Genomic DNA, 102,997 nt, shown 5'->3' with positions numbered 1-102,997 from the left:
CTCGCGAGTCGGCCCCGGACCCCACCGGTCCGGGGCCGACTCGCGGATCGGCCCCCTCCCCCACTCCGAACGCAGGGAACCCATCCATGAGCACCGCAGAGCGGCCCGTCGGCGCCATCAAGGCGAAGCAGCGCCCGGCCGACCGGATCTTCGCCGGGACGGCGATGGCCTCCGGCACGCTGATCCTCGTCATCCTCGCCGCCGTCGCCCTCTTCCTGGTCGTGCAGTCGATCCCCGCGCTCACCGCGCCGAGCGACGAGATCTCCGGTGGCGCCGGCTTCTGGGCCTACGTCGGCCCCCTCGTCTTCGGCACCGTGTACGCCGCGGCGCTCGCCCTCGTCATCGCCGTGCCGATCTCGATCGGCATCGCGCTCTTCATCTCGCACTACGCCCCTCGCCGTCTCGCGCAGGGCCTGGGCTACGTGATCGACCTGCTGGCCGCCGTGCCGTCGGTCGTCTTCGGCCTCTGGGGCATCACGGTCCTCGCCCCCTTCGTCCAGCCCTTCTACACGTTCCTCACCGACGCGTTCGGCTGGTTCCCGCTCTTCTCCGGCCCCGTCTCGGGCACCGGTCGCACGATCCTCACCGTGGCCCTCGTGCTGGCGGTCATGATCCTGCCGATCGTCACGGCGATCTCCCGCGAGGTCTTCCTCCAGACGCCGACCCTCCACGAGGAGGCGGCGCTCGCCCTCGGCGCGACCCGCTGGGAGATGGTCCGCACGGCGGTCCTGCCCTTCGGCCGCCCCGGCATCATCTCGGCCTCGATGCTCGGCCTCGGCCGCGCACTGGGCGAGACCATGGCCGTCGCGATCGTCCTCTCGCCGTCGTTCGTCGTGAACTTCGCGCTGCTGCAGTCGACGAACTCCAACACGGTCGCCGCCAACATCGCCCTGAGCTTCCCCGAGGCCTACGGCCTCAAGGTCAACGAGCTGATCGCCTCCGGCCTGATGCTCTTCGCGATCACGCTCGTCGTGAACATGCTCGCCCGCTACATCATCAACCGCCGCAAGGCCTTCTCGGGAGCGAACTGATGGTCACCATGACGACTCCTCCTCGTCAGCGCCGCCGCGTCGAGGACGCCGCTCCCGCGGTGACGAACACGCTCACGAGCGGGCAGCTGCCCAAGTGGGCCCCCCTCGCCCTCCTCGGCGGCAGCCTCGCGCTGATGGCCGTCGTCTACGCACTCCTCGCGGTCAGCGGGGTGACCGACGGCTTCGACGTCGTCGGCACCGTCTTCTTCGGCGCCGTGCTCTACACGGTCGCCGTGTTCGTCCTGGCCCGCCTGGTCGAGGGCGCCCGACGCGCCACCGACCGGGTCGTCACTACGCTGGTCACCGCCGCCTTCGTCGTCGCGCTGATCCCGCTGATCTCGCTGATGTACACCGCGATCACCGCGGGAGCCGCGCGCTTCGACATCACCTTCTTCACCTCCTCGATGCGCAACGTCGTCGGCGAGGGCGGCGGAGCGCTGCACGCGATCATGGGCACGCTCATCATCACCGCGCTCGCGGCGGTCATCTCGATCCCGATCGGCCTGATGACGGCGATCTACCTCGTCGAGTACGGCCGCGGCCCCCTGGCCCGCGGTATCACGTTCTTCGTGGACGTCATGACCGGCATCCCCTCCATCGTCGCCGGCCTCTTCGCCTACGCCCTCCTCGTCCTGTTCTTCGGACCGGGCGTCCGGATGGGCATCGGCGGCGCGGTCGCGCTCTCGGTGCTGATGATCCCCGTGGTCGTCCGCTCGACGGAGGAGATGCTGCGGCTGGTCCCGAACGAGCTGCGCGAGGCGTCCTTCGCCCTCGGCGTGCCGAAGTGGCTGACCGTCGTCAAGATCGTCCTCCCCACCTCGATCGCCGGCATCGTCACGGGCGTCATGCTCTCGATCGCCCGCGTCATCGGCGAGACGGCTCCGCTGCTCATCGTCGCCGGGTTCACGCAGTCGATGAACTACAACCCGTTCGACGACCGGATGATGACCCTCCCGGTCTTCGTCTTCCGCCAGTACGCGGACCAGGGCTCCGACGCCGCCGCGTACATCGACCGGGCCTGGACCGGCGCGCTGGTCCTCATCCTGATCGTCATGCTCCTCAACCTGCTCGCACGCATGGTCGCGCGCATCTTCGCCCCCAAGCTCGGCCGCTAACCCGAAGGATCTCCGTTGTCCAAGCGCATCGAAGTCAACGACCTCAACGTCTACTACAGCAAGTTCCTCGCGGTCGAGGGAGTCGGACTCACCATCGAGCCCCGCACCGTCACCGCCTTCATCGGCCCGTCCGGCTGCGGCAAGTCGACCTTCCTCCGCACGCTCAACCGCATGCACGAGGTCATCCCCGGCGCCTACGTCGACGGCGAGGTGCTGATCGACGGGAACAACCTCTACGGCCCCGGCGTCGACCCGGTGCTCGTCCGCCGCCAGGTGGGCATGGTCTTCCAGCGTCCGAACCCGTTCCCGACGATGTCGATCCGCGACAACGTTCTGGCCGGCGTGAAGCTCAACAACCGCCGCATCAGCAAGTCCGACGCGGACGACCTGGTCGAGAAGTCGCTCCAGGGCGCGAACCTCTGGAACGAGGTGAAGGACCGCCTCGACAAGCCGGGCTCCGGTCTCTCCGGCGGTCAGCAGCAGCGTCTGTGCATCGCCCGCGCGATCGCGGTCTCACCCGACGTCCTGCTGATGGACGAGCCCTGCTCGGCGCTCGACCCGATCTCGACGCTCGCGATCGAGGACCTGATCGAGGAGCTCAAGAACGAGTACACGATCGTGATCGTGACCCACAACATGCAGCAGGCGTCGCGCGTCTCGGACCGCACCGCGTTCTTCAACATCGCGGGCACCGGCAAGCCGGGCAAGCTCATCGAGTACGACGACACCGCGACGATGTTCTCGCGCCCGTCCGTCCAGGCCACCGAGGACTACGTCTCGGGCCGCTTCGGCTGATCCCGCGCCCTCGAACGAGAAGAGCCGCACTCCCCTCGGGGGTGCGGCTCTCCTCGTTCGAGTGGTCCTTGCCGGTCAGGCGGTCTCGATGGCGACGATTGGATCGGTGGTCGGAGTGTCCGACCCGCCCTCGTCCTCGATCGTCACCGCGACGACGGCGCCCTCGGCCATGGTGCCCTCCAGGGGAGCCACGGTCCGGCCGTCGCCTCCCTCGAAGAGGCCTGCGGCCACGGGTCCGGTGGAGTCGATGTACCAGAGCTCGTACGTCTTGCCGTCGGGCAGCGGAGCGAGGTCGTCGACGACGAGCGCCGAACGGCCGAGCGAGCCCGACCAGACCAGCGTCGCGGTCTCGCCCGAGGCGACGGTGGCGACGGCCTCCTGCGCGTCGGGGGCGTTGCGGATCTCCTCCAGCGCGGTGAGCTCCTGGGTCTGACCGGAGCCCGGCGAGAGGACCTGGGGCAGCGTCACTCCGCCGACCACGATCACGGCGGCCGCAGCGGCGGCCGAGAGGTAGACGGCGGGGCGGGTGAACCAGCGGCCGCGAGCCTTCGCCTCGGCGCTGTGCCGCGCAGTGGACGGCGCGACCGTCTCCTCCGCGCCGCGGTGAGCGCTGGAAGGCGTCTCCGCCTCGACGGCGTGCAGTCGCGGGGTCTCGACCGGCTGGGCCGGCTCGTCCCGCGGCAGCTGCGGCGTCGTCGCGATGAGGGCCATGAGATCGGCCTTCATGCGCGGGGACGGAGCCACCGGCGTCGCGTCGTCGGCGAGGGCGTCGGCCACTGCCGCGAACCCGTCGGCCTCGGCACGCGCCTCCGGATGCTCGGCGAGGAACCGTTCGTACCTCGCCTGCTCCTCGGGAGTCAGGATGCCGAGGGCGTGGCCCGCGGCGAGCTCGCGAGGGTCGTCGGGTCGATTCACGTCGGTCACCGGGTCACCCCCATCTCTTCTCGAAGTCTGATCATTCCATCGCGCAGGCGCGTCTTGACGGTACCGACGGGGCACTGCAGGATCCCCGCGATCTCGCTGTGCGAGTACCCGCCGTAGTACGCCAGCTGCAGCGCCTGCCGCTGCAGCTCGGTCAGCCTGCCCATGGCGGCTGCGACCTTCTCGTGCTCAAGAGACACCTCCGCCTGTTCGGCGACCTGGTCGTAGTCACGACCGAGATCCCGGATTCCGATGCGCACGTCCCGGTCGCGGCCCGCTTGAGCCGCGCGTACCCGATCGATGGCCCTGCGGTGTGCCATCGTGAGGATCCAGGTCGTCGCGCTTCCTTTATTCGGAGCGAAGCGTCCAGCGGTTTGCCAGATCTCGAGGAACACCTCCTGGGTCACCTCCTCGGACTGCGCGCGGTCGACCAGCACCCGGGTGACGAGTCCGAGGACGCGGGACGCGGTGAGGTCGTACAGCTCCGAGAACGCCGCCTGATCGGCGGCGGCGATGCGCTCGAGGAGCGAACCGAGGTCGGTCGTGGTGTCGTCGCTCATCGTCGCTCCCCCGTCCGGGCCCGCTTCTGGAAACCGGCGCTCACCGCCGAGACGACGACGGCGACCGCCGCGACGATCACGACCACCTCGACGGGGTGGACCACGAAACGGATGTCGAGTGCGAATCCGCCGATGTCGACGAGCGCCGGATCCTTGAGCCGGGGCGAGAGCCAGAGGGCGACCAGACCTGCGGCCGCTGCCGTCAGAGCGGGGTAGGTCCGGGGCCGGATGAGCACCCAGAGACCGGCGATCACGTCCAGCACCGCCAGGGAGCGCATGACCGTGCCCTGCGACACGGTGACGCCTCCGCCGAGGAGGGCGCCGTCGGCGTCGTCGACCTGCGGAGCGCCGAGGAGGTAGAGGGCTGCGGCGACCAGCAGGCCGATCCCGGCCCACCACCGCGCGCCCCGTCGGAACGCGATGCGGTTCTTCATCGGGGTGGCGCCTGTCTGTCGAGGACTCGGACGTGCGGTGCGGGGCGGCCCGCCTCCGACCACCCGCCACTGGGCCCTCGCTCCCGTGCGGTTCTGCGGGGAAGAAAGGGGCCGGACCGCAGAACGCCTCTCGGCGCGAGGCCGCTCGAAGCGGCTACAAGTGGAGCCCGGGGTTACTGCGATCCGGCCTCGCCCAGTCTAACCACTGCCCCGGGGGTGGTCGCGAGGCGCGTTCGCGGTGGGTGAACGGCCTTGCGCTGCAGCGCCTACTCCAGGGAGTCGCTCCGCCACAGCCGCGCGCAGCCGGCGAGCTCGGAGGCCGTGGTCGAAAGGCGGAGGGCCCGCGTGGTCAGCTCGCTGGCGCGCGGTCCGTCGATCAGCTCGACGTCGTCGGCGACCGAGGCCGCTCCGGAGGCGCTCACGCGGCAGAACGCGGCGGCGCGGTCCAGTGCCACGGCGAAGTCGCCGTCGAACACGCCCCGGAGGATCCGGTCGGCGAGCTCGGTGATCTCGGCGGGTCCGGTGGGGGTGCTGGCGCCCGCGACCACCGGGTCGATGGTGGAGGACAGCTCCACGCCGCGCTGGTAGAGGAAGCTCGTGCTCTGCGGATCCTGCCTGATGACGAGTCGGAGCAGGTAGATGCGCCAGAGGGCGCCCGGCAGGCTCGAGGCGCTCGAGCGCGCCCACAGCTCGGCGAGCGCGTCGATGCCGTTGTGATCGGTGTACTCGACCAGGCGGTCGATGATCACCGGATCGGGGTCGTCGCGGACCCGGCTGAGCAGCGCGATCGCCGTCTCGTGGGCCACCCGGGTGATCTGGGCGGGGTCCTCGCCTCCCTGGAACGCCTCGAAGACGTGGGAGGGGAACTTGGTCGGCTTGTGGAAGCCGTCTGTCATGGGGCCGCCTTCCGCGGTCGGGAGAGCGGGCGCAGGCGTCCGCTCGGGAGTGAAGGGGTTCGAGGAGGGTAACGCCTGCGGGCCGCCGGATATGCCCCGGTCCGAGCGCCGTCGGGTCGGTCCGCCGGGCGCGCTACCCTGGATCCGCGGGCCTCTAGCTCAGTTGGCAGAGCAGCGGACTTTTAATCCGCGGGTCGTCGGTTCGAGCCCGACGGGGCCCACTCCCCCTCCCGCCGCAGGGCACTACGGCCTCGGCGGCTCCGCCAGCGGGAGCGACTCCGGCTCGCGGGTCACGACGAGGCCGCGGTCGCCGTGCGACGTCGCGAGCATCTCGCGCAGCCAGGTGTCGTTCAGGCGCGGCGGGCGGCCGCCGACGAAGTGGAACTGCAGCGGGATGTGCGGGGAGATCCAGACGGTGACGCGGCCGGACCCGCTCTCGACGGGCTTCACCCAGCTCAGGTAGAAGGTCTCGTGCCGACGGAGCTTGCGGCCGACGACGACCTGCACGTGGGCCAGGACGCGGTCGTCGAACTCGTAGACGTCGGAGGAACCGTAGATGAGCTGACCCATGGAAAGGGTTTTCCCAGGGGTGCGGATCTGCGCCCGCGGGGTAGACAGACGAGGCCCTTTCAGGGCAGCCCCCCCGCTCGTGGGGGGCTCGTCCGGGCCACTAGCGACGCCGCTCCTCGAACGGAATCCCCCTGCGTAGAGACAGAAGCGCGGTGACGATGGAGGGCATGAAGCGCCTTCACTACGCCGGTGGCTCGCTGCTCGTCGGGGACGCCGTGGCCCACGGGATCCTCGCCTACGCCCGCGAGCTGGGACTGCGCGGCATCGCCGACACGATCGTCGTCGCAGGGACTACGCCCGAGGGCGAGCGCGAGCAGGCCGAACTGCTGATCGGGCCCGCGAGTCAGCTCCTCCTCGTCGAGGACGACTCGCCGGAGGATCCCGCAGCGGATGCGGCGGCCCTCGAGGAGCTCGACCGTCGCCGCGGCGCGCTGGAACCGCGCGTCGAGCACGTCACGGCCGAGGATCAGCCCGAGCCCGTGGCGGACTACGACGAGTGGTCGATGCTCGCTCGCGACGAGGAGTGACCGGCGACGAGGAGTGACCGGCGCGCCTACTCGTGGCAGAGCGACCAGATCGAGTCCGGGTAGTCGTGCACCTCGTCGCCGTCGAGCAGGCGCCAGACCCCGGCCTGGTGCTCGAGGAGGCGGCCGTGCACGACCTCCGATCTCCATCCGTCGTCGGTCCGGTACCACCGCACGAGTCGGATGCTGACAGCACTGCGGGTTGCGACCCGTTGAGACATCGTCGTCCTCACCGACGCCCGCTCCGACGTCGCGACGATGCGACGAGAGGCAGGGACGCCTGAAGCGAGCCTACGCCGCTCCAGGCCCCCCGGGGAGGGGCCGAGGGAGCGCTTGCATCACGATCCGGATGCCCCTGTCGAGGCGGACCGGTCGCGATCAGTAGAGAGCGGATCCGCGACGCAGCTGCCTCGAGCGCCGACGCAGGGCCCGGTCACTCGGGCCGAACGTGCCCGCCTCCAGCAGCTGACGGAGGGAGTCGGCCACCTGCCGGGCCAGACGGGGATCGATCGCCCCCGGAACACGGAGCGAGTCGATGAGGTCGAGGGCCGTCCGCGTGGTCCGAGAGATCGCCATGCCACGAACCTAGGGAGCCCGACAGGCGGACGACGCACCCCGCACGGGGGCGCACGACGGCATCAATGCTCACCGTCGCGCCGCACCCCGCGGGGTCGAGCCGGGGTCAGTCGTGCCCGTTGCTCGTCTCGCCGCGTCCGGTCGAGGTCTGGAGGCGATCGATGTGCTCGGACGCCTGCGCCTTGGTGAGGTCGGCGGGAAGGGTCTCGCCGGCCTCGCGGGCGAGGGTGTCGAGGTAGCTGCGCTGCGGGCCGGTCATCGGCTCGTCGCCGGTGACCCAGTCGGACGGGTCCTTGCTGGCGCTGGTGTCGCTGCCGTCGTCGGCGCGGGCGCCGAGGACGTCGCCCTCGGTCTTGATGTCGGGGCCTGTGGTGTCGTTGTCGCTCATGCTGCGACCGTACGCGCGACCACCGACAGCGGCGAGGGCTTGCGGATCGCCGGCGACGACTCCGCTCGGCCCGGACCGCTTCTCAGGAACCGAGGAGGGCGTGCGCGACCGTGAAGATCACGAGGCCCGCGAGTGCGCCCACCACCGTGCCGTTGATCCGGATGAACTGCAGGTCCTTGCCCACCTGGAGCTCGAGCTTGTCGGAGGTCTCGCGAGGGTCCCAGCGCTGGATGGTGTCGCCGATGATGCTCGCGATGTCGGCGCGGTAGCGGTCGACCAGGTTCGCGGCGACGGTGCCGATCCAGGCGTCGACCGTGCTCGCGAGCCGCTCGTCGGTCGAGAGGCGGCGGCCGAGGTCCACGACGATCGACTCCAGGCTCGCGCGCAGCGGGCTCTCCGGGTCGTCCATCGCGCCGAGGAGGGACGACTTCGTCGACTCCCAGACGTCGCCCGCGAGCTCGCGGACGCGCGGGCTGTCGAAGGCCTGGTTCTTGATCTCCTCGACCCGCGCGACGAGATCGGGGTCGGTGCCGAGGTCCTCGGCGAGGGTCGCGAGGTAGCCGTCGATGGCGAGCCGGAGCGGGTGACCCTGCTCCTCCCTGACCGCGTGCACGAACACGAGCGCCTCGTGGTACAGCCGCTCGTCGATCGCGCGGCTGACCGCCGAGGGCAGCCAGGTCGGCAGCCTGCCGCTGACCATGCGGGTGAAGCTCTGCGGATTCGCGGCGAGCCACGCCTCCGCCTGCTCCACCAGCGTGTCGACGAGCCGGCGGTGGTGCCCGGCCTCGAAGATCCCGCCGACGAGCTTCCCCAGCGGCGGACCCCACTGCGGATCGAGCAGGTGGCGGCGGGCGAGCGCCTCGATGACTCCCTGCACGTGGGAGTCGTCGAGCAGCGCGATCGCCGCGCGGACGGCGGCGGCGCTCTCGTCGCCCACGCGGTGCGCGTTGGCCGGCTCGGCCAGCCAGACCCCCGCGCGCCGGGCGATGCCGAACGAGTCGAGCTTCTCGCGCACGATCGCACCGCGGAGGAAGTTCTCCTCGACGAACTGCGCGAGGCTCGTGCCGATCTCGTCCTTCTTGGTCGCGATGATCGCCGTGTGCGGGATCGGGAGCCCGAGTGGCCGGCGGAACAGCGCGGTCACCGCGAACCAGTCGGCGAGGGCGCCGACCATGCCGCCCTCGCTGGCCGCCCTGACCCACTGGAGCCACGGGTAGCGGTCCTGCAGCGCGAACGAGACCGCGAAGACGATCGCCATCACGACCAGGAGGCCGGTGGCGATGCGCTTCATCCGGACGAGCGCGGCGCGCTTCGCCGCGTCGTCGCGCCCGGTCGAGGTGGTCACCGTCACCGTCATGAGGCGGAGGGGAACCCCTCGTGCCGGATGCCCCAGGCCACGGTCCACTCCTCGCCCGGCTCCAGCCAGCGCAGGCCCTGACCGGAGTTCAGCGCCTCGGCGGGAGCGGTCATCGGCTCGACGGCGATCGCGGTCTTGACGTCGTCGCCCTCGGGGAAGATGCGGGTGATGAAGACCTGGATGTAGTTGTGCGAGGCGTCGGCCCAGAGCAGCACGCGGCGCCCGTCGGAGGCGCTGAGGCCGTGGACGCTCTCGCCGTCGACGACGGTGACGTCGGCCCACGCGTCGTCGAGCTCGAGATCGCCGATGCGGCGGCCGCGGCGCAGGTCCCACTCGGTGCCCTCGACCGGGCTCTGACCGGTGGGGTTGAGCCGCTCGTCGACCTCGATGTGCACGGCCGCGTCGACGGTGATGTCGAGCTCGTCGGTCGGGACGTCGCCGATGGCGAGGAAGGGGTGGGTGCCGATCGCGACCGGCGCCTCCTCTGCTCCGACGTTGACCACGCGGTGCACGACCTTCAGGCCGTCGGCCTGCAGCTCGTACCGCACGGTCGTCTCGAGGTGGAACGGCCAGCCGCGCTGGGGGACGACCGGAGCGGCGAGCTCGACGAACGAGGGCCCCTGGTCGACGAGGCGGTAGGAGGTGCTGGTCAGCAGCCCGTGGAGCGCGTTGTGGTACTTCGGCTCGGTGATGTCGAGCTGGAGGGTGCGCCCGGCGTGGTGCCACTTGCCGTCGCGCACGCGGTTGGGCCAGGGCACCAGCACGATGCCCGACCCGAAGGGCGGCACGGTGGTCTCGGGGTATCCGGCGGTGATCTCGACGCCGTCGACGGAGAGGTGGCGCAGCCCTGCTGCCACCTCCGTCACGACGGCGTGGAGCGTGCGGCCCTCGGCGGTGAGGTCGAGGGCGTACTGGCGCCCGGTCGCGGGGGCGGGAGTGAAGTCGGCCATGCGTGAATCCTACGGACCGATGCCGGTGACGGGCGCCGCTCGAGGATCAGCAGCGCGTGACGGCCAGGCCCGACTCCTCCAGCTCGGCGACGACGCCCGCCCCGGCCGCCCCGCCGGTGAGCAGGAGGTCGAACTCGTCGGCGCCCGCCACGCGGCCGAGGTCGACGACCCCGAGCTTGCGGGAGTCGGCGACGACGACGCGGCGAGCGGCGGCCTGCAGCATGCGGCGCTTGAGGGTCGCCTCCGGGAGGTTGACGTTCGTCACCCCCGCACGCGGATGCACACCCGTGCAGCCCACGAAGACGACGTCGGCGCGGATCCGCTCGAGCATCTCGGAGGCCAGCGGCTCGACGAGCGAGTGCTGGAGCGGGCGCAGCGTGCCTCCGGTGACGACGACGGTGAACCGCGGGATCGCCGGCTCGAGGGCGAGGGCGGTGGACAGCCCGTTCGTGATGACGGTGATGTCGCGGAGCTCCTCGCGGGCGACGAGGGCGTGCGCGATCGCGAGCGGAGTCGTGCCGACGTCGAGGATCACGCTCTCGCCGGAGGAGACGGACGCGGCGGCCTCGCGCCCGATCGCCGCCTTCTCCTCCGCGGCGGCGGCCAGGCCCTCCTCGAGCGAGCGCTCGCCCGGCTTGGCGGCCGACGGGATCGCTCCGCCGCGCACGCGCTGCACCGAGCCCTCCCCCGCCAGCTGATCGAGATCGGAGCGGACGGTGACCACCGAGACTCCGAGGCGCTCGGCCAGGTCGGCGACCGAGACGAAGCCCGAGCGCTCGGCCAGCAGTCGCATCCGGAGGCGGCGCTCGACGGCGGAGCGCCCGTCGTGCTCGCCGTCTGCTCTCATGCGCCCATGGTGGTCCGGCGGGGGTGGCTTGTCAAAGCGAAACCGCGCTTTCCTTTTCGAAGAGCGGCCCCTAGTCTGAGTCCCGCCATGAACGAAGCGATCCCCCTCTCCGCCGGCGTCGTCAAGCGCCCGCACACCCTCGCCGACGGGCGAGAGCTCATCTATTTCGACGACGCCGACACGATGCTGCCGCCCGAGCGCAGCGCCGATGCCCGCGACCTCGATCCGCGACCAGCGACGGCGCGCATGCGCCAGGACGTCCTCACCGGGGAGTGGGTGTCGATCGCCGCCTCGCGGCAGAACCGCGTGTTCCTCCCGCCGGCCGAGCTCGACCCGCTCGCACCGGCCTCGCCGACCAACCCGTCCGAGGTGCCGAGCCGCTACGACGTCGCGGTGTTCGAGAACCGCTCGCCGTCGTTCGGCCCGCTGCTCGAGGACGAGGACGCGCCCGCCTCCCTCGAGGATCTGCGCACCCTCGGCCTCGGCCGCACGCTGACCAGCGTCGGCCGCTGCGAGGTCGTCTGCTTCAGCCCGGAGCACGAGGGCTCGTTCTCGACGCTCTCGGCGTCGCGCGCCCGCACGGTCGTCGAGGCCTGGGCCGACCGCGTCGCCGCCCTCTCGGCCCTGCCCGGCGTGCAGCAGGTCTTCCCGTTCGAGAACCGCGGCGAGGCGATCGGAGTGACGCTCCACCACCCGCACGGCCAGATCTACTCCTACCCCTACGTCACGCCCCGCACGACGCGCCTGCTGGCGTCGCTCGACTCCTACGGCCCCACGCTGTTCGCCGATGTCCTCGCGTTCGAGCAGGCCGGCGACCGCGTGCTGATCCGCGGCGAGCACTTCACCGCCTTCGTGCCGTTCGCCGCGCGCTGGCCCGTCGAGGTGCACCTCCTGCCGCACCGCCACGTCGCCGACATCAGCGAGACGACCCCGGAGGAGCGCGACGAGCTCGCGAAGGTCTACCAGCGCCTGCTCCGCGGGATCGACGCGCTCTACGACACCCCGACGCCGTACATCGCGGCCTGGCACCAGGCACCCGTGCACGAGCGCCGCGACGAGGTGCGCCTGATGCTGCAGATCACCTCGCCGCGCCGCGCCGAGACGAAGCTGAAGTACCTCGCCGGCAGCGAGGCGGCGATGGGCGCCTGGATCGGCGACATCGCTCCCGAGACCAGCGCCGCCGCCCTGCGCGCCGCGATCGAGCGCGCCGACGCGGCGACGCTCGAGGCCGAGGTCGCGCAGCGCCCCGACGCCTCCCTCCCCGACACCCCCTCCGACACCGAGGAGACCCGATGACCTCCGCCTCCCCCTCGCTCGACGCCGTCGCCGAGCGCGCCGCCCGCGACTTCGAGCGCGAGTACGACCACGCCCCCGCGGGCGTGTGGGCAGGTCCCGGCCGCGTGAATCTGATCGGCGAGCACACCGACTACAACGACGGGTTCGTGTTCCCGTTCGCGATCGACCGCGCGACCGCGATGGCCGTCGCGCCGCGCGAGGACCGGGTCATCCGCATCGCCAGCGCCTTCTCGCCCGAGCACGTCGAGATCTCGCTCGACGATCTCGCTCCGGGCGCGATCGCGGGCTGGTCGGCCTACCCTCTCGGCGTCGTCTGGGCTCTGACCGAGTACGGCGTCGACCTGGGCGCCCGCACCGGGTTCGACGCGTTCGTCGACTCCGACGTGCCGGTGGGCGCGGGGCTGTCGAGCTCCGCCGCGCTGATGTGCGCCATGGCCGTCGCACTGAACGAGCTCTGGGAGCTCGACCTCGACAAGGCGACGCTCGCGCGAGTCGGACGCCGGGCCGAGAACGTCGCCGTCGGCGCCCCGACCGGGATCATGGACGAGTCCGCCTCCCTCTTCGGGCAGCGCGACGCGGCCGTGTTCCTGGACTGCCGGAGCCTGGACACCGAGGTGATCCCGCTCGGCTTCGAGGAGGCCGGACTCGTCCTCCTCGTCATCGACACGAAGGTCGAGCACGCGCACGCCACGGGCGGTTACGCCGAGCGGCGCGCCTCCTGCGAGCTGGGCGCCTCGACTCTCGGCGTGGAGTCGCTGCGCGAGCTGTCCGTCGACGACCTCCCGCGCGCCGAGGAGCTCCTCGACGACGTCACCTACCGCCGCGTGAAGCACGTGGTGACCGAGGACGCGCGCGTCCTCGCGACCGTGCGGACCCTCCGCGAGCAGGGCCCCCGCGCCATCGGCGAGCTCCTCGACGCCGGCCACGTCTCGCTCCGCGACGACTTCGAGATCTCGGTTCCCGAGCTCGACACGGCCGTCGAGGCCTCGCGGGGCGCGGGAGCCATCGGCGCCCGCATGACCGGGGGCGGCTTCGGCGGCTCCGCGATCGCCCTCACCCCCGTCGAGAAGGAGGAGGAGGTCCGCGCCGCGGTCCTCGCCGCCTTCGCCGCGAAGGGCTTCCGGGCACCGGAGCTGTTCCTGGTCACCGCCGCCGACGGCGCCGGCCGGGTGCGCTGAGCGCTGCACGACGAGGGAGCCGGCATCCGCCTCCGGACCACTGCGGTGGATCGGAGGCGGGTGCCGGCTCCCTCTGCGTCCGGGCGACCTCAGGCGGGCGGGACGACCGCGCGCAGCACTCCCCCGGTGACCCTCACGAGCTCCGAAGCGCTGGTCGGGTACACCGTGTGCGCGTGTCCCGCGGCCGCCCACACCGTGCCGTACTCGGCGAGCGCCTCGTCGACCACGGTGCGCAAGCCCCGAGGATGACCGACCGGCGCGACGCCTCCGATGGTCTGGCCCGTGGCCTCCTTGACCACCGACGCACTCGCCCGGCCGATCGTGCCGCCCAGCTCGCCGCCGAGCCACTCCGTGTCGACGCGGTGGCCGCCGCTCGTCAGCACGAGCAGCGGCTCCCCGTCGAGGAGGAACACCAGCGAGTTCGCGATCTGACCCGGCTCGATGCCGAGCGCCGCCGCCGCGAGTGCCGCGGTCGATGCGGCCTCGTCGAGCCAGCGGACGGGCGGGTGCACCCCGTGCACGGCGAGATCGGCCAGGACGCGGTCGACCGCGGGGTGACTCCGTTCGCTCATGCCGCGAGGCTAGCGACTACTCCGTCATCGTCGCGATGTCGATGACGAAGCGGTAGCGCACGTCGGACGACAGCACGCGCTCGTAGGCGGCGTTGATCTCGGAGGCCGGGATCACCTCGACCTCGCTCGCGATGCCCTTCTCGGCGCAGAAGTCGAGCATCTCCTGGGTCTCGCGGATACCTCCGATGCCCGAGCCCGCGAAGGAGCGGCGGGCGCCGAACAGCGTGAAGACGTGCAGCGGCAGGGCCTCGGCCGGGGCGCCGACGTTCACCATGGTGCCGTTCAGGCGCAGCATGCCGAGGTACGCGTCGAGGTCGAGCGGGGCGCTGACGGTGTTCAGGATGATGTCGAAGGTGTTCGCGAGGGTCGCGAACGTCTCCTCGTCCTTCGTCGCGTAGTAGTGGTCGGCGCCCAGGCGCAGGCCGTCGTCCTTCTTGCCGAGCGTCTGCGAGAGCACGGTGACCTCGGCGCCCATGGCGTGCGCGAACTGCACGGCCATGTGGCCGAGTCCGCCGAGTCCGACGACGGCGACCTTCTTGCCGGGGCCGGCGTTCCAGTGCGACAGGGGCGAGTAGGTGGTGATGCCGGCGCACAGCAGCGGCGCGGCGGCCTCGTAGGGGATCGACTCCGGGACGCGGAGGACGAAGTCCTCGACGACCACGACGTGGGTGGAGTAGCCGCCCTGGGTGATGGTGCCGTCGCGGTCGACGGCGGCGTAGGTGCCGACGTTGCCCTTCAGGCAGTACTGCTCCTCGCCCGCGAGGCAGTTCTCGCACTCGCGGCAGGAGTTCACCATGCAGCCCACGCCGACACGGTCGCCGACGGAGTGCTTCGAGACCTCGGAGCCGACCTCGGCGACGACGCCGACGATCTCGTGGCCGACGGTCAGCGGGTAGGCGACCGGTCCCCACTCGCCGCGCACGGTGTGGATGTCGGAGTGGCAGATGCCGGAGTAGGCGATCTCGATGAGCACGTCGTGCGGGCCGACGTCGCGGCGCTCGATCGTGGTCGGGATCAGCGGCTCGGTGGCGGACGGGGCGGCGTAGGCGGATACGGTGCGCATGGGTTCTCCTCGTGGGGCGGGCGCACTCGAAGACGGGTCCGACGGGGGTGGGGGACGCGAGTGCGCCCGGCAACGCTACCGGCGTCGTCTGGACGGGAACCGTAGGCTCGGGGCATGCGCGCTGCGATCGACCTCAACGCCGACCTCGGCGAGGGCTTCGGCGTGTGGGAGCTCGGCGACGACGACGCGATCCTCCACGTGGTGTCGAGCGCGAGCATCGCGTGCGGATTCCATGCCGGCGATCCCTCGATCATGCTCGACCGCTGCCGGCTCGCGGCGGAGCGGGGAGTCGCGATCGGCGCGCACGTCTCGTACCGCGATCTCGCGGGCTTCGGGCGGCGAGACCTCCCCGTCGGCCCGGACGAGCTCCACGCCGACGTCGTGTACCAGATCGGCGCGCTGCAGGCCGTGGCGCGGGCGGCCGGCACGCACGTCCGCTACGTCAAGCCGCACGGCGCCCTCTACAACCGCATCGTGCACGACGAGGTGCGGGCCGGAGCCGTCGCGGCCGCTGTGCGCGACGCGGCACCGGGCCTGCCCGTCCTCGGCCTCGCCTCCTCCGCGATCGAGCGCGCCGCCCGGGACGCGGGCCTGCCCTTCGTCCGCGAGGCGTTCGTCGACCGCGGCTACCGCTCCGACGGCACCCTCGTGCCGCGCGGCGAGGAGGGTGCCGTCCTCGTCGACGTCCCGCTCGTCGCCGCTCGTGCGGTGCGGATGGCGACGGAGGGGACGGTCGTGGACCGCGACGGCGGGATCCTCCGCGTCGACGTCGACTCGCTGTGCGTGCACGGCGACTCCCCCGGCGCTCTCGCGATGGCGGAGGCCGTGCGCGACGCCCTCGCCCGGGCCGGGGTCGCCCTCGCGGCCGCGGTGCCGTGATCCCCGCGCGCCTGCTGCCCTCCGGGGATCGAGCGGTGCTGGTCGAGACGGGTGGTCTCGACGAGGCCCTCGCACTGGCGCTCGCCCTCGAGGCGGAGCGGCCGCAAGGAGTCGACGATCTCGTCCCCGCGGCCCGGACCGTGCTGGTCGTCCTCGATCCCGTCGTCCTCCCAGTGCCGGAGGCGGGGCGGTGGATCCGGGCCGTCTGCGCGTCGGCGGACACGGACGCGGCGAGCACGACGGGGCGACGACTCGTCGTGGACGTGGAGTACGACGGAGCGGATCTCGCGGACACCGCGACCGCACTCGGCTGGACGGTCGGCGAACTGGTGCGCCGCCACACGGCGACACCGTGGCGGGCGGCCTTCGGCGGGTTCGCCCCCGGTTTCGCGTACCTCGTCGCGCTCGGCGACTGGCCGGAGGTGCCGCGCCGGGCGGAGCCGAGGACGCGCGTGCCCGCGGGATCCGTGGCGCTGGCGGGCCCCAACTCCGGCGTCTACCCCCGTTCCTCCCCCGGCGGCTGGCAGCTGATCGGGACGACCGCCGCGGTGCTCTGGGACGTCGAGCGGACACCGCCGGCGCTCCTCGCGCCGGGCGACGAGGTGCGGTTCCGGGACGTGCGGTGAGCCTCCGCGTCCTCGATCCCGGCCCCCTCGCGCTCGTGCAGGACGCGGGCCGTCCGGGATTCGCCGCGCTCGGCGTGGGCCGCTCGGGCGCGATGGACGCCGGAGCCCTCCGCCTCGGGAACCGGCTGCTGGGCGGTGGCGCCGACGACGCCGGCCTGGAGCTGCTCGGCGCGGGCTTCGCGGTGCGCGCCGACGCGGACGTCTGGATCAGCCTGACCGGAGCCGACGGGGACGCGCGGATCGACGGGCGGAGCGTCGACCGGGTCCTCCCCGTGCTGCTGCCGGCCGGCGCCGTGCTGAGGCTGGGCCCGCTGCGCGCCGGGATCCGCCGAACGCTCGCCGTCCGGGGCGGGATCGACGTGCCGCCCGTGCTCGGGTCGCGCTCCCGCGACACCCTCTCGGCACTGGGGCCGGAGCCGGTGCGAGCCGGGGACGTGCTGGCGATCGGCCGCGCCTCCGGCGGCGTCGCCGCCCTCGACTGGTGGCCCTTCCCGGCGCCGGGTCACGGAGCGACGCTCGCCGTGCACCCGGGACCGCGCCTGGAGCGGCTCCCTCAGGGCACCTGGAGGGCGCTCCTCGACACCCCCTGGCGCCTCGGCGACGCCGACCGCGTCGGGCTCCGGCTGACCGGAGCGCCGCTGCCGACGGGACGCGGCGGCGAGCTGCCGAGCGAGGGGATGCTGCACGGCTCGGTGCAGCTGCCGCCCTCCGGACTGCCGGTCGTCTTCGGACCGGACCACCCGGTGACCGGCGGCTACCCCGTGGTCGCCGTCGTCGACTCCGCGTCGCTCGACGCCCTCGCCCAGCTCGCCCCGGGGGATCCGGTGCGCTTCCGCGCGGTCAGCGGGCGGCGCGCTCCGCAGCAGTGACCACGTTGTGGATGAGCATGGCGCGGGTCATCGGGCCGACGCCACCGGGGACGGGCGAGAGCCAGCCCGCGACCTCCGCCACTCCGGGAGCGACGTCGCCGGTGAGCTTCGCACGACCGGTCTCCGGATTCTCGACACGGGTGATGCCCACGTCCAGCACGGCCGCCCCGGGCTTCACCCAGTCGGCGGCGATGAGTCCGGGGACGCCGACGGCGGCGACCACGATGTCGGCGCGGCGCACCTCCGCGGCGAGGTCGGTCGTCCGCGAGTGGGTCAGGGTGACGGTCGCGTCGAGGCCTTTGCGGGTCAGGAGCAGCCCGAGCGGCCGGCCGACGGTGAGACCGCGCCCGACCACCACGACGTGCTTGCCCGAGAGCGGGATGTCGTGGCGCCGCAGCATCTCGACGACCCCGTTCGGCGTGCAGGGCAGCGGGCTGTCGAGCTCGCCCTCGACGCCGAGCACCAGGCGGCCGAGGTTCGTCGGGTGCAGTCCGTCGGCGTCCTTGTCGGGGTCCATCAGCTCGAGCATCGCGTTCTCGTCGATGCCCTTCGGCAGCGGCAGCTGGATGATGTAGCCGGTCACCGAGGCGGACTCGTTCAGCTGGCGGATCGCGCTGCGGATGTCCTCGGCCGAGGCCGTCGCGGGCAGGTCGACCCGGATCGACTCGATGCCGACCTCGGCGCAGTCGCGGTGCTTGCCGGCGACGTAGGAGCGGGAGGCCGGGTCGTCGCCGACCAGGAGCGTGCCGAGCCCCGGCACGATCCCCTTCTCGCGCAGCGCGGCGACCCGCACCGCGATCTCGGCCTTGACCGCCGTCGCCGTGGCGACTCCGTCGAGTACCTGTGCCGTCATCGGATGACTCCTCGTGTTCGAGCGGCGCGCACCGGACCGCCGACGACGGCGGCCGCGGCACGCGGAGGGCCAGGGGCCCGGTGGGATCCGCGGAGCCGGGCGGCTCCGCGGATCGGGGCTCAGAGCCCGGGGTAGAGCGGGAAGTCGTCCGTGAGGCGACCCACGCGGGCGCGCAGCGCCTGCAGGTCGGCGGACGGCTTGAGCGCCTCGGCGATCACGTCGGCGACCTCGGTGAACTCGTTCTCGCCGAAGCCGCGCGTGGCGAGCGCCGGGGTGCCGATGCGGAGGCCCGAGGTGACCATCGGCGGACGCGGATCGAACGGCACGGCGTTGCGATTGACGGTGATGCCGACCTCGTGCAGCCGGTCCTCCGCCTGCTGGCCGTCGAGCGGGGAGTTGCGGAGGTCGGCGAGCACCAGGTGCACGTCGGTGCCTCCGGTGAGCACGTCGATGCCCTCGGCCTTCGCGTCGGGCGCGGTGAGGCGCTCGGCGAGGATCTGCGCGCCGCGGATCGTGCGGGCCTGGCGCTCGGCGAACTCCGCCTCGCCGGCGAGCTTGAAGGCCGTCGCCTTCGCCGCGATGACGTGCATCAGCGGGCCGCCCTGCTGGCCCGGGAACACGGCCGAGTTGAGCTTCTTGGCGTACTCCTGCTTGGCCAGGATGAGGCCGGAGCGGGGGCCCGCCAGCGTCTTGTGCACGGTCGTGGTGACCACGTCGGCGTGCGGGACGGGCGAGGGGTGCAGGCCCGCCGCGACGAGGCCGGCGAAGTGCGCCATGTCGACCCAGAGCTTCGCGCCGACCTCGTCGGCGATGGCGCGGAACGCCTCGAAGTCGAGGTGGCGCGGGTAGGCCGACCAGCCGGCGATGAGCACCTGCGGGCGGACCTCGAGGGCCTTCTCGCGCACGACGTCCATGTCGATGCGGAACGACTGCGGGTCGACGCCGTAGGCGGTCGCGTTGTAGAGCTTGCCCGAGAAGTTGAGCTTCATGCCGTGCGTCAGGTGGCCGCCGTGGGCGAGCTCGAGCCCGAGGATCGTGTCGCCGGGCTGGATCAGCGCGGAGAGCGCGGCGGCGTTCGCGGTGGCTCCGGAGTGGGGCTGCACGTTCGCGAACTCGGCGCCGAAGAGGGCCTTGGCGCGGTCGATCGCGAGCTGCTCGGCCACGTCGACGAACTCGCAGCCGCCGTAGTAGCGGCGGCCCGGGTAGCCCTCGGCGTACTTGTTGGTCAGGACCGAGCCCTGCGACTCCAGGATCGCGCGCGGCACGAAGTTCTCGCTCGCGATCATCTCGAGGTAGCCGCGCTGGCGGTCGAGCTCCTGCTGCAGGACGGCGGCGATCTCGGGATCGACGACCGAGACGGGCTGGTCGAACGATCCGGACGCACCGGTGGTCGCGGGACTCTGGGCGGTGGAAGAGGACACGGACGCTCCTTGACTGGGAAACGGAGGGTGCCCGCGCCGGTGCATCGAGGCGACTCGGCGCGTACGGGCGACCCGGACTACGGTATCCGTTCCAGCCCAGGCGTGCGGCGGGAAAAGTGTCCGGAGCGCGCCCCGGAGGAGGTGCCGCTCCCTGATGGTCACCCATCCGAACGCCAGTCGCGGCGGGGCCAGCTTAGCAACGCGCAGGCCGCGCTCCACCGCGCGACAGGACCCGACGATCGCTCGGCTCGCTGGCAGGATCGTCGGGTCGACGAGCGGAGGAGGGTGCTGTGGCGAACGCGCACAGGGCGTCGCCGGGGCCGCGGCTCGGGCGGTCCGACCGCTCGCACGCCGACTCGGCGGGCGACGCCGAGCTGATCGACCGGGTGCGCGAGGGCGACGCGGCGGCGTCCGCCGAGCTGTGGCGCCGGCACGCGCCCGCGGCCCGGTCCGTCGCGCGGGCCTGGTCCTCGCTCGACGCCGACGACCTCGTGTCCGAGGCGTTCCTCCGCACGCTCGACGCCCTCGCCCGCGGCGGCGGACCCGACGGAGCCTTCCGCCCCTACCTCTTCACCTCCGTCCGCAACGTCGCGTCCAGCTGGGGGCGGCGCGGGTCGCGGGAGCGGCCTCTCGACGGCGACGTGGCCGACCTGGAGGACGGACCCGAGGAGCGCGCCCTCGCTGCGCTCGACCGCGACCTCGGCGTCCGTGCCTTCCGTGCGCTGCCCGCCCGCTGGCGCGAGGTGCTCTGGTACACGGCGGTCGAGGGGATGAGTCCGGCCGAGGCCGCTCCCCTTCTGGGGCTCCGACCGAACGGGGTGGCCGCGCTCGGGCACCGCGCCCGGGAGGGCCTGCGCGGGGCGTGGATCCAGGAGCACGTCTCGGCGAGCGCGGCCGACGGGGAATGCCGGTGGGTCCTCGAGCGGGCGGGGGCACACACACGGGGGCGATTGCCGATCCGCGACCGACGGCGGACGGACGCCCACCTCGCGACGTGCGAGTCGTGCCGCGCGGCCCTCTCCGAAGCGGCGGGAGTGGGCGCACGGCTGGCGGTGCTGCTGCTGCCGCTCGCGGCCGGCGTCGGTGGGGCGGCCGCGTACGGGGCGGCGGGCGGTGCCGCAGGGGCGTCGGCGGGTGCGGCGCCCGGAGCGTCCGGCGGGGCATCGGCGGGCGGAGCGGGTGCTTCGGTGGTCGGAGCGTCGGCCGGTGCGGGAGCGAGCGCGTCCCTCATCGCGGCAGTGGCCGTGGCGGGAGTCGTGACCGCGGGGCTCGCCCTCGCTGCGCTCCTGCCGCCGGCGGGACCGCCCGCCGAGCAGCAGGTCGCGGAGGCACCCGTCGCCCTGGCGACCATCGAGGCGTCGGCGCCGACGGACCTCGCGGCGACGCCGGACCCCGCCGCCTCGCCGACCCCGACCGCCACGGCCGGCGCGTCGCCGTCCACCGCCGTCGCGCTCGTTCCGTCTCCGGTCGCAGCGCCCGCACCCGCCTTGCGCCCCGCGCCGGAGCCGAGCGCCGAGGTGACGGAGCCCGCTCCGACCGCACCCGCGACGACCGCCCCGTCCCCCGTCCCGACGACGACGGACTCGCCGCGCCCGACACCGACGGCCCCGATCCCGGCGACCCCCGCCCCGACCCCGTCGCGAACGCCGACACCGACCCCGACCCCGACCCCGACCCCGACCCCGTCGACCCCCGCTCCGACGAGTCCGACGCCGACCGCCCTCCCGACGGCCGCCCCACCGACCCTCGCCCTGACGGCGGACCCCTCCGGCAGGCTCCTCCCCGACGCGCACGGCACCGCCGCTCCGGGCGCGGTCGTGACCATCGAGGACGCGGCCGGCGGCGCTGCCCGCGCCTCGACCCGCGCCGACGCCGACGGCACCTGGTCGATCGAGCCGCTGCCCCTCCCTCCGGGCGTCACGACCATCGTCGCCGTCGCCGACGGGCGGAGCGCGGCGACGACCGTCCGCCTGCAGGCACCGCGGCCCCTCGCTCCGGCCACGGCGAGCGCCGGCGCCGTCCCGCTCGTCGTGCTGGCCGGCACCGGACGGGTGGACGTGCTCGTCGACGGCGCGCTCCGGCGGAGCATCCCGGCGCGGTCCCCCGGCTTCACGGTCTCCCTCGACCTCGCCGCCGGCGAGCACCGCGTCGGCGTGAGGTACGCCTCCCCGGACGGCCGCTACGGCGCCGAGGCGACGACGCGGGTGCGGGTCCTCCAGGACGCGCCCGCCAGCAGGGCCACCGCCAGCACGAGCCCCGCCGCGTAGACGACGGCGGTGCTCTCGAGGCCGAACGCCCCGTAGACGACCGAGCCGACGAGCGCTCCCGCTCCGATGCCGGCGTTGAACGACGCCGTGTAGACCGCCGTCGCGGTGTCGCGGATGAGCGGGTCCGCCACCTGCAGCAGTCGCGTCTGCAGCAGCGAGGGCAGCACGCCGAACGCGACTCCCCACACCGCGAACGCGGGCAGCGCCAGCAGCGGCTGCGCCGGTGCCAGGTTCAGCACGACGGACGAGACGAGGACGACGCTCAGCGCGAGCAGGAGGGCGGCGACCGGTCGGCGGGTGACCGCGCGCGTGCCCGCTATGACGAGTCCGACCGCTCCGGCGGCTCCGTAGACGAAGAGCAGCGGCGACACCGCCTCGGCGGGCGCCTCCATCCGCTCGGTCGCGAAGGGGACGAGGTAGGTGGTGAAGGAGTAGTGGCCGGTCATCGCGACGGCGACCGCGACGCAGAGCACGGCGACCGCGCCGACACCGCGGCCGGGCCGCAGCGTCTGGATCGACCCGGTGGTGGCGGTCGGGACGGGGGCCTCGACGCTCGGAAGCACGCGGAGGACCAGCAGGACCCCCAGCGCCATCAGCCCGGCCACGATCAGGAACGAGACCCGCCACCCGACGAGCTGCCCGAGCGCCGTACCCAGCGGCACGCCGAGGACGAAGGCGAGCGTGCCGCCCGCGAAGGTGACCGCCACCGCCCGGCCGAGATCGCGCGGGCGGACGAGGCGGGCGGAGTAGGCGCCGACGACCGCCCAGAAGAGCCCGTGCCCCGCGCCGCCGACGATCCGGGCGGCGATCAGGAGGGGGTAGCTGGGCGCGAGCGCCGTCGCGACCGTGCCCAGTGTGAGCACGACGAGGACCGCGAGCAGGAGGGTCCGCCTGGGCACCCGACGGGTGAGCAGCGCCAGCGGAGTGCTCGAGAGCACCACGGTGAACGCGAAGACGGTGACGAGCAGCCCCGCCTGCGCCGGGGAGACGCCGAACGACGCACCGAGCTCCGGGAGCAGCCCGGTGGGCATCATCTCGGCGGTGACGGAGAGGAAGATCACGCTCGAGAGGACGAGGAGCGGCGGCCAGGGGAAGCGGTCGCGGACGGTGGGCGGCGCGGTGCGGACGGGGAGGACGGGTGAGGACATCGGAGTGCTCCGAGAGGCGAGTCCTGCCGCGGCGGCGGCCCCGCTCGAGGCGGTGGCGGCCCGAGGGCGGAGGATCGGCTGCGCGCCGTCGTGCGCGCCCGGGGCCGCGGGGAGTGCCGACGACCGCTGCCAGCCTACCCGCGGGCGCACGGAGGGGTCCAGGACGGACGGCTCCCGGCCGTTATCCTGGGCGGATGCAGTCCGACCCCGCAGCGCCCGCCTCCGACCGGCCCGTGCCCACCGGCACCGAGTTCACCGGGGTCGGCGACCGAGGTCCCGGCAACCACTGGACCCTCACGTTCGCGTGCCCGGACCTGCCCGGCATCGTCCACGCCGTCTCGGGCGCGGTCGTGCACGCGCGCGGCAACATCACCGAGAGCCAGCAGTTCTCGAGCGCCGACACCGGCCGCTTCTTCATGCGCCTTCAGGTGGAGTCACCCGTGACCCGCGAGGAGTTCGAGCGGGCGCTGCAGCCCATCACCGAGCACTACGGGATGACCTGGCGGCTGGACGTCGTCGGGCGGCCCCTCCGGACCCTGGTGCTGGCCTCGACGGCCGCGCACTGCGTCAACGACCTGCTGTTCCGCCAGCGCGCCGGGCAGCTCGCGGTGGACGTGCCGCTGATCCTGTCGAACCACGGGGCGCTGCGCGATCTCGCCGAGTTCTACGGAGTGCCGTTCGAGTCGCGCCCGGTCGTGTCGCCGGAGTCGAAGCGGGCGTTCGAGGAGCGGGTCGTCGAGGTCGTCGAGCAGCACGACATCGAGCTCGTCGTGCTCGCGCGCTACATGCAGATCCTCTCCCCCGAGCTCTGCGCGCGCCTGGCCGGCCGCGCCATCAACATCCACCACTCGTTCCTGCCCGGCTTCAAGGGCGCGAACCCCTACAAGCAGGCGCACGCGCGCGGCGTGAAGCTGATCGGCGCGACCGCCCACTTCGTCACGAGCGACCTCGACGAGGGTCCGATCATCGAGCAGAACGTCGTGCGCGTCGACCACTCGCACTCCCCCGCGCAGCTCGTCGCGATCGGTCAGGACGAGGAGAGCCGCACCCTCACCCAGGCCGTCAAGTGGTTCGCGGAGGACCGCGTGCTGCTCGACGGGGCGCGCACGATCATCTTCAAGTAGCGGCGCCAGCGGGCCTCGGCCGCCGACGGAGCGGCCACCTCGCGGCGAGAGCCAGGAGCGGCGCGGCGGCGGCGAACGCGGCGAACTCGAGGTCGACGGCGGGCAGCGGCACGTCGGGGGCGACGAGCTCGACGAGCAGGGCGGAGTAGCTCGCCGCGATCCCGGCGCCGAGCAGCACCACCACGAGGGCGGTCGCCGCGGCCGCGTCCCGCGCGACTCCGCGGACGTCCTTCGGCGGTAGCGCGCCCGACAGAGCAGGCGGAGCGAGCAGGGCCAGGACGCCGACGCCCGGGCCCATCCAGCCCGAGCGCTCGGCGGCGACGACGAGCACGACGAGCCCCGCCACGGAGGCGACCGCGAGCAGGCGGGCGGCTCCGGTGCGACCGGCGAGGGCTAGACCGGCGGCGACGGCGAGCGCCGATGCGACGAGGACGGTGGGGTTCGAGAACGGACCGAGGAAGCCGGCGTACGCCGTGCTCGGGCTCCAGGTGACGGTGACCGTGTAGAAGAGCGCCAGCACCGCCGCGACGATGAGCGCCGTCGCGGTGGTACGGCGGCGGTCGTTCCTCCGCCAGGTGTGCTGGGCGATCCCGCCGATCACGAGTCCGATCACCTCGCCGGCGTCCGGGCCGTCGCGGCCCGCGGCATCCGCGTCGTCGAGGAGCATCCCGAGGACGACCTCTCCGTGCTCGCTCCGCCAGTCCTCCGGGTACCAGCGCAGGAGGCGTCGGTAGCGGCGCTCGGCGCTCACGCGACGACCCCCTCCGGACGCTCGCGCAGCGCTGCACTCCCCTGCTCGACCATGACCTGCAGTCGGGCGAGCTCGGTGGCGAGAGCCTTCCCACCCGCCCCGGTCAGCCGGAAGAACCGCCGCAGCCGTCCGTCCGAGACCTCCTCACCGTCGACCGCCACGAGGCCGTCAGCGGTGAGGCGCTCGAGGGCGGAGTAGAGCGTCGGCACCTTCAGCACTGCATCTCCCGAGGAGAGCTCGCGGGCCTCGGCCAGGATCGCGTAGCCGTGCCTCCTCCCTCGCGACAGCACGGTGAGGATCCAGAACGCCGTGGGCGGGAGCGGAGGTGTCATGATCGCGAGAATACTCTCGTTTTAAGAGTATGGGAAGCCCGGGCGACGTCGGAGGCGTCACTCCCCCAGGGTGATGGCGCGGAGGGCCCGGACGTGCGAGTCGAACGCGGCGGCTCCGGGCCGGGTCAGCGACACCCAGGTCACGCGCCGCGAGTCGCTCCGGGTGGAGGAGGAGCTCTTGACGCTGCTGGTGAAGCCGGCGTCGGCGAGGACCTTCAGGTGCTTCGAGAGCGTCGCGTCGCTCACTCCGAGAGTGTCGCGCAGGACGCCGAAGTCGACTCCGTCGCCGGCGCGCAGCAGGCCGCAGATGCGCAGCCGGAGCGGCGCGTGGATGACCTCGTCGAACCGCGCCTCAGCGGACACGGCGCATCCGTTCGCGGGCCGAGGCGGTGAAGGCGAAGGTGGCGCCGACTCCGACCGCGAACGCCACCGCCGTCGGCAGGGCCACCCAGCCGTGCAGATCGAACGAGGCGAAGCCGAGGGCGACGCTATAAAGCGCGAGCACCAGGACGAGCGCCGCGCCGGTGAGCAGCCAGGGCATCGCGCCGAGGCGTCCGAGCGCGACGCCGGTCGCGCGACGGTAGGCCCAGAGCAGCACGGCGCCGAGGGCGAGCGCGGGCAGGATCCCGCCGGGCAGGTCCTCGCCGGCGGCGGGGCGCACCACGAAGAGCGCGGCGACCACGCCGAAGCCGACGCCGAGCCACCAGGGGGTGCGGACGCGGTCGGCCAGACGGGCGCGGTCGGCGGACAGCTCGCGGAGGATGTCGTCGTTTTCCATGGTGGAAAGTCTTGCAGAGACTTTCCGAGAGGGCAAGACACTCCCGGACTCCGCCGGGGCGGGCCGGTTAGCATGGTCGGCGTGAATTCAGCGAGAGCGACCGCAGCGGACCGCGACCCCCGGATCGGCCCGAACGCCGTCGTGCGCTTCGTGCTCGAGCTGTTCGCGCTGATCACCTTCGGCCTCTGGGGCTTCAGCAGCTTCGACGTGCCGCTGAATGTCGTCGTCGGCGTCGGCGCTCCCGTTCTCGCCGCTCTCGTCTGGGCCCTCTTCCTCTCGCCGCGCGCCGTCCTCGCGATCGACGTCTACGGCCGCTCGCTGATCGAGCTCCTCGTCTTCGGAGCCGCCGCGCTCGCCTGGCTCGATCTCGGGCAGCCGGTCGTCGCGATCGCGTTCGGCGTCGTCGCGATCGTCTCGGGCGTCATCGCCGGGCGTCGCTCCATCTCGTAGCAGCGCCGGCGACGGCGCTCGATCCCCCGGGAGCGCCACCGACGACGGACAGCCGCCCCGCCGCTCCCGGAGGAGCGAGCAGGACGGCCGTCGTGTCGAGCGGAGCGACTACTCCGCCGCGGTCTCCTCACGCAGCGCCACAGCGCGGCGTCGGACTCCCGTGATGACCGCTCCGGCACCGATCAGCGCCAGTGCGGCGGCTCCGAGGAGCCCGCCCTGGAAGCCCGTCGAGGGCAGGTGACCCGGTCCGCCGGTGCCGGGCAGGCCCGGTCCCGAGGTCGGCGACGACGTCGGCGCAGGGCCGGCGGTCGGGCCGGCGGTCGGAGTCGCGGTCGGCTCCGGCGCACCGGTCGGCGCGGGGGTCGCGGTCGGCTCGGCCGTGGGCGTCGCGGTCGGCTGCGGTCCGGGCGAGACGTCCTCGGTCACGTCGACGCTCACGAGCGTCGCGAGTCCCGAGTCCGCATAGGCGATGCGCCCGAGGTACTGCGCGGGGCCCGACAGGTCCGACCACGAGACCGAGTAGGACGTGGGCTCGCCGAGCACGGCGTCCACGGTCTCGGGCTCGGTGGTGAGCGAGCCGACGCCGCCCTCCTCGGTGACGACGAAGCTGCGCAGGTCGAAGGCGACGGTGTCGTCGGATCCGACCGCGTAGATGTCGGCGGTCACGCGGTAGGTGCCCGCGTCCGGCGAGTCGAGGTCGACCCGCTCGTCGGCCGAGGCGGTGGCCGAGACGGCCTCGCCCGCGGGCTCACCGTCGGCGTCCAGCAGCTCGACGTACAGGTCCAGGTCGGACGTGTCGTCGATCGCATCGAGGTCGAAGCGCGCGAAGGTCGCGCCCTCGGGCACCTCGACGCTCGTCACGAACGTCTCCCCCGCGGGCAGGACGCCCGAGTGGCCGTCCTCGGCCGACTCGTCCTCGGCCAGCACTCCCCGGGCGAGTCCGCTCGGCGAGAGCGGCAGCGCGCCGTCGATGCCGGGCGTGATCGTGGCGGTCGTGGACCCGGTCGAGCCGGAGCCGGAGACCTCGAAGGGCGCGTCGAGCAGCACCGGGCGCACGGCCACGGGGCTGCGCACCTCGTGCTCGGCGCTCGTCCACGTGAGGTAGCCCGTCGCGAACTCGGCGAGCTCGGCGTTTTCGGTCGTGAAGGTCACCGTGTACTCGGCGCTCTCGCCCGCCGCCCCGAAGGTCAGGGTCTGGGGCGAGACGACGGCGTCGATCCCGGGCACGTCGATCGAGGCGGTGTAGGCGCCGGGACCGGTCGCGGTGACCGTGCGGGTGACCGTCTGCGTGCCCGCGAGCGAGCCGATGGCGATCGAGGGCTGGTTGAGGTCGGACGGGTCGATGGCGTCGACCGCGAAGTCGGGGTCGAACACGTAGCCCGCGCCCTTGAGGAACGCGATCCAGTCGGTCGGGCCGCTCTCGTAGAGCAGTCCCGGGTCGAGGAACGCGGTCGGGTCGACGTGCCCGGCGCCCTGCGCGAAGACGTCGGTGGAGGGGTCACCCGCCTGGTCGACGCTGTCGTATGCGGTCGTCATCATGGCCGACTTCACGGCCGACGGGGAGGCGGTCGGAGAGACGCCCAGGATCAGCGCGGCCAGTCCCGCCACGTGCGGCGAGGACATCGAGGTCCCCGACTCGAACGCGAAGGCCGGGTCGTCGCCCTCCTCGTTGAAGGAGTCGGCGAGGATCGCCACTCCGGGAGCCGTGAGGTCGGGCTTGAGCACGTCGGTGCCGTCGGCCTCGGCCGGGCCGCGCGACGAGAAGCCGGCGACCTGCGGGACGGGGATCTCGGCGCCCGTGAGGTTGCCCTCGCTGAGCTCGACGGTCGCGCCGTCGGTGGAGGCGTACTCGGTGATCGCCTCGTAGGCCTGGGAGTCGATCTGGATGGTCGGGACCGAGTGGTCGTCGACGTGGAGCGCGTTGGGGGTCGGGTTCAGCAGCAGCATGCCGACGCCGCCGGCCCGCTCGACCTCGGCCGACTTCGAGACGCGGGCGGTGGTGCCCGCGGTGCAGGCCACGACGGCGCCCTTCACCTTGTCCGGGTCCAGCGTGCCGGGCGCGCAGATCTCCGGCGTCTCGGTGCCGGAGCGCACGACGTCGGCGCTGTTCACCAGCGGAGCGTCCAGGTCCTCGTGGACCGAGATGGAGCCGCCGACGAACGCCTGGCCGTCACCCAGGGTGGCGGTCGCGGTGTAGGACGGGATCGAGGACGCGGCGACCGTGGTGTACCACGGCGAGGCGTGGTCGAGGGTCGAGGCGTCGGGGCCGGAGTTGCCCGCGGAGGCCGCCACGAAGACGCCCGCCGCCGCGGCGTTCAGGAACGCCTCGTCGTAGAGGGTGAGAGTGGAGGTCGCCGAGCCGCCGCCGATCGAGAAGTTGATCACGTCGACGCCGTCCTTCACGGCCGCTTCGATCGCGCCGAGGATGCCGGGGCCGGAGCAGAAGTCGTCGTCGTCCGTGCCTTCGACGTCGCCGTTCCAGCAGACCTTGTAGGCCGCGACCTTCGCCGCCGGAGCGACACCCGAGATGGTGCCGTAGTCGTAGCCGTCGACGCTCGCCTCGACATCCGCGTTGCCGGCGGCGGTGCTCGCGGTGTGCGAGCCGTGCCCGTCGGCGTCGCGGGGCGAGAGGAACTCGGGGTTGTCGTCCGAGCCGACCTTCTCGGAGTCGCCGAGGAACCAGCGCGCGCCGATCAGCTTCTGGCTGCACTCGTCGCCGTCCCACTGCTGGGAGGAGTCGGAGCCGGTCTCGCACGCTCCGACGAACTCGCCGCCGTCGGACTTGCGGTAGGTGATGGTCTCGCCGTCGGTGTAGGGCGCGGCTCCCGGCGACGTGGCCAGGGGCGGTCCGTCGAACGAGGGGTTCTCGGGCGCGATGCCGGAGTCGATGACACCGACGACGATGCCCGCTCCTGCGGCGTCGACGCCGCCGACCGCGTTCCAGACGCCGTCCTCGCCCTCGAGGCCGAGGAAGTCGGTCGAGCGCTGCTGCCCGGTGTCGGGCACGGGAGTGCCGGCTCCCGGCTCCGCCGTGACGAGCGGAGAGGCCTGAGCGGCTCCGCGGGCCCGGTCGAGGGTGAGGTCCTCGATCTCGCGCACCTGCGCGACGTCCTTGCGGTTCGCGAGGACGCTCGCCTGCGCACCGGTGAGGGTGGCCGAGAAGCCGTTGAGGGCCACCGTGTAGTGGTAGCCGATCCGCGCGTCGACTGCGGCGGCGACGGCGTCCTGGCGCTTCTCCAGGTGCTCGGCGTAGTCCTCCACCGGAGCGGAGCGGGCCTGCAGCTGCGCCCCGGCGTCGGGTGCGGTGCGGGCGAAGCGGGCGTCGGTGCCCTCGTAGGTCGCGGCGGACGGCTCGACGAGGGTGACGACGTAGTCGCCGTCGTCGAAGCTCTGCAGCGACGAGAGGCCGCCGACGAGGGAGGCGCTCCCGATCACGGGGGCGGCGCTGGCGCCCGTGGCGGCGAAGGCGGCGGAGGCGGCGACACCGAGGACGGCGAGACCCGCGAGGATCCGCCTCTCCGCGCGTCGGACTCTCGGTGGGTGGAAGGGCTGGATCGGCAAACGATGTCCTCTACTCGCAGTCGCTGGGAACCGGATCGGTTCCCGCATAGAAACGACCCTACGAACTCGATTGCCGGGCTCTGTTACGAACAGGTAACGAAGTACCTGAAAGGGTGACGTCTCCCGTTGGCACTCTCCGGGGGCGAGTGCTAAATTCGAGGCAGTTGAGTCGAGTCGACTCAACTCGAGACTCATCCGTTGCCAGACCGAATGGAGTGATTCCCATGGCCGTCACCTACGACCCCGTCCGCGAGCTCGACCGCTTCGCCTCCGCCCTCTTCGGCTCGGGCCAGGGCCCCCGCCGCATGCCGATCGACCTGTACCGGGACGGTGACCACTACGTGCTCACCGCCGATCTGCCGGGCATCGACCCCGGCTCCGTCGATGTGGACGTCGACGGGCAGCTGCTCACGATCCGCGCGCAGCGCACCGTCGCGAGCGGGGACGGCGTCACCTGGATCACCCGGGAGCGCCAGTCCGCCACCTTCGTGCGCCAGCTGAGCCTGGGCCAGGGCGTCGACACCGAGCGCATCTCGGCGTCGTACGACAACGGCGTGCTGTCGGTCACGATCCCCGTGTCCGAGAAGGCGCGCTCCCGCAAGATCGAGGTCGTCTCCACCTCGCACCCCGAGCAGGTGCAGCTGAGCGAGGCGCACTCGGAGTAGCTCGGACCCTCCGGCGGGGCGGCGCGCGCGAGCGGCCGCCCCGCCGATCCCTGCGCGGGCTCCGCCGTACGCTGGCCTCATGCGCGCCACGACTCCCGACGCCGCCGTCGGACTCCTGCTCCCCCGCGACCTCCCCGCCTCCCAGGTCCTCCCCTACGCCCACCGCGCCGAGGCCGCGGGCTTCGACGAGCTGTGGGTCGTCGAGGACCTCGGCTTCCGCGGCGGCATCGCCCAGGCCGCTGCCGTCCTCGCCGCGACCGAGCGGATCGTCGTGGGCATCGGCATCCTCCCCGCCGCCGCCCGCACTGCCGCGTTCACCGCGATGGAGCTCGGCACGCTCGCCGAGCTGTTCCCCGGCCGTGTGCACGCCGGCATCGGCCACGGCATGCCGCACTGGATGCGCGGACTGCGCATCTGGCCGGCCAGCCCGCTCACGCTCCTCGAGGAGCAGTTCGACGCCGTCCGCTCCCTGCTCTCGGGCGAGGAGACGACGCGCGACGGCCGCTACGTCGCGGTCGACTCGCTCCGCCTCGAGACCCCGCCGACGGTGCTCCCGCCGCTGCTCGCCGGCGTCCGCGGACCCCGCTCGCTCGAGCTGGCCGGCCGCATCGCCGACGGCGTCGTGCTCGCCGAGCCGGTGACTCCGGAGTACCTCGCCGCCGCCCGCGGGCACTTCGGCACGGCGGGCCGCGTCGTCGCCTACAACGTGGCCGCCGTCGACGACGACGCCTCGGCGGCGCGCGACCTCGTCCGCCCCGGCCTCGAGTGGATCGGCGAGCCGGACTGGGCGCCGCACATCGACCCGCTGCCCTTCGCCGCCGAGTTCCGCGCCCTGCGCGACCGGAGCGCCGATCGCGCGGCCTTCGTCCGCGACCTGCCGGACGAGTGGGTGGACCAGCTGGCGGTCGTCGGCACTCCCTCGGCTGCCCGTGCGCGGATCGCCGAGCTTCACGCGGCCGGCGCCGCGAGCGTCGTGCTCATGCCCTCGGGGCCGGACGCGATGGCGGCTCTGGATCGGCTCGCCCGCGTGCTCTGAGCACCCCCGGACCCCGGGAACGCGGTCGGCCCGCGGGATCCGAGGATCCCGCGGGCCGAGGCGTGCTCTGCGAGCCGGCGGTCAGGCCGACATGCGCGCCTTGAGGTTCTCGTCGAGCGTCGCGAGGAACTCCTCCGTCGTCTGCCAGCCCTGCTCGGGGCCGACGAGCAGCGCGAGGTCCTTCGTCATCTTGCCGGACTCGACCGTCTTGATGACGACGTCCTCGAGGGCGAGCGAGAAGTCGATCAGCTCCTGGTTGCCGTCGAGCTTGCCGCGGTGCGCGAGGCCGCGCGTCCAGGCGTAGATCGAGGCGATCGGGTTCGTCGAGGTGGGCTTGCCGGCCTGGTGCTGGCGGTAGTGGCGCGTGACCGTGCCGTGCGCCGCCTCGGCCTCGACGACGGAGCCGTCGGGCGTCGAGAGCACGGAGGTCATGAGGCCCAGCGAGCCGAAGCCCTGTGCCACGGTGTCGGACTGCACGTCGCCGTCGTAGTTCTTGCAGGCCCAGACGTAGCCGCCCTCCCACTTCATGGCCGAGGCGACCATGTCGTCGATGAGGCGGTGCTCGTAGGTGAGGCCGGCGGCGTCGAAGCGCTCCTTGAACTCGGTCTGGAAGATCTCCTCGAAGATGTCCTTGAAACGGCCGTCGTAGGCCTTCAGGATCGTGTTCTTCGTCGAGAGGTAGACCGGGTAGTTGCGGGTCAGGCCGTAGTTCAGCGACGAGCGCGCGAAGTCGCGGATCGACGCGTCCTGGTTGTACTGGACCTGCGCGATGCCGTCGTCGGGCGCCTTGTAGACCTCGAACTTCATCGGCTCGGAGCCGTCCTCGGGGGTGAACTCGACGGTGAGCGTGCCCTTCCCCTTGAAGACGAAGTCCGTGGCGCGGTACTGGTCGCCGAAGGCGTGGCGGCCGATGATGATCGGCTTGTTCCAGCCCGGCACCAGGCGGGGGATGTTCGAGATGATGATCGGCTCGCGGAAGATCACGCCGCCGAGGATGTTGCGGATCGTGCCGTTGGGCGACTTCCACATCTTCTTCAGGCCGAACTCCTCGACCCGCGCCTCGTCGGGCGTGATGGTCGCGCACTTGACGCCGACGCCGTGCTTCTGGATGGCGTGCGCCGCGTCGATCGTGACCTGGTCGTCGGTCGCGTCGCGGTGCTCCATGCCGAGGTCGTAGTACTCGAGGTTCACGTCGAGGTACGGGTGGATGAGGGTGTCCTTGATCTTCTGCCAGATGATCCGCGTCATCTCGTCGCCGTCGAGCTCGACGACGGTTCCCTCAACCTTGATCTTGGACATTGCTCTCCCATGGTCTCGTGAAGCGCCCCGCCTCTGCGCGGGACGGGCGGCTCTCGGCCGCGTCAGACGGCCTCCGTCAGCTTACCGGAGGGGCCAAGTCTCTCGACGTCGAGAGAGTTCCCGCGAACGGCCGGGTCGCCGGACGATGCCTCGTCCGCCGGGAGGATGCCGCCCGCCGAGCGGCCCGCTAGATTGACCGCATGAGTGCACTGCGTCTGGAAGAGCTGTCGGCCTCGAACATCTCCGCCGTCAACGGCCTGAGCCTCAAACCCGGCCAGGAGCAGTTCGTCGCGCCCGTCTCCTACTCCGCCGCCGCGGCCGTGATCGATCCCGGAGCCGCCTGGCAGCGCGCGATCCTCGACGGCGACGAGCTCGTCGGGTTCCTCCACGCGCACTTCGACGAGAACGCGGCGGAGGAGTTCCGCAGCTGCATCTGGCGCATCAACATCGACGCGGCGAAGCAGGGTCGCGGAGTCGGCACCTTCGCGGTCCGCGCCGCCGCAGACGAGGCGCGCAGCCGGGGCTTCGACACCCTCACCGTGATCTGGGAGTCCGGCGAGGACGGTCCCGATCAGTTCTTCCGCTGGGTCGGCTTCGAGGTCGTCGGCGAGACCCCGTACGGCGAGAACATCGGGGCTCTGAAGCTCTGACCGCTCGGGATCCTCGCGACGGGATGTCCGAGCGGATCGGCTCCGAGCCCGACTTCGTCACGGCCGTGCTGGCCGTCGTCGACTCGATCCCTCCCGGCCGCGTCATGGCCTACGGAGACATCGCCGCGGTACTCGGAACCCGTGCCGCCCGCGCGGTCGGCACCGTGATGGCCCGCTACGGCTCCGACACCGCGTGGTGGCGCGTCGTCCGCTCCGGCGGCGCCCCTCCGATCGGCCACGAGGACCGCGCCCGCGTCGAGTACGAGCGGGAGGGCACTCCCCTGGTCGAGACGCCGAGCGGCTACCGCGTCGACGCGCGGACCGCCCGCTGGACCGGTCCGCCCGCCGGCCCCTAGACCAGCGAGTCCCGCCAGGCGGCGTGCAGCACGGCGAAGCGGCCCTCCCCGGCGATCAGGTCGGCCGGAGTCCCGTCCTCGACGATGCGCCCGTGCTCCATCACCAGCACCCGGTCGGCGATCGCGACCGTCGACAGCCGGTGCGCGATGATCACCGCGGTCCGATCGGCGAGCAGGGTCTGCAGACCCTGCTGCACGAGCCGCTCGCTCGGGATGTCGAGCGAGGACGTCGCCTCGTCGAGGATGAGCACCGCCGGGTCCGCGAGGAACGCGCGCGCGAACGAGATCAGCTGGCGCTGCCCGGCCGAGACGCGCCCGCCGCGCTTGTTCACGTCGGTGTCGTAGCCGTCCGGCAGCGACACGATGAACTCGTGCGCCCCGACCGCCTTCGCAGCGCCCACGATCTCGTCGTAGGTGGCCGAGGGCCGGCCGATCGCGATGTTGTCGGCGACGGACCCCGAGAAGAGGTACGCCTCCTGCGTCACCATGACGATCGCGCGGCGGAGGTCCTTGGGATGCAGCGAGCGGAGGTCGACTCCGTCCAGCGTCACCACTCCGTCGGTCGGGTCGTAGAAGCGCGAGAGGAGCTTCGCGAGCGTGGACTTGCCTGCGCCCGTGGATCCGACCAGGGCGATCGTCTGCCCGGCGGGGATGTCGAGGTCGAAGCGGGGCAGGATCTCGCGGTCGGCGGTGTAGGCGAAGCGCACGCCCTCGAAGGCGATGCGTCCGCGGGCCTCGTAGAGGTCGATCGGGCGTGCGGGGTCGGGCACGCCGGGCTCCTCCGCGAGCACGCCCGAGATCTTCTCGAGCGCCGCGGCGGCCGACTGGTAGGAGTTGTAGAACATCGCCATCTCCTCCATCGGATCGAAGAACCGGCGCGTGTAGAGCAGGACCGCGAGCAGGGCCCCGATCTCGAGTCCGCCGTCGAGCACGCGGATGCCGCCCAGCAGCAGGACGACCGCGACGGTCACGTTGCCGATCAGCACGAGACCGGGATCGAAGGTCCCGAAGAGGGCGAACACGCGCTTGTAGGTGACGCGGTAGCGCTCGACGAGCTCGCCGAACACCGATTCGTTGCGCGTCTCGGTGCGGAAGGCCTGCACGGCGCGGATGCCGGTCATCGTCTCGACGAACTGCACGATCAGCCGCGACGACGCGACGCGGGTGCCGCGGAAGAGCGCCTGCGACCGCTTCTGGAACCAGCGGGTCAGGATCGCGAGCGGGACGAGCGCGCAGGCGAGCACGAGACCGCTCGGCGGGTCGAGCGAGACGAGCGCGATCGCCACGAAGCCCATGTAGAGCGCGCCCTGGACGAGCTGGTTGATGCCCGAGTCGAGCAGCTCGCGGATCGAGTCGAGGTCGCTCGTCTGCCGCGAGATGATGCGGCCCGAGGTGTAGTTCTCGTGGAACTCGAGGCTGAGCCTCTGCGTGTGCAGGAACACGCGCTTGCGGAGGTCCAGGAGGATCGCCTGGCTCACCCGCGCCGAGAGCACCGTGTACCAGGCGACCAGGAGGGCGCCGGTGAGGCCGGTGAGGATGTACGCGCCGACGGCGAGCAGCAGCGGCGTCGCGTCGCCGTCGAGCACCGCGGGCAGGCCGTTGTCGATCCCGGCAGCGATCAGCGCCGGTCCGGCGACCTGCGCCGCCGTGGAGATCACGACCACCACCGCCGTCAGGATGAGGCGCGTCCGCAGCGGCCGCAGCAGCGACCCGAGGAGTCGCAGCGAGCGGCGGCGCATCGCCGCGGACTCCGCGCGCGTGAGGTCGTCGCGCTCCTCGAGGGAGCCGAGCGTGCTCATGAGGTCGTCTCCTGATCGATCGGGGCGGGCCGGGAGCCGACGCGCTCGGCGCCGGGGGCTCTGGACTGCTCGTCCTCCTCGAGGCTCGAGACGACGAAGCGGTAGTGGGGGCTCGTCGCCAGCAGCTCGCTGTGGGTGCCGACGGCGGTGACGCGCCCCTCCTCGAGGAGCGCGACGCGGTCGGCGAGCGCGACCGTGGACGGACGGTGGGCGACGATCAGCGCGGTCGTGTCGCCGAGGACGCGGCGCAGGCCCGCCTCGACCCGGGCCTCGGTGTCGACGTCGAGCGCCGACAGCGGGTCGTCGAGCACCAGCACGGACGGCCGCGCAGCGATCGCCCGGGCGAGGGCCAGCCTCTGCCGCTGCCCGCCCGAGAGGCTCATCCCCTCCTCGCCGACCGTCGTGTCGAGGCCGTCGGGGAGGGAGTGCACGAAGTCGGCCTGGGCGATCTCGAGCGCCTCGAGCAGCTCCTCCTCGCTCGCCTCGGGACGCCCGAGGAGCACGTTCTCGCGGACGGACGTCGAGAACAGCGTGGCGTCCTCGAAGGCCATGCCCACGTGCGAGCGGAGCTCCTCGCGGCGCAGGCGGCGCACGTCCACTCCGTCGATCTCGATCGAGCCTGCGGTCACGTCGTAGAGGCGGGGAAGGAGCGCGGTCAGCGTCGTCTTGCCCGACCCCGTCACTCCGACCAGGGCCATCGTCTCGCCCGGCTCGACCTCGAGGTCGACGCCGTCGAGCAGGTCGGCGGTGCTGTCGGGTGCGTCCTGGTAGCGGAAGTGGACGTCGCGGAACACGACCCGGCCGCGCGGCTCCGGGATCGTCTCGGGCGACTCCGGGTCGGTGATCGTGTTGTGGCTGTCCATCACCTCGAAGTAGCGGTCGACGGCGGTGCGCGTGTCGAAGGTCATCGACAGGAGGAACCCGATCGACTCCACCGGCCAGCGCAGCACCGTGGCGGTGGCGAAGAAGGCGAACAGCTCGCCGACGCTCAGCTGGCCGTCGGCGGCGAGGAACACTCCGCCGAGCAGGCACAGCGCGAACGCGACGTCGGGGACCAGGAGGAGGATCAGCCAGATCCCCGCGATGGCCTTGGCCTTCGCGATCTCGGTACCGCGCAGCAGCTCCGCCTGATCGGCGAAGCCCTCGAGGGCGTGCTTGCCGCGGCCGAACGCCTTCAGCACGCGGATGCCGTGCACCGACTGCTCGACGGTGGTCGCAAGATCCCCCGCCTGGTCCTGGCTGCGACGGGCGATGCTCGAGTAGCGCTTCTCGAAGAGGAAGCCGTAGATCCAGACGGGGATCGAGCAGACGATGAAGAGGACGCCGAGGATCGGGTTCCAGTACACGAGAACGCCGAAGCCGACGAGGATCGTCAGAGCGTTCACGACCAGCAGCACGAAGCCGAAGGCGATCCAGCGGCGGATGAGGCTGAGGTCGCTCACGGCGCGGGACAGCAGCTGCCCGCTCTGCCAGCGATCGTGGAACGAGACGGGCAGGTCCTGCAGGCGCTGGTAGAGGGCGGTCCGCATCCGGGCTTCGACGCGCGTGCTCGGGGTCAGCACCATCCGGCGGCGCAGGGCGATCGCGACGGCCTCGAGCACACCGAGGCCGAGGACCAGCAGCACGGGTCCGATCAGCGGACCGAGATCACCGGAGCTCGCTCCGTCGGTGAGCGGCCCGTCGACGAGTCGCTGGAGGACGATCGGGATGGCCAGCGAGACGAGGCTCGCCACGAGGGCGACCACGATGCCGAGGCTGAGGCGCGGCAGGGTGTCGCCGACGAACGGCAGCAGGCGCAGCAGCACCGTCAGGGTGCTCGGGCGCCGGGCGGTCGGGGACGACGGTGCGGACGGGGAGGAGGGTGCGGACACAGGAGTGCTTTCGCGGCGAGGAGCGGAGGGCGCTGTCGGGCGCCGGAGAGGACGAGTGCCGCGGAGTCCGGCTCCGGGCAGCCTTGAAGGCTATACCCGGTCTCGCGGAGGTGTCCACCCGGAGCCGTCGCGGATCCCCCGATCGCGTCGGCGGTCAGCGGACGCGGACGGAGAGGCAGGTCACGCAGCCCTCCAGCTTCTCGAACTCCGAGATGTCGACCGCGACGACGGTGTAGCCGAGCCCGCGGAGGAGCTCGGCGCTGCGGGGCGCCGACGCCGCCATCAGCAGGGTGTCCTCGTCGAGGACGACGACGTGCGCACCGGGCTCCTCCGGCATCGGCAGGAAAGAGGGGAAGAGGCGGGGCTCGTCGACGACGGGCTCCCAGCCGATGACCGTGCCGTCCGGCAGCGCCGTGACCGCGCTCTTGAGGTGCAGCGCCTTTGTGAGCGGCACCGCCACGACCGTCCAGCCGAGGGGGCGGACGATCGAGCGCAGCGCCGCGACTCCCTCGGCGTTCGTCCGACCGCCGCGGCCCACGTAGACCGTGCGGCCGATCTTCAGCACGTCGCCGCCGTCGAGGGTGGCGGGCGCCTCCAGGCGGTGCACGGTGAGGTCGAGCGCGCGCGCCGCCTCCTCGGCACCGGCGCTCTCGCCTCGCCGCGACTCGGCACCCGAGCGAGCGAGGACGGCGTGCGAGCCGAACACGACCACCGCGTCCTCGACGAAGACGGAATCGGGGTGGTCCGGCGCCGTCGCCGCCTGGACCGTCTCCCATCCGGCGGCCTCGAGGGCGTCGACGTACTCCTCCCACTGCGCCTCCGCCGTCACCTGGTCGACCGGCACGCGCTCGAGGTGGGTGAGCTCTCCGTCGCCGAGGTTCGGGGTCGGCTGGCGGATGATCGCGACGCGGCGCGCGGGCGCCTCCCGCTCCTCGCGGGCGGGGGCGAGCGACAGGGCGATCCGGCGGCCGAGCGTGGCGGCCGCGACGGTGAACGCCACCACGAAGAGGAGGTTCAGACCGCCCAGCGTCGCCAGGATCGACATCCAGACGGTCCCGTCGATCGGGGCGCCGCTCGCGGACGCCTGCACGAGCGTGCCGGACAACGCGCCGACCACTCCCGCGAGCAGTCCCGCGAGCGCCGCCGTCCACCGCCGCGCGAGCAGTCCGGCGACGGCCAGGACCCCCAGGACCACGAAGGCCAGGAGGCTCGAGAGCAGGAAGTAGGCGTTCACCTGCGGCAGCGACGAGGGCTGCAGCTGGTTGCCGACGAAGAACGCGAGCAGATTCGCCGTGTGGGCCGCGACCGCCGTGGCCGCCGCCGCCGCGATCGCCGGCAGCACCCTCCGTCCGAGCGTGGGGGCGGTCACGGAGTCGGGCGTCGAGTCGGTAGGCACCCGCCGACCCTACGCGCTCTCCTCCGCCCCTCCCCGAGCACCCCCTCGACGCCTCTCAGGCGCGCCGCCGCGACTCCCGCACGAAGCACCGTCCCGCCCGTGCCTCACGACTGGACGCGCACCGGGCCCCCACTCCCGCCCGAGCACCGCTTCACGACCAGTCGCCCTCGCCCCCGCCTCCGACTGGACGCGGAACGCCCTCCACCCACCGACCTGCGCCCGGATCGCGACCCCTCACTGCTCGACAGCACCGTCCGCCGCCGCAGCACTCGACACCCGCGAAGCGGGGCGTTCAGGAAGCCGGCGCCCTCCGGGCGAGGCACACGTCAGCTCGACGCCCGCAGGGCGAGGACACGAGAACTCGACGCCCGCAGGGCGAGGACACGAGAACTCGACGCCCGCAGGGCGAGGACACCCAAACTCGACGCCCACAGGGCGAGGACACCCAAACTCGACGCCCGCAGGGCGAGGCACACCCCGAGTCCCGGCAGGCTCCGAGTCCTGGATGGGTCGATGCCCGAAGGGCGAGCCCGCTCAGCGGGAATCGCGTGCCAAGCGATTCCCGCGGCGGGCGACGCACCCCGCTCCCTGGAACTCACGCCGTCGCGAAGCCGACCGCGCCACGCCGCGCGAGGAGCGGCGTGGAAGGCAACACCTTCTTCCACTGAGCGCTCCGCGCTCAGTGGAAGAAGTGCCGCTCCCCCGTCGTGTACATCGTGATCCCCGCGCGCTTCGCCGCGTCGATGACCTCGGCGTCGCGGACGGAGCCGCCGGGCTGGACGACGGCCTTCACTCCGGCGGCGAGGAGGACCTCGAGGCCGTCGGCGAAGGGGAAGAAGGCGTCGGAGGCGGCGACGGAGCCGGGGGCGCGGTCGCCGGCGCGGGTGACGGCGAGGTGGCAGGAGTCGACGCGGTTGACCTGGCCCATGCCGACGCCGACGGAGGCGCCGCCCTTGGCGAGGAGGATCGCGTTGGACTTCACGGCGCGGCAGGCCTTCCAGGCGAACTCGAGGTCGAGGAGCGTGTCCGCGTCGGCGGGCTCCCCGGCGACGAGCTCCCAGCCGGAGCTGACCTCGCCCGGGCCTCCCGTGAAGCGGTCGGGCTCCTGGATCAGGACGCCGCCCGAGATCTGCTTGAACTCGGTCTCGACGGGGGCGTAGAAGGAGGGCAACTGCAGCAGGCGCAGGTTCTTCTTCGTCTTGAGCACCTCGAGCGCTTCGGGCTCGAAGGCGGGGGCGACCAGCACCTCGGTGAAGATCTCCTTCACGGTCTCGGCCATGGCGAGGGTGACGGGGCGGTTCGCGGCGATGACGCCTCCGAAGGCCGACACCGGGTCGCACTCGTGGGCGCGGCGGTGCGCGGAGGCGATGGGGTCGAGGGCCTTCGTGCTCGCGATCGCGATGCCGCAGGGGTTCGCGTGCTTGATGATCGCGACGGCGGGGAGGACGAAGTCGTAGGCGGCGCGGACGGCCGCGTCGGCGTCGACGAAGTTGTTGTACGACATCTCCTTGCCGTGCAGCTGCTCGGCCTGCGCGATGCCGGTGCCGTCGGGCGACACGTAGAGCGCGGCCTTCTGGTGCGAGTTCTCGCCGTAGCGGAGGACCTGCTTCAGGGTGCCGCGGATCTCGACGGCGCCGCCGAATTCCGATCCGTCGCCCTCCTGCCCGGCGAACCAGGCGGCGACGGCGGAGTCGTACGAGGCGGTGTGCGCGAAGGCGCGGGCCGCGAGGGTGCGGCGGGCGGCGAGGGTGGTGCCGCCGTCGGCCAGGGCGGCGACGACTCCGGAGTAGTCGGCCGGGTCGACGACGATGGCCACGTTCGCGTGGTTCTTGGCCGAGGCGCGGACCAGGGCGGGTCCGCCGATGTCGATGTTCTCGACGACGGTCGCGGGGTCCGCTCCGCCGGCGACCGTCTCGCGGAACGGGTACAGGTTGACGACGACGAGCTCGAACGCGGCGATGTCGAGCTGCTCGAGCTGCTCGCGGTGAGAGGCGAGGCGGAGGTCGGCGAGGATGCCGGCGTGCACGGCGGGGTGCAGCGTCTTCACGCGGCCGTCGAGCGACTCCGGGAAGCCGGTGACGGAGGAGACGTCGGTCACCTCGTGGCCCGCGTCGCGGATCGTAGCGGCCGTCGATCCGGTCGAGACGAGCTCGACACCGGAGGCGGCGAGCGCCGCCGCGAGCTCGAGGAGCCCGGTCTTGTCGCTGACCGAGATCAGCGCTCGGCGGACGGGTACGACGTCGCGGTCGTCGTAGCTGCTGGGGTCGTGGGCGGTGATGCTCATGCTCGGGCGAGCTCCTCGAGATCGACGGTTCCGTGGGCGATGTCGAGCACCGTCTGCACCAGCAGGCGACGCTCGATGGTCTTGATGCGCTCGTGCAGAGCGTGCTCGCTCTCGCCGGGGAGCACGGCGAGGCTCTCCTGGGCGATCACGGGGCCGGTGTCGACTCCGGTGTCGATCACGTGCACGGTGACCCCGGTCTCGGTCGCGCCGGCCGCGAGCGCGTCGCGCACGGCGTGGGCACCGGGGAACAGCGGGAGCAGGGCGGGGTGGGTGTTGATCATCCGCGGGCTGAGGGCGTCGACGACGACGGGAGGCAGGATCCGCATGAATCCCGCGCAGACCACCAGGTCCGGCTCCCACTCGCGGATGCTCGCGAGCAGCTCCTCGCCCCACGCGTCGCGGGAGGCGAAGGCGTGCGGGGTGACCGTGAAGGAGGGGACGTCGAACGCCTCCGCGTGCCGCAGCCCCTCCGCGTCGGTGTCGCTGCCGACGGCGACCACGCGCGCCGGGAAGCGGTCGTCCCGGGTCGCCTCCAGGAGGGCGCGGAGGTTGGAACCGCCGCCGGAGATCAGTACGACGAGCTTCAGCACTGCGCAAGTCTAGGGGGAGGCCTCCGCCCGGGACCACCGCGCTCAGTCGCGCGGGGGCCTGCCTGCGGCCAGGCCGAGTCCGGCGGCGATGGCCAGTTCGAGCGCGGCGATCGCGCCGACGACGAGTGGATCCGGCCCCACGACCGCGAGCCGCCCCGGCCCGGCGGAGCCCGCCGCCGCCCAGGCGAGCAGCCCGAGGACGACGCCCCCGACCACTCCGGTGCCGGCCGCGGCGACCGCACCCCAGCGCAGCAGGGAGCGCCCGTCGACCGCCTCGATCAGCGGGCGGCGGACGCGCCACCCCGCGAGGAACCCGGCGAGGATCGGGACGAGGAGTCCGAGGAACCCGAACGGCAGGTCGCCCTGCGGCAGGGCTCCGAGGACCGGGATCGACGGCACGGGCCCGAGCAGGGTCCCGGCCGGTCCGACCGACGAGCCCGCGCCGAGGGCGAAGCCCGGCCCGATCAGCCAGCTCGCCGCCCAGATCACGAGGTCGGGCACGAAGGCCAGCTGACCGAGCGTCAGCACGAGCCCGCCGAGCGCCTCCGAGCCCAGACCCTCGTAGAGCGCGACGACCGAGGTGTACCCGACGACGAGGAGCACGGCGACGAGCACCGCGGCGGCGCCGACGACGCCGGCCGCCGCCAGCGCTCCGGCTCGCAGCGACGTGAGCACGAGCGGGAGCGCGGGCTCCGGCAGCCGGGCCGCCGCGTCCGAGATCAGCTCGCCGAGCCGGTCCCTCTCGCCGCTGCGGGCGGAGTGGAGGACCGCTCCGATCGCGACTCCGAGACCGAACACGAGCGGTGGCAGGACGGCACCCTGCACGGGGGCGATCGTCGCCGACTCCGTGGCGGACCCGAGCGTCACCAGGAACGCGATGGCGAAGTAGGTGGCGATCGCCGCGGTGAATCCGATGAAGCGGAACGGCGACTCCTGTGCCCGGCGTCCGGTGCGGGCGCCGAGGAGGATCGCGAGCAGCGCGAAGGCGAGGGGCGCGATCGTGACGGTGAAGGCGTCCGTGCCGCCGGGCAGCCCCAGGGCGAGCGCCGAGTCGGGGGCGAGGCTCGCCCGCAGGTCGGCACCGTGGCCCATCAGCCAGGCGTCGGCCGAGAGGCGCCAGAACACGGCCCAGTCGACGGCCGTGTCGTACTGCACCGCCCAGAGCACGGTGAGCGGGACGAGCGTGATCGCGATGCCCAGGAGAGCCGAGAGCGCGGCGTCGAAGGCGGCGAGGAGGGCGACGGTGATCCGGTTCATAGGCGCGACGAGCCTACCGGCGGGTCCGCGTCCGGTCGCGGCGCCGCGCGCGGCCTCCCGCCCTCCTGCCGCGCGCGCCGCCACGCCCTACTGTCGACTCGTGACGAAGACCCCGGCCGAGCGGACCGAACGCGGACTGGACAGGCTCGTGAACTTCAGCGACGCCGTCACGGCGATCGCGATCACGTTCCTGGTGCTGCCGCTCGTCGACGTCGTCGAGGAGGGCGGGTACGACGACGTCGGCCCGCTGCTCGCGGACCACTCCGGCACGCTGGCGGCGTTCGTCGTGACCTTCGCGGTCATCGGACGCCTGTGGCTGGTGCAGCACGCCGTCTTCGAGGAGGTGCGCGGCTACTCCCCCGCGCTCGTCGCCGTGAACTTCGTCTGGCTCGCGGCGATCGTCCTCCTGCCGTTCGCGGCGAACCTGCTCTCGACCGTCTTCACCGACGATCCGTCCGTCTTCGCCCTCTACATCGGAGTGGTCATCGCGGCGAGCGCCGCCACCCTCGGGATGCGGCTGCTGCTGCGCCGGGATCCCGCGCTCGGCGCCGGAGCCCCGCAGCCGCTGTCCCGCCCGCTGATCGTCCTCGGGCTGCTCGGCGTCGCGCTCGTCCTCGCGGTGACCGTGCCCGCGGTGAACATGCTCTGGCTGCTGCTGCTCCTGCTCCTGGAGCCGCTGGACCGATGGGCGAGGCGCAGGCGTCCTCGGGCCTCTGCCCGTCCCGTCCGCACCCCTCGGGGACTGGACCGCCTCGTCAACTTCTCGGACGCGACCGTCGCGATCGCCATCACCCTCCTGGTGCTGCCGCTCGTGCAGCTCGCTCCGGAGATCGCCGAGAGCGGAGGAGGCGTGCCGGCGCTCCTCGACGACCACCTCGACCAGGTGCTCGCCTTCGCCCTGTCGTTCGTCCTGATCGCCGTGTTCTGGATCCCGCACCACCGCGTCTTCGAGCGTGCCGACGACTACGACGGCGTGCTGCTCCGGCTCGATCTGCTCTGGCTCGCCGCCGTGGCGTTCTTCCCCTTCGCCACGGGCGTGATCGCGCTGCTCCCCGACTCCCGCGGGACGATCGGCCTCTACGTCGGGACCATGGTCGTGATGAGCGGCGCGCTGGTGCTGATCGAGAGGCACCTGGAGCGGCGCCCGGAGCTGCTGCGGGACGGCGTCGCCGGAGCGCCCCTGCGCCGGGCGCTCGTGCCGTTCGGTCTGCTGGTGCTCGCGTTCGTGCTCGCGATGGCGGTGCCCTCGCTCTGGTGGCTACTGGTCCTGCTGCTGCAGCGGCCGGTGCAGGTCCTGCTCGAGCGGAGGCGTCCCGCCGGCTAGCGCTCGGGTGCCCAGCCCAGCTCGGGTGCGATCCGCTCGGCCACCGTCCGCAGGATCCGGCGGTGCGACTCCACCCCGCCCACCGCGGGGAGCGTCAGCGTCAGCGAGTCCGCCTCCGCGAGGGCCGGATCGGCGGCGAGCGACGCGACGATCTCCTCCGGCGAGCCGAGGTGCAGCGGGCTGAAGCGCATGGGAGCCGCGATGATCGAGCGGTCGGCCGTGCGCGGTGTGCCGTCGTCGTTCATCCGCGCGAGGTAGCCGTCGATGAAGGCGCGGTGGGCCCGCTCGTCGGCGTCGTCCAGGAGCGGCAGCACGATGCGGCCGGCAGTGACCTTCGACGTCCGCTCCGGATGCGCGGCGCGGAACGCCTCGCGGTAGGCGCGGATCTGCACCGCCTGCTGCTCGGCGAACGGCAGCCCGGTCTCCTCCGTGTTGAGGGTGGAGACCTGCAGGTGCATGCCCTGCTCGCCGGCGCGCACCGCGGAGGAGACGGTGCCGGCGCCGTACCAGATCCGGTCCGCGAGTCCCGGGGCGTGCGGATGCTGGAGGAGCGGATCGCCGACAGGCACCGACATCAGCGCCGACTCGGCGATCCCGAGCACCTCGCCCGAGAGGGCCTCGCGCAGCCGGCGGATCCGCTCCTGAGCCTCGGCGCGGAACTCGCCCTCGCCCTGCCCGAAGACACCGTCGAAGACCGACGCGAGGTGCGCGAATCCGCTGCTCACCCCCAGATCGAGGCGGCCGCCCGACAGCAGGTCGACGGTCGCCGCGTCCTCGGCGAGGCGGATCGGCGCCTCGTAGCGCGCGCCGATGACGGCGGTGCCCAGGCGGAGGCGCCGCGTGCGCTGCGAGGCGGCCGCGAAGAAGGTCATCGGCGAGGCCAGGAAGCGCTCGAAGTGGCGCACCCGCACCCAGCCGGTGCCGTAGCCGAGCTCCTCGGCGAGCTCGAAGAGGGCGAGCCCGTCCTCCAGGCTGCGCGCGGCGTCGCCCGGCTGCTCGGGCCCCTCCGGATACGGGACGAAGGTGAGGAAGTCGAGGCCGAATCTGCGGGTCACACCGCGACGGTACCCCGGAACGCGCGAACGGGCGGGATCGCTGCCGGAGCAGCGGATCCCGCCCGTTCGGACGCGCCAGTGGCTACAGCGACGCGTAGACCTCGCGCAGCAGCGCGGCGGTCTCGGACGGCGTCTTGCCGACCTTCACGCCCGCGGCCTCGAGGGCCTCCTTCTTGGCCTGCGCGGTGCCCGCGGAGCCCGAGACGATGGCGCCGGCGTGGCCCATCGTCTTGCCCTCGGGAGCCGTGAAGCCCGCCACGTAGCCCACGACCGGCTTGGTGACGTTCGCCTTGATGAAGTCGGCCGCGCGCTCCTCGGCGTCGCCGCCGATCTCGCCGATCATGACGATCGCCTTGGTCTCGGGGTCGGCCTCGAACGCGGCGAGCGCATCGATGTGCGTCGTGCCGATGATCGGGTCGCCGCCGATGCCGATGGCGGTCGAGAAGCCGAGGTCGCGCAGCTCGTACATCATCTGGTAGGTCAGGGTGCCCGACTTCGAGACGAGGCCGATGGGGCCCTTGCCTGTGATCGTCGCGGGGGTGATGCCCACGAGCGACTCGCCCGGCGTGATGATGCCGGGGCAGTTCGGGCCGATGATGCGGGTCTTGTTCCCCTTCTCCTGCGCGTACGCCCAGAACTCGGCCGAGTCCTGCACCGGGATGCCCTCGGTGATGACGACGAGGAGGCCGATCTCGGCGTCGATCGCCTCGATGACGGCGTCCTTCGAGAAGGCGGGCGGGACGAACGCGATGGAGACGTCGGCACCGGTGGCCTCGATGGCCTCCTTGACGGTGCCGAAGACGGGCAGCTCGACGTCGCCGTGGGTGACGGTCGTGCCGGCCTTGCGCGCGTTCACGCCGCCGACGATGTTGGTCCCGGCCTTGAGCATCAGCGCGGTGTGCTTGGTGCCCTCGCCGCCGGTGATGCCCTGGACGATGACCTTGGAGTCCTTGGTGAGGAAGATCGACATGCTTGTTCTCTGATTCCTTGAGTCGTCGGGTCCGTTACGCGGCGGCGAGTTCGGCGGCCTTGTCGGCGCCCTCGTCCATGGTCGCGGCGAGCGTGATGAGCGGGTTGGCGGCGGCCTGCAGGATCGCGCGGCCCTCCTCCACCTTGTTGCCGTCCAGGCGGACGACGAGCGGCTTGGTCGCGGTGTCGCCGAGGATCTCGAGCGCCTGCAGGATGCCGTTGGCGACGGCGTCGCACGCGGTGATGCCGCCGAAGACGTTGACGAAGACGCTCTTGACCTGCTCGTCGCCGAGGATCACATCGAGGCCGTTCGCCATGACCTGGGCGGACGCTCCGCCTCCGATGTCGAGGAAGTTGGCGGGCTTCACGCCGCCGTGGCGCTCGCCCGCGTAGGCGACCACGTCGAGGGTCGACATGACCAGGCCCGCGCCGTTGCCGATGATGCCGACCTCGCCGTCGAGCTTCACGTAGTTGAGGTCGTTCTCCTTGGCCTTCGCCTCGAGCGGGTCGGCGGCGTCCTTGTCCTCGAGCGCAGCGTGCTCGGGGTGGCGGAAGCCGGCGTTCTCGTCGAGCGAGACCTTGCCGTCGAGCGCGACGATGTCGCCCTCCTCGGTGAGGACGAGCGGGTTCACCTCGACGAGGGTCGCGTCCTCGCCGGTGTAGACGTCGTAGAGCTTCACGAGGACCGGGGCGACCTTGCCGATCAGCTCCTCGGGGAACTTCGCCGCGCGGGCGATCTCCTCGGCCTTGGCGAGGTCGATCCCCTGGCCGGCGACGACCTCGACGCGCGCGAGCGCCTCGGGGCGCTCGACGGCGAGCTGCTCGATCTCCATGCCGCCCTCGTAGGACGTGAGCGAGAGGTAGGAGCGGTTGGCGCGGTCCAGCAGCACCGAGAAGTAGAACTCCTGGGCGATGCGGGCACCGCCCGCGACCATGACGCGCTTGACGACGTGGCCCTTGATGTCGAGGCCGAGGATCGACTTCGCGGCCTCCTCGGCGTCGTCGGCGGTCTTGGCGACCTTGACTCCGCCGGCCTTGCCGCGTCCGCCGATCTTCACCTGCGCCTTGACGACGGTCACGCCGCCGAGCTTCTCGGCCGCGGCGCGCACCTCCTCGGGCGTATCGGCGACGATGCCGGGGAGCACGGGGACGCCGTACTTCTCGAACAGATCACGGGCCTGGTATTCGAAGAGATCCACGCTGCATTCCCATTCCGCGCCGAGCGCGCTTGCGTTTCGAGTCCGATGCGGCCCGTCTGCGCCGGAGTCTCGGCACAGTCCTGGGCCGCGACAACTCTACTCCGCACGCACTGAGCGCTTCCCGCGCCGCGTAGCGTGGTCGCATGCCCCTGCTCCGTCGCCGCTCCCGAGCGCAGCGCGACGTGTTCCGCGAGGGCGTCTTCCTGATCGCCGGCGCCCGCGCGATCCTGCTGCAGATCGCGCATCCCGCTGTCGGCGCGGGCGTGGCCCAGCACTCCGACTTCGTGCACCGGGCGCTGGGGCGCCTGCACGGCACCCTCTCCTACCTCTACGCGCTGCACTACGGCTCCCCCGACGACGTCCGCGCGGTCCGCCGCCGGGTGAACCGCGCGCACGGCCCGGTCCGCGGCCCCGGGTACAGCGCCTTCGATCCGGAGCTGCAGCGCTGGGTCGCGGCGACCCTCACGCAGTCGATGCTGCAGCTGCACGAGGGCGCGTTCGGGCCGATGACCCGGGAGCAGGCGGACGATCTCGTCGACCGCTCACGCGTGGTCGGCACCTCGCTGCAGATGGCGGACGCGGCGTGGCCGGCCGACCGGGCGGCGTTCGACGCCTACTGGGACGAGCAGGTGACGCGCCTGCGCGTCACGCCCGACGCGCGCCGCGTCGCGCACGACCTCCTCGGTGGAGCGATCGCCGCGTGGTACCTGCGCCCGCTCGGCCCGTACCTCCGTCTGATCACCGCGGGGCTCCTCCCGCCGGCGCTGCGGGAGCCGTTCGGCTTCCGCTGGAGCGAGCGGCAGCAGCGGCGCTTCGACCGGGCGCTCGGCATGACCTTCGCCGTCTACCGTCGGCTCCCGGCGGTCGTGCGGACGTCGCCGAGTCGCTTCTACCTGGCGCAGGTGCGCCGCGAGTCCTCTCTCTAGAACCCTGCCGTGATGCTCCAGCCCGCATAAGCGGCGAGCTCGAGGCCCAGCGCCTGCGCGGCGGCCTGCGCCTCGTCGACGCCCCGCTCGTCGCGCACGTCGACGGCGATCGGCACGCTGTCGCCGAAGCCCGCGACCGAGACCCGGGCGCTCGTCGGCCCGCTGTAGAGAGGGACGTGCGCGTCCGCGGTGCGCGCCCCGATCACCCGCGACCCGGTCGCCTCCGCGATGACCGCGAGGGCGAACGGAGCCGTCGCGATCGCATCCGTGTACAGGGTCGCCTCGCCTCGCATGCCACGACCCTACGGCGCCCCTCGGATCCTGCTCCAGCACTCCCGCCGAGGCCTGCGGTGGAGGAGAATGCGGCTCGGAGCAGCACTCGATGAGGAGGCGCAGCATGGACGCGGTCGTGGTCGGAGTCAGCGGATCGGATCGGAGCACGGACGCCCTGCGCTGGGCGCTCGACTACGCGCAGGGCCATCGGCTGCCCGCGGAGCTCGTGAGCGTCGTCGAACCGGCGCGCGGCCGGATCGCCGAAGCGGCCGCCGAGCAGCGCCGCGCGGCGGGCGCGGTGCTCGAGGAGGCGCTGGCCCTCGCCGAGCGGGAGTACCCCGAGGTACCGGTGCGCGTGAGGCTGCTCGACGGCGATCCGGTGCACGCGCTCGCCGACGCCGCGCCCGCCGGCGCCCTGCTCGTGCTGGGTGCGCATCCGCTCTCCCGGCGCGGACTCTCGGTGGCCGCACCGGTCGCCGTCCGGGTCGCCGCCGCGTCGCGATCGGCGGTGGCGCTCATCCCCGGACCCGCCTCGACGGGGCGCAGCGGAGTCGCGGTCGGCGTCGACGGATCCGAGGTCTCGCTCGAGGCGATCAGGCTCGCGGCGAAGGAGGCCGACCGGCTCGGCGAGCCCCTGCTCGCCCTGCACGCCTGGCAGCTGCCCGGAGCGTGGGCCGACTCGGTGCCGGTCGAGCGCCGCGTCATCGACGCGATCGAGGAGGACGAGGACCTCGTGCTCGCGGAGTCCCTGGTCGGCCTCGGCGACAGCTGCCCCGACCTCGAGATCCGGCACCTGCTCGTGCGCGGCAACCCTGTCGAGAAGCTGAGCGAGGTCGCCGCGGAGGCGCGGCTGCTGGTCGTCGGCAGCCACGGACGCGGCGCGTTCCTGCGGTTGCTGCTCGGCTCCGTCAGCCACAGCCTCGCACTGACGGTGCCGGGTCCCCTCGTGATCCTCCGCCATCGAGCTCTGACGCGCTGAGCATCCGATGGGATCCCTTGAACGGGGCACGCGCCGGTCCTACGGTGAACCACCCGGCATCCGCCGCGGCTGTCGACGACGACGGGAGCGCACATGAGCATCGCCGAACCACGACCTGCGGAGGCTCCCGCGGCCCCGCCCGCCCCGACCGGCTTCGGCACCCTCTCGGTCGCCGCGATCCTGGCGGAGGCGGCGCGGCGGACGCCGACCACGATCGCGATCCGGGTGGGTCCGCTCGCCCTCGACTACGCCACGCTCTGGGACCAGACCCGGGCCTACGCCGGCGCCCTGCGCGCCCACGGGATCGGTCCCGGCGATCGCGTCGCGCTGCTCGTGCCGAACGTGCCCGACTTCCCGCGCGGCTACTTCGCCGTCCTCGCGCTGGGCGCGGTGGTCGTGCCGGTGCACGCCCTCCTCAAGCACGACGAGATCGCGTACGTGCTCCGCGACTCCGGCGCCTCGGCGCTGATCTGCGCCGCACCGCTCCTGCCCGAGGGGGCCGCCGGGGCCGCTCTCGTCGACGTCCCCGTGCTCAGCGTGATGGTGCCGGACGGCACCGAGTCGCCGTTCCCGCGCCTCGAGGACCTCGCCGCCGAGGCCGCTCCGATCGACGGGTACGTCCCGCGCGAGCCCTCCGACACCGCCACCATCCTCTACACGAGCGGCACGACGGGCCGTCCGAAGGGGGCGGAGGGGACGCACTTCGCGATCGTGTCGCAGTCGGACGTGCTGCTCATGAACACCTTCGACCTGCACCGCGGGGACGTCGTTCTCGGTGCGCTGCCCCTCTTCCACACGTTCGGCCAGGTCTGCGCCATGAACACGGCCTTCCGCACGGCGGCGACGGTGGTGCTGGTGCCGAAGTTCGACGGCGACGCGGCCCTCGAGGCGATGATCGCGCACGAGTGCACGGTGTTCGAGGGCGTGCCGACCATGTACGTCGCGCTGCTCGACGCCGCGACCAGGCGACCCGACCGCCCGCCGCTGCGCTACGCGGTCTCCGGAGGAGCGTCACTGCCGCTCGCGGTCATCGAGCGGTTCCGCGAGGTGTTCGGGGTCGAGATCTACGAGGGCTACGGGCTCACCGAGACCTCCCCCGTCGCCACCTTCAACCACGTGGGCGTCCCGCCGCGGGCCGGCACCGTCGGCACTCCGATCTGGGGCGTCGAGGTGGAGGTCGCCCGACCCGAGGTGGCCGACAGGATCGAGCTGCTCCCCCGCGGCGAGCTCGGCGAGATCGTCGTGCGCGGCCACAACCTGATGAAGGGCTACCTCGGCAACGCGGCGGCGAGCGCCGAGGCCGTCGTCGACGGCTGGTTCCGCACCGGAGACCTCGGCACCAAGGACGACGAGGACTACGTCCGCATCCTGGACCGCACGAAGGACATGATCATCCGCAACGGCTACAACGTGTACCCGCGCGAGGTCGAGGAGGTGCTGATCGGCCACCCCTCCGTCGCCAACGCCGCGGTCTTCGGGGTGGCGGACGAGAAGCACGGGCAGGAGATCGTCGCCGCCGTGGTCCTCGCCCCGACCGCCGAGGTCGGCGCCGACGAGCTGATCGCCTTCGCGAACGAGCACCTCGCCGCCTTCAAGTTCCCCCGTCGCATCGAGTTCGTCGACGCCCTGCCGCTGGGCCCGAGCGGAAAGGTGCTGAAGCGCGAACTGGTTGCCCGCTACTCCTGACCGTCCCTCCGAGATGCCACTCCGGTACGCCCCTCGCGGCGTGTCTCGTACCGGAGTGGCATCTCGTGGCGGCGAACCGTCAGCCGAGCAGCGACCAGACCACGGAGGCGAGCACCGCGCCGGTCGCCGCGCCCGCCACGACCTGCGCCGGGGTGTGCGCGCCGAGACGCACGCGCGACCAGCCCGTCCAGAGCAGGACGGGCACCGACACGAGCAGCGACCACGTCCCGTAGGCGATCAACACCACGACGGCGCAGGTCGCGACGACCGCGGCGTGGCCCGACAGCTTCCACGCGAGGTTGACCACTCCGACCGCCACGACGACCGCGACGGTGACGAGGCCGAAGGTCGTCACGGCCGCGGGTGCACCGAGCACCGCGAGCAGCACCAGGCCGACGACGATCGAGACGAGTGCGAGGGCGATCGGCAGAGCGCGCTCGCGTCGCTCCGGGACGTGGTGGTCGCCCGTGATCCGCCCGGCGCGCAGCAGCAGCCGGATCGCGAGGTACGGCAGGACGCCGACGAACAGCGCCGCGAGGGCGCCCCATCCCACTCCCAGGAGGGGCGGATCCGCGACCCGCGCCCCGACCGCGATCGGCACGACGACCGCGAGCACCGCCGGCGAGAACGCCTCGGTCGCGAAGCGCGCCAAGGCCTCGCTCCGGAACCCGCGCCCGAGCGGCCTCACGGGGCCGCGCGCCTCACAGCTTCTCGATCGGAGCGACCTTGATCAGCAGCTTCTTCGCGCCGACCTGGTCGAACAGCACGTGCGCGACGCGCTTGGTGCCCTCGCCCGTCACCGCGTTCACGCGGCCCTCGCCGAAGTCGGTGTGCCGGATGCGGTCGCCCGCGATCAGCTCGAGATCGCCGTTGTCGCGGACCATGCCCGTGATGCGGTTGGGGAACTCGGCCTTGGCCTTCGGCGCCGCGGCGAGCGCCTCGCGGAACTCGGAGTTCGAGCGCGAGCGGCCGAAGCCGGGGCGCTGCGCGTTCAGGGCCCTCGGCTGGGTGCCTCCGCGCGACGTCGCCGCACCGGGCGACTGCCGCCACTCGATCAGCTCGCCGGGGATCTCCTGGAGGAAACGGCTCGGCATGGCCACCGACGTCTCGCCGTACTGGGCGCGCGTCATCGCCAGCGAGAGGTAGAGCCGCTTGCGCGCGCGGGTGATGCCGACGTAGAACAGCCGCCGCTCCTCGGCCGGACCTCCGGGCTCGTTCGCCGAGATGCGGTGCGGGAGGAGGTCCTCCTCGATCCCGGTGAGGAACACGGCGTCGTACTCGAGGCCCTTCGCGGTGTGCAGCGTCATGAGCGAGACGGTGCCCGAGTCGTCCTCGAGGTCGTCCGCCGCGGCGACGAGCGACACCTCGGTGAGGAAGTCGACGAGGCCGCCGTCGGGGTTGTTGCGCGCGAACTCCTTCGTCACGGCGATGAGCTCGTCGACGTTCTCGGCGCGCGCCTCGTCCTGCGGATCGCGGCTCGCCCGCAGCATGTCGAGGTAGCCGCTGCGCGTCAGGAGCGCCGTGAGCACCTCGTGCACCTTCGCCTCGCCCTCGGGGCGGCCGGGGTCGAGCATCATGGCGCACTCGTCGAGCAGCGTCGCCAGGTCGACGATCGCCTTCGTGACCTTCGGACCCATGCCGAGGGACCCGGCGTTGCGCATCGACTCGCGGAGGGTCACTCCGTTGGTGTCGGCGAACGACTGCAGCTGCGCCTCCGTCGCCGGGCCGATGCCGCGCTTGGGTGTGTTCATGATGCGCCGCAGCGCCAGCACGTCGGCGGGGTTGGCGACCGTGATGAGGTACGCGAGCGCGTCCTTGATCTCGGCGCGCTCGTAGAACTTGGTGCCGCCGAGGATCCGGTAGGGCAGGGCCGAGCGGATGAAGATCTCCTCCAGCGCGCGGGTCTGCGCGTTGGTGCGGTAGAACACGGCGATCTCGTCGTACCCCGTGCCGGCCGCGTGCAGCCGGGCGATCTCGTCGACGACGAACTGCGCCTCGTCGTGTCCGGAGTAGCCCGTGTAGCCGATGATCTTCTCGCCGTCGCCGCTGGAGGACCAGAGGTTCTTCGCGCGGCGGTCGAAGTTGTTCGAGATCACGGCGTTGGCGGCAGAGAGGATGTTCTGGGTCGAGCGGTAGTTCTGCTCGAGCAGGATCACCCGGCAGCCGGGGAAGTCGCGCTCGAACTCGACGATGTTGCGGATGTCGGCGCCGCGGAACGCGTAGATCGACTGGTCGGAGTCGCCGACGACCGTGAGGGAGGCGCCGGGGATCGATCCGTCGGCCGTGACCGGGCCGCGGTACGGACGGTCGAACTGCGCCGCGTCGATCGTCGCCCGCGGCACCGGGCGGGTCAGCTCGTGGATCAGCGAGTACTGGGCGTGGTTGGTGTCCTGGTACTCGTCGACCAGCACGTGGCGGAAGCGCCGCTGGTACTTGGCCGCGACGTGCGGGAACGCCCGGAAGAGGTAGACCGTCTGCGCGATGAGGTCGTCGAAGTCGAACGCGTTCGCGCTCTCGAGCGCCCGCGAGTAGGCGCGGAACACCTGGAGGAACATCTCCTCGTTGGGGTCGTTCATGTTCGCGGTGCGCGCGTAGGAGTCGACGTCGGCGAGCTCGTTCTTGAGCTTCGAGATCTTCGACGACGCGCTCGCGACCGTGATGCCGAGCGAGTCGGCCTCGAGGTCCTTCACGATCCGCTTGAGCAGCGCGCGCTGATCACCGGAGTCGTAGATCGTGAACGACTTCGTCATGCCGAAGTTCTCGGCCTCGCGGCGCAGGATCCGCACGCACGCCGAGTGGAAGGTCGAGATCCACATCCCCTCGGCGCTCTGCCCGACGAGCTTCTCGACGCGCTCGCGCATCTCGGCCGCGGCCTTGTTGGTGAACGTGATCGCGAGGATCTGGCTCGGCCAGGCCTCGCCGTTGCCGAGCAGGCTCGCGATGCGGCGGGTCAGCACGCTGGTCTTGCCGGAGCCCGCGCCCGCGACGATCAGCAGCGCGTCGCCGCGGTACTCGACCGCCTCGCGCTGCTGCGGATTGAGCCCCGCGACGAGCTGCTCGTGCGCCGGATCGCTGAAGGAGGCGCCGTCGCGGCCGGGTGCGGCGAGGACGACCGGGGTGGCTCGGGAATCGCTCGGATCGAAGAGGAAGCTCATGTCCCTCCGAGTGTAGATCGACCCTCCGACACCCGGGGCCGGGTCAGACCGCCCGGGGCCGAGCGGTCGACGCCGTCAGCGAACCGCCCACGTCGAGCCCGCGCCAGGCGAGCGAGAAGCCCACGAGGGCGATGGTCGAGGTCGACACCGCGAGCAGCTGCTGCAGCGCGAACGCGGTGAGGTCCTTGGTGTCGTCGGGGTAGTACTGGATGCCCTGCACCGCGAGTCCGGCGAGGACCACCACCACGACCGCCGAGCAGACGACCAGCAGCCGGTTCACCCCTCTGCGGGTGCTGCGGCGCGGGGCCCGGCCCAGCTGCGCCCGCGTCGAGAGCCAGGCGCAGGCGAGCGAGGCCGAGGCGAGCGCCACGAGGTCGGCGCCCAGCACATCGCTCGCGCGGTGCCAGGACGCCGCCATGGTGAGGTTGCCGACCAGGATCACGACCGCCCCTCCGAGCAGCAGCACGACCGTGCGCCCGCGCGCGGGCAGCACCATCGCCAGCGCGAACACGACCGAGACCGCGGCGGCCGTGTGCCCGCTCGGGAAGCTCCCGCCGGTGTACCAGGCGTCCGTCTCGACGAGGAGCGGCCGCTCGAGGACGATGTTCTTCAGCAGCTGGGTGAGCCCGGCCGTCAGCACGATCGAGCCGACGGAGGCGATCGCCAGGGCGGGGCGCCGGCGGATGAGCGCGATCGACGCGGCCAGGAGCGCTCCGGCGATCATCGACACCGGAGTGACGTCGGCCAGCGCGCCGGCGGCCGCGCCGGTCGCCCGCCCGAAGACGAGGTCGGCTCCGCGCAGCCCCGAGTTCTCGGCCGCCTGGCCCTGCGGAGTGAGCACGGCGATCCAGTAGACGAGCGCGACCCCGAGAGCGGCGAGGACGGCGGAGGTGAGCCAGCGGCGGGTGATGCGGGCGCGGGTCGACACGGGGCTCCTCCTCTCGACTCGGGACGGTCGGCGGGGGTCGACCGCCGGGCTCCGATGATGGCAGTCGACGCTCCCCGTTCCCTCCATCCTCGCCGCGAGGCTCCGGATCAGGCTCCGGCGGCCACGATCTCGAGTGCCAGGTCGGGGTGGTCGGCGAAGACGCCGTCCAGGCCCGTCGCCAGGATCATCCGGAACTCGTCCTGCCATGCGCCGAACGCGGCCGGGTCCTTGCCCCGCCGGTGCGCCTTCTCGAGGAACCGGTTCTCGGGCCGGAGCGTCCAGCAGTACACCTCCAGGCCGACGGCGTGCGCGTGGGGGACCAGGTCGTTCGGGCCGACCGCGCGTCCGGCCGAGTCTCGCGCGAAGAGCATCCGCTTGTCGACGCTCACCCCGTCGACGGTGCCGGAGAGACCCCGCAGGCCCGCCGGGGTGACGAAGTCGGCGTAGGGGGTCGCGCGCGCACCGTGCGCGGCCACGAGGTCGGGGGCGGTGCCTGCGGCCTCGATCAGGTACACCCGCTTCGCGCCGACTCCGCGGACGGCGAGACGCTCGAGGACCGTCTTCTCGAAGCTCTCGATCGTCAGGCGCGGATCCCGCGGGCCCCAGCCGGCGGCGGCGAGCTCCTGCTCCAGCAGCACGTCCAGCGGCAGGCCGATCGAGTCGAAGTAGTCGGCGTGCTTGATCTCGGCGACGAGGCCGGGAGGCGCGCCGGCCGCGTCCTCGGCCGCCCGGTCGAGCAGTGCGAGCAGGTCCGAGAAGCGCAGGAGCGGGAACTGGCCGTCGAACGTCGCGCTGGACGGACGGACGGCGGGCACCCGCTCCCGCGCCCGCAGCTCGGAGAGCTCGGCCCAGGTGAAGTCCTCGGTGAACCAGCCGGTGACGTCCTTCCCCTCGAGGCGCTTCGTGGTGCGCCGATCGGCGAACTCGGCGCGGCGCTCGATGTCGGTGGTGCCCGAGATCTCGTTCTCGTGCCGCAGGACGAGCACTCCGTCGCGGGTGGCGACCAGGTCCGGCTCCACGGCGTCGGCGCCGAGCGCGATCGCGAGGTCGTACGCGGAGCGGGTGTGCTCGGGGCGGTACCCGCTCGCCCCTCGGTGGCCGATGACGAGCGGTCGGAGACGGTCGGACATGCCGCGATCCTACGGGCGAGGACTCGGTCTCCTCGTGGGGAATAGCCAGACTCTGAGAGCTGTTCTCAGATACTGTGGAACACATCGTCGGAGTCCTCTCGGAGGGCCCGGCGGCACCACAGCATCCCGACCACACCGCGACTCAGCTCCGTTGATCCACCGGACACCAGCGCACCTGAGAGAAGAGGAACCATGGCAAGCAGCAATCCGGCCTTCGGGCGTCCGGAGTTCAGCAACCGCGGCTACGCCGGCCGCGTGCAGGATCTCCCCGACGTCTCGTCCGACACGCTCGACCAGATTTACAACCGTCCGGCCGCGAGCTCGCTCGAGACCGACCGGATGACCGTCGAGGACACCCTCGCGAAGACGGCGCTCGCGTTCGTCGTGCTCCTGGCGGGCGCGGCCGTGGGCTGGTTCGTGCCGGGGCTCATGCTCCCGGCCGTCCTCATCGCGCTGGTCCTGGGCATCGTCAACGCCTTCAAGAAGGTGCCGAGCCCCGCCCTGATCCTCGGCTACGCCGCGACCCAGGGCGTCGCGGTCGGCGCCATCTCGGGAATCTTCGAGAACGTCTACGAGGGCGCGGTCGTCCAGGCTCTCCTCGCGACCGTCATCGTGATCGGCGTCACCCTGGCGCTGTTCATGAACGGCAAGATCCGCACCTCGCCGAAGCTGAACAAGATCTTCTTCATCGGCATGATCAGCTACGCGGTCTTCTCGCTCGTGAACCTGGGCCTCGGCCTCTTCGGCGTCGGCGGCGGCTTCGGTCTGCGCACCGGCTTCATCGGCATCGTGATCGGCCTCATCGCCATCGCCCTGGCGACCTACTCCCTCGTGATGGACTTCGAGTTCATCCAGCAGGGCGTGCGCAACCGCGCCCCGCGCATCTACGGCTGGACGGGCGCCTACGGCGTCCTCGTCACCGTCGTCTGGATGTACCTCGAGATCCTGCGACTCGTCGCGATCTTCCGCGAGTAGTCACCGCATCACGTCCGCACGGGCGCTCGACCTCCGGGTCGGGCGCCCGTCGTCGTTCCGGCGCCGTGCCAGGCGCGCCTGGCACCATGGAGTCGTGACCGCCTCCTCCCCCGCCCGGATCGTCGGCCTCGACGTCGCCCGGGGGCTCGCCGTCCTCGGCATGTTCGCGGCGCATCTCGCCCCCACCGGCCGCGAGATGCCGTGGGACGGGCGCAGCTCCGTCCTGTTCGCCGTCCTCGCGGGCGTCTCGATCGGCCTCATGACGGGCGGCGCGGGGAGGTCGACGCGACCCTGGCTCGACACGGCGTCGATCCTCCTGCGCGGTCTCTACCTCCTCGCGATCGGCGTCGCCCTCACCTTCCTCGGGACGCCGATCGCGGTGATCCTGTCGCACTACGGGCTGATGTTCTTCGTCGCCGCGCTGCTGCTGTTCCTCCCGAGAGCGGTCCTCGCCGTGCTCGTCGCGGTCTTCGCGGTCGCCGGGCCGATCGTCGTCGACGAGCTCGTGCTCCGGGGCACACCGTGGCTGGCGCTCCTCCCGCCCGACCATGCGCTGATCGCGCGGCAGCCCCTCACCTGGCTCACGCAGTACTACCCGGTGCCGTCCTGGCTCGCCTACGTGGTCCTCGGCCTCCTCGTCGCCCGCTGCGACGTCCGCTCGGCGACCACGCAGCGCTGGCTGGTGATCGGCGGTGCCGCGTCGGCCCTGCTCGGCTACGGCGGAGGACTGCTGCTCGGTGGACCCGAGACGGTGGAGGCCCACGCGAGCACCACGGCCGAGCTGCTGGGCGCCGGCGGAGTCGCCGCGATCGCGATCGGCTTCCTGACCGCGCTGGGGCAGCGCTCGGGCGCCTTCCGCCGCCTCGCGGCTCCGCTCGAGGCCGTCGGAGCGATGCCCCTGACGATCTACTCGCTGCAGATCGTCCTCCTCGCCCTCTACCTCATCCCCTTCGAGCCGTTCGACTTCGACGCGTGGCGCGGCTGGGACATCCTGCTCTACTTCGCCCTCGGCTCGATCGCCTTCGCCATGCTCTGGCGCCAGTACATCGGTCAGGGCCCGCTGGAGTGGCTCCTCGCGCGGGCCTCGCTGCGCCCGACCAGCCGGTCCCGTGTCCGGGCGCTGGGCTAGGGTGGCCCGATGATCACGCGACGCGAGGCCGCTCAGCGTCTCGACATCCCCGTCGAGATGGCGGCCCGCCACGGCCTCGCCGCCCGCCTCTCGGAGGAGGAGTTCGCGGCCCTGGAGCAGGAGCCGCCGCCGTGGCTGGTCCAGTCCCGCGAGAACCGCACCGGCAAGCGCCCGGTCTGGGTCACCCTCGATTGCACCGTCTGCGGTCGCTCCGAGGCCGCGCGCCCCAAGAAGTGGTGGCCCGACTTCACCTTCCTCGTCTGCGAGGACCACTCCCCCGAGGAGTGGCCGCACCACCCCGACGGCCACCGCCGCGACGAGTACGACGGCATCGGCACCCGCTTCGTCGGCGTCGTCGACAGCCCCGCCTGAGCCCGCCCGGAAACGCCGAACGGGCCCTCTGAGGGGCCCGTCCGGTCACAGCGACGCGAGAGGCGTCACTCCCATTCGATCGTTCCCGGCGGCTTCGACGTCACGTCGAGCACGACGCGGTTCACTCCGGCGACCTCGTTGGTGATGCGGTTCGAGATGCGCGCCAGCAGGTCGTACGGCAGTCGCGTCCAGTCGGCGGTCATCGCGTCCTCGGAGGAGACCGGCCGCAGGACGATGGGGTGGCCGTAGGTGCGGCCGTCGCCCTGGACGCCGACCGAGCGGACGTCGGCGAGCAGCACGACCGGGCACTGCCAGATCTCGGAGTCGAGACCGGCGGCGGTCAGCTCCGCGCGGACGATGGCGTCGGCCTCCTGGAGCAGGTCGAGCCGCTCGTGGGTGACCTCGCCGACGATGCGGATGCCGAGCCCCGGGCCGGGGAACGGCTGGCGGCCGACGATGACCTCGGGCAGGCCGAGCTCGCGGCCGATGGCGCGGACCTCGTCCTTGAAGAGCGTCCGGAGCGGCTCGACCAGCGTGAACTGCAGGTCCTCCGGCAGCCCGCCGACGTTGTGGTGCGACTTGATGTTCGCGGTACCCGTGCCGCCGCCCGACTCGACCACGTCGGGGTAGAGGGTCCCCTGCACGAGGAAGTCGATCGACGCGCCCTCGCCCTGCGCCTCGAGGACGAGCGCCTCGGCGGCCGCCTCGAAGGTGCGGATGAACTCGCGCCCGATGATCTTGCGCTTCTGCTCCGGTTCGCTGACGCCGGCGAGCGCGTCGAGGAACTGCTCGCGCGCGTCGACGGTCACCAGGCGGACGCCCGTCGCGGCGACGTAGTCCTCCTCGACCTGGCGGCGCTCGTCCTTGCGGAGGAGTCCGTGGTCGACGAAGACGCAGGTCAGCTGATCGCCCACCGCGCGGTGCACGATCGCCGCAGCGACGGCCGAGTCCACTCCTCCGGAGAGGCCGCAGATGACGCGGCCCGAGCCGACCTGCTCGCGGATGAGGGCGACCTGGTCCTCGATGACGTTCGAGGAGTTCCAGTCGTTCGGGATGCCGGCGGCACGGTGCAGGAAGTTCTCGATCACGGCCTGGCCGTGGGTCGAGTGCTTCACCTCGGGGTGCCACTGCACGCCGTAGAGGCGGCGCGCATCGCTCCCGAAGGCGGCGACGGGGGTGGAGGTGGTGGAGGCGAGGACGTCGAAGCCCTCGGGCGCCTTCGCGACCGAGTCGCCGTGGCTCATCCAGACCGTCTGGTCGGTCGGCTGCTCGCCGAGGAGCACGCCGCCGTCGGTCGAGATCGCGGCGTCGGTGGCTCCGTACTCGCGGAGGCCGGTGTTCGCGACCTCTCCGCCGAGCGCCTTGGCCATCACCTGGAAGCCGTAGCAGATGCCCAGCACGGGGACTCCGAGGTCGAAGATCGCGGGGTCGAGCTGCGGGGCGCCCTCCTCGTACACGCTGGACGGGCCGCCCGAGAGGATGATGCCGACCGGCGACTTCGCGGCGATCTCGGCCGCGGTGACGTTCGACGGCACGATCTCGGAGTAGACGTTCGCCTCGCGGACGCGGCGCGCGATCAGCTGCGCGTACTGCGCGCCGAAATCGACGACGAGCACCGGCTGGGAGGCCAGCTGCGGGGTCGGAGGGGCGCTGGACTGCTCGCTAATGGGGGGCCTCCACGGAGTCGGTCGGGGCTTTCGGGTCGGCGTCGGCGGTGCGGCGCGCGAGGTACTGCTCGACCTCGCGCGCGATGCGCCCCTCGACGAAGAAGGAGAGCGTGGGGATCACGCCGCCGAGCGCGATGAGCACGAAGCGGCTGAAGGGCCAGCGCATCAGGCTCCACAGGCGGAAGTCGGCGAAGAGGTAGACGACGTAGAACCAGCCGTGCGCGATCAGGATGCCGGTCGAGAGGTTCGCTCCCGTGCCGCTGGACTCGTATTCGCCGCCCGGCACCTCGTACATCGGCGCGAGATTCAGCACGCCCTGCTGCCCGAAGGCGAAGAGCTCGAGGTGGAACACGTACTTCAGCAGCATCTCGGCGCACAGCAGCAGGAGCATCACGCCGGTGATGATCGAGGTCACCCGGTAGAAGCGCAGAGCGCTCCGGATCGCAGGGAACTGCGCGGGCTTGGGCTCGAGGGGCATGGGGTCCAGTTTACGGTGCGGCGGAGGGGGCGGGGGCGCGGGCCGACTGCTCCGCGTCGAGCGCCTCCTCGACCTCGCGCTCCCACGCGTCGCGGACGAGGCGGTACCAGAGGTACAGCGCGAAGCCGGCGAAGACGACCCACTCGATGGCGTAGAAGACGTTGAGCCAGTTCAGCGAGAGGTCCTGCTGGCGGGCGGGCGAGTCGATGGCCTCGAGACCCTCGAGCGGCTCGTCCACGACGACGTAGCCCTGGTAGACGTCGGCCGGAGGGTCGGGCCAGCGGTTGATGAGCGCGGGGATCGAGAGCGCGGTGAGGGTCTGCGGATCCACGCCCTCCTCCGGCGCCTCGGCCGCCTCGTTGGCGACCAGCCGGCCGGTGTACGACGCCGGAGGCGCCTCCTCGCCGGAGTTCAGGCGCTCGGCGACGGCGCGCGCCTCGCCCTCGTCGGCCGTCCAGCCGTAGGCGACGACGAGGTCGGCGGTGCTCGTGCGGGTCCGGGCGAAGACCCACCAGCCGGGCTCACCGGCGTTGAGGCGCCCGCCGATCACCTCCGCGCCGCCGGGGACGAGCGCCGACTCGGCCTCGACCCGCTGGCCGTCCGCCGTCGCGGTGATGGGGGCGGAGGGAGCGGCCGCGGCGTCGAGCGGGACGATCGTCTCGGAGGCTCCTCCGTCGGGCTCGGCCGCATCGATGGCGCGGCCGACCTGCCACTGGCCGAGGGCGGCGAAGAGACCGGCGATCACGAGGGCGAGCACCAGTGCGCCGATCCAGCGCGGGCGCCGGGCGACCTGCCAGACGGTGCTCTGCGTCATGCGCTCCTCGTTCGTGCGGGGTCCCGGCGGTCCGGCCGCCGGTGGACCCGACGAGCCTAGCCCGTGAGCGTGGGAGCTCCCCGGGATCAGTAGTCGGGCTCGACCGGCCGGCGTGGGCGGCGCTCCTCCGCGCCGTCCGACTGCTGCATCGCCTGGTCGATCAGCGCCTGGCGCATCGGGTCGGGGAACTCGTCGTCGAGCTCGTCGTGCTCGGGCTCCCGCCGCGGCGGGGCGTCGACGGACTCGGGGTCGGTCCGCGCGGGGTCCGTCCGCGTCGGCCCGGTCCGGGTCGCCTCCGGAGCGTCCGCCATCGCCGCCTCGACCAGCGCGAACTCCTCCTCCTCGAGCGCACCGCGCGTCGCCGGCGCTCGTGACGGCCGGCGGCGACGCTCCGACAGGAACTGCCCAATGCTCTCGGACCGCGACGCCAGGATCGGACCGACGATCGCCATGATCAGCACGTACAGACCCGCGAACGGCTGGATCCGGTCGTCGAGCCCGGCCGACAGCGAGAGGGTCGCGAGGATCAGTGCGAACTCGCCGCGGTTGTGCAGGATGAACGCCGCGTTCAGTCCCGCCCGCGGCCCGAGCTTGTTGAGCCAGGCCACGAACTGGCCCGCTCCGAGGTTGAGGACGATGGTCATGACGGCCGCCGCGAGGACGGGGAGGACCACCTCCGGGAACGCACTCGGATCCAGCCCCAGGCCGAAGTTGACGAAGAAGAACGCTCCGAAGACGTCGCGGAGCGGGATCGCGATGTGCTCGACCCTGGCGCGGTATCGGGTGGCGCCGATCACGAGGCCGATGAGGAACGCGCCGATCGCGTCCGTCACTCCGAGGACCTCGCCGATGCCGCCGAACAGCAGCGCCAGACCGAAGAACAGGATCGTGAAGAGCTCGTCGTCGCGGGTGCGGAACAGGCGGGACACCACGCGGCCGCCCCAGCGGGCGATCGCGAACATCACGACCAGGAACGCGAACGCGATGAGCAGCTTCAGGATCACGGGCCACGGCTCGGTCTCGCCCGAGAGCACCACCGAGACGATGGCCAGGTAGATCGCGATGAAGATGTCCTCGACCACGGTGACCCCGAGGATCATCGGAGTCTCGGGGTTGGCCAGGCGCTTGAGCTCGATCAGGAGCTTGGTCACGATCGCGCTCGAGCTCGTCGCCGTGATGCCGGCGACGATGAGCGCCTCCTGGCTGCCCCAGCCCAGCAGGAAGCCGAAGCCCAGGCCCACGGCCATGTTCACGCCGATGTAGGTGCCGCCCGACAGGATCAGGCGCCCGGCGTTGCCGAAGAACTCGTCCTGATCGAACTCCAGCCCCAGGTTGAACAGCAGCAGGATCAGGCCGAAGACGGCCGTCAGCTCGATGTAGGTGGACTCGAAGTCGAGGGGGAACCAGTGGAAGTTCGGGCTCGCGAGCAGCCCGACGACCATGTAGATGGGGATCGCCGGGAGGCCGATCGTCCGGCCGAGACGGCCGAGCACGTAGGCGACGACGAACAGGATCCCGAGGACGATGAGGTCTTCACCGTGGTGCATCCTCAGGCTCCGGGCGCGTCGGCCGTCTTGTGGAACGCTCCCGTGCGGAAGAAGGCGAACGCCTTGGCGACCTTCTCGGGGCTGCCGGCGACCACCAGGGTGTCGCCCGGGAAGACGCGGAAGTCGGGTGCGGGCGCCGGGTTCGCAGCGTCCCCGCGCACGACGGCGACGACCGTCAGTCCGACGATGCCGCGGTCGGCGGGCTTGCCGAGCTGCTGCCCGGCGATGTGGTCGTCGTAGTCGACGGTGAACCAGTCGATCGAGAGGCCGGGGATCTGATCCAGCGCGGTGAGCGACTCGGTGATCTGCGTGCCTCCGAGCAGCTCGGCGAGGGTGTGCGCCTCGTCGTCGCTCAGACGGAGGGAGACTTTCGCGCCGTCCTGGTCGCCCTCGGCGAACGTGATGAGGTCGCTGTGGCCGGAGCGGTGCGCGATGACTCCGACCTTGCCGCCGTCGGCGGTGAGGAACGTGTGCAGCACTCCGACACCGGGCAGCTTGACCCTGCGGACCTCGACCATGCGTGCTCCATCCGCGCCCTGCGGCGCTCCTGACTCGGGATGCCTCCAGTTTAGGCGCGCCCGCTCCCCTCCCTCCCTCCGTTCGCCGCCGGGGAACGCCGGACGCCGTCCGGCCACCGAGGGAACCCCGGACCGTCGAGGGAACCAGCCGGTGCGGGCTCCCTCGACCGTTCGGGGTTCCCTCACTGTCCACAGGGGCCGGCCGGGTCTCCACAGGGTGGTGCAGACGGGCTCCACGGGGCGATGCAGTCAGCCAGGGTGGGCGGATGAGTGCAGTGGAGCTGCTCCGGGACGGGGCGTGCGGACGGTCGGACGAGTTCGTCCGGCTGCGCCGGGGCGTGTACGCGCGAGCCGACGTGTGGGCTCAGGCCTCGGTCGACGAGAGGCAGCGGGCGCGCATCGAGGCGGTCGCACTCACCTGGTCGTCGCCCTTCTTCCTCCGCGAATCGGCGGCCGCGGTGTGGGGGCTCCCTCTGGTCGAACCGCTGGCCACGGCGGTCCACGTCGAAGGAGCGACCGATGTCGGCAGCCGCACTCGGAACGGCGTGGCGGAGCACCGCAGCGCGCGCTTCCCGACGCTCGCGCTGGTCGACGGCCTCGCCGTCTCGGACCTCGCCCAGACCGTGTTCGACCTCGCTCGGTTCTCGTCCTTCCGTCGCGCCGTCGTCGCCGCCGACCACGCCCTGCGTCTGGTCGACGACGACGGCCGTCCCCTCCTTCGGCCCGAGGAGCTGCTCGAGCGGCACGCCGACCTGCCGCCCGGCTCGCGCGGCCGGACGGCGAGCGCCGCCGTCATCGCGTTCGCGGACCCCGCCTCGGAGACACCGCTCGAGTCGATCAGCCGCGTGGCGATGCACGTGGGCGGGCTGCCGGCGCCGGTGCTGCAGCGTCCGATCCACGACCTCGGAGGGCGGGCCGGAGTGGTGGACTTCTTCTTCGAGGACACGGCGGTGGTCGGTGAAGCGGACGGCGATCACAAGTACGCCGACCCGGCGTTCCTCCTCGGTCGCACGCCCGAAGAGGTGCTGCTCGCCGAGAAGCACCGGGAGGACCGCATCCGCTCGTGCGTGCGCGGCTTCGCCCGCTGGTCCTGGCGCGACGCCTACGACACCCGGCCCCTGCTCGTCCGCCTGGCCCGTGCCGGTGTCAGGCGTGTCGAGGGAACCCCGGACCGACGAGGGAACCAGCCGGTGCGGGCTCCCTCGACCGTTCGGGGTTCCCTCGCGCGACGAGCGGAGGGTCAGCTGGGCTGGTAGGGGGCGACGACGACCTCGACGCGCTGGAACTCCTTGAGGTCCGAGTAGCCGGTGGTCGCCATCGAGCGGCGGAGCGCTCCGATGAGGTTCGCGGTGCCGTCGGCGCCGGTCGCGGGGCCGTAGAGGACCTGCTCGAGGGTGCCGACCGTGCCGACCTGCACGCGGCGGCCGCGCGGGAGCTGCGGGTGGTGCGCCTCCTGGCCCCAGTGCCAGCCGCCGCCGGGGGCGTCGGTCGCGCGGGCGAGCGCGGAGCCGAGCATGACGGCGTCGGCGCCGACCGCCACGGCCTTCACGATGTCGCCGGAGGTGCCGAGGCCGCCGTCCGCGATCACGTGCACGTAGCGTCCGCCCGATTCGTCGAGGTAGTCGCGGCGAGCGCCGGCGACGTCGGCCACGGCGGTCGCCATGGGCGCCTGAATGCCGAGGGTCGCGCGCGTCGTCGACGCCGCTCCCCCGCCGAAGCCGACGAGCACGCCCGCGGCCCCGGTGCGCATGAGGTGCAGCGCCGCGGTGTAGGTGGAGGCCCCTCCCACGACGACGGGGACGTCGAGCTCGTAGATGAACTTCTTGAGGTTCAGCGGCTCGGTGCCGCGCGAGACGTGCTCGGCCGAGACGGTGGTGCCGCGGATGACGAACAGGTCGACGCCCGCGTCGACGACGGTCTGGTACAGCTCCGCGGTGCGCTGCGGCGAGAGCGCCCCGGCGACCGTGACGCCCGCGGCGCGGATCTCGGCCAGGCGCGCGGTCACGAGCTCGGGCTTGATCGGCTCGGAGTAGATCTCCTGCATGCGCTCGGTCGCCCGCTCGGCGGGGAGCTCGCGGATCTCGGCGAGCAGCGGCTCCGGGTCCTCGTAGCGCGTCCAGAGACCCTCGAGGTCGAGCACTCCGAGCGCGCCGAGGCGTCCGAGCGTGATCGCCGTCGCCGGCGACACCACCGAGTCCATCGGAGCCGCGAGGATCGGGGTCCGGAACCGGTATGCGTCGATCGTCCAGTCGACCGAGACCACTTCGGGATCGCGGGTGCGGCGGCTGGGCACGACCGCGATGTCGTCGAAGGCGTACGCGCGGCGAGCGCGCTTGGCGCGGCCGATCTCGATCTCAGTCACCGTGCCACTTTAGCCGGGCGCGCTCCTCCCCGACGGCGCCGCCGTCAGCGCCCGAGCGCGAGGCGGGTCGAGGTCTGAGCGGCGCCGGCCTCGCTCTTCAGTCGGCGGAGGAGCCGGTCGAGAGCGGCGGTGTCGGCGAAGCGGACCCGGAGCAGGTAGTCGAACGGACCCGTGACGTGGACGGCGTCGCGGATCGCCGCCACCGTCGCGGTCCAGGCGAGGAAGGCCTCCGAGTCCGCGTCGACCGAGAGCCGGACGTCGATGAACGCCTCCAGCCCCGTCCCCGGGTCCGGCGCGTCGGCCGAGAGCAGCACGCGGTAGCCGAGGATCACCCCCGTCTCCTCGAGTCGGCGCACGCGAGCGGCGACGGCGTTCGTGCTCAGCCCCACCTCTCGGCCGATCGAGGCGAACGACGCCCGCGCGTTCGTCTGCAGAGCACCGATGATCGTCTCGTCGAGGGCGTCCATGCCGCCCAGTGTGCCGTGCGACGGCACGATCGGCGACCGGGGGCGCGGCGGCCCCCGACGCTCTCCCCATGGACCTCCTCACCGCCGCCCTGACGGGCGCGCTCGTCGGACTCGGTTTGGCCGTGCCTCTCGGCGCGACCGGCGTGCTCCTCGTGACGGAGGGAGCCGAGCGCGGCGTCCGCGCCGCGCTGCCCGCCGCCGCGGCCGTCGCCACCGTCGATCTCGCCTACTGCCTCGCGGCGCTCACCGTCGGCGCGGCGCTCGCCCCCGCCCTGAGCGTCCTGCGCCCCTGGCCCTCGATCGCCGGCGGCCTCCTCCTGATCGCCCTCGGCGCCCGCGGCCTCCTCCGGCTCCTGCGCCGCTCTCCCCGAGCGGCCACCGCGCCCCTCGGCCCCCACCGCTTCGCCCTCTTCGCCGCCCTGACCGCCGTCAACCCGGCGACCCTGCTCTACTTCCTCGCCGCGATCACCGGCCACCCCGCCCTCGTCACCACCTCGGCCCCCACGACCGCCACCTTCGCCCTCTCGGCCGCCACCGCCTCGCTCGCCTGGAACACCGCCCTCACCGCGATCGGCGCCCTCCTCCGCCGCACCGCCGGTCCGCTCCTCCGCACGGCCCTCCCCCTCGCCGGCCACGCCCTCGTCGCCGCCCTCGGCACCACCCTGATCCTGCAGGCTCTCCCGCTCCCCTGAAGCCGCAGCCGCGGCGGGCGAAGCCCGCCCGCGCTGCCCACCTCTCCCCCGGCGCAGCCGCGGCGGGCGAAGCCCGCTCGCGCTGCCACCCCTCCCGGCGCAGCCGCGGCGGCGCCCCGCGCCGCTCGCGCTGCGTCCGGCGTTCCGCCTCACGCAGAACCGCCGCCGACTCCCGGGACGGGGTCGGCGGCGGATCGGGATGGCGGCCCCTCCGGTGTGGTGGGCGTATGGGCCGCAGGCCCATCGGGCAGAGGGGCCGCCATCGCGATCCGACGCCGACCCACCCCACCAGCAGCACTCAGCGCCGGTAGTTCGGAGCCTCCACCACCATCTGAACATCGTGCGGATGCGATTCCTTCAGCCCCGCCGCCGTGATCCGCACGAACTTCCCGCGCTCCTTGAGCTCGGTGATGGTGCGCGCGCCGACGTAGAACATCGACTGCCGGAGGCCGCCGGCGAGCTGGTACGCCACGTTCGCGAGGGGTCCGCGGTAGGGCACCTGGCCCTCGATGCCCTCGGCGATGAGCTTGTCGTCGGTGGGGACGTCGGACTGGAAGTAGCGGTCCTTGGAGTAGGAGGTGCGCTCGCCGCGGGTCTGCAGCGCTCCGAGCGAGCCCATGCCGCGGTAGGTCTTGAACTGCTTGCCGTTCTGGAAGACGAGGTCGCCGGGGCTCTCCTCGCAGCCGGCCAGCAGCGAGCCGAGCATGACGGTGTCGGCGCCGGCGACGAGGGCCTTGGCGATGTCGCCCGAGTACTGCAGTCCACCGTCGGCGATCACGGGCACGCCGGATTCGCGGGCGGCGAGGGAGGCCTCGTAGACGGCGGTCACCTGGGGGACGCCGACGCCGGCGACGACGCGGGTGGTGCAGATGGAGCCGGGGCCGACTCCGACCTTGATGGCGTCGGCGCCCGCGTCGACGAGCGCCTGGGCGCCGGAGCGGGTGGCGACGTTGCCGCCGATGACGTCGACGCCGGCGAAGGCCGAGTCGGACTTGAGGCGGCGGATGATGTCGAGGACGCCGGCGGAGTCGCCGTTGGCGGTGTCGACGACGATGACATCGACTCCGGCCTCGAGGAGCGCGGTCGCGCGCTGCCAGGCGTCGCCGAAGAAGCCGATCGCGGCGCCGACGCGCAGGCGACCCTCGCCGTCCTTGGTGGCGTTGGGGTACTGCTCGGACTTGTCGAAGTCCTTGACGGTGATGAGACCGGCGAGCTTGCCCTGCTCGTCGACCAGCGGCAGCTTCTCGATCTTGTGCTGCGCGAAGAGCGCGATGACCTCGCTGTCGGGGATGCCGACGCGGCCGGTGATGAGGCCGGAGCTGGTCATGACGTCGCGGACGAGGGTCGAGGCCTTCTCGAACGGCGAGACGAAGCGCATGTCGCGGTTGGTGATGATGCCGACGAGGACCCCGGTGGAGTCGACGACGGGGAGGCCGCTGATCCGGTACTGCCCGCACAGCTCGTCGACCTGCGCGACGGTGGCGTCGGGGGTCGTGGTGACGGGGTTGGAGACCATGCCCGACTCGCTGCGCTTGACGCGGTCGACCTGGTCGGCCTGATCGGCGATGGAGAGGTTGCGGTGCAGAACGCCCAGTCCGCCCTGGCGGGCCATGGCGATCGCCATCCGCGCCTCGGTCACCGTGTCCATGGCGGCCGAGAGCAGCGGCGTCGCGACGGTGATGCGCTTGGTGAGCCGGGAGGTCGTGTCGGCCTCGCTCGGGATGACGTCGGTGTGCCCCGGCAGGAGCATGACGTCGTCGTAGGTGAGTCCGAGGAATCCGAAGGGATCCGGCTGGTCCATCAATGCCCCTAACAGGTCGACAGCGGGTGCCCGGCGTGACAGGGGCATCCGGTCCGGGAGCCCCCGGATACTCGATCTTAAGCGTCGGAGGCGCTCCTCTATTCCTGCCCCTCGGCGTCCTGTCGCCCGTCCGGGAGGCACCGCCGCCGACTCTGTCACCCGTTCGAGTCCGCTGGAGCGCTCTCCGCCCCGCATAATGTGGTCACGCGGATGTGCCGCCGGTGAAACACCGCCGACACATGCGGAACGTATGGTCAACCAACGTTGTTTGACGACGGCTGTTCGGGCGTGCCCGGAGTCAGTTTCCGTCTGTGCACCCTGACGAGAGGTAAACGTCTTGCTCACAGCTCCCCGGTCGACGCGCCACAAGCGCTCGACGACCCCGCACCCGACGGACAGGGAGGCGCCCCGTGGCGACAGCTAGCCCGTCCCGCGCACGGCCGTCGCGCACCAGCCCCCGGTTCGGCGCACTCCGCCGCCGACTCCTGGCCGTCGGCCTGCTCGCCGCGACCCTGACCGGTCTCGCGGCCGCGGCTCCCGCCGCGACGGCCGCGACCACCGCCGACCAGTCGATCATCGCCTGGGTCCGCGTCCAGGGCACCAACGAGAACCTCGCCGGTGTCTCGATCGCGATCGAGGGCGACTCCTCCGCGACGCTCACCACCGGCGCGGACGGCCGCGCGGTCTTCCCGCTCGACGAGCCCGGCACCTTCACCATCACCGTCGACGAGGCCACCCTCCCCGCCGACAAGGGCTACCCCGCCGCGGGTCAGAACCCGAAGGAGGTGACCATCGTCGGCTCGCAGAACCAGATCGTGAACTTCATCGTCTCGACGGCGAACCCGATCGGCACCGGAGCGACGGCCCCCGTCCCCACGGACTCCGCGGGTCCGACCTCCCCGGCGACCGAGGGCACGACCGGCAACACGGCGACGAACCCCGACGGCACCTCGAGCACGACGACCCCGCCGGTCTCGGCCGACACCTTCTGGATCACCTTCTGGCCCAAGGTCGTCACCGGCCTGATCTTCGGCCTCCTGATCGCCCTGGCGGCGATCGGCGCCTCGTTGATCTACGGCGTCACCGGACTGAACAACTTCGCGCACGGCGAGCTCGTCACCTTCGGCGCGCTGATGGCGTACCTCTTCTCCGGGGTCTTCGGCCTCCCGGCGCTGGTGGCGATCCCGATCGCGGTGATCCTGGGCGGAGCGTTCGGCTACGTGCAGGACGGCCTGCTCTGGAAGCCGCTGCGGAAGAAGGGCATCCAGCTCATCCCGCTGATGATCGTCACGATCGGCCTCTCGCTGGCCCTGCGCTACATCTACGTCTTCTTCTTCGGAGCCGACCGCCTCTCCCTCCCCAACAGCACCGCGCCGTTCTTCACGGTCGAGGCGCTCGGGATCAGCCTGAAGTTCACCGACATCGTCGGCGCCGTCGTCGGCATCATCTGCATCGTCGGAGTCGCCCTCGTGCTGACGAAGACCAAGATCGGCAAGGCGATGCGCGCGGTGTCCGACAACCGGGCCCTCGCCTCCGCCTCCGGCATCAACGTCGAGCGCGTCATCCGCGTGGTCTGGGTGCTCTCGGGCGCGCTGGCAGCTCTCGCCGGCGTCTACATCGGCTACTACCAGTCGCTGCGCTGGGACACCGGAGCGTCGATCCTGCTGCTGATCTTCGCGGCGATCACGCTGGGAGGCCTCGGCTCCGCCTACGGCGCGCTGGTCGGCTCGCTCATCATCGGACTCATGATGAACATCTCGACCGTGTGGATCCCGGAGAACCTCAAGTACGTGGCTCCGCTCATCCTCATGATCATCATCCTCCTGGTCAGGCCGCAGGGAATCCTGGGCCGCAAGGAACGGATCGGCTAGGACACCATGAACCTCAACTTCATCTGGCTGGCGATCGGGCAGATCGTCGATCCCACCGTCGCGGCGTACGCCCTCGCGACGATCGGCCTGGTCATCCACTTCGGATTCACCGGCCTCCTCAACTTCGGCCAGGCCGGCTTCATGGCGGTGGGCGGATACGCCTTCGCCATCACGTCGGTCAAGTTCGAGTGGCCCGTCTGGGGCTCGTTCCTCGCGACCATCGTCGCCGCGACCGTGTTCGCGCTCATCCTGGGCATCCCGACACTGCGGTTGCGCGCCGACTACCTGTCGATCGTGACGATCGCGGCGGCCGAGATCATCCGGCTCTCGGTCAAGACGCCCGAGTTCTCGGCGATCACCGGAGGCTCGGAGGGCATCAACGGCGCCGCTCGCGCCTTCAACGACCTCAACCCGCTCCCGGAGGGGCGCTGGGGCATCGGGATCCTGACCTACAACCAGGACCAGTGGTGGGTGCGCATCGTGGGCTGGGGCCTCGTGGGCCTGGCCTGCCTCCTCGTGTTCCTCCTGATGCGCAGCCCCTGGGGCCGCGTCATCAAGGGCATCCGCGAGGACGAGGACGCCGTGCGCTCGCTCGGCAAGAACGTCTTCTCGTACAAGATCCAGGCGCTGGTCCTCGGCGGCGTGCTGGGCGGCCTGGCCGGAGCGCTGTTCATCCTGCCCCGCTCGCTGCAGCCCGACAACTACGGCACTCAGCTGACGTTCTTCCTCTACACGATCATGCTGCTGGGCGGCGCCGCCACGGTCTTCGGACCCGTGGCGGGGTCGATCATCTTCTGGGTCGTCCTCGGTCTCACCGACGGACTGCTCACCCTGGGGATCGACACCGGTGTCCTCAGCAACGACATCATCCGCCTCACGACGGTTCAGACCGGACCCATCCGGTTCATCGTGGTGGGGGTCGCGCTCATGCTCCTGGTGATCTTCCGACCACAGGGGATCTTCGGCAAGAAGAAGGATCTGCACTTTGCCTAAAACGCCGGTCTCGGACATCACCGAGGACACCATCGTCCCCGGGGTCAAGAAGAAGGACCCCATCCTGGTCGCCGACCGCGTCAGCCGGCGCTTCGGCGGCCTGACCGCGGTCGACGTCGCGCACGTCGAGATCCCCCGCGGCTCCATCACCGCCCTGATCGGCCCCAACGGAGCCGGCAAGACCACGTTCTTCAACCTGCTGACGGGCTTCGACAAGCCCAACACCGGGCGCTGGAACTTCAAGGGCAAGAACCTCGCGAACGTCCCCGCGTACCGGGTGTCGCGGATGGGCATGGTGCGCACGTTCCAGCTCACCAAGGCCCTCGGCGGCATGACGGTGCTCGAGAACATGCTCCTGGGCGCCAAGGGGCAGAAGGGCGAGAACATCTTCACGTCCCTCCTCAAGCCCCTGTGGTCGAAGGAGGAGGACACGATCGAGGCGCGCGCGATCAGCCTCCTCGAGAAGTTCAAGCTGGACACGAAGAAGGACGACTACGCGTCGAGCCTCTCGGGCGGTCAGAAGAAGCTCCTCGAGATGGCGCGGGCGCTCATGTCCGAGCCCGAGCTGGTCATGCTCGACGAGCCGATGGCGGGCGTGAACCCGGCGCTGACCCAGTCGCTCCTAGGGCACATCGTGAACCTGAAGGACGAGGGCATGACCGTCCTCTTCGTCGAGCACGACATGCACATGGTCAACACGATCGCCGACTGGGTGATCGTGATGGCCGAGGGCAAGGTCGTCGCGGAGGGTCCGCCCTCCACCGTGATGAACGATCCGGCCGTCATCGACGCCTACCTCGGCGCCCACCACGACACCGACCTCGGCACCGTCGAGGGCCAGCTCCAGATCGCGGAGGAGATGGAGTCGGACCTCGTCCGCGCGGACGTCGAGAAGCAGGCGGAGGAGGCCGGCCTCGTGCCGCCCGCCCCTCCCGCCGCCGCCCCGGCGACCGGCTCCGCGACGACCGCGCACGCCGCGGACGCCGCTCCGACGAGCGTCGCGCCCACCACGGACGCGCCCGCCGTCGACTTCGGAAAGGACGACAAGTGACCGGCAACACGCTCGAGACGCACGACCTCCACGCGGGGTACGTGCCGGGAGTCAACATCCTCAACGGCTCGAACGTCTACGTGAAGAAGGGCGAGCTGGTCGGCATCATCGGCCCGAACGGCGCGGGCAAGTCGACGCTCCTGAAAGCGATGTTCGGACTGGTGAACATCCGTCAGGGCACCGTGCTGCTCAACGGCGAGGACATCACCGGGATGAAGGCCGACAAGCTGGTCTCGAAGGGCGTCGGCTTCGTGCCGCAGAACAACAACGTCTTCCCGTCGCTCACCATCGAGGAGAACCTCGAGATGGGCATGTACCAGAAGCCGAAGATGTACCGCCAGCGCCTCGAGTTCGTCACGGAGCTGTTCCCGGAGCTGTCCAAGCGCCTCAAGCAGCGCTCGGGATCGCTCTCGGGCGGTGAGCGCCAGATGGTGGCGATGTCGCGGGCCCTGATGATGGACCCGTCGATGCTGCTCCTGGACGAGCCGAGCGCAGGGCTGTCGCCGATGCGCCAGGACGAGACGTTCGTGAACGTCCAGCGGATCAACCGCGCGGGCGTCTCGATCATGATCGTCGAGCAGAACGCGCGCCGGGCGCTGCAGATCTGCGACCGCGGCTACGTGCTCGACCAGGGCCGCGACGCCTACGAGGGCGCCGGGCGCGAGCTCATGAACGACCCCAAGGTGATCGAGCTCTACCTGGGCACGCTCGCGACGACCAACGAGGTCACCACGAGCACGCCGACCGTCGGAGGCTGACGCCTCCGCCCACCCGAGGGCCCGTCGTCCGCCGCGAGGCGGCGGCGGGCCCTCGTCGTCCCCCTGCGAGGAGGCACCGGATGAGACGCACCGCCGCGGCCGTGACGACCGCGCTGCTCGCGACGCTGCTCACGGGATGCGGGCCCACTCCCACCTCCGCGCTGCCCGACGGCGTCTCGGTGGGCATCCGCCAGAACCGGGACGACTACGGCCCGAGACGGCTCGAGGTGCTCGTGGCCAACGACGGCGACGAGGCGCTGGAGGTCTGGGAGGCGCGACTGGACTCCCCCGCCTTCGTCGATCCCGCCTGGACGCCGCGGCCCACCCGCGTGCGGGCCGGCACGACCACGGCTCTGCGCCTCCAGCTGCCGGAGCCGGACTGCACGGGGGACGACTCCGAGGGCCGCATCCGGCTCGCCTGGACGACCGGCACCGCCTCGGGCACCGCGGTCGTCGAGCCCGAGGACCCGTTCGGCACTCTCGCACGCGTGCACGACGAGGACTGCCTCGCTCAGCGGCTCGCCGAGGTGGTGACGATCGAGCCCGGCGACGAGGTGATCGTGACGCAGGAGCCCGGCGGGCCCGTCGCCCACCTCGCGCTGACGCTGACACCGACGGGAGCCCCCGGCGCGGTACGGGTCCCGGAGGTGCGCGGCACGATCCTGCTGCGGCCCGCCTCCGGCGACGTGTGGCCGGTGGACGCGCGACTCGACGCCGAGTCGGACCCGCTCGTGCTGGACCTGGCGATCGTGCCCGTGAACTGCAGCACCCACACCGTCGCCGAGGACAAGCGCGGCACCTTCTTCCCGGTCGTCGTCGCCTTGGAGGGCGGCGCGGAAGGCGTCGTGCCGATCGGCGTGAGCGACTCCGTGCGCGGCCAGCTGTACGACTTCATCGCGTCGGACTTCTGCGACTGGAGCTGATCCTCGCCGCACCGTCGATCCGCGACAGACGAGCATCTCTCCGCCGCTGCGTCCCCCCTCGGAGGGCCGGATCTGGAAGGCCAGTGCCGTACTTTTGGGGACAAGAGACGTCACCCCGGCGGGGTGCACCGCGCACGTTCCTCCTGGTGGGAGGCACCTTCCGGTCGCAGCCCGACGGACGACACCGCCCGGGCGGTGGCCCCCGCCGCTCGACCCCGTTCTGAAGGAGCCGCGCATGAAGAGCTACACCCCCGCCCCTGTCGCCCTCGGCGCCGTCTTCGGCACCGGAGCGATCGGCGACTACGAGCGCTGGTCGGTCGTCGGCGTCTACGCCCAGGTCGTCATCGCCGAGACCCGCGGCGGCAAGCGGAGCAGCTACAGCCGCTCGTTCGTGACCTACCGCCTCGCCCAGGAGGCCGAGCTGCTGCGCGCCTCCTAGCGCCTCCCGTCCCGCACCGCTCTCGAGCGCGCGTCCCCGTCAGGCGGACGCGCGCTCGATCAGTTCGGTCGGCAGGATGATCGCGGCGGGCCTCTCCCCCGCGATGCTCTGGAGCAGCAGCCGCACCATCTCGGCGCTGATGCGGCCGAACGGCTGGCGCATCGTCGTCAGCGCCGGCTCGGTCGACACCGCGACGCTCGAGTCGTCGAAGCCGCCCACGGCGACGTCCTCCGGCACCCGCCGGCCGGCGCGCAGCAGCGCGTCGATCGCTCCGGCCGCCATCCGGTCGTTCGCCGCGAAGACGGCGTCGACGTCGGGCCGGTCGCGGAGCAGCTCCGTCATCGCGCGGTCGCCGCTCGCCCGGCTGTAGTCGCCGTAGCGGACGAGGCCCTCGTCGTACTCCTCGCCCAGCTCGCGACGGTAGCCGGCCAGGCGCACGAGGCCGCCCGGCATATCGGGCGGGCCGGCGATCGTGGCGACGCGCGTGCGGCCGCGGGCACGGAGATACGCGACCATCTCGCGCGCGCCCTCCTCGTCGTCCGCGGCAACGTAGCCCATCCGCTTCTCGTAGCCCAGCGGGATGCCGCACGCGATCGCCGGGACCGCGAGGTCCTGGATCTCGCGCAGGAGCCCCTGGCCGCCGTGCGCCGAGACGAGCAGCACGCCGTCGACGTGCCCCGCGCCGAGGTAGGCGAGCGCCCGCTTCTGCTCGGACACGTTGCCCGCCATGATCAGCACGAGCGAGACGTCGCGGTCGGCCAGCGCGGCGGCGGTACCGGTCAGCAGCGTCGAGAAGTTCGGGTCCTCGAACAGGAGCTGGTGCTCCTCGGTCAGGAGGAACGCCACCGAGTTCGTGCGGTTCGTCGCGAGGCTGCGCGCATGGGGGTTCACCCGGTAGCCGGTCTTCTTGATCGCCGTCTCGACGGCGGTCTTCGCATCCGGGCTGACCCACTTGCCCCCGTTGAGGACGCGCGAGACGGTGCCGCGGGAGACTCCCGCCTCCAGCGCGACGTGCTCGATCGTCGGTCTCTGGCGGCCGGAGGCGGTGGTCACCCGGCCAGCTTAGGGGTCGGGCCGTCCGCCGCCCGCGGCTCGCCGGAGATCATGCCTTCACCGCGCCGGCGGCGAGATCGACCTTCCAGAACCGCTGCAGGACCAGGAAGATCGCGATCAGCGGGATGACCGACAGCAGGGCTCCGGTGATCACCAGCGTGTACAGCGAGGGCGCCGACGCACCTTGGTTCAGCAGGCCGTTCAGACCCACGGTGAGCGGGAACAGCTCGTCGTTGCCGAGCATGATGTACGGCAGCATGAAGTTGTTCCAGATCGCGACGAACTGGAAGAGGAAGATCGTCACGAGTCCCGGGAGCAGCATCGGCGTCGCGATGCGGGTGAAGACGTACATCTCCCCAGCGCCCTCGGTGCGGGCCGCCTCGATCACGTCGGTCGGCACGGCCGCGGCGGCGTAGATCCGGGCCAGGTAGATGCCGTAGGGACTGATGATCTGCGGGAGCAGCACGCCCCAGAAGGTGTTGGTCAGGCCCACGTTGGCGAGCAAGAAGTACTGCGGGATGGCGAGGATCACACCCGGGACGAGCACTCCCATCAGCAGGACGTTGAACACGACCTTCTTGCCCGGGAACTCGAACTTCGCGAGCACGTAGCCCGAGAGCGCCGAGATCCAGGTCGAGGCGATGGCGCCGAGGCCGGCGTAGAGCGCGGTGTTCAGCATCCAGCGCCAGAAGAGCCCGTCGCGGTACGAGGTCAGCGCGACGATGTTGTCGAAGAGGTGCGTGCTGGGGGCGAGGGTGAACGTCGAGAACAGCTCGCCGCCGTCCTTCGTGGACGCCATCAGCACCCAGAAGACGGGGAAAAGGCAGTAGACCGCGCCGACCAGGAGGATCCCGGTCGAGACGATGCTCGGCCGCTCGCGACGGGCGAGGGGCGAGCGGGACGGGCGCCGCGAGGGGGCGGCGGTGCCGAGGCGGGGGGCGAGAGCGGTCATGGATCAGTCCTCCTGTCCGAAGGCTCGCTTCTGCACGACCCGGAGGAAGAGGAAGGAGACGATGAAGGTGGCCAGGGCGATCACGACGGAGGTCGCCGCGGCGGAGTAGATGTCGTCGCGGGTGAACGCGTCGCGGTAGACGAGCATGAGCGGGGACCAGCTCGTGGAGAGGCTGTTGGTCAGCGGGCGCAGGGTGGTCGGCTCGGCGAACACCTGGAGCGTCGCGACCATCGAGAACAGCGCGGTCATCACCAGGGCCGGCGCGAGGATCGGGATCTTGATGCGCAGGGCGATCTGCACCTCGCTCGCGCCGTCGATCCGGGCCGCCTCGTAGATGTCCGACGGCACCGCTTTGAGGGAGGTGTAGATGACGATCATGTTGAAGCCGACGCCGCCCCACAGCGCGATGTTCGCGATGCCGAAGATGACGGCGCCGGAGGAGAGCAGGCTCGGGGCGTCCCAGCCCAGCCGCTCGAACACGTAGTAGAAGGGGCTGACCGCGGGCAGGTAGAGGAAGCCCCAGAGCAGCGAGCTGATGACGGCGGGCACCGCGTAGGGCAGGAAGATCGAGATCCGCGAGAAGCCGACCGCGCGGGTGCGCTGCGAGTCGAGCAGCAGCGCGAACAGCAGCGCGAGACCGAGCATGCACGGGATGAGGATGAGGCCGTAGAGCAGGACCCGGCCGACGCTCGCCCCGAACTCGGGGTCGGACAGGGCGGAGACGTAGTTCTCGACGCCGGCGAACACCTGCGTCTGGGCTCCGGACCCCAGGCCGAGGCCGGTCACCTGGCGCTTCTGGAAGCTGAGGAAGAGCGTGTAGACGATGGGCGCCGCCATGAACGCGACGAAGAGCACGATGCCGGGGGCGAGCATCGCGTAGGGGATGCCGACCCGCGAGCGCCAGCCGGAGCGGCCGGAGCGGCGGGCGGCGGGGCGGCTCGAGCGGTTCGACGAGACGGAGCCGTCCGGTGCTCGGGTGATCGTGGGAGCGGTCATCGCTGGTCCTCGTCCTGCTTGCTGGGGTGGTCTGCGCGTGCAGGGGGGTGCCGCTGCACGGGAGGGGACGGTGCGGAGGCGGGGCCGGGGGACCCGCCTCCGTCACCGTCAGTTCACGGAGAAGCCGCTGGAGACCAGGTCGTCCGTGGTGATCGACTGCATCTCGGCGACCGCGTCGACGAAGGCCTGGCGGGTCCTCGCGTCGGCGGCCTTGGCGAACTCGTCGTTGTAGGCGCTGAACGCGACGTTCACGTTCGGTCCGTAGGTGAAGCTCGACACGGAGCCCGCCGCCTCCGACGCGATGTCGTAGAAGTCGGCCTGCTGGCTGAAGAACTCGGGGGAGGTCGTCAGCGCGTCGGCGGCGGCCTCGGTCGCGGCCGGGTAGACGCCCGAGATGTCGGCCAGGGCGGCGACGGCCTCGGGGTCGCTGTTCAGCCAGGTGGCGAACTCGACGGCGGCCTCGACGTGGTCGGACTGCGTGGTGACGGCCGTGCTCGAGCCGCCCCAATTGCCGCTCGAGGGTGCGGAGGCGTCCCACTGCGGGAGCGTCGCCGCGGTCCAGAGACCGGCGGTGTCGGGGGCGTTGCCGCCGAGGACGCCGGGCGCCCAGACCGAGCTGATCCAGCCGACCTGCGAGCCGTCGTTGAGTCCGGCGTTCCACTCGGGGGTGTACATCGGCTTGTTGTCGATGGCGCCCTCCTCGACGAGTCCGCCCCAGTACTCGGCGACCTGCTCGGTCGGACCGGCGTCGATGTCCACGCCCCAGCTCTGGTCGTCGATGGACCACCAGGAGGCTCCGGCCTGCTGGGCGAGGCCGGTGAACCAGCCCGCGTCGTTGGCCGAGAAGGTGCCGAGGTACTTCGTCGGGTCGGCCGCGTGGACGGCGCGCGCCACCTCGGCGTACTCGTCCCACGTGGTCGGGACGGCGAGGCCGAGGCTGTCGAGGATGTCGGTGCGGTAGTAGGCCATCATCGGGCCCGAGTCCTGCGGGATCGCGTAGACCGCGTCGCCGCCGAGGGTGACCGAGTTCCAGACGCCCTCGGAGTACTCGCCGGCCAGGTCGTCCGAGACGGAGCCGGAGATATCGGCGAGTGCGTCGGAGGAGACCAGAGTCGGGATCTTCTGGTACTCGGCCTGGATCAGATCGGGAGCGCCGCTGCCGGCCTTGATCGCCGTGAGCAGCTTGGTGATGGCGGGGTCGCCGCCGTCCTGCTTGTTCACGGTGACCTGGATGTCCGGGTTCTGCTCGTTCCAGATGTCGACGACCTGCTCGAGGTTCGGCGCCCAGGCCCAGTAGTTGAGGTTCACGGTGCCGGACTCGCCGGCGTCTCCGGATGCGGTGCAGCCGGTGAGGGTCAGGGCGGCGGCGGCCGCGGTCGCGATGGCGGCCCTGCGGAGTGATGTGCGCATTCGTCCTCCTTGTCGAAGTGCTGTGTGGTGGTGGTGCACGGGCGCTCCGACGAGGGATGGACGACGGTGTACCTGTGAGCGGTTACAGTTACACACACGGGACCGAGGGCTGTCAACTCGACGGAATGCGAGGATTCAGGCGGTTCTCAAGCCGGCAATGCTTCCGGCCGCACGGATATCCCGTGCTAGAACTGGGAGCGCACACAGTTCGAAGGAGATCTCCGCATGACCACCGACCTCAGCTCCCCCGTCGCCGACGCGGTCGCGGAGACCCCGCGCACCGTCGTCCTCGGCCGCCCCGGCCGGGCGCTGCTCGGCGGCCGCTCCGAGATCCGCTACGGCGGCGACTACAACCCCGAGCAGTGGCCGCGCGAGGTGTGGCACGAGGACATCGCCCTCATGCGCAGCGCCGGGGTGAACCTCGTCAGCATCGGCATCTTCTCGTGGGCGCTGCTCGAGCCGCGCGAGGGCGAGTACGACTTCTCGTTCCTCGACGAGCTGATCGCCCTGCTGCACGGCGCGGGCATCGACGTCGACCTCGCCACTCCGACCGCGGCTCCCCCCGCCTGGTTCTGGAGGAAGTACCCGGAGTCGCGCCCCGTCACCCGCGAGGGCGTCACCCTCGGCTGGGGCTCGCGCGGCATGGTGAGCCCGAGCTCCCCCGAGTACCGCGCCGCCTGCGTCGCCCTGACCGAGCGGCTCGCCGAGCGCTACGGATCCCACCCCGCCGTCGTCCTCTGGCACGTCCACAACGAGTACGGCGCCCCGATCAGCGACGACTACTCCGACCACAGCGTCCGCGCGTTCCGTGCCTGGCTGCAGCGCCGCTACTCCTCCCTCGAGGCGCTCAACAGCGCCTGGGGCACGCTCTTCTGGGGTCAGGTCTACGGCGAGTGGGACGAGATCGACGCACCGCGCGTCTCGGCGAGTGTGGTGAACCAGACGCAGCGCCTCGACTTCGCGCGCTTCACCTCCGACGCCCTGCTCGAGTGCTTCCGCGCCGAGCGCGATGCGATCAAGCGCTTCGCGCCCGACACCCCGGTGACCACCAACTTCATGGCGACCAACTGCCCGTCGGTCGACCTGTGGAAGTGGCGGGACGAGGTCGACCTCGTCGCCAACGACCACTACCTCGTGGCCGAGCGCTCCGACAACCACGTCCTGCTCGCCCTCGACGCCGACCTCACCCGGTCCCTGGCCGGCGGCGCCCCGTGGATCCTGATGGAGCACTCCACCTCGGCCGTCAACTGGCAGCCGCGCAACATCGCCAAGCGCCCCGGTGAGCTGGCCCGCAACAGCATGAGCCACCTCGCCCGCGGCGCCGACGCGATCCTCTACTTCCAGTTCCGCGCCTCGCGCTACGGAGCCGAGAAGTTCCACTCGGCGATGCTGCCGCACGCCGGCGTCGGCAGCCGGATCTGGAAGGAGGTCGTGGCCCTGGGCGACGAGCTCGCCGGGCTCGCCGAGGTGCTCGGCTCCCGGGTGCACGCCCGCGCCGCGATCCTCTGGGACTGGGAGTCGTTCTGGGCCCAGGACCTCGAGTGGCGCCCGTCCGTCGAGCTCGAGCACCGCGAGCGCGTCATCGCGTACTACACCGAGCTCTGGCGCCGCGGGGTGAGCGTCGACTTCGCGCACCCGCATGCCGATCTCTCCTCCTACGACATCGTGCTCGCTCCCGCGCTCTACCTGGTCGACGCGACGTCGAAGGCGAACGTCGAGGACTACGTGCGACGGGGCGGCACCTTCGTCGCCTCCTACTTCTCGGGCGTGGTCGACGAGAACGACGCGGTGCACGCCGGTGGCGCCCCCGGCGCCTTCCGCGAGGTGCTCGGAGTGGCGGTGCCGGAGTTCCTGCCGCTGCACGCCGACGAGACCGTCGCGCTGAGCACCGGCGCGTCGGCGTCCGGCTGGGCCGAGGAGCTCGTGCTCGAGGGCGCGGACGCGGTGGCGGACTACATCGGCGGGCCTGCTGCGGGCGGACCTGCGGTCACGCGCTACGGCTACGGAGAGGGCCGCTCCTGGTACGTCTCCACACGCCTCTCCGGCGACGACCTCGGCTCGGTCGTCGAGGACGCGCTGCGCGACGCGGGCATCGAGGCCGACCTCTCCCCCGAGGGCCTCGAGACGGTGACCCGCGAGGGCGACGAGGCCGACTTCGCGTTCTTCCTGAACCACTCCGGCGACGACGTGCGCGTCGACGCCGCGGGTGTGGAGCTGCTGACCGGAGCGGAGACGTCGGGGACCCTGACGGTGCCGGCGGGTGCCGTGCGGGTCGTGCGCCGGCCCCGCTGACGCGCGTCGAACACGAGGGCGCCCCTCGGACCTCGGTCCGGAGGGCGCCCTCGTGTCGTCCGGGGATGCGATCCGCGGGCCCCCGCACCGTCTGCACGCATCCGCACCGTCACCAGGCATCGCCGAACCCGACGCCCCCGCGCACGCAGAAGGGGCCCGGTCCGAAGACCGAGCCCCTTCCGGTGTCACGACCGAGGTCGCGTCACGGTGTGGTCGTTACTCGAGCGAGCCGTCGACGGTCTCCTCGAACGAGGTGACGTTGCCTTCCGAGTACTTGTAGATCGACACGGAGGCCTCGCTCGGGTCGCCGTTCTCGTCGAACGAGATCGGGCCGGAGAGACCGTTGTAGTCGATGTCCTCGTCGTCGGCGAGCAGAGCCGCGCAGTCGGCGAACGTGGTGCACTCCGTGCCGTCCTTCGAGACGGTCTCGAGGTTGTCGCGGAGGGTCGCGCCGTCCGTCGCTCCACCCTGCAGCGCCGCGAGGGCGAGCAGGACGGTGGCGTCGTAGGACTCGGGAGCGTAGCTGAACACCGTCAGCGGATCGTTGCCCTGCTCCTCGACGAGGGCCTGGAGGTTCGACTGGAAGTCCTCCGACGCCTGCACGCCCGGGTTGGTGAACTGGGCGCCGGCGATGTCGACGTTGGTGTCCGACTCGCCGATGACGCCGTAGTTGCCGTCCGTGCCGTAGAGCTTCGAGAAGTCGAAGCCCTTGGCCGCGAGCTGCTCCGCGATCGTCTTGATCTCGTCGAACGAGATCACGACGAGCGCGTCGGGGTTCGGGGCCAGCACCGTGGTCAGCGCCGAGTTGAAGTCCGTCGAGGCGGGCTCGAAGATCTCCTCCGCGGCGACGGTGGCTCCGCCGGCCTCGAGGGTCTCCTTGATGTTCTTCTCGAGACCGGTGCCGTACGCGTCGTTCATGTACAGGATCGAGACGTTGGTCTTGCCGTCGCCCAGGATCTTGTTGCCGAGGATGCGTCCCTGGAGCACGTCCGAGGGAGCGGTGCGGAAGTAGTACCCGTCGTCCTCGTAGGTCGTGAAGTCGGGCGAGGTGTTGGCCGGCGAGATCTGCACGACGCCCGCCTGGGTCACCTGGTCGATGAAGGTCTTCGAGACACCCGACGACGCGGCGCCGATGATGGCGGACACGCCGTCGGCGATCAGCGAGGTGGCGGACTGCGTCGCGATGTCGGTCGACGTGTCGCCCGAGTCCTTCGGCTCCGCCTCGATCGTGATGCCCGCGGCGGCCTCGTTGATGTCGGCGACCGCGAGGTCCACACCGGCGAACTCGGGCGGGCCGAGGACGGCCAGCGTTCCGGTCTGCGGCAGGATCGCGCCGATCTTGAGGGAGAGGTCGCCGGATGCGCCGCTGTCCGTGCCCGCGTCGGTCTCGCCGCCGCTGGCGCAGCCGGCGAGGACGAGTGCGCTGGCGCCCAGGATGGCGACACCGCCGAGGGTTGCCCGGAGGGACCGTGCGCGAGCCGAACCGGCCTTCGCGTAAACGCCCATGTTGCTCCTTGAGAGTGATTGTCGTCAGAGCGGTGCCGGAGGCAACCGCTCGGCAAACGTAACCTTCGAGGGGGCCGCGAACAATACGGGGGTGTTACGAACGGATTTCGCGACCGGATCGTTACTTCCGGCAGCAGCAACCGCTCTCAGCGACGTGATCCGCACTTCACGCCACGATGCGGCGCCTTCTGCGCTCGGCCGCGACGAGGTCGACTGAGAAGATCACCAGCGCGGTCCACACCAGCGCGAAGCCGAGCCAGCGCTCGGGCGGCATCGCCTCGTGGAGCACGAACGCGCCGACGAGGAACTGCAGGAACGGCGTCAAGTACTGGATGAAGCCGACGATCGAGAGCGGCAGCCGACGTGCGGCTCCCGCGAACAGCAGCAGCGGAACGGCTGTGACGATGCCTGCCGACGCCAGGATCAGGGCGTGCCCCGTGCCCTCCGTCCCGAAGGTCAGACCGACCAGCGAGCCCACCACGGCGAGCTGCACGATCGCGAGCGGAGTGAGCCAGAGCGTCTCCAGCGTCAGTCCCGACACGGCGTCGATCCGTCCGCCCACCCGGCTCTTCACGAGTCCGTAGAACCCGAACGAGAAGGCCAGTGCGAGCGAGACCCAGGGGAACGAGCCGTAGCCGACGGCGATGACCAGCACCGCGACCGCGCTGATCGCCATCGCGATCCACTGGGCCGGTCGGAGCCGCTCCCGCAGCACGAGCACGCCCAGCAGCACCGTGACGAGCGGGTTCATGAAGTAGCCCAGCGCAGCCTCGATGACGTGCCCGGTGGTCGTCGCGATGACGTAGACCTGCCAGTTCACGTAGATCAGAGCGCCGGCGAGAGCCATCGCCCCCAGCAGCCGCGGCTCGCGGAAGAGGCCGAGGAAGCCCGCCCAGCTGCGCGTCACGGTGAGCAGGATCAGGCAGAAGACGAGCGAGAACATCACCCGGAACGCGACGATCTCGAACGGCGAGGCCGGTGCCATCGCGATGAAGTAGAGCGGCATCGCGCCCCACAGGAGGTAGGCGCCGAAGCCGAACCACAGTCCGGTCGACGACATCGCACCGCCGCGCGCCCGCGGCTCGGCGAGGGCCTCGACGCCCTCGCCCTCGGCGGCCGCGGTACCGGTCAGGTCGGGCTCGGAAGGGGTGCGGGAGGCGGACACCCGTCCGATGCTACGCACGCGGGCACCCGCCGATCGGCTCGGAACGGTCATCGGACGGCCGGATCAGGCCACCCGTCGCCAGGAGGACCGGCCTGGGACGACGAAGGGCCCGGCGACCTGGGTCGCCGGGCCCTTCTCGGGACGCGTCCTAGCGGACGACGACCGCGAGGACGTCGCGAGCGGAGAGGACCAGCAGGTCCTCGCCCGAGAACTTGACCTCGGTCCCGCCGTACTTGGAGTAGATGACCTTGTCACCCACGGCCACGTCGAGGGGGACGCGGTTGCCGTTGTCGTCGATGCGGCCGGGGCCCACGGCGACGACTTCACCCTCCTGCGGCTTCTCCTTGGCGGTGTCGGGGATGACGAGACCGGAAGCGGTCACCTGCTCCGCCTCGACCTGCTTGATGACGATGCGATCTTCGAGCGGCTTGATGGACACCGACACGGTTGACCTCTTTCTTGACGACGATGTGGCGGAGCGCGGTTCTGGCACACACGCTCCGAGAGTGCTAGATCCACTGTAGAGGCTGTGCTGGCACTCGTGCAATCAGAGTGCCAAGCGGAGCGTCGCGGAAGGACGTCGGAACGGCGCGGACGCCGTGGCCTACCATGGCCGGATGCATCGCGACGAGCTGGTCGAGCTCCTCTCCCCGGAGGGGCTCCGGCTCCTCGACTCCCTCGACGGATACCGCTCGGACGACCTCGTGCAGGCCGTCGCCCGGCTCCGGTCCGCAGGTCACTCCCCCGCGCTGGTCGCCGCCGTGCTCACCCAGTCGCGACTGCGCGGGAAGGCGGAGGGCAAGTTCGGCGAGTTCGCCCGCTCGATGCTCTTCACCGACGCCGGCCTCGAGCAGGCCACGCGGCTCCGTGTCGCCGCACTGCACGCGGGCCGCTTCGCGGCGGCGGGCACCAGGAGGGTCGCGGACCTGGGCAGCGGGATCGGCGGCGACGCACTCGCTCTCGCCGCGATCGACCTCGAGGTGACCGCCGTCGACGCCGACGAGATCACCGCGACGCTCGCGAGCTTCAACCTCGCCCCGTTCCCCTCCGCTCGCGCCGTGCACGCCGATGCCGAGTCGTTCGACCTCGACGGCTACGACGCCGTCTACCTGGATCCGGCCCGGCGCACCGCCGGTCACCGCGAGACGCGGCGCCTCGACGATCCCGACGACTACTCCCCGTCGCTCGACTTCGCCTTCGGCCTCGCCGAGCGCCTGCCCGTCGGCGTCAAGGTCGGCCCGGGCTTCGACCGCGAGCGGATCCCGGCCGACGCCGAGGCGCAGTGGGTGTCCGTCGAGGGCGATCTGGTCGAGACCGGACTCTGGTTCGGGTCGCTCGCGCGGCCCGGGGTCCGCCGCTCCGCTCTGCTGCTCGGTGCGCACGGCGCCGCCGAGCTGACCGCCGACTCGGACGCCGACGACGAGGAGGTCGGCGAGCTCGGCGCCTACGTGCACGAGCCGGACGGGTCCGCCATCCGGGCGCGATTGCTCGGCGAGCTGGCGCGCTCGAGCAGCTCGCGGATGCTCTCGCCCGGCATCGCCTACCTCACGGGCGACGAGCCGTCCGCCTCTCCGTTCCTGCGCAGCTTCCGCGTCCTCGCCGAGCTCCCCCTCGACGAGCGGACGCTCGCGAAGGAGCTGCGCGGACGCGGCATCGGCGTGCTCGAGATCAAGAAGCGCGGAGTGGACGTCGATCCTGCGCGGTTCCGCAAGAAGCTGGGACTGTCCGGCCGGGGCAGCGCCGTGCTGATCCTGACGCGGGTGCAGGGTCGACACCGCGCCCTGCTGGCCGAGCGGGTGGCGCAGGCGAGCGGCTAGTAGCCGGCTGACTGAACCGCCACGACGAAGATGACCACGGTGATCGCGAGGTAGATCAGCGAGATCACGACCCCCGCGAGGCCCGTGATGATCGCGGTCAGGGCGAATCCGCGCGCTCCGGGCTCGCGTCGACGCCCGAGGAACCCGAGGACGACGGCCGGAGCGGACAGCAGGAACCCGAAGCCCCACGCGAAGATCGTGATCACGAGGCCGGCGATTCCGAGGATCATGCCCGTCAGGCTGAGGGTCCTGGGAGGGGCCGGTGCGGGCGGTGCGTAGGCGTAGGCCGGCGCGGTGCTCGGAGGCGTCGGCGTCCCGTAGGACGGGGCGTCCGCGCGCGGAGCTCCGTATCCGTGCGCGGGCGCCGAGGGCGGAGCTCCGTATCCGGACGCGGGCGCGGAAGGCGGAGCAGGCGGCACCGGAGGCACGGGCGGAGCCGGGGGCGCGGGCGGGACGGGGGCGGGGCCCGGACGCTCCTCGGAGCCGGGCGCGGTGCTGTCGCTCATGCGGCCGAGTCTAGCCAGCGCGCCGTCTCCAGCCCGGGAGGTACCCGTCGGTCCGCAGGTCCCCCACGAAGGCGGTGTACGCGAGGAAGCCCAGGACCGCCAGGACCACGACGAGGTAGCCCAGCACGAAGCCGGCGATCGCGAAGCCTCCGCCGCGGCGACCGGACCGGCGGGCCCGCACCAGCCCCACGTGGCCGAGGACGATCGCGGCCGGCGCGAGCCCGAGGATCCCGCAGAGGAGGGCGGCGACCGCGAGACCCTCGAGGGGCGGGCGGAGCGCCGGAGCGTTGGGCGAGTACTCGTCCGGGTGCGCGGGACCCGTCGGCGGCGGGTAGGCCGCCGACGGGTGGGCCGCGTCGGGAGCGGGAGGCGGGGGCACCGGCGTCCCGGCGGACCAATCGATCGCCGATTCGTCGTTCACGCGCTCTCCCCTCGCACAGCTGGCTCCAGCCTACGGTCCTCGGTGGGACCGGTCGGCTCAGTACCCCGTGGTGGGGACGGTGGCCAGGGCGGCGAAGAACAGGACGCCGACGATCGTGTAGACGATGATCGCGACGAAGCCGATGACGATCGCGGCGATCGCGAGGCCGCGGCCCTTCTCCCCCGTGCGCTTGATCTGCGACAGGGCGATGAAGCCCAGCACGATTCCCACGACGGAGATGAAGAACGAGGCGATGAAGCCGATGATCGCCAGGATGTTGTAACGGTCGGTGGTGGGCGTGTACGGAGTGGTCATGGGATCCCCCTTGATCGGAACAGGAGTCGCCAGCGTGGCAGTCGACGCCGCTCACTGTCAAAAGCCTGAACGACGCTTGTGTCGCCCCGAGACGTCGGCTAGTGGACCTGGATCTCGGTCACCGGCAGGGTGGAGTCCGCGCTGAAGTCCAGGCTCGACGGCGGGTGCCCGGCCTCGATCAGCTGAGCGGCGAGCGCCGCGATCATCGCGCCGTTGTCCGTGCAGAGCGAGAGCGCCGGGATCCGCAGTGCGATGCCCGCGGCCGCGCAGCGCTCCTCCGCCAGCGCCCGCACTCTCGCGTTGGCGACCACTCCGCCGCCCAGCAGCAGTCTCGGCACCCCGCGGTCGCGGCAGGCCGCCACCGCCTTCGTGAGCAGCACATCGGCCACGGCCTCGCGGAAGCTCGCGGCCACGTCCGCGACCGGCACCTCCTCGCCGGCGTCCTGGCGCTTCTCCACCCACCGCGCCACCGCGGTCTTCAGCCCCGAGAACGAGAAGTCGTAGCGGTGCCGCTCGAGGTCCTTCGGCAGGCTCAGCCCGCGCGGGAACCGGATCGCGCGGGGATCGCCGTCGGCCGCCACCCTGTCGATCTGCGGACCGCCGGGATAGGGCAGCCCGAGGACGCGCGCGACCTTGTCGAACGCCTCCCCCGCCGCGTCGTCGATCGTCTCGCCGAGCAGCTCGACGTCCGAGACCAGGTCGCGCACGTGCAGGAGCGACGTGTGCCCGCCCGAGACGAGCAGCGCGATCGTGGGCACCTCGACCGGGCTCCCCTCGCTGCCGTCGGCCCGGAGCACGTCGGCGCCCACGTGGCCGACGAGGTGGTTCACCGCGTAGAGGGGCTTCCCGAGCGAGACGGCGAGGGCCTTGGCCGCGCCGACGCCGACCATCAGGGCGCCCGAGAGCCCGGGACCGCTCGTGACGGCGATCGCGTCGAGCTCCTCGAGCGCGACTCCGGCGTCGGCGAGCGCCGTGCGCAGCGCCGGCTCGAGCGCCTCGAGGTGCGCACGGGCCGCGACCTCCGGCACCACGCCTCCGTAGCGCGCGTGCTCGTCCATCGACGAGGCGATGGTGTTGGCGAGGAGCGTCGTGCCGCGGACGACGCCGATGCCGGTCTCGTCGCAGCTGGTCTCGATCCCGAGGACGAGCGGTCCGTCGCTCATGCGGTCTCCTCCGACGCCCGCGGGAGTGGCGCGCGCATGACGATCGCGTCCACTCCGTCGGGCTGGTAGTAGGCGGGGCGGACTCCGATCTCCTCGAAGCCCTCCGAACGGTAGAGGGTCTGCGCGCCGGGGTTGTCGGCGCGCACCTCGAGGAGCACCTCGCGGGCCCCGCGCCGCGCGGCCTCCTCGAGCAGCGCCAGGAGGAGCCGCCGGCCGGTCCCGCGGCGGCGGGCGGAGGCGAGCACGGCGATCGTCTGCACGTCGGCCTCGTGCGCACCGCGGGGGCAGAGCAGGCCCGCGTAGCCGAGCACGACGCCGTCCTCCTCCGCCACCAGGTAGCGGGTGTGCGCGCTGCGGATCTCCTCGGCCATCATCCGGCTCGACCAGGCGTCGCTCGTGAACTCCGACTCCTCGATCGCCATGATCGCGTCGAGATCGGCGGGGGTCGCCTCGCGGAGGACGCTCACGCCGTCACCCGCTTGGGACCGGCCGAGAGCGTCACGTCGGGCGAACGGAGGTAGAGCGGCTCGTCCGCGGGCAGCGCGCGGCCGGCCGCGCGGGCGAGCGCGGCGACGACTCCGAGCGCCGCAGCCGAGACGGTGGACGCCTCCAGCCGCGGGAGCTCGGGGAACGGCAGCGCGTCGGGCTTGTCGAGGCCGGGGCCGCTCCGACGGACGGGCAGCCCCTGTCCGTCGAGTCCGTCGTAGGCGCTCCAGTAGAGCTCGCGACGGCGCGCGTCGGTGACCACCAGGAACCCGGGGTCGCGGCCGTCGAGCAGCGCGGCCAGTGCGACGGCGTCGTGGGACACGACGGGGAGAGTGGGGATCCCGCGGCCGAAGGCGAAGGCGCGGGCCGCGGCGATGCCGACGCGGAGCCCGGTGAAGGGCCCCGGGCCCATCCCCACGGCGACGGCGTCGATCCCGGCAGGAGCGACCCCCGCCTCGTCCAGCGCCTCGGCGATCAGGCGGCCGACGACCTCGGCGTGCCGCATGGTGTCGGTCTCGACGCGGTCCGAGCGGACTCCGCCCGTGTCGTCGACGACGGCGACGGAGGTTCCGGAGGAGGTGTCGATCGCGAGCAGCACCCTGACAGGCTACCCGCGCGCAGCGGGCGGGCTCAGGCCCAGCGGGTGCCGCGGAAGCGGACCGTCCGCGGCTCGATCGGCTCCTCGCCCTCCGCCGCATCGGATCCGGCGGTCGGCCGCTCGATCACGACGTCGAGCCAGGAGTCGGCGACTCCGTCGAGCAGCCCCGCGCCCCATTCCACGACCACGACCGAGCGCTCGAGGTCGAGATCGAGGTCGTCCAGCTCGACCGCCGATCCGACCCGGTAGGCGTCGACGTGCACGAGCGGGGGGCCGTCGTGCAGCGGAGGATGGGTGCGCGCGATCACGAAGGTCGGGCTGGTCACGGGGCCGCGCACGTCGAGCCCCTCCCCCAGCCCCCGCGTGAACGTCGTCTTGCCCGCGCCGAGAGGGCCGGTGAGGACGAGCAGGTCCCCTGCCCGCAGAGTGCGGCCGAGCTCGCGACCGAGCTCCTCCATCGCCTCGGGATCCGAGACCTCCACCGTCAGATCGGCGAAGCGGGCGCGCTCAGCCACGATCGCCGCCCAGCACCCGGCGCTGCACCCGCGGTCCGATCCGCGTCACGAGCTCGTAGTTGATCGTGCCGCACCAGCGCGCCCACTCGTCGACCGAGGGGACGCCCGTCGTCGGGTCGCCCCAGAGGGTCACGGCGTCGCCGACCTCGATCGGGGCGTCGCCCACCTCGACGACGAACTGGTCCATCGCGACTCGGCCCGCGATGCGGTGGCGCCTCCCCCGGATCGTCACCTCGGCGACTCCGGAGGCGCTGCGCGGGATGCCGTCGGCGTAGCCGAACGGCACGAGCGCGAGGCCGGTCTCCCCCTCGGCCCGGTAGGTGTAGTCGTAGCTGACCCCCGTGCCCCGATCGACGCGGCGCACCCCTGCGACGCGCCCCTGCAGCGTCATCGCCGGGACGAGGCCGAGCTCGAGCGACGTCTCGTCGTCGAACGGCGAGAGTCCGTAGACGCCGATGCCGACGCGCACCATGTCGCGCCGCGCCTCCGGGATCCTCAGCGCACCGGCGGTGGCCGCCAGATGCATGATCGGGGCGGTCACGCCGCTCGCCCGCAGGAGATCCTCCCCGCGGGACAGCAGCGCGAGCTGCGCGAGGTCCTCCGCGCGCGAGGTGTTCGAGAGGTGCGAGAGCACGCCCGTCAGGTGCACGGTGCCGCGCTGCACGTGGCGCGCGAGCGCCTCGACGAGCAGCGGCCACTCCTGCTCGGGAGCGCCGTTGCGGCTGAGCCCCGTGTCGAGCTTGAGCTGCACGGCCGCCCGTCCGCCGCGGTCCTCGGCGGCCTGGGCCACGGCCTCCAGCTGGACGAGCGACGACACCGCCACGTCGATCCCGTGCTCGATCGCCGCGTCGAAGTCCTCGCCGGGGTCGTGCAGCCAGCAGAGCAGCGGAGCGAGGACGCCGGCCTCGCGCAGCGCCACGGCCTCCTGGAGGTCGGCGGTGCCGAGGGCGTCGGCTCCACCCGCGAGCGCGGCCTGGGCCGCCGTCACGGCGCCGTGCCCGTAGCCGTTCGCCTTTACGACGGCCATGAGGCGGCGGGCGCCGGTCAGCTCGCGGAGCCGGGAGACGTTCCTCCGGATCGCGTCGGCATCGATCAGCGCCTCGCGGAAAGACAGCGGAGCAGTCACGACTCGGCCACCACGAACGCCGTCGCGATGCCCGCGTCGTGGCTCATCGACAGGTGCACCCGCGTGATGCCGCGCGCATCGGCGGCTGCCCGGGCCGCTCCGTGCAGGGCGAAGGAGGGGTTCCCGTGCTCGTCGCGCTCCACGACCATGTCGTGCCAGCGCGCACCCGCCGAGTCGCCGAGGGCCTTGATGAAGGCCTCCTTCGCCGCGAACCGCCCGGCGAGAGAGGCCATCGGCAGGTCGCGTTCGCTGGGGGCGAACAGGCGGTCGCGCAGCCGCGGGGTGCGGTCGATCGCCCGGCCGAACCGGGCGAGGTCCACGACGTCCACGCCGATCCCCACGATCACGGCAGGGTCACTCGACCGTGACCGACTTGGCGAGGTTGCGCGGCTGGTCGACGTCCAGCCCCTTGGCGGTCGCGAGCTCCATCGCGAACATCTGCAGCGGAGTGACGGCGAGCAGCGGCTCGAACAGCGGGTCGGCGAGCGGGATCGGCACGACCTCGTCGGCGATCTGGATGGCGGCGGTGTCGCCCTGCTCGGCGATCGCGATCACGCGGGCGCCGCGGGCCTTGATCTCCTGGATGTTCGAGATCACCTTGCGCTGCAGCTCGTACGACTCGCTCGGGCTCGGCACGATCACGAAGACGACCTGGCCGGGCTCGATCAGCGCGATCGGCCCGTGCTTGAGCTCGCCGGCCGCGAAGCCCTCGGCGTGGATGTAGGCCAGCTCCTTGAGCTTGAGCGCGCCCTCGAGGGCGACCGGGTAGCCGACGTGGCGGCCCAGGAACAGCACCGCGCGGGTGTCGGCCATCCAGCCGGCGAGCTGGACGATGGCGTCCGAGGCGTCGAGCACCTTCGAGAGCTTCTCGGGGATCGCCGCCAGCTCGGCGGCCTGCGACGCGACGACCTCGGCGGAGGAGGCTCCGCGCAGGGTCGCGAGGTGCAGCCCGAAGAGGTAGAGGGCCGCGATCTGCGCGACGAAGGCCTTGGTCGAGGCGACCGCCACCTCCGGGCCCGCGTGCGTGTACAGCACCGCGTCCGACTCGCGCGGGATCGTCGCGCCCTGGGTGTTGCAGACCGAGAGGGTCTTCGCGCCCTTCTCGCGGGCGTACTTGACCGCCATGAGCGTGTCCATGGTCTCGCCCGACTGGCTGATCGAGACGACGAGCGTGCGGGCCGTGAGCACAGGGTCGCGGTAGCGGAACTCGTGGCTGAGCTCGACCTCGACGGGCACGCGGGCCCACTTCTCGATCGCGTACTTGGCGACCATGCCGGAGTACGCGGCGGTGCCGCAGCCGATGATCGTGATCCGGTCGATCTCCGTCAGGACCGGGTCCAGGCCCACGAGCTCGGGGAGGGTGATCGTGCCGTCGGTGATCCGGCCGCGCAGGGTGTTCGCGACGGCCTCGGGTCCCTCGGTGATCTCCTTCGCCATGAAGCTCGACCAGCCGCCCTTCTCGGAGGCGGAGGCGTCCCAGGCGATCTCGAACGGCTCGGTCTCGACCTGCCGCCCGAAGAAGTCGGTGACCGTGACGAGATCCGGGGTGATCGTGACGATCTGGTCCTGTCCGATCGCGACCGCTCGACGGGTGAACTCGACGAACGCCGCGACGTCCGAGCCGAGGAAGTTCTCTCCGTCGCCCAGGCCGATCACGAGCGGGGAGTTGCGGCGCGCGCCGACGACGACGCCCGGCTGGTCCTGGTGCAGGGCGAGCAGCGTGAAGGCGCCCTCGAGCCGCGCGACGATCGCCTGGAACGCGAGCACGAGATCGCCGGTGCGGCGGTACTCGCGGGCGATGAGGTGCGCGGCGACCTCGGTGTCGGTCTCGCTCTCGAAGACGACGCCCTCGGCGGCGAGCTCCTCCTTCAACGGCTGGAAGTTCTCGATGATGCCGTTGTGGATGACGGCCAGCTTGCCGTCGTCGGCGAGGTGCGGGTGGGCGTTGCGGTCGGTCGGCCCGCCGTGGGTCGCCCACCGGGTGTGCCCGATGCCGGTCGTTCCCTGCGCCAGCGGGTGCGCTTCGAGGTCGTCGACCAGGACACTGAGCTTGCCCGAGCGCTTGCGGCTGTCGATCACTCCGTCGGCGTCGATCACGGCCACGCCCGCGGAGTCGTACCCGCGGTACTCCAGTCGCTTCAGGCCCCCGAGCAGCACGGCCAGGCTGTCACGCGCGCCGACGTATCCCACGATTCCACACATGCGCTCGATCCTAACGGCGCAGGAGGGGCGGATCGCGGCGACCGGGCCGCCGGGCCGCCGGCCGCTAGTATCGGTGATTGTGCCGTCGTCAGCTCGCGAACCCGGGCGAGAGGCGCAGCCCTCCCCGTTCGTCGAGATCGTCCGCTCCGACTGGGCCGAGCTCGCCCGGTCGACGGAGCTCCCGCTGACGGAGACCGAGGTCGTGCAGCTGCGCGGACTCGGCGACCGGCTGAGCCTCACCGAGGTCGCCGAGGTGTACCTCCCCCTCTCGCGGCTCCTCGCCCTCTATGCGGCGGGCGCCCGCCACCTGCACCGGGCGACCAGCACGTTCCTCGGCGAGCGCGCCCAGCCCACGCCCTTCGTCATCGGAGTCGCCGGCTCCGTCGCCGTCGGCAAGTCCACGATCGCGAGACTGCTGCGCGAGCTGCTCGCCCGCTGGGAGGACACACCCCGGGTCGAGCTCGTGACGACCGACGGGTTCCTCCTGCCCAACAGCGAGCTCGAGCGGCGCGGCCTGATGAGCCGCAAGGGGTTCCCGGAGTCGTACGACCGCCGCGCGCTGCTGCGCTTCGTCTCGGAGGTGAAGGGCGGGGCCGCGGAGGTGCGCGCGCCCTTCTACTCGCACCTCTCGTACGACATCGTCCCCGACGCCGAGATCGTGGTGCGCCGTCCCGACGTGCTGATCGTCGAGGGCCTGAACGTGCTGCAGCCGCCGGTCCCGGGCCACGGCCTCGCGGTCAGCGACCTGTTCGACTTCACCGTCTACGTCGACGCGCGCACCGGCGACATCGCCCGCTGGTACGAGGAGCGCTTCCTCGCTCTGCAGCAGGGCGCGTTCGCGAACCCGAACTCGTACTTCCACCGCTACGCGTCGCTCACCCCCGACGAGGCCCGCGAGCGGGCACGGAGCATCTGGACCGCGATCAACGAGCCGAACCTCGTCCAGAACGTGCGTCCGACCCGCAGCCGCGCGAGCCTGGTGCTGCGCAAGCAGTCCGACCACGCCGTGTCGTCGGTGCTGCTCCGCAAGATCTGACCGGGACCTCGCGGGGGCGACGGGTCGCGCGCGGAGGGGTGCCTCGAGTAGCCCGCGCAGCGGGCGTCTCGAGATCCACCAGCGCCGGACGGCCCGTCTCTAGGTGCGCAGCTGCTCCAGCACGACGTCTGCCAGCGACTGCGCGAGACGATCGGCCGTCTCCTGCGTCTTCGCCTCGACCATCACGCGCACCATCGGCTCGGTGCCGGAGGGACGGAGCAGCACGCGGCCGTCGGTGCCGAGCTCGGCCGACGCGTCGGCGACGGCCGCAGCGATGACCTCGTCGGCGTGCACGCCCTCGCGGTCGACGCCGCGGACGTTGACGAGGGTCTGCGGGAACACGCTCATGACCGAGGCCAGGTCGGCGATGCTCCTGCCGGTGCGGGCCATCTCGGCAGCGAGCTGGAGCGCGGTGAGCACGCCGTCGCCGGTGGTGGCGAAGCGGCTCATGATGACGTGGCCGGACTGCTCGCCGCCGAGCGAGTAGCCGCCGTCGTTCATCGCCTCGAGGACGTAGCGGTCGCCGACGGCGGTCTCGATGACGCGGATGCCCGCGTCGCCCATCGCGAGCTTCAGCCCGAGGTTGCTCATCACGGTCGCGACGAGCACGTTGTCGCGCAGCACGCCGCGGCGGGCCATCGACGTGGCGAGGATCGCCATGATCTGGTCGCCGTCGATCGTCCGGCCCGTGGCGTCCACTGCGAGGCAGCGGTCCGCGTCGCCGTCGTGGGCGATGCCGAGATCCGCTCCTGCCGCGACGACCGCCTCGGCGACGTGCTCGAGGTGGGTCGAGCCGACGCCGTCGTTGATGTTGAGTCCGTCGGGATCGTTGCCGATGACCGTGACGGTGGCGCCCGCATCCGTGAAGACCTCGGGCGAGATGCCGGCGGCCGCGCCGTGGGCGCAGTCGATGACCACGTGCAGACCGTCGAGGCGGGTGCTGCCGAGTGAGCCGAGGAGGTGGACCACGTAGCGGTCCTCCGCGTCGGAGAAGCGGCGGATGCGGCCGACGTCCGCACCGGTGGGGGTCAGCGGAGGAACGCCGAGAGCCGCCTCGATGCGGTTCTCGAGCTCGTCGGGGAGCTTGCGCCCGCCCGCAGCGAAGAACTTGATGCCGTTGTCGGCGGCGGGATTGTGCGAGGCCGAGATCATCACACCGAAGTCCGCCTGCTCGTCCGCGATCAGGTACGCGGTGGCAGGGGTCGGGATGACGCCGGCGTCCAGGACGTCGACTCCCGCGCTGGCGAGTCCGGCGGCGACAGCGGCGCCGATGAACTGGCCGGAGATTCTGGGGTCGCGGGCGAGTACCGCGAGGGGGCGTCGACCCTCCGCACGGGCGGCCGCTCCGAGTACACGGGCGGCCGCCTGGGCGAGGCCGAGAGCCAGGTCGGCCGTGACCTCGCGATTAGCGAGGCCACGGACGCCGTCGGTTCCGAACAGGCGCGTCATAGTGCGCAGTCCACTTCTCGAGCTACTGATCGAGCGGCCCGTCGGGCCGCACCGACTAGCGCTTCGAGAACTGCGACGCCTTGCGGGCCTTCTTGAGACCGGCCTTCTTGCGCTCGATGACGCGGGCGTCGCGGGTCAGGAAGCCCGCCTTCTTGAGGATCGCGCGGTTGTTCTCGCGGTCGATCTCGTTGAGCGCACGGGCGATGGCGAGGCGCAGCGCGCCCGCCTGGCCGGAGGGGCCGCCGCCGGTGATCTTCGCGACGACGTCGTAGGAGCCGACGAGGTCGAGCACCTTGAACGGGTCGGTGATCAGCTGCTGGTGCAGCTTGTTGGGGAAGTACTCCGCGAACTCGCGGGCGTTCACGGTCAGGCTGCCGGAGCCCGGGACCAGGCGCACGCGGGCGATGGCCTGCTTGCGTCGGCCCACGGCGGCGCCGGAGACGTTGAGGACGGCGCGGGGCGTCGAGGACGCCTCGGTGGCCGCGCTTTCGGTGGAGTAGCTCTCGGGAGCCACGTCGATCTGGTCTGCGATCTTCGCCACGGTGTAGGTGATCCTTTGTCTTCGAAGTCTGAGGTGTCGGGGAGGGCCGGAGCCTACTGGGCGACCTGGGTGAAGGCGTACGCCTTGGGCTGCTGCGCCGCGTGGGGGTGCTCGGTGCCCGTGTAGACCTTCAGCTTGCGCAGCTGCGCACGACCGAGGGAGTTCTTGGGGAGCATTCCGCGGATGGCCTTCTCGACGGCGCGGATCGGGTTCTTCTCGAGGAGCTCGGCGTACGTGGTGGCCGAGAGGCCGCCCGGGTAGCCGGAGTGGCGGTACGCCTTCTTCTGGAGGAGCTTCTGACCGGTGAGGGCGACCTTCTCGGCGTTGACGATGATGACGAAGTCGCCCATGTCCATGTGCGGCGCGAAGGTGGCCTTGTGCTTGCCGCGCAGGAGCGCCGCGGCGTGGGTGGCGAGACGGCCGAGCACGACGTCGGACGCGTCGATGACGATCCAGTCGTGCTGGACGTCAGCCGGCTTCGGAGAAAAAGTGCGAGTCACGTGAGTGCTGCTTTCTGGTCGGAGTGAGGTGTTCGTGAATCCCGCTCCGTGGCCGTTCGCCCCGCGAGGGGGCGAACCGATCCGGTGGAGGGCTCAACTTCGGGCGCTCGGCACACGGCCGAAAACACCAAGGGTCGACATTACAGCAAGGACGCCGTCAGCGGTAGCGCGGGGATCGGAGCCACTCCCCGGAAGCCCGCGTCGGAGTCACTCCTCGGCGTCGAGCGCCGCGATCACGTCGTCCGCCAGCGTCTCGAGTGCCGCCTGGTCCCCCACCGAGGAGCGGAGCGACAGCAGCCGGTCCCCGGACAGCACCGTGAGCGTCGACGCCGGATCGAGCGCGGCGTCCGCCGGCCGGAAGAACGCGGCCTCTCCGAGATCGCTGGCCAGCGCACCGGGCGTCGCGGTCTGCCGCGTCGACACCTCGGCGAGCGTCGCCCCCGTCGCGGTCTGCAGCAGGAGGGCCGAGGGGTTGCCCGCCATGGTCCACGCGCAGCCGACGGGCTGCTCGACGGGCGTCGCGAATCCGCTCGGCAGCTCGAGCACGGACTCGATCGTCTCGACGGGCAGCACCGCCTCGCAGTCGAGGGTCTCGATCGCCAGGGACGGCGCGACGGGGTCGGCGCTCTGCTGCGGCGCGACGGGGGCGGCGGAGGCGCCCGGCTCCTGCGTCGCGATCGTCGGCTGCGACGACTCCGGGATGTCGACCGCACCTCCGGAGCAGCCCGCCAGAGCGAGCACCAGTGCGGCAGCGGGCAGCGCGAGACGCGTGGAGCGGATCATGACGGGTCCTCCGCGACGGGCTCGACGACCGGCAGGGTGCGGCGCATGCGCGTCAGGACGGCGCGCTCGGCGAGCGAGGAGTCCTCAGGATAGTCGACCTCGCGCAGGATGAGCCCCCGCGCCGGCATCACGGCGAAGGCGTTGGTGCGAGCGACCGCGTCGCGCAGGGGCTCGACGTCGCCCTCGGCGAGGCGCCCGTTCCCCACCGCGACGCACGCGCCCACGAGTGCGCGCACCATGCTGTGGCAGAACGCGTCGGCTCGCAGGTGCGCGTGCAGCACTCCGTCGCGATCGCGCTCCCAGTCGAAGTCGAGCAGAGTGCGGATCGTCGTGGCTCCGACCCGCGCTCGGCAGAACGACGCGTAGTCGTGCAGTCCGAGGAGGGACTGCGCCGCCCGGTTCATCGCCGCCTCGTCCACCGACTCGGTGATCCAGGTCGTGTACGCGCGCTCGAGCGGGTGCCGGAGCGAGGAGGCGTCGGCCAGGCGGTACTCGTAGCGCCGCCAGCGCGCCGAGAAGCGCGCGTCGAAGCCGTCGGGCGCTCGCGAGACGCGGTGCACGCTGAGGTCGGAGTACTGACCCAGGATCCCGCGGAGCCGCCGCTCGAGCACCGCCTCCTGCGGCAGGACACCCTCCCCCGCGCGCCGTCCGCCGCTCAAGCGGGTCCACTGCTCCTCGGTGAGGTCCGCGTGCGCCACCTGGGCGCTCGCGTGCACCCCGACGTCCGTCCGGCCCGCGACGGTGACGGTGGTGCGCTCGGGAGTCCGCAGCACCTTGGACAGCGCATCCTCCAGCACCCCCTGCACCGTGCGGAGGCCGGGCTGCAAGGCCCAGCCCGAGAAGTGGGAGCCGTCGTAGGCCAGGTCGAGGCGGACGCGGTGAAGCACCCGACGAGTCTAGGTGCCGTGCCCGGACGGGGTCGGACGGTCCTCAGACCACCAGGCGGACGTCCACCGAGGCGAACACGGTCTCGGCCCACTGCACCACGACGGCGGAGTCGCCGACGAAGGACACGACGCGCAGCTCGTAGCCGCCGGCGAGGATCGCGAGCTCGGACGGCTCGGTCCCGCCCTCCGGCGCCGTCCGCTGGTACGCCGCCTCCCCCAGGGGCACGGACACGGCTCCCGCCGCCTCCCCCGCGCCGCGGAACGTCTCGAGGAGCCGCGCCGACGTGAGCGTCACGACGACCGCCTCGGGGTTGCCCGCGATGGCGTAGGAGCAGCTAGAGCCGTCGTCCGCGAGGGCCGCTGCGCCGCTCGGCAGGCCGAGGTCCTGCTCGATCCTCGACCCGGGCAGCACGGCCGCGCAGTCCAGCGCAGGGCCGGCCGACGACGGCGTCGAGTCCCGGGTGGCGATCGGAGTCGGAGTGAGCGTCGCTCCCGCTCCCGCCGTCGCGGGGACGTCGACGACCGGAGCCGACGAGCATCCGGCGAGTCCGAGGACGCAGGCCAGGACGACCGGGGGCCAGAAGCGCGAGCGCACGGATCTCCTTCCGGACCTCCACCGGAGCGGCGGCGGCCGCACCCGAGTGGCGCGGTCGCGCCGAAAGGGCGCGATCCCGCCATCGTATGCGACGTTCCGCGCCACCACCGGAGACGACGAGAGCCCCCCGTCCCAGAGGACGAAGGGCTCTCGCGGATCGTGCGGGACTACTTGGTCTCGCTGGTCTCCTCGACCGGGGCGTCCTCGACGGGAGCGTCCTGGGCGGTCGCGGCGTCCTCGGCCGGAGCGTCCTGGACGTCGGTCTCCTCGACGGGCGCGTCCTCGACGGGAGCCGCCGCGGGCGCCGTCGCGGTGCGGGACTTCTTCGCCTTCGGGGTCACGGGCTCGAGGACGAGCTCGATGACCGCCATGGGGGCGTTGTCGCCCTTGCGCGGGCCGATCTTCGTGATGCGGGTGTAGCCGCCCTCGCGCTCGGCGACGAGCGGAGCGATCTCGGTGAAGAGCTCGTGGACGACGGACTTGTCGCCGATCGTCGCGAGGACGCGACGGCGGGCGTGCAGGTCGCCGCGCTTGGCGAACGTCACGAGACGCTCGGCGAGCGGACGCAGGCGCTTGGCCTTGGTCTCCGTCGTCTTGATGCTCTTGTGCGTGAACAGGGCCGCGGCCAGGTTCGCGAGGAGCAGACGCTCGTGTGCGGGACCGCCTCCGAGGCGGGGGCCCTTGGTGGGCTTGGGCATGGGTTTACTCCAGTACTAAAGGGGTGTCAGCAGGTCGGTCGCGAAGAGCCGCAGGCTCCGGAAGCGGAGACCTAGATGCTCTCGTCGTCGTAGCTGTAGAAGTGGGCGCCGTCGAACCCGGGGACCGAGTCCTTGAGCGACAGGCCGAGCTCCGTCAGCTTCTCCTTGACCTCATCCACCGACTTCTGACCGAAGTTGCGGATGTTCATGAGCTGCGTCTCCGAGAGGGCGACGAGCTCATTGACGTTGTTGATGCCCTCGCGCTTGAGGCAGTTGTAGCTGCGCACCGAGAGGTCGAGGTCCTCGATGGGCATCGACAGCTCGGTCGAGAGGACGGCGTCGACCGGCGCGGGGCCGATCTCGATGCCCTCGGCCGCGTTGTTCAGCTCGCGGGCGAGTCCGAACAGCTCGGTCAGCGTGCGACCGGCGGAGGCGATCGCGTCGCGCGGCGTGATGGCCGGCTTGCTCTCGACGTCCACGACCAGGCGGTCGAAGTCGGTGCGCTCGCCGGCGCGGGTGGCCTCGACGCGGTAGGTGACCTTGAGCACGGGCGAGTAGATCGAGTCGACCGGGATCTGGCCGGCCTCGGAGAACTCGCTGCGGTTCTGGGTCGCCGAGACGTAGCCGCGGCCGCGCTCGATCGTGAGCTCCAGCTCGAACTTCGCCTTGTCGTTCAGCGTGGCGATGACGAGCTCCGGGTTGTGGATCTCGACACCGGCCGGAGCCGAGATGTCGGCGGCGGTGACCTGGCCGGCGCCCTGCTTGCGCAGGTAGGCGGTGATCGGCTCGTCGTGCTCCGAGGAGACGACCAGGCCCTTGATGTTCAGGATGATCTCGGTGACGTCCTCGCGGACGCCGGGGACCGTCGTGAACTCGTGCAGGACTCCGTCGATCCGGATGCTGGTGACAGCGGCGCCCGGGATGGAGGACAGCAGGGTGCGACGCAGCGAGTTGCCGAGCGTGTAGCCGAAGCCGGGCTCGAGGGGCTCGATGACGAAGCGGGAACGGAACTCCGAGATGTTCTCCTCGGTGAGCGTCGGACGCTGTGCGATAAGCACTGTTGATTCCTTTCGATCACGTGTCCGCTATATGACACGTGCGTTTGCGAGGTATGAAGTTGTGAAAGAAATGCGCGATCCGCCGGTCGACCGGCGCCCGCCGCGGAGGACGGGGCCGGCCGACCGGCGGCTGCGAGTGCTGGTGCTAGACGCGACGGCGCTTGGGCGGGCGGCACCCGTTGTGCGCCTGGGGCGTGACGTCGTTGATCGAGCCGACCTCGAGGCCTGCGGCCTGGAGCGAGCGGATCGCCGTCTCGCGACCCGAGCCCGGGCCCTTCACGAAGACGTCGACCTTCTTCATGCCGTGCTCCTGAGCCTGGCGCGCGGCCGACTCGGCGGCGAGCTGGGCGGCGAACGGCGTCGACTTGCGCGAGCCCTTGAAGCCGACTCCACCGGACGAGGCCCAGCTGATGACGGCCCCGGAGGGGTCGGTGATCGAGACGATCGTGTTGTTGAACGTCGACTTGATGTGGGCCTGGCCCACGGCGATGTTCTTCTTCTCCTTGCGGCGCGGCTTACGAGCGGCCGACTTGGGGGTAGCCAATGTGTATCTCCTCTAGGTCCGTGTCGCCCGCGTTACTTGCGGCCGGCCTTCTTCTTGCCGGCGACGGTGCGCTTCGGGCCCTTGCGGGTGCGCGCGTTCGTCTTGGTGCGCTGTCCACGGACCGGGAGGCCGCGACGGTGGCGGAGGCCCTCGTACGAGCCGATCTCGACCTTGCGGCGGATGTCGGCGGCGACCTCGCGGCGGAGGTCTCCCTCCACCTTGTAGTTGCCCTCGATGTGGTCGCGGAGGGCGACGAGCTGGTCGTCGCTGAGGTCCTTGACGCGGATGTTGCCGTCGATCCCGGTGTCGCTGAGGGTCGCGAGCGCCCGAGTGCGGCCGACACCGTAGATGTAGGTCAGTGCGACCTCCACGCGCTTCTCGCGCGGGATGTCTACTCCTGCCAGACGTGCCATTGTGGCTTCTCCTGTTGAGTGAGTGGAGGTGTGAAGCAACGTCGGTGCCCCGGCCTCCACCGGGGGTGTCCTCGCCGTTCATCCGCCGCCGGAGCGGGGATGCAGCACGATTGGTGACGTTGCGGTTCTGTGTTCTGTCGTGGGGCGGCGGACC

104 protein-coding genes and 1 tRNA gene are annotated in these 102,997 nt (G+C 71.9%); 35 read left to right on the top strand and 70 right to left on the bottom strand.

Features of this window, described 5'->3' with window-relative positions; translation table 11 throughout:
• The first annotated feature begins 86 nt into the window (after positions 1-86).
• The 3 genes from pstC to pstB are packed head-to-tail and all read left to right on the top strand — an operon-like array spanning position 87 to position 2,941.
• A complete protein-coding gene (gene pstC / locus ASF46_RS04640; RefSeq protein WP_055787626.1) occupies positions 87-1,031 on the top strand; it encodes a phosphate ABC transporter permease subunit PstC in 945 nt (314 codons plus the stop codon).
• A complete protein-coding gene (gene pstA / locus ASF46_RS04635; RefSeq protein WP_200919661.1) occupies positions 1,031-2,146 on the top strand; it encodes a phosphate ABC transporter permease PstA in 1,116 nt (371 codons plus the stop codon). The genes pstC and pstA overlap by 1 nt, the downstream gene beginning before the upstream one ends.
• Positions 2,147-2,161: 15 nt before the next feature.
• Positions 2,162-2,941 (top strand): phosphate ABC transporter ATP-binding protein PstB, encoded by a 780-nt coding sequence (gene pstB, locus ASF46_RS04630; RefSeq protein ID WP_055787623.1) that lies wholly within the window; start codon positions 2,162-2,164, stop codon positions 2,939-2,941.
• A gap of 75 nt (positions 2,942-3,016) precedes the next feature.
• On the opposite strand, the gene ASF46_RS04625 is transcribed toward pstB, so the two are convergent.
• From ASF46_RS04625 to ASF46_RS04610, 4 genes are all read right to left on the bottom strand, one after another.
• Positions 3,017-3,865, bottom strand: coding sequence for an anti-sigma factor domain-containing protein (locus ASF46_RS04625; RefSeq protein WP_056866582.1), 849 nt, complete (start codon positions 3,863-3,865; stop codon positions 3,017-3,019).
• Positions 3,862-4,422: an ECF RNA polymerase sigma factor SigK gene (gene sigK, locus ASF46_RS04620; protein WP_055787617.1), complete on the bottom strand. Its 561-nt coding sequence runs from the start codon at positions 4,420-4,422 to the stop codon at positions 3,862-3,864. The genes ASF46_RS04625 and sigK overlap by 4 nt, the downstream gene beginning before the upstream one ends.
• On the bottom strand, positions 4,419-4,856 hold the full coding sequence (locus ASF46_RS04615) for a hypothetical protein (RefSeq protein ID WP_056866581.1): 438 nt from the start codon (positions 4,854-4,856) through the stop codon (positions 4,419-4,421). Before ASF46_RS04615 ends, sigK begins: the two co-directional genes overlap by 4 nt.
• Positions 4,857-5,122: 266 nt before the next feature.
• Positions 5,123-5,752, bottom strand: a complete 630-nt coding sequence (locus tag ASF46_RS04610) for a hypothetical protein (RefSeq protein WP_055787611.1) — start codon at positions 5,750-5,752, stop codon at positions 5,123-5,125.
• A gap of 148 nt (positions 5,753-5,900) precedes the next feature.
• Here ASF46_RS04610 and ASF46_RS04605 point away from each other — a divergent pair.
• Positions 5,901-5,973: transfer RNA gene (locus ASF46_RS04605), tRNA-Lys, on the top strand.
• A gap of 22 nt (positions 5,974-5,995) precedes the next feature.
• On the opposite strand, the gene ASF46_RS04600 is transcribed toward ASF46_RS04605, so the two are convergent.
• The gene (locus tag ASF46_RS04600; protein WP_056866580.1) at positions 5,996-6,322 is read right to left on the bottom strand and encodes a hypothetical protein; all 327 of its coding nucleotides are present in this window, start codon (positions 6,320-6,322) and stop codon (positions 5,996-5,998) included.
• A 167-nt stretch (positions 6,323-6,489) separates the two neighbouring features.
• On the opposite strand from ASF46_RS04600, the gene ASF46_RS04595 reads away from it, so the two are divergent.
• Complete coding sequence (locus ASF46_RS04595) at positions 6,490-6,849, top strand: hypothetical protein (RefSeq protein ID WP_157602204.1); 360 nt, start codon at positions 6,490-6,492, stop codon at positions 6,847-6,849.
• Between the two features lie 375 nt (positions 6,850-7,224).
• On the opposite strand, the gene ASF46_RS04590 is transcribed toward ASF46_RS04595, so the two are convergent.
• From ASF46_RS04590 to ASF46_RS04570, 5 genes are all read right to left on the bottom strand, one after another.
• A complete protein-coding gene (locus ASF46_RS04590) occupies positions 7,225-7,422 on the bottom strand; it encodes a hypothetical protein (RefSeq protein ID WP_056866578.1) in 198 nt (65 codons plus the stop codon).
• 106 nt (positions 7,423-7,528) lie between these two features.
• Positions 7,529-7,810: a DUF3072 domain-containing protein gene (locus ASF46_RS04585; RefSeq protein WP_056866577.1), complete on the bottom strand. Its 282-nt coding sequence runs from the start codon at positions 7,808-7,810 to the stop codon at positions 7,529-7,531.
• Between the two features lie 82 nt (positions 7,811-7,892).
• Entirely contained in the window at positions 7,893-9,167 is a 1,275-nt protein-coding gene (locus ASF46_RS04580; RefSeq protein ID WP_056866576.1) for a DUF445 domain-containing protein, read from the bottom strand.
• Positions 9,164-10,117, bottom strand: a complete 954-nt coding sequence (locus ASF46_RS04575) for an aldose 1-epimerase family protein (RefSeq protein ID WP_056866575.1) — start codon at positions 10,115-10,117, stop codon at positions 9,164-9,166. The genes ASF46_RS04580 and ASF46_RS04575 overlap by 4 nt, the downstream gene beginning before the upstream one ends.
• 46 nt (positions 10,118-10,163) lie before the next feature.
• Entirely contained in the window at positions 10,164-10,964 is an 801-nt protein-coding gene (locus tag ASF46_RS04570) for a DeoR/GlpR family DNA-binding transcription regulator (RefSeq protein WP_056866574.1), read from the bottom strand.
• 87 nt (positions 10,965-11,051) lie between these two features.
• Here ASF46_RS04570 and galT point away from each other — a divergent pair, with 87 nt between their 5' ends.
• Positions 11,052-12,260 carry a galactose-1-phosphate uridylyltransferase gene (gene galT / locus ASF46_RS04565; protein ID WP_082485249.1) on the top strand — a complete coding sequence of 403 codons (1,209 nt, stop codon included), beginning with the start codon at positions 11,052-11,054 and terminating at the stop codon, positions 12,258-12,260.
• Positions 12,257-13,438, top strand: a complete 1,182-nt coding sequence (gene galK / locus ASF46_RS04560; protein ID WP_055787587.1) for a galactokinase — start codon at positions 12,257-12,259, stop codon at positions 13,436-13,438. The genes galT and galK overlap by 4 nt, the downstream gene beginning before the upstream one ends.
• 89 nt (positions 13,439-13,527) lie before the next feature.
• On the opposite strand, the gene ASF46_RS04555 is transcribed toward galK, so the two are convergent.
• Both ASF46_RS04555 and ASF46_RS04550 read right to left on the bottom strand, forming a co-directional pair.
• A complete protein-coding gene (locus ASF46_RS04555) occupies positions 13,528-14,010 on the bottom strand; it encodes a YbaK/EbsC family protein (RefSeq protein ID WP_056866573.1) in 483 nt (160 codons plus the stop codon).
• A gap of 16 nt (positions 14,011-14,026) precedes the next feature.
• A complete protein-coding gene (locus ASF46_RS04550) occupies positions 14,027-15,073 on the bottom strand; it encodes an NAD(P)-dependent alcohol dehydrogenase (protein WP_056866572.1) in 1,047 nt (348 codons plus the stop codon).
• A gap of 114 nt (positions 15,074-15,187) precedes the next feature.
• On the opposite strand from ASF46_RS04550, the gene ASF46_RS04545 reads away from it, so the two are divergent.
• The 3 genes from ASF46_RS04545 to ASF46_RS04535 are packed head-to-tail and all read left to right on the top strand — an operon-like array spanning position 15,188 to position 17,447.
• Positions 15,188-15,952 carry a LamB/YcsF family protein gene (locus tag ASF46_RS04545; RefSeq protein WP_056866571.1) on the top strand — a complete coding sequence of 255 codons (765 nt, stop codon included), beginning with the start codon at positions 15,188-15,190 and terminating at the stop codon, positions 15,950-15,952.
• Positions 15,953-15,987: 35 nt separating this feature from the next.
• On the top strand, positions 15,988-16,578 hold the full coding sequence (locus ASF46_RS04540; protein WP_235576851.1) for a 5-oxoprolinase subunit B family protein: 591 nt from the start codon (positions 15,988-15,990) through the stop codon (positions 16,576-16,578).
• Complete coding sequence (locus ASF46_RS04535) at positions 16,575-17,447, top strand: biotin-dependent carboxyltransferase family protein (RefSeq protein ID WP_056866570.1); 873 nt, start codon at positions 16,575-16,577, stop codon at positions 17,445-17,447. Before ASF46_RS04540 ends, ASF46_RS04535 begins: the two co-directional genes overlap by 4 nt.
• Here the strand turns inward: ASF46_RS04535 and ASF46_RS04530 are convergent.
• Both ASF46_RS04530 and glyA read right to left on the bottom strand, forming a co-directional pair.
• The gene (locus ASF46_RS04530; RefSeq protein WP_056866569.1) at positions 17,419-18,300 is read right to left on the bottom strand and encodes a bifunctional methylenetetrahydrofolate dehydrogenase/methenyltetrahydrofolate cyclohydrolase; all 882 of its coding nucleotides are present in this window, start codon (positions 18,298-18,300) and stop codon (positions 17,419-17,421) included. The genes ASF46_RS04535 and ASF46_RS04530 overlap by 29 nt on opposite strands.
• Before the next feature lie 119 nt (positions 18,301-18,419).
• Positions 18,420-19,721: a serine hydroxymethyltransferase gene (gene glyA, locus ASF46_RS04525; protein ID WP_056866568.1), complete on the bottom strand. Its 1,302-nt coding sequence runs from the start codon at positions 19,719-19,721 to the stop codon at positions 18,420-18,422.
• A 290-nt stretch (positions 19,722-20,011) separates the two neighbouring features.
• On the opposite strand from glyA, the gene ASF46_RS04520 reads away from it, so the two are divergent.
• Positions 20,012-21,988 carry a sigma-70 family RNA polymerase sigma factor gene (locus tag ASF46_RS04520; protein WP_056866567.1) on the top strand — a complete coding sequence of 659 codons (1,977 nt, stop codon included), beginning with the start codon at positions 20,012-20,014 and terminating at the stop codon, positions 21,986-21,988.
• On the opposite strand, the gene ASF46_RS04515 is transcribed toward ASF46_RS04520, so the two are convergent.
• The gene (locus tag ASF46_RS04515; RefSeq protein ID WP_056866566.1) at positions 21,901-23,136 is read right to left on the bottom strand and encodes an MFS transporter; all 1,236 of its coding nucleotides are present in this window, start codon (positions 23,134-23,136) and stop codon (positions 21,901-21,903) included. The genes ASF46_RS04520 and ASF46_RS04515 overlap by 88 nt on opposite strands.
• A gap of 194 nt (positions 23,137-23,330) precedes the next feature.
• On the opposite strand from ASF46_RS04515, the gene purU reads away from it, so the two are divergent.
• Complete coding sequence (purU, locus tag ASF46_RS04510) at positions 23,331-24,260, top strand: formyltetrahydrofolate deformylase (protein ID WP_082485247.1); 930 nt, start codon at positions 23,331-23,333, stop codon at positions 24,258-24,260.
• Here the strand turns inward: purU and ASF46_RS04505 are convergent.
• From ASF46_RS04505 to ASF46_RS19685, 4 genes are read right to left on the bottom strand one after another with little or no spacing between them, the layout of a single operon-like run.
• On the bottom strand, positions 24,253-25,011 hold the full coding sequence (locus ASF46_RS04505; RefSeq protein ID WP_056866565.1) for a hypothetical protein: 759 nt from the start codon (positions 25,009-25,011) through the stop codon (positions 24,253-24,255). The genes purU and ASF46_RS04505 overlap by 8 nt on opposite strands.
• Complete coding sequence (locus ASF46_RS04500) at positions 25,008-25,343, bottom strand: PadR family transcriptional regulator (RefSeq protein WP_056866564.1); 336 nt, start codon at positions 25,341-25,343, stop codon at positions 25,008-25,010. Before ASF46_RS04500 ends, ASF46_RS04505 begins: the two co-directional genes overlap by 4 nt.
• A 57-nt stretch (positions 25,344-25,400) precedes the next feature.
• Entirely contained in the window at positions 25,401-25,706 is a 306-nt protein-coding gene (locus tag ASF46_RS19690; protein WP_056866563.1) for a transcriptional regulator, read from the bottom strand.
• Positions 25,696-26,121 carry a hypothetical protein gene (locus ASF46_RS19685; RefSeq protein ID WP_056866562.1) on the bottom strand — a complete coding sequence of 142 codons (426 nt, stop codon included), beginning with the start codon at positions 26,119-26,121 and terminating at the stop codon, positions 25,696-25,698. The genes ASF46_RS19690 and ASF46_RS19685 overlap by 11 nt, the downstream gene beginning before the upstream one ends.
• An 81-nt stretch (positions 26,122-26,202) precedes the next feature.
• Between ASF46_RS19685 and ASF46_RS04485 the strand changes: the two genes are divergently transcribed.
• Positions 26,203-26,571, top strand: a complete 369-nt coding sequence (locus ASF46_RS04485; protein WP_235576850.1) for a YrdB family protein — start codon at positions 26,203-26,205, stop codon at positions 26,569-26,571.
• A gap of 108 nt (positions 26,572-26,679) precedes the next feature.
• Here ASF46_RS04485 and ASF46_RS04480 read toward each other — a convergent pair whose 3' ends face one another.
• The gene (locus ASF46_RS04480) at positions 26,680-30,132 is read right to left on the bottom strand and encodes a S8 family serine peptidase (protein WP_056866560.1); all 3,453 of its coding nucleotides are present in this window, start codon (positions 30,130-30,132) and stop codon (positions 26,680-26,682) included.
• Positions 30,133-30,356: 224 nt separating this feature from the next.
• On the opposite strand from ASF46_RS04480, the gene ASF46_RS04475 reads away from it, so the two are divergent.
• Positions 30,357-30,797: an Hsp20/alpha crystallin family protein gene (locus tag ASF46_RS04475; RefSeq protein ID WP_056866559.1), complete on the top strand. Its 441-nt coding sequence runs from the start codon at positions 30,357-30,359 to the stop codon at positions 30,795-30,797.
• 79 nt (positions 30,798-30,876) lie between these two features.
• Positions 30,877-31,833 carry an LLM class flavin-dependent oxidoreductase gene (locus tag ASF46_RS04470; protein ID WP_056866558.1) on the top strand — a complete coding sequence of 319 codons (957 nt, stop codon included), beginning with the start codon at positions 30,877-30,879 and terminating at the stop codon, positions 31,831-31,833.
• A gap of 81 nt (positions 31,834-31,914) precedes the next feature.
• Here ASF46_RS04470 and ASF46_RS04465 read toward each other — a convergent pair whose 3' ends face one another.
• On the bottom strand, positions 31,915-33,132 hold the full coding sequence (locus ASF46_RS04465; protein ID WP_056866557.1) for an NADP-dependent isocitrate dehydrogenase: 1,218 nt from the start codon (positions 33,130-33,132) through the stop codon (positions 31,915-31,917).
• A 200-nt stretch (positions 33,133-33,332) separates the two neighbouring features.
• Here ASF46_RS04465 and ASF46_RS04460 point away from each other — a divergent pair, with 200 nt between their 5' ends.
• Together ASF46_RS04460 and ASF46_RS04455 are read left to right on the top strand one after the other, a co-directional pair.
• Entirely contained in the window at positions 33,333-33,782 is a 450-nt protein-coding gene (locus ASF46_RS04460; RefSeq protein ID WP_055787533.1) for a GNAT family N-acetyltransferase, read from the top strand.
• 23 nt (positions 33,783-33,805) lie between these two features.
• Entirely contained in the window at positions 33,806-34,138 is a 333-nt protein-coding gene (locus ASF46_RS04455; protein WP_056866556.1) for an MGMT family protein, read from the top strand.
• On the opposite strand, the gene ASF46_RS04450 is transcribed toward ASF46_RS04455, so the two are convergent.
• From ASF46_RS04450 to ASF46_RS04425, 6 genes are all read right to left on the bottom strand, one after another.
• The gene (locus tag ASF46_RS04450; protein WP_056866555.1) at positions 34,135-35,937 is read right to left on the bottom strand and encodes an ABC transporter ATP-binding protein; all 1,803 of its coding nucleotides are present in this window, start codon (positions 35,935-35,937) and stop codon (positions 34,135-34,137) included. The two genes, ASF46_RS04455 and ASF46_RS04450, sit on opposite strands and share 4 nt — an antisense overlap.
• On the bottom strand, positions 35,934-37,808 hold the full coding sequence (locus ASF46_RS04445; protein WP_082485244.1) for an ABC transporter ATP-binding protein: 1,875 nt from the start codon (positions 37,806-37,808) through the stop codon (positions 35,934-35,936). Before ASF46_RS04445 ends, ASF46_RS04450 begins: the two co-directional genes overlap by 4 nt.
• Before the next feature lie 154 nt (positions 37,809-37,962).
• Positions 37,963-39,204 (bottom strand): dimethylargininase, encoded by a 1,242-nt coding sequence (gene ddaH, locus ASF46_RS04440; protein ID WP_327205454.1) that lies wholly within the window; start codon positions 39,202-39,204, stop codon positions 37,963-37,965.
• Positions 39,205-39,883: 679 nt separating this feature from the next.
• Positions 39,884-41,488, bottom strand: coding sequence for a bifunctional phosphoribosylaminoimidazolecarboxamide formyltransferase/IMP cyclohydrolase (gene purH, locus ASF46_RS04435; RefSeq protein ID WP_055787521.1), 1,605 nt, complete (start codon positions 41,486-41,488; stop codon positions 39,884-39,886).
• Positions 41,485-42,078, bottom strand: coding sequence for a phosphoribosylglycinamide formyltransferase (gene purN, locus ASF46_RS04430; RefSeq protein ID WP_055787518.1), 594 nt, complete (start codon positions 42,076-42,078; stop codon positions 41,485-41,487). The genes purH and purN overlap by 4 nt, the downstream gene beginning before the upstream one ends.
• 42 nt (positions 42,079-42,120) lie before the next feature.
• Complete coding sequence (locus tag ASF46_RS04425) at positions 42,121-43,335, bottom strand: DUF6350 family protein (RefSeq protein ID WP_056866553.1); 1,215 nt, start codon at positions 43,333-43,335, stop codon at positions 42,121-42,123.
• A 100-nt stretch (positions 43,336-43,435) separates the two neighbouring features.
• Between ASF46_RS04425 and ASF46_RS04420 the strand changes: the two genes are divergently transcribed.
• Positions 43,436-44,659: a TMEM175 family protein gene (locus ASF46_RS04420; protein WP_056866552.1), complete on the top strand. Its 1,224-nt coding sequence runs from the start codon at positions 43,436-43,438 to the stop codon at positions 44,657-44,659.
• Here the strand turns inward: ASF46_RS04420 and ASF46_RS04415 are convergent.
• The 3 genes from ASF46_RS04415 to sucC all read right to left on the bottom strand — a co-directional run bounded on the left by ASF46_RS04415 (position 44,656) and on the right by sucC (position 47,882).
• On the bottom strand, positions 44,656-45,714 hold the full coding sequence (locus ASF46_RS04415; RefSeq protein ID WP_162240159.1) for an LLM class flavin-dependent oxidoreductase: 1,059 nt from the start codon (positions 45,712-45,714) through the stop codon (positions 44,656-44,658). The genes ASF46_RS04420 and ASF46_RS04415 overlap by 4 nt on opposite strands.
• 82 nt (positions 45,715-45,796) lie before the next feature.
• Positions 45,797-46,684, bottom strand: a complete 888-nt coding sequence (gene sucD, locus ASF46_RS04410) for a succinate--CoA ligase subunit alpha (RefSeq protein WP_055787509.1) — start codon at positions 46,682-46,684, stop codon at positions 45,797-45,799.
• Between the two features lie 34 nt (positions 46,685-46,718).
• Positions 46,719-47,882 (bottom strand): ADP-forming succinate--CoA ligase subunit beta, encoded by a 1,164-nt coding sequence (gene sucC, locus ASF46_RS04405; RefSeq protein ID WP_055787504.1) that lies wholly within the window; start codon positions 47,880-47,882, stop codon positions 46,719-46,721.
• A gap of 143 nt (positions 47,883-48,025) precedes the next feature.
• Between sucC and ASF46_RS04400 the strand changes: the two genes are divergently transcribed.
• A complete protein-coding gene (locus ASF46_RS04400; RefSeq protein ID WP_056866551.1) occupies positions 48,026-48,808 on the top strand; it encodes an oxygenase MpaB family protein in 783 nt (260 codons plus the stop codon).
• Here ASF46_RS04400 and ASF46_RS04395 read toward each other — a convergent pair.
• Positions 48,805-49,101, bottom strand: coding sequence for a hypothetical protein (locus ASF46_RS04395; RefSeq protein ID WP_056866550.1), 297 nt, complete (start codon positions 49,099-49,101; stop codon positions 48,805-48,807). The two genes, ASF46_RS04400 and ASF46_RS04395, sit on opposite strands and share 4 nt — an antisense overlap.
• A 104-nt stretch (positions 49,102-49,205) precedes the next feature.
• Between ASF46_RS04395 and ASF46_RS04390 the strand changes: the two genes are divergently transcribed.
• A complete protein-coding gene (locus ASF46_RS04390; protein ID WP_056866549.1) occupies positions 49,206-50,060 on the top strand; it encodes a universal stress protein in 855 nt (284 codons plus the stop codon).
• Between the two features lie 93 nt (positions 50,061-50,153).
• A complete protein-coding gene (locus ASF46_RS04385) occupies positions 50,154-51,746 on the top strand; it encodes a long-chain-fatty-acid--CoA ligase (RefSeq protein WP_056866548.1) in 1,593 nt (530 codons plus the stop codon).
• 79 nt (positions 51,747-51,825) lie between these two features.
• On the opposite strand, the gene ASF46_RS04380 is transcribed toward ASF46_RS04385, so the two are convergent.
• From ASF46_RS04380 to ASF46_RS04365, 4 genes are all read right to left on the bottom strand, one after another.
• Positions 51,826-52,398, bottom strand: a complete 573-nt coding sequence (locus ASF46_RS04380) for a phosphatase PAP2 family protein (protein WP_056866547.1) — start codon at positions 52,396-52,398, stop codon at positions 51,826-51,828.
• Between the two features lie 49 nt (positions 52,399-52,447).
• Complete coding sequence (locus tag ASF46_RS04375) at positions 52,448-54,901, bottom strand: ATP-dependent helicase (protein WP_056866546.1); 2,454 nt, start codon at positions 54,899-54,901, stop codon at positions 52,448-52,450.
• A gap of 43 nt (positions 54,902-54,944) precedes the next feature.
• The gene (locus ASF46_RS04370; RefSeq protein ID WP_056866545.1) at positions 54,945-55,829 is read right to left on the bottom strand and encodes a phosphatase PAP2 family protein; all 885 of its coding nucleotides are present in this window, start codon (positions 55,827-55,829) and stop codon (positions 54,945-54,947) included.
• 107 nt (positions 55,830-55,936) lie between these two features.
• On the bottom strand, positions 55,937-56,959 hold the full coding sequence (locus ASF46_RS04365; protein ID WP_056866544.1) for a glycerophosphodiester phosphodiesterase family protein: 1,023 nt from the start codon (positions 56,957-56,959) through the stop codon (positions 55,937-55,939).
• A 192-nt stretch (positions 56,960-57,151) separates the two neighbouring features.
• On the opposite strand from ASF46_RS04365, the gene ASF46_RS04360 reads away from it, so the two are divergent.
• From ASF46_RS04360 to ASF46_RS04350, 3 genes are all read left to right on the top strand, one after another.
• Positions 57,152-57,934, top strand: coding sequence for a Bax inhibitor-1/YccA family membrane protein (locus ASF46_RS04360; protein WP_056866543.1), 783 nt, complete (start codon positions 57,152-57,154; stop codon positions 57,932-57,934).
• Positions 57,935-58,028: 94 nt separating this feature from the next.
• Entirely contained in the window at positions 58,029-59,063 is a 1,035-nt protein-coding gene (locus ASF46_RS04355; RefSeq protein ID WP_056866542.1) for a DUF418 domain-containing protein, read from the top strand.
• Between the two features lie 9 nt (positions 59,064-59,072).
• Entirely contained in the window at positions 59,073-59,435 is a 363-nt protein-coding gene (locus tag ASF46_RS04350) for a hypothetical protein (protein ID WP_056866541.1), read from the top strand.
• Between the two features lie 65 nt (positions 59,436-59,500).
• On the opposite strand, the gene guaA is transcribed toward ASF46_RS04350, so the two are convergent.
• The 5 genes from guaA to ASF46_RS04325 all read right to left on the bottom strand — a co-directional run bounded on the left by guaA (position 59,501) and on the right by ASF46_RS04325 (position 64,459).
• The gene (gene guaA, locus ASF46_RS04345; RefSeq protein ID WP_235576849.1) at positions 59,501-61,051 is read right to left on the bottom strand and encodes a glutamine-hydrolyzing GMP synthase; all 1,551 of its coding nucleotides are present in this window, start codon (positions 61,049-61,051) and stop codon (positions 59,501-59,503) included.
• Between the two features lie 46 nt (positions 61,052-61,097).
• On the bottom strand, positions 61,098-61,580 hold the full coding sequence (locus tag ASF46_RS04340; RefSeq protein WP_056866539.1) for a DUF3817 domain-containing protein: 483 nt from the start codon (positions 61,578-61,580) through the stop codon (positions 61,098-61,100).
• 10 nt (positions 61,581-61,590) lie between these two features.
• Positions 61,591-62,394 (bottom strand): SURF1 family cytochrome oxidase biogenesis protein, encoded by an 804-nt coding sequence (locus ASF46_RS04335; protein ID WP_056866538.1) that lies wholly within the window; start codon positions 62,392-62,394, stop codon positions 61,591-61,593.
• Between the two features lie 86 nt (positions 62,395-62,480).
• On the bottom strand, positions 62,481-63,941 hold the full coding sequence (locus ASF46_RS04330; protein ID WP_056866537.1) for a cation:proton antiporter: 1,461 nt from the start codon (positions 63,939-63,941) through the stop codon (positions 62,481-62,483).
• Between the two features lie 2 nt (positions 63,942-63,943).
• Entirely contained in the window at positions 63,944-64,459 is a 516-nt protein-coding gene (locus ASF46_RS04325) for a cation:proton antiporter regulatory subunit (protein WP_055787452.1), read from the bottom strand.
• Positions 64,460-64,725: 266 nt separating this feature from the next.
• On the opposite strand from ASF46_RS04325, the gene ASF46_RS04320 reads away from it, so the two are divergent.
• Positions 64,726-65,715, top strand: coding sequence for a hypothetical protein (locus ASF46_RS04320; RefSeq protein ID WP_157602198.1), 990 nt, complete (start codon positions 64,726-64,728; stop codon positions 65,713-65,715).
• On the opposite strand, the gene ASF46_RS04315 is transcribed toward ASF46_RS04320, so the two are convergent.
• Together ASF46_RS04315 and ASF46_RS04310 are read right to left on the bottom strand one after the other, a co-directional pair.
• Positions 65,700-66,821, bottom strand: coding sequence for a GuaB3 family IMP dehydrogenase-related protein (locus ASF46_RS04315; RefSeq protein ID WP_056866535.1), 1,122 nt, complete (start codon positions 66,819-66,821; stop codon positions 65,700-65,702). The genes ASF46_RS04320 and ASF46_RS04315 overlap by 16 nt on opposite strands.
• A 44-nt stretch (positions 66,822-66,865) precedes the next feature.
• Positions 66,866-67,288, bottom strand: a complete 423-nt coding sequence (locus tag ASF46_RS04310; protein WP_056866534.1) for an Lrp/AsnC family transcriptional regulator — start codon at positions 67,286-67,288, stop codon at positions 66,866-66,868.
• 68 nt (positions 67,289-67,356) lie between these two features.
• Here ASF46_RS04310 and ASF46_RS04305 point away from each other — a divergent pair, with 68 nt between their 5' ends.
• Complete coding sequence (locus ASF46_RS04305; protein ID WP_056866533.1) at positions 67,357-67,980, top strand: LysE family transporter; 624 nt, start codon at positions 67,357-67,359, stop codon at positions 67,978-67,980.
• A 298-nt stretch (positions 67,981-68,278) separates the two neighbouring features.
• Here ASF46_RS04305 and guaB read toward each other — a convergent pair whose 3' ends face one another.
• The gene (guaB, locus tag ASF46_RS04300) at positions 68,279-69,781 is read right to left on the bottom strand and encodes an IMP dehydrogenase (protein ID WP_055787445.1); all 1,503 of its coding nucleotides are present in this window, start codon (positions 69,779-69,781) and stop codon (positions 68,279-68,281) included.
• A gap of 410 nt (positions 69,782-70,191) precedes the next feature.
• Between guaB and ASF46_RS04295 the strand changes: the two genes are divergently transcribed.
• From ASF46_RS04295 to ASF46_RS04270, 6 genes are all read left to right on the top strand, one after another.
• Positions 70,192-71,652, top strand: coding sequence for an ABC transporter permease subunit (locus ASF46_RS04295; RefSeq protein WP_056866532.1), 1,461 nt, complete (start codon positions 70,192-70,194; stop codon positions 71,650-71,652).
• A gap of 6 nt (positions 71,653-71,658) precedes the next feature.
• On the top strand, positions 71,659-72,645 hold the full coding sequence (locus ASF46_RS04290; RefSeq protein WP_056866531.1) for a branched-chain amino acid ABC transporter permease: 987 nt from the start codon (positions 71,659-71,661) through the stop codon (positions 72,643-72,645).
• Positions 72,638-73,696, top strand: a complete 1,059-nt coding sequence (locus ASF46_RS04285; protein ID WP_056866530.1) for an ABC transporter ATP-binding protein — start codon at positions 72,638-72,640, stop codon at positions 73,694-73,696. Before ASF46_RS04290 ends, ASF46_RS04285 begins: the two co-directional genes overlap by 8 nt.
• On the top strand, positions 73,693-74,454 hold the full coding sequence (locus ASF46_RS04280; protein WP_055787436.1) for an ABC transporter ATP-binding protein: 762 nt from the start codon (positions 73,693-73,695) through the stop codon (positions 74,452-74,454). The genes ASF46_RS04285 and ASF46_RS04280 overlap by 4 nt, the downstream gene beginning before the upstream one ends.
• Before the next feature lie 80 nt (positions 74,455-74,534).
• Positions 74,535-75,377 (top strand): hypothetical protein, encoded by an 843-nt coding sequence (locus tag ASF46_RS04275; protein WP_056866529.1) that lies wholly within the window; start codon positions 74,535-74,537, stop codon positions 75,375-75,377.
• Between the two features lie 235 nt (positions 75,378-75,612).
• Positions 75,613-75,816: a hypothetical protein gene (locus tag ASF46_RS04270; RefSeq protein WP_055787429.1), complete on the top strand. Its 204-nt coding sequence runs from the start codon at positions 75,613-75,615 to the stop codon at positions 75,814-75,816.
• Between the two features lie 39 nt (positions 75,817-75,855).
• Here ASF46_RS04270 and ASF46_RS04265 read toward each other — a convergent pair whose 3' ends face one another.
• The 4 genes from ASF46_RS04265 to ASF46_RS04250 form a co-directional block, all read right to left on the bottom strand.
• Positions 75,856-76,869, bottom strand: a complete 1,014-nt coding sequence (locus ASF46_RS04265; protein ID WP_056866528.1) for a LacI family DNA-binding transcriptional regulator — start codon at positions 76,867-76,869, stop codon at positions 75,856-75,858.
• A 49-nt stretch (positions 76,870-76,918) separates the two neighbouring features.
• Complete coding sequence (locus ASF46_RS04260; protein WP_056866527.1) at positions 76,919-77,821, bottom strand: carbohydrate ABC transporter permease; 903 nt, start codon at positions 77,819-77,821, stop codon at positions 76,919-76,921.
• 3 nt (positions 77,822-77,824) lie between these two features.
• Positions 77,825-78,817, bottom strand: coding sequence for a carbohydrate ABC transporter permease (locus ASF46_RS04255; protein ID WP_056866526.1), 993 nt, complete (start codon positions 78,815-78,817; stop codon positions 77,825-77,827).
• A gap of 108 nt (positions 78,818-78,925) precedes the next feature.
• The gene (locus tag ASF46_RS04250; RefSeq protein ID WP_056866525.1) at positions 78,926-80,227 is read right to left on the bottom strand and encodes an ABC transporter substrate-binding protein; all 1,302 of its coding nucleotides are present in this window, start codon (positions 80,225-80,227) and stop codon (positions 78,926-78,928) included.
• A gap of 225 nt (positions 80,228-80,452) precedes the next feature.
• On the opposite strand from ASF46_RS04250, the gene ASF46_RS04245 reads away from it, so the two are divergent.
• Positions 80,453-82,519 carry a beta-galactosidase gene (locus ASF46_RS04245; protein ID WP_082485238.1) on the top strand — a complete coding sequence of 689 codons (2,067 nt, stop codon included), beginning with the start codon at positions 80,453-80,455 and terminating at the stop codon, positions 82,517-82,519.
• A gap of 216 nt (positions 82,520-82,735) precedes the next feature.
• Here ASF46_RS04245 and ASF46_RS04240 read toward each other — a convergent pair whose 3' ends face one another.
• The 3 genes from ASF46_RS04240 to groES all read right to left on the bottom strand — a co-directional run bounded on the left by ASF46_RS04240 (position 82,736) and on the right by groES (position 85,635).
• Positions 82,736-84,025 carry an ABC transporter substrate-binding protein gene (locus ASF46_RS04240; protein WP_056866524.1) on the bottom strand — a complete coding sequence of 430 codons (1,290 nt, stop codon included), beginning with the start codon at positions 84,023-84,025 and terminating at the stop codon, positions 82,736-82,738.
• 166 nt (positions 84,026-84,191) lie between these two features.
• Positions 84,192-85,085: an EamA family transporter RarD gene (rarD, locus tag ASF46_RS04235; RefSeq protein WP_056867432.1), complete on the bottom strand. Its 894-nt coding sequence runs from the start codon at positions 85,083-85,085 to the stop codon at positions 84,192-84,194.
• A 253-nt stretch (positions 85,086-85,338) separates the two neighbouring features.
• On the bottom strand, positions 85,339-85,635 hold the full coding sequence (groES, locus tag ASF46_RS04230) for a co-chaperone GroES (RefSeq protein WP_055787236.1): 297 nt from the start codon (positions 85,633-85,635) through the stop codon (positions 85,339-85,341).
• Positions 85,636-85,807: 172 nt separating this feature from the next.
• Here groES and ASF46_RS04225 point away from each other — a divergent pair, with 172 nt between their 5' ends.
• Complete coding sequence (locus tag ASF46_RS04225) at positions 85,808-87,007, top strand: class I SAM-dependent methyltransferase (RefSeq protein ID WP_056866523.1); 1,200 nt, start codon at positions 85,808-85,810, stop codon at positions 87,005-87,007.
• Here the strand turns inward: ASF46_RS04225 and ASF46_RS04220 are convergent.
• The 10 genes from ASF46_RS04220 to glmS form a co-directional block, all read right to left on the bottom strand.
• On the bottom strand, positions 87,004-87,237 hold the full coding sequence (locus tag ASF46_RS04220; RefSeq protein WP_056866522.1) for a hypothetical protein: 234 nt from the start codon (positions 87,235-87,237) through the stop codon (positions 87,004-87,006). The genes ASF46_RS04225 and ASF46_RS04220 overlap by 4 nt on opposite strands.
• Before the next feature lie 286 nt (positions 87,238-87,523).
• The gene (locus ASF46_RS04215; RefSeq protein ID WP_056866521.1) at positions 87,524-87,934 is read right to left on the bottom strand and encodes a DUF4190 domain-containing protein; all 411 of its coding nucleotides are present in this window, start codon (positions 87,932-87,934) and stop codon (positions 87,524-87,526) included.
• Positions 87,935-87,991: 57 nt separating this feature from the next.
• Positions 87,992-88,249, bottom strand: coding sequence for a DUF4190 domain-containing protein (locus ASF46_RS04210; RefSeq protein WP_056866520.1), 258 nt, complete (start codon positions 88,247-88,249; stop codon positions 87,992-87,994).
• Between the two features lie 98 nt (positions 88,250-88,347).
• Positions 88,348-89,412, bottom strand: a complete 1,065-nt coding sequence (gene tsaD / locus ASF46_RS04205; protein ID WP_056866519.1) for a tRNA (adenosine(37)-N6)-threonylcarbamoyltransferase complex transferase subunit TsaD — start codon at positions 89,410-89,412, stop codon at positions 88,348-88,350.
• On the bottom strand, positions 89,409-89,879 hold the full coding sequence (gene rimI / locus ASF46_RS04200; protein WP_056866518.1) for a ribosomal protein S18-alanine N-acetyltransferase: 471 nt from the start codon (positions 89,877-89,879) through the stop codon (positions 89,409-89,411). Before rimI ends, tsaD begins: the two co-directional genes overlap by 4 nt.
• The gene (tsaB, locus tag ASF46_RS04195; protein WP_056866517.1) at positions 89,876-90,496 is read right to left on the bottom strand and encodes a tRNA (adenosine(37)-N6)-threonylcarbamoyltransferase complex dimerization subunit type 1 TsaB; all 621 of its coding nucleotides are present in this window, start codon (positions 90,494-90,496) and stop codon (positions 89,876-89,878) included. Before tsaB ends, rimI begins: the two co-directional genes overlap by 4 nt.
• A 32-nt stretch (positions 90,497-90,528) precedes the next feature.
• Positions 90,529-90,954, bottom strand: a complete 426-nt coding sequence (gene tsaE / locus ASF46_RS04190; protein ID WP_056867431.1) for a tRNA (adenosine(37)-N6)-threonylcarbamoyltransferase complex ATPase subunit type 1 TsaE — start codon at positions 90,952-90,954, stop codon at positions 90,529-90,531.
• A 49-nt stretch (positions 90,955-91,003) separates the two neighbouring features.
• Positions 91,004-92,137 (bottom strand): alanine racemase, encoded by a 1,134-nt coding sequence (alr, locus tag ASF46_RS04185; RefSeq protein WP_056866516.1) that lies wholly within the window; start codon positions 92,135-92,137, stop codon positions 91,004-91,006.
• Positions 92,134-92,484 carry a holo-ACP synthase gene (locus ASF46_RS04180; RefSeq protein ID WP_056866515.1) on the bottom strand — a complete coding sequence of 117 codons (351 nt, stop codon included), beginning with the start codon at positions 92,482-92,484 and terminating at the stop codon, positions 92,134-92,136. Before ASF46_RS04180 ends, alr begins: the two co-directional genes overlap by 4 nt.
• A gap of 7 nt (positions 92,485-92,491) precedes the next feature.
• Entirely contained in the window at positions 92,492-94,339 is a 1,848-nt protein-coding gene (glmS, locus tag ASF46_RS04175; RefSeq protein ID WP_056866514.1) for a glutamine--fructose-6-phosphate transaminase (isomerizing), read from the bottom strand.
• A gap of 79 nt (positions 94,340-94,418) precedes the next feature.
• Between glmS and coaA the strand changes: the two genes are divergently transcribed.
• Entirely contained in the window at positions 94,419-95,375 is a 957-nt protein-coding gene (gene coaA, locus ASF46_RS04170) for a type I pantothenate kinase (RefSeq protein ID WP_055787198.1), read from the top strand.
• A gap of 99 nt (positions 95,376-95,474) precedes the next feature.
• On the opposite strand, the gene glmM is transcribed toward coaA, so the two are convergent.
• From glmM to rpsM, 10 genes are all read right to left on the bottom strand, one after another.
• Complete coding sequence (gene glmM, locus ASF46_RS04165; protein WP_056866513.1) at positions 95,475-96,824, bottom strand: phosphoglucosamine mutase; 1,350 nt, start codon at positions 96,822-96,824, stop codon at positions 95,475-95,477.
• 55 nt (positions 96,825-96,879) lie between these two features.
• Positions 96,880-97,365, bottom strand: a complete 486-nt coding sequence (gene rpsI / locus ASF46_RS04160) for a 30S ribosomal protein S9 (protein WP_055787192.1) — start codon at positions 97,363-97,365, stop codon at positions 96,880-96,882.
• Between the two features lie 53 nt (positions 97,366-97,418).
• Complete coding sequence (gene rplM, locus ASF46_RS04155) at positions 97,419-97,865, bottom strand: 50S ribosomal protein L13 (RefSeq protein ID WP_055787189.1); 447 nt, start codon at positions 97,863-97,865, stop codon at positions 97,419-97,421.
• 207 nt (positions 97,866-98,072) lie between these two features.
• Entirely contained in the window at positions 98,073-98,648 is a 576-nt protein-coding gene (locus tag ASF46_RS04150; RefSeq protein WP_056866512.1) for a hypothetical protein, read from the bottom strand.
• Positions 98,645-99,535 (bottom strand): tRNA pseudouridine synthase A, encoded by an 891-nt coding sequence (locus ASF46_RS04145; protein WP_056866511.1) that lies wholly within the window; start codon positions 99,533-99,535, stop codon positions 98,645-98,647. Before ASF46_RS04145 ends, ASF46_RS04150 begins: the two co-directional genes overlap by 4 nt.
• A gap of 43 nt (positions 99,536-99,578) precedes the next feature.
• Positions 99,579-100,130, bottom strand: a complete 552-nt coding sequence (locus ASF46_RS04140; protein ID WP_056866510.1) for a hypothetical protein — start codon at positions 100,128-100,130, stop codon at positions 99,579-99,581.
• A gap of 167 nt (positions 100,131-100,297) precedes the next feature.
• Complete coding sequence (rplQ, locus tag ASF46_RS04135) at positions 100,298-100,828, bottom strand: 50S ribosomal protein L17 (RefSeq protein ID WP_056866509.1); 531 nt, start codon at positions 100,826-100,828, stop codon at positions 100,298-100,300.
• 71 nt (positions 100,829-100,899) lie between these two features.
• A complete protein-coding gene (locus tag ASF46_RS04130) occupies positions 100,900-101,886 on the bottom strand; it encodes a DNA-directed RNA polymerase subunit alpha (protein WP_055787173.1) in 987 nt (328 codons plus the stop codon).
• A 145-nt stretch (positions 101,887-102,031) separates the two neighbouring features.
• Positions 102,032-102,430: a 30S ribosomal protein S11 gene (gene rpsK / locus ASF46_RS04125; protein ID WP_055787170.1), complete on the bottom strand. Its 399-nt coding sequence runs from the start codon at positions 102,428-102,430 to the stop codon at positions 102,032-102,034.
• A 32-nt stretch (positions 102,431-102,462) separates the two neighbouring features.
• Positions 102,463-102,843, bottom strand: a complete 381-nt coding sequence (rpsM, locus tag ASF46_RS04120) for a 30S ribosomal protein S13 (protein ID WP_055787167.1) — start codon at positions 102,841-102,843, stop codon at positions 102,463-102,465.
• Between the last annotated feature and the right edge of the window lie 154 nt (positions 102,844-102,997).

Origin of the sequence: Rathayibacter sp. Leaf296 (assembly GCF_001423045.1) — a bacterium.
GTDB lineage: Bacteria > Actinomycetota > Actinomycetes > Actinomycetales > Microbacteriaceae > Rathayibacter > Rathayibacter caricis.
Note: the sequence above shows the minus strand (reverse complement) of the source record. Positions and strands in the feature narration are given on the sequence as shown.

Coding starts and splice junctions, on each gene's coding strand:
- ASF46_RS04475 (WP_056866559.1), top strand. CDS start 30,357: ATGGCCGTCACCTACGACCCCGTCCGCGAGCTCGACCGCTTCGCCTCC.
- ASF46_RS04270 (WP_055787429.1), top strand. CDS start 75,613: ATGAAGAGCTACACCCCCGCCCCTGTCGCCCTCGGCGCCGTCTTCGGC.
- tsaD (WP_056866519.1), bottom strand. CDS start 89,412: ATGAGCGACGGACCGCTCGTCCTCGGGATCGAGACCAGCTGCGACGAG.
- ASF46_RS04600 (WP_056866580.1), bottom strand. CDS start 6,322: ATGGGTCAGCTCATCTACGGTTCCTCCGACGTCTACGAGTTCGACGAC.
- ASF46_RS19685 (WP_056866562.1), bottom strand. CDS start 26,121: ATGGAAAACGACGACATCCTCCGCGAGCTGTCCGCCGACCGCGCCCGT.
- ASF46_RS04290 (WP_056866531.1), top strand. CDS start 71,659: ATGAACCTCAACTTCATCTGGCTGGCGATCGGGCAGATCGTCGATCCC.
- ASF46_RS04375 (WP_056866546.1), bottom strand. CDS start 54,901: ATGAGCTTCCTCTTCGATCCGAGCGATTCCCGAGCCACCCCGGTCGTC.
- ASF46_RS04425 (WP_056866553.1), bottom strand. CDS start 43,335: ATGAACCGGATCACCGTCGCCCTCCTCGCCGCCTTCGACGCCGCGCTC.
- ASF46_RS04585 (WP_056866577.1), bottom strand. CDS start 7,810: ATGAGCGACAACGACACCACAGGCCCCGACATCAAGACCGAGGGCGAC.
- ASF46_RS04515 (WP_056866566.1), bottom strand. CDS start 23,136: ATGTCCTCACCCGTCCTCCCCGTCCGCACCGCGCCGCCCACCGTCCGC.
- ASF46_RS04595 (WP_157602204.1), top strand. CDS start 6,490: ATGAAGCGCCTTCACTACGCCGGTGGCTCGCTGCTCGTCGGGGACGCC.
- guaB (WP_055787445.1), bottom strand. CDS start 69,781: ATGGACCAGCCGGATCCCTTCGGATTCCTCGGACTCACCTACGACGAC.
- ASF46_RS04220 (WP_056866522.1), bottom strand. CDS start 87,237: ATGATCCTCGGAATCGCCGGCCTCGTGATCACGATCTTCGCGTGGGGC.
- galK (WP_055787587.1), top strand. CDS start 12,257: ATGACCTCCGCCTCCCCCTCGCTCGACGCCGTCGCCGAGCGCGCCGCC.
- ASF46_RS04575 (WP_056866575.1), bottom strand. CDS start 10,117: ATGGCCGACTTCACTCCCGCCCCCGCGACCGGGCGCCAGTACGCCCTC.
- ASF46_RS04545 (WP_056866571.1), top strand. CDS start 15,188: ATGCGCGCTGCGATCGACCTCAACGCCGACCTCGGCGAGGGCTTCGGC.
- ASF46_RS04470 (WP_056866558.1), top strand. CDS start 30,877: ATGCGCGCCACGACTCCCGACGCCGCCGTCGGACTCCTGCTCCCCCGC.
- ASF46_RS04305 (WP_056866533.1), top strand. CDS start 67,357: ATGGACCTCCTCACCGCCGCCCTGACGGGCGCGCTCGTCGGACTCGGT.
- ASF46_RS04330 (WP_056866537.1), bottom strand. CDS start 63,941: ATGCACCACGGTGAAGACCTCATCGTCCTCGGGATCCTGTTCGTCGTC.
- ASF46_RS04610 (WP_055787611.1), bottom strand. CDS start 5,752: ATGACAGACGGCTTCCACAAGCCGACCAAGTTCCCCTCCCACGTCTTC.
- ASF46_RS04590 (WP_056866578.1), bottom strand. CDS start 7,422: ATGGCGATCTCTCGGACCACGCGGACGGCCCTCGACCTCATCGACTCG.
- ASF46_RS04360 (WP_056866543.1), top strand. CDS start 57,152: ATGGCAAGCAGCAATCCGGCCTTCGGGCGTCCGGAGTTCAGCAACCGC.
- ASF46_RS04350 (WP_056866541.1), top strand. CDS start 59,073: ATGATCACGCGACGCGAGGCCGCTCAGCGTCTCGACATCCCCGTCGAG.
- ASF46_RS04555 (WP_056866573.1), bottom strand. CDS start 14,010: ATGAGCGAACGGAGTCACCCCGCGGTCGACCGCGTCCTGGCCGATCTC.
- ASF46_RS04450 (WP_056866555.1), bottom strand. CDS start 35,937: ATGAGCACGCTCGGCTCCCTCGAGGAGCGCGACGACCTCACGCGCGCG.
- ASF46_RS04465 (WP_056866557.1), bottom strand. CDS start 33,132: ATGTCCAAGATCAAGGTTGAGGGAACCGTCGTCGAGCTCGACGGCGAC.
- purU (WP_082485247.1), top strand. CDS start 23,331: ATGCAGTCCGACCCCGCAGCGCCCGCCTCCGACCGGCCCGTGCCCACC.
- pstA (WP_200919661.1), top strand. CDS start 1,031: ATGGTCACCATGACGACTCCTCCTCGTCAGCGCCGCCGCGTCGAGGAC.
- ASF46_RS04260 (WP_056866527.1), bottom strand. CDS start 77,821: ATGACCGCTCTCGCCCCCCGCCTCGGCACCGCCGCCCCCTCGCGGCGC.
- glmS (WP_056866514.1), bottom strand. CDS start 94,339: ATGTGTGGAATCGTGGGATACGTCGGCGCGCGTGACAGCCTGGCCGTG.
- ASF46_RS04210 (WP_056866520.1), bottom strand. CDS start 88,249: ATGACCACTCCGTACACGCCCACCACCGACCGTTACAACATCCTGGCG.
- ASF46_RS04615 (WP_056866581.1), bottom strand. CDS start 4,856: ATGAAGAACCGCATCGCGTTCCGACGGGGCGCGCGGTGGTGGGCCGGG.
- glmM (WP_056866513.1), bottom strand. CDS start 96,824: ATGACGCGCCTGTTCGGAACCGACGGCGTCCGTGGCCTCGCTAATCGC.
- rplQ (WP_056866509.1), bottom strand. CDS start 100,828: ATGCCCAAGCCCACCAAGGGCCCCCGCCTCGGAGGCGGTCCCGCACAC.
- ASF46_RS04395 (WP_056866550.1), bottom strand. CDS start 49,101: ATGCGAGGCGAGGCGACCCTGTACACGGATGCGATCGCGACGGCTCCG.
- sucD (WP_055787509.1), bottom strand. CDS start 46,684: ATGTCGATCTTCCTCACCAAGGACTCCAAGGTCATCGTCCAGGGCATC.
- ASF46_RS04385 (WP_056866548.1), top strand. CDS start 50,154: ATGAGCATCGCCGAACCACGACCTGCGGAGGCTCCCGCGGCCCCGCCC.
- rarD (WP_056867432.1), bottom strand. CDS start 85,085: ATGTCGTCGACCGGACTGTGGTTCGGCTTCGGCGCCTACCTCCTGTGG.
- ASF46_RS04310 (WP_056866534.1), bottom strand. CDS start 67,288: ATGGACGCCCTCGACGAGACGATCATCGGTGCTCTGCAGACGAACGCG.
- ASF46_RS04580 (WP_056866576.1), bottom strand. CDS start 9,167: ATGACGGTGACGGTGACCACCTCGACCGGGCGCGACGACGCGGCGAAG.
- ASF46_RS04500 (WP_056866564.1), bottom strand. CDS start 25,343: ATGACACCTCCGCTCCCGCCCACGGCGTTCTGGATCCTCACCGTGCTG.
- ASF46_RS04550 (WP_056866572.1), bottom strand. CDS start 15,073: ATGCGCACCGTATCCGCCTACGCCGCCCCGTCCGCCACCGAGCCGCTG.
- ASF46_RS04365 (WP_056866544.1), bottom strand. CDS start 56,959: ATGTCCGACCGTCTCCGACCGCTCGTCATCGGCCACCGAGGGGCGAGC.
- ASF46_RS04275 (WP_056866529.1), top strand. CDS start 74,535: ATGAGACGCACCGCCGCGGCCGTGACGACCGCGCTGCTCGCGACGCTG.
- ASF46_RS04150 (WP_056866512.1), bottom strand. CDS start 98,648: ATGATCCGCTCCACGCGTCTCGCGCTGCCCGCTGCCGCACTGGTGCTC.
- ASF46_RS04455 (WP_056866556.1), top strand. CDS start 33,806: ATGTCCGAGCGGATCGGCTCCGAGCCCGACTTCGTCACGGCCGTGCTG.
- ASF46_RS04335 (WP_056866538.1), bottom strand. CDS start 62,394: ATGACGCAGAGCACCGTCTGGCAGGTCGCCCGGCGCCCGCGCTGGATC.
- ASF46_RS04460 (WP_055787533.1), top strand. CDS start 33,333: ATGAGTGCACTGCGTCTGGAAGAGCTGTCGGCCTCGAACATCTCCGCC.
- pstC (WP_055787626.1), top strand. CDS start 87: ATGAGCACCGCAGAGCGGCCCGTCGGCGCCATCAAGGCGAAGCAGCGC.
- ASF46_RS04250 (WP_056866525.1), bottom strand. CDS start 80,227: ATGCGCACATCACTCCGCAGGGCCGCCATCGCGACCGCGGCCGCCGCC.
- purH (WP_055787521.1), bottom strand. CDS start 41,488: ATGAGCATCACCGCCCACGACCCCAGCAGCTACGACGACCGCGACGTC.
- sigK (WP_055787617.1), bottom strand. CDS start 4,422: ATGAGCGACGACACCACGACCGACCTCGGTTCGCTCCTCGAGCGCATC.
- ASF46_RS04340 (WP_056866539.1), bottom strand. CDS start 61,580: ATGCCCCTCGAGCCCAAGCCCGCGCAGTTCCCTGCGATCCGGAGCGCT.
- galT (WP_082485249.1), top strand. CDS start 11,052: ATGAACGAAGCGATCCCCCTCTCCGCCGGCGTCGTCAAGCGCCCGCAC.
- rpsM (WP_055787167.1), bottom strand. CDS start 102,843: ATGGCACGTCTGGCAGGAGTAGACATCCCGCGCGAGAAGCGCGTGGAG.
- ASF46_RS04255 (WP_056866526.1), bottom strand. CDS start 78,817: ATGACCGCTCCCACGATCACCCGAGCACCGGACGGCTCCGTCTCGTCG.
- ASF46_RS04390 (WP_056866549.1), top strand. CDS start 49,206: ATGGACGCGGTCGTGGTCGGAGTCAGCGGATCGGATCGGAGCACGGAC.
- ASF46_RS04225 (WP_056866523.1), top strand. CDS start 85,808: ATGCATCGCGACGAGCTGGTCGAGCTCCTCTCCCCGGAGGGGCTCCGG.
- ASF46_RS04570 (WP_056866574.1), bottom strand. CDS start 10,964: ATGAGAGCAGACGGCGAGCACGACGGGCGCTCCGCCGTCGAGCGCCGC.
- ASF46_RS04320 (WP_157602198.1), top strand. CDS start 64,726: ATGAGTGCAGTGGAGCTGCTCCGGGACGGGGCGTGCGGACGGTCGGAC.
- ASF46_RS04240 (WP_056866524.1), bottom strand. CDS start 84,025: ATGGGCGTTTACGCGAAGGCCGGTTCGGCTCGCGCACGGTCCCTCCGG.
- ASF46_RS04400 (WP_056866551.1), top strand. CDS start 48,026: ATGCCCCTGCTCCGTCGCCGCTCCCGAGCGCAGCGCGACGTGTTCCGC.
- ASF46_RS04530 (WP_056866569.1), bottom strand. CDS start 18,300: ATGACGGCACAGGTACTCGACGGAGTCGCCACGGCGACGGCGGTCAAG.
- ASF46_RS04325 (WP_055787452.1), bottom strand. CDS start 64,459: ATGGTCGAGGTCCGCAGGGTCAAGCTGCCCGGTGTCGGAGTGCTGCAC.
- ASF46_RS04245 (WP_082485238.1), top strand. CDS start 80,453: ATGACCACCGACCTCAGCTCCCCCGTCGCCGACGCGGTCGCGGAGACC.
- tsaE (WP_056867431.1), bottom strand. CDS start 90,954: ATGGAGGAGCTCGGTCGCGAGCTCGGCCGCACTCTGCGGGCAGGGGAC.